Source organism: Paraburkholderia suaedae (assembly GCF_040812055.1).
GTDB lineage: Bacteria > Pseudomonadota > Gammaproteobacteria > Burkholderiales > Burkholderiaceae > Paraburkholderia.
Window position 1 is genome coordinate 340,081 of the sequence record NZ_JBFOAH010000002.1, and the last position, 110,107, is coordinate 450,187.

The following is a 110,107-nucleotide window of genomic DNA, read 5'->3' on the forward strand; positions in this document are numbered from 1 at the left end:
AAAACCCGCGAAGCTGCAGAGCTACGCGGGTTTCGTATTGCTTTCGTGGTCGGAGCGAAAGGATTCGAACCTTCGACCCTCTGATCCCAAATCAGATGCGCTACCAGGCTGCGCTACGCTCCGACGAAGCCGCGATTCTACGGGGTAGTGCACCTGAGCGTCAACCACGAATTGCGCCCGTGTGAAAAACAGCCTCGACTCAGGCCTACAACAGCGCGCTAGATGCGTCCCATCAGCAGCAACACGATCACGATGATCAGTACGACGCCGATCGCGCCGGTTGGCCGATAGCCCCAGCCGCTGCTGTACGGCCAGCTCGGCAACGCGCCGATCAGCAGCAGGATGAGCACGATAAGCAGTATGGTTCCGACGGTCATTGGAGTTCTCCCTGTCTGGCCCCGGGGATGGCTGGGCCGCATTGCTGGTTCGGCGCGTGGGCGCCGGGACAATGGGTGCGCACGATGCGCGCCTCGCAGGAGGATAGTGAGCAATCCCTGTGCCTGTGCGCCCGCCGGGGACCAGCGCAACGTGGCGCACCCGCGCGCATCTTGCGCAGGCCGCGAAACGCATGGAAAGCGTGACGAAGGTGAAGAAGGCTTGCGCCGGTCGTCGGTATCGCTGACGTCAGTGTGTAGAAGAACGGCCGCCGCCCGGAGCGCGGCGTGGCAGCCAGCGGTTGGGATGGGCAAGTGACAGTCGGCCACCGCGAGCGGGTGCCGCAGCGATTCTCGGCGCGCATCGGCTCACGCACCGCCGTGCGCCGTCGCGGCCAAACGAGCCCCGGCCCGCTACTGTGCGGGAGACGCTAACGGTCCATCCGGTCCGCCGCATAGCGAGAGCGCTTTGGCAACGCCTCGCGCCGCGGATCACTCAGCCCATCGCTTGCGAACATGCAAGCGCACAAGCTAGCCGTGCTCTTTGCCGACTAGTGCCGCGGGCGCCGCCAATGCGGCATATGCAGATGCTGTTGGCTCATCCAGTGATGCATCATCCCTTCGCCACCGTGTTCGCGCCGGTACGTTTTCGACTCGAAAATCGACAGGGCGATCAGCACGAGCAGACCTATTGCAAGTCCGACCAGACCCGCGATCGTTTCAGCGTCCATGGCAGTCTCCTATCACTTACGACCGTGATCTTATAGTAGGACACACATCGCGAAATGGCAGGGTTTGGCGGCGCGCGGCGACGTCGCGGATCACGCTTTGCAGGTAGACTCTCGGCGCTCAGGTTGCCGAGGATCGTTTCCCGGCTACCGTTACTTTTCTGTCCCGAGAGACGAATGTCCATGATTCGCGTTTCGATGATTGCATTGCTGCTGTTTGCCGGCCTGGCCGGATGCGCGGACAATCCGTCCGGCCATCACCGCAAGCCGCCGCAAGATCCCGCCGACTATCACGGCGTGCCGACCGACACGATGCCACCGTCGATGGTGCCTGCGCCCTGACGAGCGCCAGGCGACCAAGCGAAGCGGCGCAGAGGGCAAGAGCGAAGGAGAAAGGCCCAGCACCGGCGCTGGGACACGGGCGCTGCTGACTCACGCTGACTGTCCCCGCCGCGAGCGCGGGCGGACGTCGTTGCAAAGCGAGCGTCGCGGGCGAGGCGCGCATTTCGAGCCGCCACAGCGTGGCGCGCAACGAGGGCAGCGCAGCATCGTCGCGCCAACGGTGCGCCTCTTTACGTCAGGGGCAAAGCTCAGGCGTTCGCGCCGCGACTGCGCGTGCCACCCGCGGCAAATACGGCGCGAGCGTGACGCCGCGGGCGGCCATGAAAATCAGCATGGCGGCCCACAGGCCGTGATTACCGTGCAGCGCCAGCAATGCGGACGATACGCCCACGAACACTGTCAGCGACGCGATCATCGACACCATCAATTCACGCGTGCGCGTCGCGCCGATGAAAACACCGTCGAGCAGAAAGCCCCACACTGAAATCACCGGCGATAGCGCGGCCCACGGGAGATATGTCTGTGCCGCGACGCGCAGGGCGGGCTGGTCGGTCAAACGATCGACGATCCACGCGCCCGCGCCCCAGTACACGAGCGCGAAGCCGAGCGCGCCGAGCGCGGACCACAGCGCCGTGACTTTCACCGCCTGCGCGAACGCATGCCTGTCGCGCGCGCCGATCGCCGCGCCGACCAGCGCCTCGGCGGCGTGCGCGAAGCCGTCGAGCCCATAGGCCATGAACGTCTGGAAATTGAGCAGCAGTGCATTCGCGGCAAGCGTCGCATCGCCTTGCCGCGCGCCCAGGTGGGCGAACCAGCCGAACGACGACAGCAGGCACAGCGTGCGCACGAAGATGTCGCGATTGAGCCCGACCAGACGCTTGAGCGCAGCGGTGTCGCACAACGCGGCGCGCGTCAGCGCGGGCAGGCCGTGCGGCCTGCCGTGCCATAGCAGCGCGGCGCCGAGCATGAAGCCGAGCGCGTCGGCGGTGGCCGTGGCCGCGCCGATGCCAGCCACGCCCCAGTCGAACAGATAGACGTAAAGCAGCACGGCGACGATGTTCACGCTGTTGATGAATACCTGCGAGAGCAGCGCGAGCCGCACGCGCTGCGTGCCGAGCAGCCAGCCGAGCACTACGTAGTTGGCGAGCGCAAGCGGCGCGGCCCAGATGCGCGCGTGGCAGTAAATGCGCGCCTGCCGCTGCACTGCGTCGCTGCCACCGATCGCGTGCAGCGCGTAATCGATCAGCGGCAGTTGCAGCGCCAGCACTGCCGCGCCAATCGCACCCGCCATCAGCAGCGCGCGGATCATCGTATTGCGCACCTGCGCGTCGTCCCCCGCGCCGTGGGCCTGCGCGACGAGCCCCGTCGTGCCCATGCGCAGGAAGCCGAAACCCCAGAACACGAAGTTGAAGAACAGTCCGCCCAGCGCGACGCCGCCTAGGTAAGACGCGCTGTCCAGATGACCGGCGACGGCCGTGTCGACCGCGCCGAGTATCGGCTGCGTCAGATTGGCGAGGACGATCGGGAACGCCAGCCCAAGCACCCGCCGGTGCCAGCGCACCGGTACGGCGGACGCCGGCGCATCGGCGCCGCGCGCCGCGTCGCTCAAGTGCGTTCCTGCACGCACACCCACGGCGACACGACCACCGCCCAGAGGTCGGGGTCGCGCGCGGCGAAATCCGCCGCCGTTTCGGCCTGCACGCGCTCGACCAGCCCGGCGGACAGCCATTGCGTGACCTGGCTCGTATCGTCGCTGGCGATGGCTTCGGCGACGCTCACCAGGTCGAGGTCGCGCGCGACGCGCAGCAGCATGCCGCGCGCAAAAAAACGTTCGAGTTCGGTCCAGCCGATTTTGGCGGTCTCGCCGAGCAGCTTCGCGTATAGCGGACTTTGGGGGGCGTCGTGGGAAGTCATGGTGAGCGGGGGGCGAACGGGGCCGTTACTATAAACCATCGGCGCGAGCCGGCATGGCAGCGCGCATTCCGGTCCGCTTGGGGCCTTCTCAAACGGATTCTGAACCTCGATGTCACTGGATTCAACGGCGCCGTCCGCGGCCCCCGCGGCCCCCGCCGGCGGCGCGGTGCGCGGCGCCACATTGACGCGCTCGTCGGTGGAGCGCCTGATCGCGGCGCGGCATGCGGGCGAGGACCCCAACCACGCGCCGCTGCATTTCACCGACTGCGATTTCGAGGGCGCCGATCTGTCGCGCCTCGATCTGCGCGGGGTCGAGTTCGAGCGCTGCACCCTCGCCGAGACTTCGTTTTTCGGCGCGGCGCTCGCCCACACGCGTTGGGTCCGTTGCCGCGGCCGGGAGGCGGATTTCGCATCGGCCGATCTGGTCGACGCCGAGTTTCAGTCGAGCGACCTGAACAACACCAGCTGGCGGCGCGCGAAACTGGCCTCGGCGTCGTTCCGTGGCTGCAAGCTGACCGGCGCGAACTTCGAGGCCTGCGCGGCGCTGGGCCTGAGCTTCGTCGAAACGCTGCTGGTTGGCGCGCATCTGCGAGGGCTGTCGTTTCGCAAAGCCACGTTGCAGCAACTGGATTTCTCCGACGCCGACCTCGCCGGGGTCGATTTCCGCGAAGCGGTGTTCGAGGGTGGCAGTCTGAAGGATGCGCACCTGAAGGGCGCGCGTTTCGACGGTGCGGATCTGCGCGACGCCGATTTGAGCGGCGTGCGGCTAGTCGATGCAGCGCTGTTCAAGGGCGCGACGATTTCGCATCAGCAGGCCGCCGTGCTGATTACGGAACTGGGCTTACGGGTGAGGTAAATCGCAAACCGGACGCCCGTTGCCCGCGTTTTGCGATCCGGCTGGCGCGAATCTCGTGCTGCGTTTATGGGCTCACCTGCGGTCGAGTCTTCATGATTTCGGGAAAAGCGTAATTCGAATTCGTGCGCACAATTTGTCGGTTGTTTGATAACATCATTATTATTACGCCGTTCGCGAATCTTCGCGTCTTTGAAGGTGGCTGATTAATGGGCAGTTAAATAAAAATCGATAGTCGCTTTCGTGCGCTGGCGCACGAAGTTTCGCGGCCCTTCAAAGCGTCGGATTTATGCTGAATCGGATAGCCGAAAACCGCCAAAAGCTTTTCCTCAGGGCATTACAGTGGGGTCGGACCAACTCGTTATGGCGCGCGGCTGTCGGGTTTAATTGAAGAGCTCGGCTGGCCGCGGTTAATGCCGTTAATAAAAATGTAAGGCACTTTCGGCCGGTTCAACTCGGACAGTTTTTTATTCACTTATTGCGGAATCGGTGCGCTTTGTCACATTGATCGCGTAATTAAGAGATTGCACTTGTAAATGCGTATTGTTAGATTTCGTTCTGGCGCATGGTGAACCGGTCCTTTGCCGATATGCGCCGAACCCCCGTTAGCCCGGCCTCGTGCCGGGCTTTTTTTCGCGGTGCGCATGCGCATGGGCCGTCGCCGGTTCTTAGGCTCGGCGACCGGTGCCGATTATCTTTTTCATTGCGCCGCACATGATCTGCTCGGCGTCTTCTTCGCGCGTGGCCCATCGCACGCTGGCTGTTCAAGTGGGCGAGGCCGCCCGCCCGAAGCGCACTGCCGACGCTGGAGGCGCCACCAGGCCGTACCGCGCGGGGTCCGGCGAGTCGCTACTGTTTGCAGCGGACCACCATCGACCGGTTCTTCACGTTCGCGCCAAAAATTCCGCCGATCGTGCCGCCCGATGTGCCGCCGTTGTCCACGTCCTTCGACACCACGTCGTAGCCGTAATTGCCGCACACTTCGCCCGCGCGTTTGTAGCACTCGGCCCAGCTCGTGCTGGCGTCGCTGCCGCTGCAGTTGATCGCGAAGCCGGTGTCGCCGCTCGGCAGGTAGGTCATCGTGGTGGTGCTGGAGCAGCCGCCCAGGCCGCCGAGCGTCAGTATGCCAAGACCGATCGCCGCAGCTGTCGCGACGCATGCAAGTGCGCTCTTCATTGCAAATTTCCTTACAAAGAATGGAGGGGGACAGGGCGCGAAGCCGGGTCTTCGAAACTGAGCGCCTGATGCGCCTAGCGGGGCGGCAATGCCCGCGACGGGTCGATCGAGCGGCCCTGGTAACGCAGTTCGAAATGCAGCATCACGCGGTCGGTGTCCGTGTCGCCCATCTCGGCGATTTTCTCGCCGCTTTTGACCGACTCGCCTTCTTTCACCAGCAGCACGCGATTGTGCGCGTAGGCGGTCAGATACTCGCCATTGTGCTTGAGGATCAGCAGGTTGCCGTAACCCCGCAAGCCGTTGCCCGCATAGACGACCGTGCCGGGCGCCGCCGCGACGATCGGCGTCCCCGCCGCCGCGGAGATATCGATGCCCTTCGAGTTGCCACCGTCGAAGCGCCGGAACACTGTGCCGTCGGCCGGCCATACCAGCGAGATAGTCGCAGCCGGCGCGGCCGTTGCCGCACTGTCCGCGGGCGCCGCGTGCGGCGCTGCCGCAGCGCTGCCGTTGCCGCTACTGCGCAGCGCCCCGCTCGACGATGCCGCGCCGGCCGGCGGAACGACGCGCAGCACCTGGCCGACCTCGATGCTGTCCGGATTGCTCAGGTTGTTCCAGCGCACGATGTTTTGCACCGGTTGCCGGTTGCTGCGAGCGATCTTCGACAGCGTGTCGCCCCGTTCGACCCGATAGAACCCTGGCGCCACCGGTGCGGACCCGCATGCAGCGAGCACCGCCAGCAACGACGCGCAGGCGAGTCGTTTGATCATTCTTGTCGTTTTCAGCATTGGACCTCGCAAAGCGCTGCGGCGCGCCGATCCCGTCGCGCCGCAGGTAGAGACGAAAGCGTCCGATTCTAGCGGTTTTGCCGCGCGCCCTCCAAAAACGCGGAGGAGGGGGTCGGCGAGGATGTCGGTATCGGCGGCAGCTGCGGGGCCTCGCGCGCAGACAAATTTGCCGGGAGTCGCCGCTCACCGCCGCCAGTTGAACCGCGATGCCGCTATGAGCGCGTCGGTTCGACGGTGATGCGCAATGCGGCCGTCTCGGTTTGTCCCGCATCGAGCCAGCGCAAGCCCATGCCGTTGTGGATTGCGTCGGGCAGGCCGAGCCAGGGCTCGACGCAGTAGAAGTCCGACTCGGCAGCTTCGGTCCAGGTGGTCACGGCGTACCAGGGCACCGAGCCGGGCCTTTGCAGGTCGATCGTGACGACCCGGTCCAGCCCCGGCGCGACGAGCCGAACCGGTCGGTCCGGCGTGCCGCGCAGACAATGGAAGCGGTCTTGAATGCGCGCCTCGTCGAGCGCGTAGTGGGGTTCGCCCGGTTCCGCGGCGCTGATCGAACCGTCGTCCTGCTGGTGGCGCCGTTCGGTGCGCGGCAGTTCGATCGAAGTCTCTGCGCGCTGGGTATGCGGCAGCGTGAAATAAAAGTGATGTCCCGCGTAGTAAGGCAAGCGCTCATTGCCGGTATTGCTGGTGGTGAGCGTGACTTCCAGCGTGCGCGCATCGACCAGGCTGTAGGCAGCCTGGAAACGGAAGCCGAACGGATAACCGTCGCGCGTCGCTTTGCTGTCGGTCAGGATCATGCGCAAGCCGGCGCCATGCGCGTCGGCGTGGGCGTCGAAGGGAAGGTCGCGGGCAAAGCCGTGCATCGGCAGTTCCCGAACCGTGCCGTTCGCGTCACGCCAGAAGCCGATCTTGCCGTCGACGCGATGCCGTCCGAGAAACGGGAACAGCAGCGGATTGCCGCCGCGAATCCGCGCCGGGTGGCTCCAGTCGGCATGATCGGGCCAATGGATCACCGCTTCGCCGTCGATCGTCCATGACAGCAGACGGCCGCCGGCTTGCGGCGCAAAGCGGAGCCCGGAGTTATCCTGGGCTATCTCAATGATGTCCGACTGCGAGGAGTGGGCCATGGTCGATGTGCTGAGAAGTGAGGGTAGTGAAGACGGCCGCACGGCGCCTCAGTGCGAGCCGCCGCCGGCGCAGCGCAGCGCAAACGCCGCGAGGCGCTGCGCAGGAACACGGGATTTTGCTCTGCTTTGCGCTACGGGGAAACCCTTCCCGGGAAATTGCGGGTGTCGGAAAAACACTATCTTTACCCATAATCCGTCCCGTTGCCCGGTGATTCGACTGCCGGGTCGGATCGGCCAAGGAGGCGTTATGGATCTTGCAATGACAATGGCTGTGGCTCTGTTCGGCATGTTCGCGGCCAGCACGTTCTACTTTTTTCACCAGCTCGGACGCTGACTCCGGCACTCCCTCTTGCGTTGCCGGTGCGTGATCGCGAATCTCGCGCGACCCGCAGCGATGCTAATCTTTTCAGATCCCGCATCTGCGGTTGCCAAAAGCAACTGATCCGTTTGCCGCGGCGTAACAGCGATTTTCGCTTGTGACGCGGCGCATCAATATTTACCCGAATGTGGCTCAAACGCTTGGCGCTGACATTTCAGCCCGGCATAATCGGTGCGCCTTTGATGCGCCGCTCCACCTTTGACGGCGCGCAGTTCCCGACATTTTCCTTACAAGGACCGCCGCGTGAACCTGTCGTTTCTCATTTTCCTCAGCGTGCTGCAGGGCGTCACCGAACTCTTTCCGGTGAGCAGCCTGGGCCATACGCTGCTCGTGCCCGCGCTGTTCGGCATGCACATCGACAAACATGCGCCGCAGTTGCTGCCCTTCCTCGTCGCGCTTCATCTGGGCACCGCGCTCGCGCTCCTGTGGTATTTCCGCGAACGATGGTGCGCGCTGGTGCGCGGCTTCTTCGCGTCGTTCGGCGGCCGTCGCAACGACGACGCGCACATGCTGTGGGCGCTGATCATCGGCACGATTCCGGCGGGGCTGGTCGGGCTGCTGCTCGAAAAGCGGCTCGAGCGCCTTTTCCACGATCTGCGCATCGTTGCGATCGCGCTGATCGTCAACGGCGTGCTGCTGTGGCTGGGAGATCGCCTGCAGCGCACGCGTGCGCATCAGGCGCCGGAGAAGCTGACGTTTCGCCAGGCCTTTCTGGTCGGTCTGGCGCAGGTCGGTGCGCTGATTCCGGGCTTCTCGCGCAGCGGCCTGACCATGATCGCCGGCAATGCGGCCGGCCTGACCGCGGAAAAGGCTGCCGAGTTTTCCTTTCTGCTCGGCACGCCGATCATTTTCGCGGCCGGTTTGCTCGAATTGCCGAAGCTGTTCCATGCGCCGGGCCAACTCGCGGACGCGCTGCTGGGCGGCGTGCTGACCGCGATCGCCGCGTATCTCAGCGTGCGTTTCCTGATGCGCTATTTCGAAGGGCGGGGGCGTCTGGCATCGTTCGGTTTGTACTGCGCGATTGCCGGGGTTATTTTCCTCGGCTGGTTTGCGTTGCATCCGCAGCCGGTTTGAGCGGAGTCGGTGCGTCGGCTGCCGCCGCTCGCGTGCTGGGGCGTGGAGGACGATCGGTTATAATCCGGGCCCGGCTGGGGTTGCCTAGCCGTCGTGTTGAGTGATCGCGCGAGGCCTGTGCCCGATTTGCGGGCCTTGGCTGACGCCAGCGGCGCATCGGCATTTCCGGTCCACGGCCCGGTCAGTTAGAATTTCGATAGACACGGACCCGTTGCTTGCGCGAGCACAGGTGCCCATTTCGCGGTACGCGGATTCTCATCGCGGGCGATGCGAGTTGTACTGATATTGCATCGCCTCACTTCATTACGGCAGTAGCTCAGCTGGATAGAGCATCGGCCTTCTAAGCCGAGGGTGGGGGGTTCGAGTCCCTCCTGCCGTACTTCACTTCACATCCGGTTCATGTACGCACGCCGCGCGGCGACGAACCGTCTGCGCGCGCGTCCGGCACGTTGTCGATCATTTGCTGCCGGGAGCCCTAGGCCGAAGCCCGCGTTTGCGCCGATGTCCGCACGTCGATCGAATCGACGCGGTCGGCATAAAACGCCAGATGCTGTGCGATCTCCTTGACCGACGCGTACGGCGACTCGTAGGTCCACACCGCGTTCACCGTCCGCTCGCCGCCGATCGGCACGCTGTAATAAGCACAGTCGCCCTTGTACGGACAGTAGGTCGCGTGATCCGTGCGCGCGAGCAGTGCCATCTCGACATCGTCGCGCGGGACGTAGTACACCGGTGGATAGGACGCCTCGCGCAGCACCAGAGCTTTGTTCGAATCGGCGACCACGCGGCCGGCGACGGTCACCACCACGTGGGCTCTGGCGGGTTCGACCGTGATGGGATGATCGGGGCCGGGCATTTTGATGGGTCTGTCGGTCATCTGTCGAACTCCTGAATCAGTCGGCCGTCCTGCCACAGGCTGTGGCGGATCGCAGGGCGGCATCGACGGTCATCGTCGCGCCTTGGGTCGAAGCATACGCCGGTGGTGAAAATGCGTGCGCCGCTCTTGCGAGGTGGGAACAGGCGAGGGCAGCTGAGGAACTTCGAGCGCGAACCGGGCGACCGACAGGCGCTCGACGAAAGCGAAATCAAAACAACGCAGTGCCGTTTCGCAATACGCTCAGGCGCGGGTATCAGCTGCCAGGCCCGAAGCGTGGAGCGGTGATTGGCATGGTGAACACTCGCGTACGCGCCGATCGAACGCAAGCCTTCAACGCAAGCGCGAGGAGCGGGCCGCGCTGGCCGCGAGCGATCGCATCGGGTCGCGCGCGCTCAAGGGTGGATACTGCCCAGGATCGTGTAGCAGACGGCGAGCAGCAGCCCGAACGACGCCAGGAGGCCGACAATTCCGATGCGCATCAGCAGATCGGGCCAGCGCGCGACCGACAACCCGTCTATCTCCACGATACGCGTCGCCAGACCGTGATCGCGCCAGGCTGCACCCGGCATGAGTGCCACGCAGACCAGCGCGAGCGCAAGGATCATGATCTGCAGTGCGAGAAACAGGTTCATGGCGAGCTGACCGACGCTTGAGCGCTGCAAGACGAGAAAAACGATCTTAAAAAGACGCTCTGTGTGCCGATACAGGACAAGTCTTAAAACGGAAGATCGCCACGCGGCAACGTCGCTAGGAAAGCGGCACTTCATAGGCGGCATGCTATGCTTTTGAGGTCCAGATCAATCCTTGCACGCCTGCGCTGCATATCGCCCACAACGTTTTCGTGGAGAAGCCTTCATGTCGATGCGAATCCGAGCACTGCTTCACCTCACCGGCGCCGGCGTGCTGCTGGGCGGCGCGATCGGCGCGCAAGCGGCCAATCTCGGTTTTCTGAACGACACGCCCATCACGTACATGCACCAGCGCGACGTCGACTCGATCAGGAAGGCGGTGCTTAGCGCGCTCGGCGACCAGAAGGACGGCAGCAGCATCACCTGGGATAACGAAGGCACCGGCAACAGCGTGAAGATCGACGCGACGATCACGGTTGCCCGGACCGCCACCGACGGTGGGCGTACCTGCCGCGACCTCGGCGTGGTGCTGAACGCGAAAGGGCAGTCGATGAACCTGCATCCGCAGTTCTGCAAAGAAGGCAGTGGCGCATGGCAATTGCAGAAAAAGTAACGACCACGCAGGCCGTCGTGACAGCCCGGGCCGGCTGGTCGGCGGCACGGCTCGATGCGGTGTGTCGCTACAGGGTGGGGCGACGATGAGTCCGCGGGTCGTTTCGTGCGGCATCGTGCTGCTTGACCCGGACGGTCGCGTGTTGCTCGCGCACGCCACCGAGACGTCGCACTGGGACATTCCGAAAGGGCAGGGCGAGGAGGGAGAAGCGCCGCATGTGACGGCGCTGCGCGAGATGGTCGAGGAGACCGGCATCGCGATCGAGCCTGAACGCCTGAAGGACCTCGGCTTGTTCGTCTACCGGCGCGACAAGGATCTGCATCTGTTCGCCGCGCGTGCGGCGGCCGACGAACTCGACCTCAGTTCATGCACCTGCACATCGATGTTTCCGCGCCGCTCGGACGGCAAGCTGATTCCCGAGATGGACGCATACCGATGGACGACGATCGACGAGATCCCCACCTATGCGAGCCGCAGTCTGACGCGGCTGTTTCAGACCACGCTGTCGCTCGCGGAGCTGCATCGGACGCTGTAGCGACGGCGCGCCGTGCCGGGCTCGCTTGTAAGCGGGCAGGTGCGCATGAACGGCAGCCAGCGCAACGCGCTCATTCGCCGGCGCGCGTCCTCGACTTGACGGTCGCGCTCAGTCGAGCGCGTGGTCGTTCGGATGGGCGAACAGCGCGCGGTTCTGTTCCGATAGCGGAAAATTCAGATCGATGCCGCGCGGCGGAATGGGCTGTGTGAACCACTGCTTGTACAGGCGTTCCGCCTCGCCCGAAGTCTGCCCGCGTGCGATCACCCCATTCACCAGATTGCGGAACGGCTCATCGCCCTTGCGGAACATGCACGCGTACACCTCGGAGCCGAGCGGTGTACCGGTGACGACGAACTCGTCGGCATGCGGGTCGGTCGCACGGAAGCCGTAGACGATCGGCTCGTCCATCACAAAAGCCACGGCCCGATCTTCCTTGAGCGCGGTGAACGCTTCCTGATGGTCGCGCGCACTGGTGATGCGCATGTTCAGATGCTTGTCCGTATTCAGGCGGCGCAACAGGCGTTCGTCGGACGTGCCGGCGGTCGTGACGACAGGCTTGCCCGCCAGATCCGGAAAGTCCCGGATGCCGCTGTTTTTGCGCGTGATCATGCGCACCGCGTACCGGAAGAAACTGTTCGAAAAGGCGGCCACGCTCTCGCGCTCCACTGTATGCGTGGTCGAGCCGCACTCCAGATCGATCTGGCTGTTCTGCAACATCGGCGTGCGGTTCGACGACGTCACGGTGATTTCGTGGACCTTCAGCTGCGGCATGCCGAGCTTTTTGCGGATTTCATCGACGATCTGCAGCGCGATGGTCTGCGAGTAGCCGACCGTGCGTTTGCCGTCGGAGTACGAGAACGGGATCGACGCCTCACGCACGCCGAGCACGACGACATTGTCGTCGTGGATCTTCTTCAGTGTGCCGGTCAACTCCTCCGCGCGGACCGGGCACGCGAAGACGAGCGCCGCCGCGCCGAACGTGGCGAACGCGACCAGCGCGCAACGCGCGCGCCGCGTGTAGCATGCCGCATGCGCGGTGCACGCGGCGCGAAGAGCACGCGTGCGAGTTGCATGGCGGATGCGTTGAGCCGCGACTGTGGTCATCGCGCTGTCACCCGCCGTGCTACGGGCTTCAACTTTCATCGGGTCTCCCTGACTGGCGCTTCCAGGCGGGCGCGCCGTCACTATCGAAGGAACATCATGCAATGAAACGGCGTGCACCTCATCAGCGAGATACACGCCGTATTCAACTTTGCCAACTTCCACTGCGTCGCGCACGGCGGCGGCGCCCGCTTACGCCGGCTTGCCCCAACTGTCGCGCAGGCTGACGATGCGGTTGAACACGGGCTTGCCCGGCTGCGAATCGACGCGATCGGCGACGAAATAGCCGTGGCGCTCGAACTGGTAGCGCTGGTCCGGCAGCGCGTCGCGCGCGCCCGGTTCGAGGTAGGCGCTGACCACACGCTTGGAATCCGGATTCAGCGCTTCGAGAAAGTCGCGCCCGCCCGCGTCGGGCTGCGGCTCCTTGAACAGGCGGTCGTAGATGCGCACTTCCGCGGGGCAGGCGGCGGCCGCGCTGACCCAATGGATATTGCCCTTGACCTTGTACGCGTTCGCGCCTTCGGTGCCCGATTTGCTGTCCGGGAAGTAGTTGCAATGGACCGCCACGACGTTACCGTTCTCGTCCTTGTCCGCGCCCGTGCATTCGATCACGTAGCCGTAGCGCAGCCGCACCTTGTTGCCGGGAAACAGGCGGAAATAGCCCTTCGGCGGCGCCTCGTTGTAGTCGTCGCGCTCGATCCACAGTTCGCGCGAAATCGGAAACTCGCGCAGGCCGTGTTCCGGATGATGCGGATGGACCGGCGCGCTGCACGGCTCGGTGAGGTCTTCGGGAAAATTGTCGATGATCAGCTTGACCGGATCGAGCACGGCGGCCGTGCGCGGCGCCTTGTCATCCAGGTCGTCGCGCAGTGCGCCCTCGAACACGCTCATGTCGATCCACGAGTCGACCTTGGTCACGCCGATGCGTTCGCAAAACAGCTGGATCGACTCGGGCGTGAAGCCGCGCCGGCGCAAGCCGACGATGGTCGGCATGCGCGGGTCGTCCCAGCCTTGCACGTGTCCTTCGCTCACCAGTTGCAGCAGCTTGCGCTTGCTGGTGATCGCGTAGGTGAGGTTCAGGCGCGAGAACTCGATTTGTTGCGGCAGCGGACGCGTGAAAACGCCCGCTTCGGCCAGCTCGTTCAGAATCCAGTCGTACAGCGGACGATGGTCTTCGAACTCGAGCGTGCACAGCGAGTGCGTGATGTTTTCCAGCGCGTCCGAGATGCAGTGCGTGTAGTCGTACATCGGGTACACGCACCACGCGTCGCCGGTGCGGTAGTGATGCGCAAAGCGGATGCGGTAAATCACCGGGTCGCGCATGTTGAAATTCGGCGACGCCATGTCGATCTTCGCGCGCAGCACGTGCTCGCCTTCCTTGAACTCGCCGGCCTTCATGCGGCGGAACAGGTCGAGGTTCTCGTGCACCGGGCGCTCACGGAAGCGCGACGGCGTGCCCACCTGCGTGGCCGAACCGCGATTCGCGCGCATTTCTTCGGCCGACTGGCTGTCCACGTAGGCTTTGCCGCGCTCGATCAGCAGTTCCGCGAATTGGTACAGCTTGTCGTAGTAGTCGCTCGCGAAATACAGCTCTTCCTTGCCGCCTTTTGTCCATTCGAAGCCGAGCCAGCGTACCGAGTCGATGATGGAGTCGACGTATTCGACGCTTTCCTTTTCCGGATTGGTATCGTCAAAGCGTAGATGGCACACGCCGCCATAGCTGCGCGCGATGCCGAAGTTCAGGCAGATGCTCTTGGCGTGCCCGATGTGCAGATAGCCGTTCGGCTCGGGCGGAAAGCGCGTTTCGACCCGCTGGCCCCACTTGCCGGTGCGGTTGTCGTCGTCAATGATGTTGCGGATGAAATTGGATGCCGCTGGCGCGTCGTTGCGTTCGGTGTTCATGCGTGGAGGTCAAAGTCTGTCGGGGGCGCGCGGTGCGCCCACTTATCCGACAATTCTACCTGAGCAGTCCGCCAGTGGCAGGCAATGCCGCGCGCACTCAACTATTGAGCGCTTTTCCTTGCGGATGGGAACCGCGCGGGCGCTGTAACAGGAGGTAAAACGTTTTGTTCGCGCAGACGTCCGCGACATAGGATGCGCTGCCGCGCGGCTTCGTCCACGGGACATGGCGCAGGTGCCGCGAATGGTCGGGGCGTTGCGCTGTACCCCTGGAGGGCGGCGCGCGGCGTTAGTGCGGCGCATGACGTTTCATGCCGGCAAAGTCTGAGCGCTGCATCGACGCGCCGCGCCAGCACTCGTCGCGGCCGCCGGCTTAGGCCACTCTGGCCGCACCGCCCACATCGCCCAGCGCGCCTTGCACGAACCCGCGCGGTTCGTGCACCATAGCGCCCTTAGTTGCCGGAGTCTCTCGGATGCTCGTCCCGACGCACGGCGCGCCTCGCGCGCTTTTCGCTTCCACGTCCTCGTTCCGAATCGCGCGCGCCGCGGTAGTCTGCGCCGCTTTGGGCGCATTAGCCGGCGGGCTTGCCGCGCCGGTGCCCGCGTTGGCCAAAACCCCGCCGCCCAAGCCGGTGCTCGACGCATCGGCGGTGGCCGTGCCGGATCGCTATAGCGCCGACACCGCGCAGCAGATCTTCGCGGCTGGCGGCAACGCGGTGGACGCCGCCGTCGCAATCGCTTTCACGCTGGCCGTGACCCGGCCCGATGCGGGGAATATCGGCGGAGGCGGTTTCATGACGCTGTTCGTGGACGGCAAGCCGTACTTCCTCGACTACCGCGAGCGCGCGCCGCAACAGGCGACCCGCGACATGTACCTCGACGACAAGGGCAACGTGGTGCCGGGCATGAGCGTCGTCGGCCACCGCGCGGTAGGTGTGCCGGGGACCGTCGACGGGATGTGGGAGGCGCAGCGGCGTTTCGGCAAACTGAAGTGGAAGCAGGTGCTTGCGCCCGCCATTCACTATGCGACCGACGGCTTCGTGATCGATCCGTCGCTGCAGCAGCGGCGCGACGCGGCGGCCAAGGCTTTCACCGGCAAGACGAATTTCGACGCGTACTTCTCTAGCCTCAACGCGGGCACGACCTTCCGCCAGCCCGAACTCGCGCAGACCTTGTCGCGCATCGCCGGGGACGGCGGCCGCGAGTTCTACGAAGGCCGCACCGCCGACCTGATCGCCCAGCAGATGTACGGCCACGGTCTCGTCACGAAGCAGGACCTGATGCAATACAAGGCGGTCTGGCGCCAGCCGCTTTCGGCCGACTGGCACGGGTACCGTGTGATCACCGCGCCGCCGCCGAGCTCGGGCGGCATCGGACTGGTTCAGATGCTGAAAATGAAAGCTGCCCTGAAACCGGCCTTCGAGGGCATCGAGCTGAATTCCGCGCAATATATCCACCTGATCGCGCAGATCGAGGACCGGGTGTTCGCTGACCGGCAGCGCTACCTCGGCGACCCGGATGCGTACAAAGTGCCGACCGCCAAACTGATCGACGACGCGTATCTCGCGCAGCGCGCCGACGAAGTGAAACCCGACGAAGTGCCGGGCGCGGCCCCAGTGAAGCCGGGCCTCGGCGAGGCACTGCCGGAGAAGGCGCAAACCACGCATTTCTCCGTGGTCGACAAGTGGGGCAACGCGGTGTCGAATACCTACACGCTGAACGGCGATTTCGGCGCGGGCGTGGTGGTGGACGGCGGCGGCTTCCTGCTCAACGACGCGATGGACGACTTCGTCACGAAGCCTGGCGAAGGTGCTGGCGGGGCGGATGTCAATACGATAGCGCCGGGGCGTCGCCCGCTTTCGTCGATGACGCCGACGCTTCTGTTGAAGGACAACAAGGCGGCGCTGGTCATCGGCACGCCGGGCGGCTCGCGCATTCTGACGTCGATTTTCCAGGTGATGACCAACCTGTACGACTTCGACATGGCGCCCACCGCTGCGCTTGCCGCGATGCGTTTTCATCATCAGTTGCTGCCGCAGAAGACCATTTACTTCGAGCCGTTTTATCCGATCACGGGCGAACTCGCCGAGCAGTTGAAGGCGATGGGCTACACGCTGGAAGGGCAGTCGTTCAACGGCGATGTGCAGATGGTCCGCGTCGAGGGTACGACGCCCGAGCCCGCGGCGGACCCGCGCGGGGTGGGGGTGGCGCGGGTGATCCGATGAGCTTGGGGGCCAGGCTGGCGGGAAAGTCATCGGCCAGGGCACTCGCTACGGGGGTGGGTTGCAACTGACAGGCGGGGGCGATGCCGTGAAGGGCGGGTGCGAAGAGCGAGCTCCGGTAGGCGACCGTTGGCAAGCGAATAGCAGGCAACCAGCAAACAACAACCAGCACGAACAAACCGGAACGGAAAAAAACGGGATGAGCGGAGAACAACTAATCACATTGGTGCTGCCGGGCTATCAGAACTCTGGCGAAGGTCACTGGCAAACGCGCTGGGAACAAATCGATCCGACGTTTTCGCGAGTGCAGATGCCCGACTGGGACCATCCTGCTCGCGACGCATGGTGCCACGCGCTCGACGCGGCTGTGGCCGCTGCCGATACGCCGGTGCGCATCGCCGCCCATAGCCTGGGCTGCCTGACCACGGCTTTCTGGGCGTCGCAGTACGCGAGCGCGGCGCAGCTCGAGAAAGTTGCCGGGGCCTTGCTGGTCGCTGTGCCCGATCCTTCGGGCGCGCATTTCCCGGGCGACGCCAGCGGCTTCGGGCCGGTGCCACTCACGCGTTTGCCGTTCCCCACCATGGTCGTGTCGAGCAGCGACGATCCCTACGGCGCCGTGCCGTTTTCGCAGACCTGCGCGAATGCATGGGGTAGCCGCTGGGTGGACATTGGCGCGCGCGGTCACATCAACGCCGACAGCGGCCTTGGCGACTGGGACGAAGCCCGGCGCTGGCTCGTTTCGCTAACCTCGCCCGGTTGAAGACGGCACTCAAAGCAAGCCCTTTCAGCCACCCGAGCCACGCCCTCAAATCACCGACTTCCCCCGCAACGCCGCGATCGCGACTTCGTCGTAACCGAGCACATCGCGCAAGATGCTCTCGGTGTGCTCGCCAAGCATGGGCGGGTGAGCGAGCGCTTGCGGCGGCGTACCCGTCATATTGATCGGATTGCGCACCAGCTTGACGGTACCACCCGACGGATGCGGCAGATCGACCTGCATCCCGCGCGCCACCACCTGCTCGTTCTCGAACACTTCGGCGAGATCGTTGATGGGCCCGCATGGTACGCCTGCCGCTTCAAGTGCGCCGATCCATTGCTGCTTGTCGTGCAGACGGACCATGTCGGCGAGAATCGGCACGAGGGTGTCGCGGTTGCGCACGCGCGCCGGGTTGGTCGCGAAACGCTCGTCGTCGGCGAGCTCCGCCCGGCCGCCCGCTTCGACGAATTTGCGGAACTGCCCGTCATTGCCGACCGCGACGATGATCCAGCCGTCGCTCGTCTGGAAGGTTTGATACGGCACGATGTTCGGATGTGCATTGCCCCATCGCGCCGGCGGCTGGCCGCTCGCGAGATAGTTCGAATTCATGTTGGCGAGCATCGCCACCTGCACGTCGAGCAGCGCCATGTCGATGTATTGACCTTCGCCCGTGCGGTCGCGGTGCGTGAGCGCGGTGAGCACGGCGACGGTCGAATACATGCCGGTCATCAGGTCGGCGATCGCGACGCCGGCCTTTTGCGGACCGCCGCCCGGCTGGCCGTCGCGCTCGCCGGTAATGCTCATGAAGCCGCCGATTCCCTGCACGATGAAGTCGTAGCCGGCGCGCTGCGCATACGGCCCGGTCTGCCCGAAGCCCGTCACCGAGCAGTAGATCAGATCGGGCTTCACTTGTTTGAGCGACGCGTAGTCGAGGCCGTACTTCTGTAACTGGCCCACCTTGTAATTCTCCAACACGACGTCGCTCTGCGCGGCCAGTTCGCGGACGATCCGCTGGCCTTCGGGCGAGGCAATGTCGAGCGTGACCGAACGCTTGTTGCGGTTTGCCGCGAGGTAGTACGCGGCCTCGTGCGTGTCGATGCCCTGCGGCGTCTTGAGGTACGGAGGGCCCCAGTGACGGGTGTCGTCGCCGACCTCGGGGCGTTCGATCTTGATGACGTCGGCACCGAAATCGGCGAGCGTTTGCGCGCACCAGGGGCCGGCGAGCACGCGGGTGAGATCCAGCACGCGGATATGACTGAGAGCGCCCATGTTGACCAATGTCTCCTGTGTAGCCAGGCGGCGCGCAAGGCGCCGCGGATCGGGCAATCTTAAGCGATTCGCGCAGGCCTGCGCACTCGGCGAAACGGCATAGGACGGATCCGCGAGTCGCGCCATCACGTGTGATCCAGGCGCGAACCCGCTCAAACCTGGCCGAACGGCCAGCGTACCGGGCGGGCCGCCGCGCAGCCGCGCCGATCCCGTATAATCAGTCGTTTAAGAAGCAAACAAGTTGGCGCATCGCACGATGCCGCCGGTAACAGCCAGCGAACTGGCAAACCCGCCCCCCGCACGCCATGAAAGCCGCCGAAATCCGCGAAAAATTCCTCAAGTTCTTCGAATCGAAGGGCCATACGATCGTTCGCTCGTCGAGCCTTGTGCCCGGCAACGACCCGACCCTGCTCTTCACCAATTCTGGAATGGTGCAGTTCAAAGACGTGTTCCTCGGCGCGGAATCGCGTCCATATTCGCGTGCCACGACCGCCCAGCGCAGCGTGCGCGCAGGCGGCAAGCACAACGATCTGGAAAACGTCGGCTACACCGCGCGTCACCACACGTTCTTCGAAATGCTCGGCAACTTCTCGTTCGGCGACTATTTCAAGCGCGACGCGATCCACTACGCGTGGGAATTGCTGACCGGCGTGTACCAGTTGCCGAAAGACAAGCTGTGGGTCACCGTCTATCAGGAAGACGACGAAGCGCACGACATCTGGGCTAAGGAAGTGGGCGTGCCGGTCGAGCGCATCATCCGCATCGGCGACAACAAGGGCGCGCGCTACGCGTCGGACAACTTCTGGCAAATGGCCGACACCGGTCCGTGCGGCCCATGCTCGGAAATCTTCTACGACCATGGCCCGGACGTGTGGGGCGGCCCGCCGGGGTCTGCCCAGGAAGACGGCGACCGCTACATCGAGATCTGGAATCTCGTGTTCATGCAGTTCAACCGCGACGCTCAGGGCAACATGACGCCGCTGCCCAAGCAGTGCGTGGACACGGGCATGGGCCTCGAGCGCATCGCCGCGGTGCTGCAGCACGTGCACAGCAACTACGAGATCGACCTGTTCCAGGCGCTCATCAAGGCCGCCGCGCGCGAAACCGGGGTGAGCGACCTGACCAACAACTCGCTGAAGGTCATCGCCGATCACATCCGCGCGTGCTCGTTCCTGATCGTCGACGGTGTGATTCCCGGCAACGAGGGCCGCGGCTATGTGCTGCGCCGGATCGTGCGCCGGGCGATCCGCCACGGCTACAAGCTGGGCAAGAAGGGCGCGTTCTTCCATCGGATGGTGGCGGACCTGGTCGCGCAGATGGGTGGCGCGTACCCCGAGCTGAAGGAAGCGGAGCAACGCGTCACCGACGTGCTGCGTCAGGAAGAAGAGCGCTTTTTCGAAACCATCGAGCACGGAATGTCGATCCTCGAAGGCGCGCTGGCTGAACTCGAAGCGAAGGGCGGCAAGACGCTCGACGGCGAACTCGCATTCAAGCTGCACGACACGTACGGCTTCCCGCTGGACCTCACTGCGGACGTGTGCCGTGAGCGCGAAGTGACGGTCGACGAATCCGCCTTCGACGAAGCGATGGCACGTCAGCGCGAACAGGCGCGCGCGGCGGGCAAGTTCAAGATGGCGCAGGGCCTCGAATACTCGGGCGCGAAGACCACGTTCCACGGTTATGAAGAAATCGTCTTCGACGACGCGAAGATCGTGGCGCTCTACGTGGACGGCGCATCGGTGCAGCAGGTGTCGCACGGCCAGCAGGCGGTCGTCGTGCTCGATCACACGCCGTTTTACGCGGAGTCGGGCGGCCAGGTGGGCGACCAGGGCGTGCTGGCCAACGCGAGCGTGCGCTTTGCGGTCACCGACACGCTGAAAGTACAGGCTGACGTGGTCGGCCATCACGGCACGCTCGAACAAGGCACGCTCAAGGTGGGCGACGTCGTCAAGGCGGAAATCGACGCGGTGCGCCGCGCCCGCACGGCCCGCAACCACTCGGCCACGCACCTGATGCACAAGGCGCTGCGCGAGGTGCTCGGCTCGCACGTGCAGCAGAAGGGCTCGCTAGTCGACGCGGACAAGACCCGTTTCGACTTCGCGCACAACGCGCCGATGACCGACGAGCAAATCCGCCGTGTCGAAGAGATCGTCAATGCAGAAGTGTTGGCGAACGCGCCGGGCATCGTGCGCGTCATGCCGTTCGACGAAGCGGTGAAGGGCGGCGCGATGGCGCTGTTCGGCGAAAAGTACGGCGACGAAGTGCGCGTGCTCGACCTCGGTTTCTCGCGTGAATTGTGCGGCGGTACGCACGTGCATCGCACCGGCGACATCGGCTTCTTCAAGATCGTGATGGAAGGCGGCGTCGCGGCGGGCATTCGTCGCGTGGAAGCGATTACGGGCGACAACGCCGTGCGCTTCGTGCAGGATCTCGACGCGCGCATCCATGCGGCCGCCGCGGTGTTGAAGGCGCAGCCGTCAGAACTGACCCAGCGAATCAGCCAGATGCAGGACCAGGTGAAGTCGCTGGAGAAAGAACTGGGCGCGTTGAAGTCGAAGCTGGCTTCGAGCCAGGGCGACGAGCTGGCCAATCAGGCGATCGAGGTGGCCGGCGTGCATGTGCTGGCGGCCACGCTGGACGGCGCGGACGTCAAGACGCTGCGCGAGACGGTCGACAAGCTCAAGGACAAGCTCAAGAACGCGGCGATCGTGCTGGCTTCGGTCGAAGGCGGCAAGGTGAGCCTGATCGCTGGCGTGACGGCTGACGCCAGCAAGAAGGTCAAGGCTGGCGAGCTCGTCAACTTCGTCGCGCAGCAGGTCGGCGGCAAGGGGGGCGGCCGGCCGGACATGGCGCAGGCTGGCGGCACGGAGCCGGCGAACCTGCCCGCCGCACTGTCTGGCGTCAAGGCCTGGGTCGAAGGCCAGCTTTGATTCGGATTTCAGAGGGCTACTCGGGGCGCCGGTAGTTTCGGCGTGTCGCGTGGCCCAAGTTTTTTGCGAAGTGGTGCTTGCGGGTTGCGGCGCGGCGCCGTTCGCTGGTTCGCAGGCAGCTGGCGCGGCGTTGACTTGCGATGCTGTGGGGTTCAGCCTCCGTGATTTTCCAGTGTCGCGGGCGACGATCAGGCCATCGCCTGCCTTCACGCTGACTTCACGTCCTCGGTTCCCACGCTTTCATCCGCTGCCGCTGCGGCATTTTCTTCCTCGCTAGCCGTCACGAGCGTGCGCCGCAGCGCATTGAGCGCCGACGAAAAATGCCCGCGTCGCCACACGAGCAGCGTTTCGATCATGCCAATGTCGGGCAGTTCATGAACCGCGATATTGCTGGCGTCGGTTTGCAGATCCAGCACTGAGCGGGGGGCGACCGCCACACCCGCGCCCGCCGCCACGCATGCGACGATCGCGTGGTAGGAGCCAAGCTCCAGCACGCGCGCCGGCCTCACGCCGTGTTCCAGATACCACTTCTCGATATAAGCCCGGTACGTGCAGCCCCGCTCGAACGCGATGAGCGTCGATAGCGAGACGTCGCGCACCTCGCGAATCGGCCGATGTCCGCGCGGCGTGAGCATCACCAGTTCTTCCTTGAATACCGGCACTGTCTCGAACAGGTCGCTGAGCGTGGACGGGTCGAGCGGCGTCGCCACCAAAGCCGCATCCACTTCGAATTCGCGCACCCGCTCGATCAGCTTGCCGGTCGTACCGGTTTCGAGTTCGAGCGCAACCGCGGGCCACTGCTGGTGATATTGCGCGAGCAGCGCGGGCAGGCGCGTCGCGGCGACGCTCTCCATCGTGCCCAGGCGCAGCCGCCCGCTAGGGCGATCCTCGCGCACCGCGTGACGCGCTTCGTCGGCGAGTGCCAGCAGGCGCTCCGCGTAAGGCAGCAACGTTTCGCCCGCCGGCGTCAGCACCAGGCGCCGGCCCTCGCGGATGAACAGGTCGGTGCCAAGTTGCTCTTCCAGCTGCTTGATGCGCGTGGTGACGTTGGACTGCACGCGATTGAGCTTGGCAGCAGCGCGCGTCACGCCGTTTTCCCGCACGACCGCGCGGAAAATAGTCAGGGCGGCCAGATCCATGATTCTCTCCGGGCGATGATCGATATCCGAATTATTCATTTTTCGTGATCGAAAGGTCAAGCTAATATGGATTGAACGAACCCGGCCGGATCGTCACAGGCCATTACCCATCGCCCGATCATGAACGACCTCGCTTCCCGCGCGTATGACCGCTTCAAAGAAGCTCACGCCGCCCGCCGGGCGGCGCTTGCCTGCATGGTGACGCTGGCCGTCGCCTTGGGCATTGGGCGTTTCGCGTTCACGCCGCTGTTGCCGCTGATGCTGCAGGGCAGCGCTTCCGGGCAGCCGCAGCTCGATATCCAGCACGGCGGCTGGCTCGCATCGTTCAATTACGCGGGGTATTTCGTCGGTGCGCTTAGTTGCGCCGCGTTGCGGGTGCAGCCCGCGCACATGGTGCGCGTGGGCCTCGTCGCGACGGTTCTGTTGACGCTGGCGATGGGCGTCACCAGCCAGTTCTGGGTGTGGGCGGTGGTGCGGTTCGTCGCCGGTGCGGTGAGCGCGTGGACGTTCGTCTTCGCGTCGCAGTGGGGCTTGCGACGCCTTGCCGAACTCCGTGCCCGTCGCTGGAGCGGAGTGATTTACACCGGGCCCGGGGTGGGGATCGTGGGCACCGGGGTGCTGGTGAGCGTCGCCGGCGGATATGGCGCGACAGTGGGATGGATCGGTTTTGGACTGATCGGCGCGGCTTTGTCGGCGGCGGTTTGGCCGGAATTCCGAGGGGCCGGGGGCGCGCGCGGGCAAGGGGCGCAGCTTCGCGCACGAGGGCCGGTAGGCCAGATCGTCGCGGATGAGCGGGGGACGAGCGCGTCGACCACCGGACACGCTGCTGCCGACGAACGGGACGAACCGAGCGAACGCGCCGCCAACGGGTCCACCGCCGGCGAAGAGGCCGTCGGCCGACGCTCTGCGAGCCGGCGCGCCCGGAGCCAATCCGCTAATGGACACGCCGTCCGTCACACTCGGCACCGCGCTGACGCCATCTGGCTGGTGCTGCTCTACGGCATACCCGGTTTCGGCTACATCATTACCGCGACGTTTCTGCCTGTCATCGCGCGCCATGCGTTGCCGGACTCCTTCTGGCCCGATCTGTTCTGGCCGATGTTCGGCGCAGCGCTGATCGTCGGCGCGCTGCTGGGCGCGCGTTTGCCCGGGCATTGGGATAACCGCACATTGCTCGCCGGCTGCTATGTGGTTCAAGCACTAGGTATCGCGCTGGGCATCGTCTGGCCGACGGCAGGCGGTTTCTCGCTTGGCAGCGTGCTGATCGGACTGCCGTTCACAGCGATCACACTGTTCGCGATGCGCGAGGCGAGGCGCCTGCGCGGGGACGATGCGGCCGGCCTGATGGGCTACGCGACGGCGGCCTATGGTGTCGGTCAGATCGTCGGTCCGCTGGTCGCGGCGCCGATTGCTGGCCACACGGGGTCGTTTTCGCCAGCGCTGTGGTTGGCGGCGGGTGCGTTGGTAGTGGGCGCGGCGGGGTTGGTCGCGGTGGCTCGTGTGCCGCGCGCTTGCGATCGTGACCGGATGCCGGATTGCGGCTGCAACTGACAGCGACCAGGTGCTCCCTCGCTGGCGACGCGCAGTTTCTGGTCGCCACGCGTGCGTGATGACGGCCGCATTGTCCGATCATGGCTGCAACTAACGGCCGCGGTGAAAGCGTTTGCGCGGCGGCGCGGCGTATCTGGCTGTCGGTCGGGCAAGCATCGGGCAGTCCGCCACGCGCAACCCGCCAACCCTCATCCGCCACGCCACATCCGCCACGCCCCTTCCGCAACCCGCAACCCACCAGCACCAAAGAACGCCTGAGCGCACTAAAATGACGCTTCCGCCATCACGCGTCCGTCAGCATCGCATCGGTCGCATGAAACGTTTTGCGTCGGACAACTGTGCCGGCAATTGCACCGGAGCGCTCGACTCGTTGATCGCCGGGAAACTGGCGGCCAGCATCCAGCCTTTCGCGACGACGCGAGCAGTCTCGAGCAGCCTGGAGCAATCAGCTATGCGACCGCGTACGCGAACCGCTCGAGACGCTGCGCGCAAAATGTCGTCGTGCGACACAAAGAACAAACGCCACAAACACAAACGCCACCAACGCCACAAACGCAACGAGCGAGACGCCCTTACCCCATGACCGACTACCGATTTTGTCCGCGCTGCGCGACGCCGTTGACCGAGCGCCTGGATCCCCAGCATGAAGGCGGCCGTGTCCGCCAGAGCTGTCCCGATGCCGATTGCGGCTATGTCCACTGGAACAATCCGCTGCCGGTCGTAGCGGCGATCGTCGAATACGAAGGCAAGATTCTGCTGGCGCGCAATGCCGCGTGGGCGGAAGGCGTGTTCGCGCTGATCACCGGCTTCCTCGAAAACGGCGAGACGCCGGAACAGGGCATCGCCCGAGAGGTGCTCGAAGAGACTTCGCTGCACGCGGAGACGGTCGAGCTGATCGGCGTGTACGAGTTCATCCGCAAGAACGAGCTGATCATCGCGTATCACGTGAGGGCGTATGGGACGATCGCGCTCTCGCCGGAGTTGCTCGAGTACCGGCTGGTCGAGCCGGCTAACCTGCGGCCCTGGCGCGCCGGCACGGGCCAGGCGCTCGGCGAATGGATGCGGCGGCGCGGCTTGCCGTTCGAGTTCGTCGACCGGCCGGGGCAATAAGCGGCGCGACGCATGGGGCGCCAAGCGACGCGGCAACCACGCAGCAACCCGACCCAAAGCACGTAACCGAAAGAGTCAACACCCAGGCAAGCATCGAAACCCGCACCGAGCGCGTCGCAAAGCGGAGCCGCGACGAACTGCAAGCGACGAACCGCGCACCGGCCACCGCGCATTGCATCGCTCGATGCACCGCTCAACGAGTTCACCTTCGACGAGGAGCAACGCATGGCATACATCTACTACCTGACCCACATCCATCTGGGCTACGACGCGCTATTGCAGCTGCCCTCGGAATGCGCGCGCATCGGCATCAAACGGCCCTTGCTGATCAGCGACAAGGGTGTGGTGGCGGCGGGCATCGTCCAGCGCGCGCTCGATGCGTTGAAGCTCGGCGATGTGCCGCTGTTCGACGACACCCCGTCGAACCCGACCGAAGCGATGGTGCTGGCCGCCGCGCAGCGGTATCGCGATGAAGGCTGCGACGGTCTGATCGCAGTGGGCGGCGGCTCGTCGATCGACCTGGCCAAGGGCGTCGCCATCGCCGCGACCCACGCCCCGAAGGATGTGCGCCTCGGCAACGATGGCCTGCTTGCGCAATACGCGACCATCGAAGGCGGCAGCGCGAAGATCACCGACGCCGCCGCGCCGCTGATCGCGGTGCCCACCACGGCGGGCACCGGCAGCGAAGTCGCGCGCGGCGCGATCGTGATTCTCAACGACGGCCGCAAGCTCGGCTTTCACTCGTGGCATCTGCTGCCGAAATCGGCGATCTGCGACCCGGGCCTCACGCTCGGCTTGCCGCCCGGCCTCACTGCGGCGACCGGCATGGACGCGATCGCGCACTGCATCGAAACCTTCCTCGCGCCGGCCTTCAATCCGCCCGCCGACGGCATCGCGCTCGACGGCCTGGAGCGCGCGTGGGCCAGCATCGAACGCGCCTGCGCGGACGGCGGCGATCGCGACGCGCGCCTGAACATGATGAGCGCGTCGATGCAAGGCGCGATGGCGTTCCAGAAAGGACTGGGCTGCGTGCACTCGCTGTCGCATCCGCTGGGCGGTCTGAAGGTGAACGGCCGCACGTCGCTGCACCACGGCACGCTGAACGCGGTCGTGCTGCCGGCGGTGCTGCGCTTTAACGAAAGCGCCTCCAGCGTGGTCGCCGAACGCCGCTACCCACGGATGCGTCGTGCGATGAATTTGCCGGAGCACGCGGATCTCGCGCAGGCGCTCTTCGACATGACCGAGCGCCTCGGCTTGCCGACGGGGCTCAGGCAGATGGGCGTCGACGAAAGCATGTTCGACAAGGTCGTCGCGGGCGCGCTCGCGGACCATTGCCATCGCACCAATCCGCGGGAAGCCACGGCCGACGACTACCGCCGCATGCTGACGCAATCGCTGTGAAGAACTCACCCACGCGCCGAACGGCCTCGCTCCGATGAACCGACCCGCTCCCGCCACCCGCGCCGCGTATCCGCATTTCCTGCCGATCACCACGCGCTGGATGGACAACGACGTCTACGGTCACGTGAACAACGTCGTCTACTACAGCTATTTCGACACCGTGGTCAACGAGTACCTGATCCACGCGGGCGTGCTCGACTTCGAGCATGGCGCGACGATCGGGCTGGTGGTCGAGACGCATTGCAGCTACTTCACGCCGCTGGTATTTCCCGAGCGCGTCGAGGCGGGCTTGCGGGTCGCGCGGCTCGGCACGTCGAGCGTGCGCTACGAAGTGGGGCTGTTCAGGGAGGGCGACGAGCAGGCCGCCGCGCAGGGGCACTTCGTGCACGTCTACGTGGAGCGCGTCGCGCGCCGGCCGGTGAGCCTGCCCGCCGAGCTGCGCGCCGCGCTGGAACCGCTGTGCCCGGCCACGCAGGCGGAATAGCCGCGTGCACGCGTTCGCCATCAATCTGCTCAACGGAGTGAGTTACGGCCTCTTGCTGTTCATGCTGTCGGCCGGTCTGACGTTGATCTTCAGCATGCTCGGCGTGCTGAATTTCGCGCATGCGAGCTTCTACATGCTGGGTGCGTACGTGGGCTGCTCGGTGGCCGGGCGCGCCGGTTTCTGGAGCGCGCTGGTGATCGCGCCCTTCGTCGTGGGATTGCTGGGCGCGGTGCTGGAGCGGTGGTTGTTGCGGCGCGTGCGTGCGCATGGCCATTTGCCGGAATTGCTGCTGACGTTCGGCGCCGCGTATCTGCTCGGCGAACTGGTCAAGCTCGGCTGGGGCTTGAGCCCGCTTTCCGCGACGGTGCCGCCCGCGCTCGACGGTCCGCTGTTCACTCTCTACGGCGCGGCTTTCTCACGCTACCGCGCGTTCATGATGGCGGTGTCGCTGGCCATGCTGGCGATGTTGTACGCGGTGCTGCGCGTGTCGAAGGCGGGGCTGATCGTTCGCGCCGCGCTCACGCACGCGAGCGCGGTCGAAGCGCTCGGCCACAACGTGCCGCGCGTGTTCACCAGCGTGTTCGCGCTCGGTACGGCGCTCGCCGCGCTGGCCGGCGTGATCGGCGCGCCGCTTTTCGTCATCGAGCCCGCGATGGCCGAATCGCTCGGCTCGATCGTATTCGTGGTGGTGGTGATCGGCGGGCTTGGTTCGCTGAGCGGCGCGCTGGCGGCGTCGCTGCTGGTCGGCTGCGTGCAGACGCTGGCCGTGGCGAGCGACGTGTCGCTCGGCGACTTGCTGGCGACGGTGGGCGCATCGGTGCCGCCCGAATGGGATGCGCTGACACTCGCGCAGCTCGCCCCGCTGATTCCTTATCTGCTGCTCGTCGCGATCCTGGCGCTGCGCCCGCGCGGGCTTTTCGGGCGACACGACGATCATGCATAAGCGAGGCGCGGCGTCCGAACCGCCCAACGCGGCGACGCTGGCGACTGCGGCGCCGGCCAGCTCCGCGCGGCCCGCGTCGCCGCTCGCAGCGTTTGGGCGTGCGCTCGCGCCGTGGCTCGCGCTGCTGGTTTTCCTCGCCGCGCCGCCGTTCATCTGGCGGCAAAGCTGGTTGCTCGCCTATCTCGCGCAGAGCGCGACGATGATCGTGTTCGCGCTCTCATACAACCTGCTGCTCGGCGAAACCGGACTATTGTCGTTCGGCCATGCGGCTTACGCCGGGCTCGGCGCACTGGCCGCCGCGCAGGCGTTCAACCGCATCGGCGTGCCGCTTGCGCTGCTGCCGCTGGTGGGCGGGCTGGGCGGCGCGCTATGCGGCGTCGTGTTCGGGTTTGTGTCGACGCGGCGCGCCGGCACCGCATTCGCAATGATTACACTCGGCCTCGGCGAACTCGTGGTGGCAGCCGCCTGGGCGCTGCCCGACTGGTTCGGCGGCGAGGCGGGCGTGGCGATCGATCGCGCGAACGGGCCGCCGCTCGGCAGCTGGAGCTTCGGCCCGGCGCGCGAGGCCTATGCATTGATCGCGCTATGGTGCCTGCTGGCGAGCGCGGCGATGTTCGCGCTGTCGCGCACGCCGTTCATGCGGCTTGCGAACGCCGTGCGCGACAACCCGGCGCGGGCTGCGACGATCGGCTGCTATCCGCGCCGGGTGCGCTATGGCGTGCTCGTGTGGTCGGCGTTCTTCGCGGGCATTGCGGGAACGCTGGGGCTGATCAATATCGAGCTGGTGTCGACGGAAAGCGTCGGCATGGCGCGCTCGGGTGCGGTGCTGATCGCTACGGTGATCGGCGGGTCGGCGACGTTTTTCGGGCCGGTGGCGGGGGCCATCGTGCTGACCTTTTTCAGTGTCGTGGTCGCGAGCGTCACGCGGGCGTGGCTGTTCTACCTCGGGCTGTTCTTCGTGGTCGTCGTCGCAGCGTCGCCCGAGGGGCTGGCCGGTTTCATCGCGCGGCATACGGCGCGCGTCACCGCGTATGGCTGGCGACGATGCCGTGCGCTGTATCTGTGGGCTGTGGTGGCCGTGTCGTTATGGTGCGCGGCGCTCGTGCTCGCGGTGCAATGGGCTTATGCCGCGCAGTTCGGTGCGCACGAGACCGCGCTGTTCGGCGTCGTTGGGGTGTCGCTTGGACGGGTCACTGCTGCGCTTTGGCGCATCGGCGCCGTGGTATTTTTGCTGGCCGCGTTGGGGGCAGTCGCCGCGCGTTACGCACGTCGAGCGCAAGGCAAGGTTGCCGGTCGCTCGAGCGCGACACAAACCACTGGAGCTCGCCGATGATCCCGGCACTCGCCCTCTACGGCATCGAAAAGCGCTTCGGCTCCACGCGGATTCTGCGCGGTGTCGATCTGTCTGTCGAACCCGGCGAGCGCCATGCGCTGATCGGTCCGAACGGCGCAGGCAAGTCCACGCTGTTCGACCTGATCGCCGGCGGCACCCGGCCGAACGCCGGGCGCATCGACCTGTTCGGCGCGGAGATCACGCGTCTTGCGCCGGCCGCGATCACGCGTCGAGGCCTCGCGCGCAGCTTCCAGAACACCAGCGTGTTCGCGCGGCTCAGCGTGTTCGACAATCTGCGCTGCGCGGCGATGCTGGCCGAGCGCGACCGCGCGCGCTGGTGGCGGCGTTTTACCGGCTCTCGAACGGTCGACGCCCGCGCCGAACAGGTGCTCGACGCAGTGGGCTTGAGCGCGCGTCGCGATGTGCGGGCCGGCACGCTCAGCTATGCCGGGCAGCGCGCGCTGGATCTCGGCATTGCGCTCGCCAGCGGCGCGCACACGTTGCTGCTGGATGAGCCGACCGCTGGCATGAACCGCGCGGAAGCGGCGCGCGCGATCGAACTGATACGCGAGGCCAGTGCCGGCCGCACGCTGCTGATGATCGAGCACGACATGGACGCGGTGTTCGCGATCGCCGACCGGATTTCGGTGCTGGTGCAGGGGCGCGTCATTGCCAGCGGCACGCCGGCTGCGATCCGTGCGGATGCCGCCGTGCGCGAAGCGTATCTCGGCGCGGGATTCGGCGCGGGGTTCGGCACATGAGCGCATTGCTCGAGATTCGTGGGCTGAACGCGTGGTACGGGGCGAGCCAGGCGCTGCACGGCGTCACGCTTCGCATGGAGCCTGGCGAAGTGCTGGCGCTGGTCGGGCGCAACGGCTCGGGCCGTTCGACGCTCGCGCGCGCGATCATGGGCCTCGTGCACAGCGACGGCGAACTGCGTTTCGCGGGCCGCTCGCTAAGCGGCCTGCGCACCTTCGAGATCGCACGGCTTGGACTCGGCTACGTGCCTGAGCATCGCGATGTGTTTCCCACGCTGACTGTCCACGAGAATCTGCAGCTGGGCGTCGCGCCGCGCACTCGCGGCCGAACCCCGCGCTTCGCTTTCGACGATGCGTACACGCTTTTCCCGGTGCTGGCACAACGCAAGCGCACGCGCGCCGGTGCGCTGTCGGGCGGGGAGCAGCAGATGCTGTCGCTCGCGCGGGCGCTGCTCGGCGACCCCGATCTGCTTGTCATCGACGAGCCCGGCGAGGGTCTCGCGAGTCTCGTGATTCAGCAGGTCGCCGGGTGTCTACGGATGCTGCGCGAGCGTGGTGTGGCGATCCTGCTGATCGAGCAGCGCCTCGCGATCGCGCGGCAGATTGCGAGCCGGGTCGCCGTCATGGGGCATGGCGAGATCGTGTTCGACGGCGAGATGGCGGCGTTCGAGATGCGCGCGGACGTCGTGCGGGAGTGGTTGGGGGTCGGCTAAATCGCGCTGTTTGGCCTGGCAGTCCAATGCAGAGCGCCGCGCGACCCCGAACGATCAGGCGTCCTTATTGATGATCCATTCATGCGCCGGGTCGTTGCGGAAATGCCAGACCCGTTGCCCACCGGCCATCACGTTCAGATAGTACGAATCGTAGCCATACGGCACGACCACCGGATGATAGCCGCGCGGCACCATCACGACGTCGTGATCTTCGACCGCCATCGACTCGTCGATATCGCGCATGTCGGTGTACACGCGCTGAAACGCGAAGCCCTGCGGTGGATTGAGCCGGTGATAGTAAGTCTCTTCGAGCGAGCTCTCGTGCGGCACGTTGTCGGTGTCGTGCTTATGCGGCGGATAGCTCGACGCGTGTCCGCCAGGCGTTCTGACTTCGACGACCAGCAGCGACTCGGCGGGCTCCGTTTGCGGGAGAATGTCGCATACGTAGCGCGTATTCAGTCCTTTGCCGCGCGTGGAGCGCTTCATCGAAGCCGGCTCGATCAGCCGCGCCGGATACGCGCCTTTGGCCGGCGCGCTGGCCACGCCTAGTTCGGCATCGCGGCAGGCGCGCACGGTCGCGCGCACGTTGGGCGGTAGATACACGGCATACGGCGCGGCATCCTCGAACACGCTGTCGCGCGAGCCGAGCGAGGTCCACGTCGTGTCGGCGGTTTCGATATCCACCGCGCCGGTCAGCACGACGATGCACACTTCGCGCGACGCTTCGAACACATGCACGACTTCGTTCGCGCCCAGACGGTACGCAGCGAATCCCACGTAGCGCCAGCATGCGGACTGCGGCGTGACTCGCGCGATCGTCTGGCCTTCGCGCTGCGCCTTGACCAATAAACTCATGCTGCCTCCTGCACGTTTCTGTCGGTGTTCTCGAGCGGCGCATCGACCAGCGCGCGCAACGTCATATAGCCTTTTTGCGCATATTCGAACGACGGCGCCACCACCGGGTCCTGTTCCGCTTCGACCACCAGCCACCCGCAATAACCATGCCGCTTGAGCCGCGCAATGATCGCGGGGAAATCGACCGCGCCGTCTCCAGGTACGGTGAACGCACCGGCGATGACGGCATCGAGAAAACTCCAGTTGCGATTGCGCGCCAGTTTCACCACGGCGGGGCGCACGTCCTTGCAATGGACATGGCACACGCGCGCGATATGTTGATCGAGCAGCGCGAGCGGATCGCCGCCGGCAAACGTGATATGCCCGGCGTCGAACAGCAGGCCGACGGCGTCGCTGGTGCGCGCCATCAGTTGATCGATGTCCGCGGGTGTCTCCACATAAGCGCCCATATGATGATGATATGCGAGCCGCACGCCACGGCTTAGCGTATAGCGCGCGAATTCATCGACACGCGCCGCGTACGTGGCCCATTGCGCGTCGCTGAAAAAACGCGGCCGTTGATAGAGGGGCTGCGGCGCGCCCTGAATCGAATCGGCGACTTCGCCGTACACCATCGCCGTCGCGCCGTTTTGCGCGAGCAGTTCGAGATGCGGGCCGACCGACGCGATCTCCTCTTCGACGCTGCGATGCGCGAGCCGTCCCGAATACCAGCCGGACACGAGCGCAAGATCGTATTGCGCGAGGAGCGTCTTCAACGCTTGCGGTTCGCGCGGAAACTTATTGCCGAGTTCGAAGCCTTGATAGCCGATCTGTCGGCCTTCCGTTAGCGCGACATCGAGCGGCGTCTCGCCGCCGAGCGACGGCAGATCGTCGTTCATCCACGACAATGGGTTGATGCCGATGCGTACGTCGAAAGCAGTCATGCGAGCGTCCTCATTCGTGATCGACGGAATCGGGGTTGCCGGCGACGGCATCGCGCTCGGCCCGCGCGCCCGACGCGGCGCGCGCTGCGAGCCGCGCATCGTATTGGGCGCGCGCCTCGCGCACGGCGTCGCGTGCCGAGACTTCCGGCACCGCGACTTCCCACCACCAGCCGCCGTCGTCGGTGGTGCGGGCCGGATCGGTGTCGATGCTGATCAGGTAGGTGCGCTCCGCGGCGCGCGCGCGTTGCAGTGCGGCTTCGAGTTCGGCCACATTGGCGACATGTTCCGCCTGTGCGCCCAGTGCCCGCGCATGCGCGGCGAAGTCGATGCCCGGCGCGCCGTGCGGGCCTTGCACGCAGTTGTCCAGCAGATTGTTGAACGGCGCGCCGCCACACGCCTGCTGCAAGCGGTTGATACAACCGAAGCCGCGATTGTCCAGCACCACGACGATCAGCTTCGCGCCGAGCATCACCGAGCTTGCGATCTCGCTGTTCATCATCAGATAGCTGCCGTCGCCGACGATCACGATGACCTCGCGCTCAGGCCGCGCGAGTTTCACGCCGAGTCCGCCGGCAATCTCATAGCCCATGCACGAATAGCCATATTCGACGTGATACGCGCCCGGTCTGCCGGCGCGCCACAGCTTGTGCAGTTCTGCGGGCAATGTGCCCGCCGCGCATACGACGATGTCCTCCGTAGCGGAGCGCGCGCTCGAACGCTGCACCGCGCCGATCACGTCGCCCTCGTAGGGCAGCACTCCGTCGCGTTGCGGCGCATGCGTGAGCGTGCTTACCGTGTCGCGCCAACTGGCCGCGAGCTGATGTGCCCGCGCGGTCCACCCGCGTTCCGCAAGCCATCCGGAGAGCGGCTCGGCGAAGGCTTCGAGCGCAAGCCGCGCGTCCGCTTCGACGACCTGCGCGCGATGCTTGATGCCGTCGAACGCGTTGGCATTGATGGCGATCACGTCGGCCTGAGTGAATAGCGTGTTCGAGCCGGTAGTGAAGTCCTGCAGGCGAGTGCCGATCGCGAGCACACAGTCCGCGTCTTGCGCGAGCGCGTTCGCGGCCGGCGCCCCGGTCACGCCCAGCGCCCCGGCATTCAACGGATCGTCCCACGCGAGCGAGCTTTTGCCGGCCTGCGTTTCCGCGACCGGTATGCCGTGCTCAGTCGCGAAGCGGTGCAATGCATCGGTCGCGCGGCTATACAGCACACCGCCGCCCGCCACGATCAGCGGACGCCTGGCGCTCCGCAATCGCGCGCAGGCGGCGTCGATTTCATCGGCGCGCGGCGCGGGCGCATGAATGTGGACGACGCGCGGCGCGAAGAAATCGGCGGGGAAGTCCCACGCCTGGGCTTGCACGTCCTGCGGCAACGCGAGCGTGACCGGTCCGCACAGTGCGGCGTCGGTCAGCACGCGCAGCGCTCGCGGCAACGCGCTTAGCAACTGCGCCGGATGCACGATGCGGTCGAAGTAGCGCGACACGGGTTTGAATGCGTCGTTGGCGGACACGCCGCCGTCGTTGAAGTCCTCGAGCTGTTGCAGCACCGGATCGGGCGCGCGCGACACGAAGATATCGCCGGGCAGCAGCAGCACCGGCAGACGGTTCACATGCGCGAGCGCCGCTGCGGTCAGCAGGTTGGTCGCGCCAGGTCCGATCGATGTCGTCACGGCCATCATGCGCCGGCGGAAATGGGCCTTCGCAAACGCGATCGCGCTGTGCGCCATCGCCTGTTCGTTGTGCGCGCGCAGCGTGGGCAGGTCATTGCGATGTTGATACAGCGCTTCGCCCATCCCCGCGACGTTGCCATGACCAAAGATCGCGAACACGCCGCCGAACAGCGGCTCGGTGCCGCTGCCGTCTTCGCTCGTCACGCGTTGCACCGCGAGATAGCGCACCAGCGCCTGCGCGGTGGTCAGGCGGATGCTGCCCGTCGACGGCGCGCGCGTGTGGCTGGCGTCGTTCGCGGATGCCGCGTCGTGATGCATTACGCGCTGATTCATGCCGCCTGCTCCTGATGAAGGTGGTTCGGTGCGCCGGCTTGCGCGGCGCTCGCGCCACGCGTTGCCCGCCATGACGCGATCAGCGTTTCGAACGTGTGGCGCACGCGCGCGATCAGTTCGTCGTCGCCGATTTCGCCCGCGAGCCACGCATGGCTCGGTTCGTGGAAGATGGTGCGGCCGACGGTGAAGCCGCGGCACGTGGCCGATTGCGCGGCCGCGCGAAAGCCGTCGTTCAACTGCTCGACCCCCGCCGACAAACCCAGCAGCACCACGCCGCGGCAATACGGATCGCGTTCGGCGATCAGCGCGTCGACCGATCGCCATTGCGCGGCGTCCATCGGTTCGAGCTTCCACCACTCGGGATAGATGCCGATGTTGTACAGGCGCTTCAACGCGCGATAGACGAGGTCCGGTGCTTGCGGCAAGTGCGCGTGCTTCGGCGGAATCACTTCGAGCAGCAACTCATGGCCGCTCGCCTGCGTCGCGTCGTAGAGCGCGCGCAACTGCGCTTCCTGTTCGAGCCGCTGTTCGATGGGCTCGTCCGGATGAAATTGCACGAGGCATTTGGCGACATGCTCCTGCGGCCACGCGATCAGCGCCGTGCCGATCGAGCGGCCATGATCGAACACCAGCGGCACCGAGCCGGGCAGCTCGACCGGACGGCCAATCCACCAGCCACGGCCGGTGGCGGCATTCAACGCATCCTGACCGTAGCGGTCGTCGATCAGCACGCCGATGCAGCCTTGCAAGGCGAGCGCGCGCTCGGTCTGCGCGACCGCTTCGACGAACAGGCCCTTCAGGCGCGCAATGCGGGCCTCGTCCGCACCGGTCTGCTGCGCGAGTTCGAAGAACTGGTTGCGATGATCGAACGCGAAGCCGAGCACTTCGCGCCACGCCCGACGCGCAGGCGACACGCGGTGCAGGCGCGCGAGCGTCGCATCGCGATCGGGGCGGCGCATGCGTTGGGGATCGATTTTCGCTTCGCGCAGGAAGTAGTCGAGTTCGGCCGGTGTCGGCATGGCGGGCGCACACGCGTGCCGTGACACCACCAGCGCGCCGCTTGCATTCGCGGCGCGCGCGCAGGCTTCGAGGGGCTGGTCGCGCAGCCAGCCGGACAGGAAGCCCGATGCGAACGCGTCGCCCGCGCCGAGCACGTTCAGCACCTCGACTTCCACGCCGCCGTGAATCGGCACGTCGTGCAGAGAAGCGGGCACCTTGCCGTCGATGATCTGGCAGCCGAGCGGCCCGCGTTTCAGGACCAGCGTGGCGGGCGTGACCGCGCGCACCATCGCGAGCGCTTCGACGAGTTCGGTCTTGCCGCCGGCGATGCGAAACTCCTCTTCCGTGCCGATCACAAGATCGAACAACGGCAGGATGCGTTGCAAATGCGCGGTGACGCCTTCGCTCGCGACAAAGCGTGTCTCGCCGTCCGCCTTGCCCGTGAGTCCCCACAAGACCGGGCGGTAGTCGATGTCGAGCACCGTGCGCACCTGATTGCGGCGCGCGTAATCGAGCGCGCGGCGGCTCGTGCGGTTCACCTGTTCGGTGGAGAAGTGCGTGCCGGTAATCAGCAGCGCCTTCGACGACGCGATGAAGGTCTCGTCGAAGTCCGCTTCATCGACGGCCATGTCCGCGCAGTTTTCGCGGTAAAAAATCAGCGGGAAGGTATCGCGGTCTTTCAGGCCGAGCAGCACGAGCGCGGTCAACCGGTCCGGGTCGACGCGCACGTGGCTCACGTCGCATCCTTCCCTGGTCAAGGTTTCGGTGAGAAAGCGCCCCATGTGGTCGTTGCCGACGCGCGCAAGCATCGCCGACGCAAGCCCGAGCCGCGCGCAGCCGAACGCGATATTCGCCGACGAACCGCCGAGATACTTCGCGAAGCTGGATACGTCTTCGAGCCGTGCGCCGACCTGCTGCGCGTACAGATCGACGGCGAGGCGGCCGAGGCACACGATGTCGCGGCTGCGACCCGGCGCGAAACGTCCGCTGGCCGCCGAAGCCGAAGCCAGAGCCGGCGTGGTCCCGCTGGATGTGCTGGATTGATCCATGAATACCCCTGAATAGCTGAACGCGTTTGCCGGCACGCGCGGCGCCGGACGACCCGCGCGAGTCGCTCAGATCGTCGCGCCTTCGAGCTCGCCGATCATCTTCTGCATTTCGGCGCCGCCGGCCATCATGTCGAGCACCTGGTCCTTGCTGATGGTGTCCTTGGTAAAAGTGCCGAGCGATTTGCCGCGATTGAGCAGCGTGAACGAGTCGCCGATCGGATACGCGTGGTGCACGTTGTGCGTGATGAAGATCACCGAGATGCCTTTGGCGCGCGCCTTGTGAATCAGCTTGAGCACGTTGAAGCTCTGCTTCACGCCAAGCGCGGCGGTCGGCTCGTCGAGAATCAGCACGCGCGCGCCGAAGTGAATCGCGCGCGCGATCGCGAGGCATTGCCGTTCGCCGCCGGACATCGTGCCGATCGGCTGATGCGGATCGCGCACGTTGATGCCCATTTCAGCGAGCTTGTCGCGCGCGGTCGTCGCGCTGGTTTCGAGGTCCATGACATTTAGGAAACCGAACAGTTTCTTTTGCGGCTCGCGCCCCATGAAGAAGTTGCGCGCAACCGACAGCAGCGGCACCAGCGCGAGGTCCTGATAGACGGTGGCAATGCCGAGATCGAGCGCGTCTTTCGGCGACGTGAAACGCACCGGCTTGCCGTCTACCCGGTAGATGCCTTCGCTCGGCTGGTATACGCCTGCGAGCGTCTTGATCAGGGTCGACTTGCCCGCGCCGTTGTCGCCGAGCAGGCAATGCACTTCACCGCGTCGCAGCTTGAGCGTGATGTCCTTGAGTGCAATGACGTTGCCGAAATAGCGGCTCACGTTTTCGAGCGACAGGATGTAGTCGTCTGCGGTCTGTTCGAGGGCGGTCATGATGAACTCCTGACTCCTTGTCTTAGCGAGACGCCGCGACGCGGCTGCGCACGTAGTGGTTGAACAGCACCGCGAAGAGCAGCATAACGCCGAGGAACACCCGGAACCAGTCCGAGTCGACGTTGGTGTAGGTGATGCCGATCTGCACGACACCGAAGATCAGCGCGCCAAAGCATGCGCCGATCACCGAGCCGTAGCCGCCGGTAAGAAGCGTGCCGCCGATCACCGCGGCGATGATCGCTTCGAATTCAGCCTGCAAGCCGCGGTCGGCCGCTGCCGAACCGATGTCGCACACTTGCAGCACCGCATACAGGCAGGAGCAGAACGCGGTCAGCACGAACAGGGAGATCTTCACGCGCCGCACCGGCACGCCGACGTTCTTGGCCGCGTTGGCGTCGCCGCCGACCGCGAAGATCCAGTTGCCGAAACGCGTTCGCGCCAGCGTGAATGCGCAGACGACAGCCAGCGCGAGCCACCACAGCAGAACTTTGGGAATACCGGGCACGAGCGGCATGCCGTTGTCCAGCGTTTTCGCGAGACCGATATGGCCCAGCCATACGAACAGACCGCGGAACGCGACGCCCTGGAAGAGCGTATGCGCGAGCCAGTCCTGCCGCGCGACGTCGCCGACACCGGAGATGATGGTGCGATCGGCGAACATCACCGACAGCGCCAGCGTCAGTCCGCGCAGGATGAACAGGAAGGCGAGCGTGACGATGAACGACGGCAGGCGCGTGCGCATCACCAGATAGCCGTTGAGTGCGCCGAGCAGCATCGAGCCGGCGAACGCGAAGACGATGGCGAGCCAGATCGGCCAGTGGAAGTACATGGTCGGCAGCGCGACCATCATGCCGGCAAAGCCGATCATCGAGCCGATCGACAGATCGAACTCGCCGGCGATCATCAGCAGGCACGCGCCGACCGAGATCAGACCCAGGTAGGCCGCGACTTGCGACCAGTTCATGACGCCGTCGAGGTTGAACATCCCCGAGTTGCCGGCCGCGAGACCGAACACGATGAACACCATCGCAGTGCCGGCCAATGCCGCGAATTCCGGGCGATTGAGCAGATGGCGGAACCACGATTCGCGGCGCACGCGCTCGTCGGCGGCAACGGACGGCGTGGCGGAAGGCGGCGCCGCCGGATCCTGCGGATCGGAAGCGGGCGCTTTGCTGCGATGGGGATGGAAAGGGTTGGCGACACCCATTGAAGCTCTCCTTGATACGCCGGCGGGCGGCTGGTCGACGCCAACCCGCGGGGCGTTTGAACGACTTTGAACGACGTGAAGGCGGTACCGTAAATGGTGTATCTGAAGCAAATGAACGGGCGAGCGCCGGCCAGATCACAGCCATCTGGCCGGCCCGTTCCTGTTCATGCGTGCCGCCATCGCGGCGGCACATCCGGCGATGCGTTGCTTAGCGGTATTGACCGGCGTACTTGATCACCTTGTCGACATTGGCTTTGGTGATGAAGCCCGGGCCCGAGCCGATATTGCGCGGCCCATAGGACGGGCTCAGCCCGTAAGTGGCAAGCCGTTCCTTGAACTTTGGATTGGCCTGCAGGATCTCGCGGATCTTGACCGGATCGGTGGTGTGATCCTTCTTCGCGATGGCCAGCACGGCGACCGGAATATAGCCCTGCAGGTACGGTTGCTGGTCGATCGCGAACTGGATCGTGCCGTCCTGAATGCCCTTTGCGATGTCGCTGTCGAAGTCGAACGTGGCGAACCAGATCTTGCCCGCGAGGCCCATCTGTTGCAGCGCCTTGAGCGTCGGATCGGCCGACAGCGGCCCGAGCGCAAGCACCGCCTGGGTATTCGGATGATTGCGCAGAAAGGCGCTCACCTTGGACTGCACGCCGGTAGGATCCTGGCCGGCGTCGAGCGTCGATGTCCTGAAGTTCGCGCCGATCGCCTCGGCAAAGCCACGGCAGCGTTCGAACGAAGCCGGGTTGGTCGCGTAATGGTTCACGCACAGGAACGACTTGATGCCCGCCGCCTTCGCCTTCTCGCCCGCCGCCTTGCCGGCGGCGTATTCCGGCTGTCCGACGTGCATGATCGCGCCGAGCTTCGCGCTTTGCTCCTCCGTGCCGGAGTTGATCGTGACGAGCGGAATGTGTTTCTCCGTGACCTTGGAGATCGAACTCTTGAGCACGTCGAAGTCGGCGATGGAGACGATCACGCCGTCATAGTTGCGTGCGGCGGCCTGCTCGATCAGGCGCGCCATGTCGGCGATATCGCCGTTGGGCGGATTGCGGTAGTCGGTCTCGACGTTGAAGTCCTCGTCGGCCTGTTTGATGGCGTTCTTGATGGTGTTCCACCACGAGTCCGAATCCGGCGCGTGACTGACCAGCACGAAGTGGGCGTCGGCCGCGCGGGCGGCCGAGGCCGCGCCGAATCCCGTTGCCAACGTCAATGCCGTCACCAGAACCCTGAGCGTAGCCTTGCCCTTGCAAAGTCTCATGTCTCCACCTTTCTCGGTCTGTCGTTATTGAAGGGAGCGTCTGGCAGCGGCTTTCGATTCGCATGCGGGTCGGCGCATCTCCGCCGAAGCACCATCGCTCACGACCAAGATTAGGACATCTTCCGAGGCGTTGCAATGAAAATTTCACGACAAATAAAATTGGAAAATACGTTCCATTTGGCACGGACGCTGCCTATAATCTGCAGCGTCGGAAGGTCGAGCGGCGCTGCCTGGCAAGCGGTTGCCGCAATGCAATACAGCCCTTGAGAGATAGCCATGGCGGAGCCGAGCACCGAAGAATTCCCGAGCGTCGAGGAATTGATGCAGCGCATCGCGGAAAACTACGAGGCGCTGCCGCGGCAGTTGAAAAACGTCGCGACTTACCTGGAACAGCACCGCGCGAGCGTGATGGTGGATCGCACCAGCGACATCGCTGCGAGCTGTGGCGTGCATCCGTCCGCGGTCGTGCGTTTTGCGCAGCGCTTCGGCTTTTCCGGCTTCTCCGATCTTCAGGCCGTGTTTCGTCAGGCCTATACGGGGCAGGGCGCGTCCTCGCCCAGCTATCAGCAGAGGATTCGCAAGCTGATCGACGACAAGCCCGGTGCGTTGTCGGGCGGCGCGGTGGCGCGCGAATTCATCGCGGCATCGCGCGGCGGCCTGGAAGAACTGGAAGCAGGTCTCGACGACAAGCAGTTCGACGCCGCCGTCAAGATGCTGCAACAGGCCGACAACATCTATGTGGTGGGGGTGCGGCGTTCGTTTCCAGTGGCGAGCTACATCGTCTATGCGTTGCAGCACACGCCCAAGCGCGTGCATCTCGTATCCGGTTTCGGCGGCATGTATCGCGAGCAGATTCGCAGCGTGAAGAAGGGCGATGTGGTGATCGCGATCAGCTTCGCGCCGTATGGCAAGGAAACGCAGTACTGCCTGCGCGTCGCGCATCATCACCAGGCCAAAACACTGGTTATTACGGACAGCCAACTCTCTCCGCTGTCGCGCTATGCAAGCACCCAGCTGTATGTGAAAGAGGGCAGCGCGTTCGCGTTCCGCTCGCTGACCAGCACGATCTGCTTATGCCAGGCGTTGTTCATCGCGCTTGCGTACAAGCTCGAATTGAACGTTGAAGAATCCAAGGACACTGGAGGATACGATGACTGACGCGGTAAAGACGATCGACGTGGCGGTATTCGGCGCGGGGCGCATCGGCAAGATTCATGCGGCGAATCTCGCACGGCATCCGGGCGTGCGGCTCAAGTACGTGGTCGACGTGAACCGCGAGGCCGCCGCGGCGCTTGCCGCCGAGCACGGCGCGCAAGTTGCGGATATCGACGGCGCGATGGGCGATGCCGCGATCGGCGCGACCGTGATCTGTTCGAGCACGGACACGCATGCGGACCTGATCGTCAAGTCGGCGGCGCAAAAGAAGCACGTATTCTGCGAGAAACCGGTCGACCTGACGCTGGAGCGCGCGCGAGCGTGCGCCGACGGCGTGGCGCGTGCAGGCGTCGTGTGCATGATCGGGTTTCAGCGCCGCTTCGATCCGACGTTCTCCGCGTTGAAAGCGCGGATCGACGCGGGCGAGATCGGCACGCCGGAAATGCTGGTGGTGACGAGCCGCGATCCGGGCGCGCCGCCGCTCGAGTACATCCGCCACTCGGGCGGCATCTTCAAGGACATGCTGATTCACGACTTCGACATCTTCCGCTGGATTCTCGACGACGAAGCCGACACCCTGCACGCCAGCGGCAGTTGCCTGAGCGACCCGGCGATCGCGCAGGCGGGCGACATCGATTCGACCGCCGTGACGATCCGCACGAAGCGCGGCCGGCTCTGCCAGATCAATACCGCGCGCCGTGCCGCTTATGGCTACGACCAGCGGTTCGAAGTGCTCGGCAGCATGGGCATGCTGCAGGCGGGCAACGTGCGGCCGACCGAAGTGACCGCGTACTCGAAAACCAGGGTGTCGACCGACGTGCCCGAGGCGTTTTTCCTCGAACGCTATCGCGCGGCATATGCGCTCGAAATCGCGCATTTCTTCGATGCGCTCACGCAAGGCAAGCCGGTGCGCACGACCGTCGCCGATGGGCTGAAGGCGCTCGAACTCGCCGACGCCGCGAGCCGTTCGTGGCACGAAGGCCGCGCGGTCAAACTCGGCGAGGCATCGTGATGACGGCGGCGACAAAGCGGGTGCGTGTGGGTGTAGTCGGCCTGGGGCGCCTCGGCAAGCGGCATGCGGAGAATCTCGCGTATCGCGTGCCGGGCGCGGCGCTCGTGGCCGCATGCAGTCCGCTGGCAAACGAGCGCGCGTGGGCGCGCGACGCATTGCCCGAGCCGCGTCTGTACGGCGATTACGCTGAGCTGCTCGCCGATCGCGACGTGGATGCGGTGTGGCTCGTCACGCCGTCGTCCTTGCACGCGCAGCAGATCATCGACGCACTGCGCGCCGGCAAGCACGTGTTCTGCGAGAAGCCGTTGTCGCTCGATCTTGCCGAGTGCGAGCGCGTGCTGGCCGAAGCCGCGCGCTATCCGCATCTGCAGGCGACCATCGGCTTCATGCGCCGCTTCGATCCGAGCTACAAGGATGCTTTCGACAAGGTCGCGGCGGGCCGGATCGGCCGGCCGTTCCTCGTGCGCTCGCAGACCACCGACCAGAACGATACCGAGGGCTTTTTCGTGCGCTTCGCGGCGACCTCGGGCGGCATCTTTCTCGATTGCACCGTGCACGATATCGACGTGGCTCGCTGGCTGCTCGGCAAGCCGCGCGCGACGCGCGTGTTCGCGGCGGGCGCGGTCGCATTGCACGAGGGCCTGCGCGCATTCGGCGACGTCGACAACGGCGTGGCGATTTGCGAGTTCGAAGGCGGCAAGCTCGCGATGTTCTACGCGTCGCGCACTCAGGCGCACGGCAACGACACACATAGCGAAGTGATCGGCACGGCCGGCGCGCTCGCGATCGGCCACAATCCGCGCGCGAATCGTGTCGAGATTTACGACGCCGGCGGAATTCGCAATGAGTGCACGCACAGCTTTTTCGATCGCTTCGAAGAGGCGTTCCTGCACGAGGCGCGCGCGTTCGTCGCGGCGGTGCACAGCGGCGCGTCGGCCGACGCGCCAGCCGGCGCGACGCTCGCCGACGCGCTGGAAGCGACGCGCATCGGTGTCGCGTTGCGGCAGTCGCTGCAAAGCGGGCAGGCGGTCACGCTCTAGCGGTGCGAGCCGCCCACGGTGCGAGGGAGCCGGCGCTGCCGCGTCGTGTCCGGCGGCCGCGCGGCGCCTGCTGTAGAATTTGACCCTCTGTCCGGCGTCGCTCGCGACGCCTCGTCCCGAAGGTCATCGTCGATGCAAATTCAGATTCACAAGGAAGTCGATGCGCGCGGGCTGATGTGCCCGCTGCCCATTCTGCGCGCCAAGAAGGCGCTCGCCGACATGCAAAGCGGCCAGATTCTCAAGGTGCTGGCCACCGATCCGGGTTCGCAGCGAGATTTCGCCGCGTTTGCGAAGCAAACCGGCAATGAAATCGTCGAAAGCTCGGCGCAAGACAAGGTTTTCACTTTCCTGATGAAGCGCCGCTAACGAGCGGCGGCCAGCCCGAGCGCGCGCCCATACAAAAGGCGCCGTGCCCGCGAATGCGGGACACGGCGCCTTTTTACTTCGGCTCGACGCCGCCTGCGTGCCGGAAGGCTCGCGCGCGAACGCCGTTCAGCCTTCCAGAACCGGTGAACGGGTGCGCAGATATTCTTCGAAGTCGGCGGCCACTTCGGGGTGACGCAGCGCGAATTCGACGGTCGCCTTCAGATAGCCGAGCTTGCTGCCGCAATCGAAACGGGTGCCGTGGTACTTGTACGCGAGCACCTGTTCGTCGGCGAGAAGCGACTGGATTGCGTCCGTCAACTGCAATTCGCCGCCCGCGCCCGGCTTGAGCGACCGGATGTGGTTGAAGATGCGCGGCTTCAGCACGTAGCGGCCCACCACGCCGAGGTTGGACGGCGCCACGTCCGGCTCCGGTTTTTCGATGATGCCCGACATCTTGATGATCGAATCTTCCCATTCCTTGCCGTCGACGATGCCGTACGACTTCGTTTCCTGCCGCGGGATTTCTTCGACCCCGATCACCGAGCTGTGATAGTGGTCGAACACCTCGATCATCTGCGTCATCACGGGCGGCGTGCCATACAGCAGGTCGTCCGCGAGAATCACGGCGAACGGGTTGTCGCCCACCAGCTTTTCGGCGCACATCACCGCATGGCCGAGGCCCAGCGCTTCCGGCTGGCGCACGTAGAAGCAGTCGACATGGCTCGGCTTGATGCTGCGCACGAGTTCGAGCAGCTTGTCCTTGCCGCGCGCTTCGAGTTCCGCCTCGATCTCGTAGGACTTGTCGAAGTGGTCTTCGATGGCACGCTTGCTGCGGCCGGTGACGAAGATCATTTCGGTGATGCCAGCCGCCATTGCTTCTTCGACCGCGTACTGGATCAACGGCTTGTCGACGATCGGCAGCATTTCTTTCGGGCTGGCCTTAGTGGCCGGGAGGAACCGGGTGCCCAGACCTGCCACCGGAAATACCGCCTTTGTAACTTTTAGCATTTGAATACCCTGAGTCCTCTGGTTTAGCTTTCGGTCCCCGCCCGCCATCAACGGCGCGCAGGGAGCGTCGATCAGGCCGGCAGACGGGCCAATTGGGCTTTCAGCTTGCCCATGGTGGTTTCAAAGTCGGCAAGTCTCTTCTGCTCCTGCTCAACGACTGCCGGGGGCGCCTTGGCTACGAAACTTTCGTTCTGCAGTTTGGCGTTGGCTTTGGCGACTTCGTTACCGAGCCGCGCAATCTCCTTCGACAAGCGCTCGCGTTCGACCGCTACGTCGATCTCCACCTTCAACACCAGCTTGTCACTGCCTACGATAGCAATTGGCGCGCCATCCGCCTGTGCATCGAGCGCCGCTTCGTCGGCGATGATCTGCACTTCCGACAGGCGGGCCAATGCCTGGGCGTACGGAGCAAACGTGCGCAAGCGCTCAGCGTTGCCGGCCGCGAGCAGCGGCACCCTGACGGCCGGCGACAGATTCATTTCGCCGCGCAGATTGCGGCACGCGTCGATGACCGCTTTCAGGTCGGCCGCCCACTGTTCAGCCTCCTCGTCGAGCTTCGCCGGTTCCGCAATGGGGTACGGCTGCACCATGATCGACGCTTCGCCCTCGGCCGCGCCCGCGGGATAACGTCCGGCCAGCGGCGCCACTTTCTGCCACAGCGCTTCGGTGATGAACGGGATCACCGGATGCGCGAGGCGCAGCACCGTTTCGAGCACCCGCAGCAGCGTGCGGCGCGTGGCGCGCTGCTGGTTCGGCTCGCCTGTCTGGATCTGCACCTTGGCGAGTTCGAGATACCAGTCACAGTATTCGTCCCAGACGAACTTGTATAGCGCGTTGGCGACATTGTCGAAACGATAGTCGGAAAAGCCCTTGGAAATTTCCGCTTCGACGCGCTGCAGGCGCGAGACGATCCAGCGATCCGCCGACGAAAAGTGCAGATGCCCCTGGGGGCCGCATTCACCGCATTGTTCCGGTTTGCCGAAGCCGCAATCGTGGCCTTCGCAGTTCATCAGCACGAAACGCGTGGCGTTCCACAGCTTGTTGCAGAAGTTGCGATAGCCCTCGCAGCGCGCCAGATCGAAGTTCACGTTGCGCCCGAGCGTTGCCATCGACGCCATCGTGAAGCGCAGCGCGTCCGTGCCGAACGCCGGGATGCCGTCGGGGAATTCCTTGCGGGTCTTCTTTTCGATCGACGCGGCCTGCTTCGGATTCATCAGGCCGGTGGTGCGCTTGGCGACCAGCGCGTCCAGTGCGATGCCGTCGACGATATCGATCGGGTCGAGCGTATTGCCCTTGCTCTTGGACATCTTCTGGCCTTCGGCGTCGCGCACGAGACCGTGCACGTAGACCGTGTCGAACGGTACCTTGCCCGTGAAGTGCGTGGTCATCATGACCATGCGCGCGACCCAGAAGAAGATGATGTCGAAGCCGGTCACGAGCACCGACGAAGGCATGAAGTGCTTGAGCTCCGGCGTTTCGTCCGGCCAGCCGAGCGAAGAGAACGGCACCAGCGCCGACGAGAACCACGTGTCGAGCACGTCTTCGTCGCGCTTTAATGCACCGGTGTAGCCGGCCGCGGCGGCCTTCGCGCGCGCGCCTTCTTCCGTTTTCGCGACGAAGATTTCGCCGTTCTCACCGTACCACGCCGGAATTTGATGGCCCCACCAGAGCTGACGCGAGATGCACCAGTCCTGAATGTTTTCGAGCCACTGGTAGTATGTAGTAGTCCAGTTTTCGGGCACGAACCTGATCTCGCCGCTGCGGACCACGTCCAGCGCAGTTTCGGCGATCGATTTGCCCGGATTGAAGGTGCCTTGCGGCGCCGGCTTGCTCATTGCGACGAACCACTGGTCCGTCAGCATCGGCTCGATCACGACGCCCGTGCGGTCGCCGCGCGGCACCATGAGCTTGTGCGGCTTGACCGATTCGAGCGCGCCGAGCGCTTCGAGGTCGGCCACTACCTGCTTGCGGGCTTCGAAACGGTCGAGGCCGCGATATTTCGCCGGCGCGTTGTCGTTGATTTTCGCGTCGAGCGTGAGGATTTCGATTTGCGGCAGCTTGTGGCGCAGGCCGACCTGATAGTCGTTGAAGTCGTGCGCCGGGGTGACTTTCACGACGCCCGTGCCGAACTCACGGTCGACGTAGTCGTCGGCGATGATCGGCACTTCGCGGTTCGACAGCGGCAGCGTGACCGTTTTGCCGATCAGATGCGCGTAGCGCTCGTCTTCCGGGTGAACCATCACGGCGGTGTCGCCGAGCATGGTTTCCGGCCGCGTGGTGGCGACCGTCAGATGGCCGGAGCCGTCGGTGAGCGGATACCGGATGTGCCACAGGTGGCCGTTTTCTTCCTCGCTGACCACTTCCAGGTCGGAGACCGCGGTGAGCAGCACCGGGTCCCAGTTGACGAGGCGTTTGCCGCGATAGATCAGGCCCTGTTCATACAAACGCACGAACACGTCGCGCACGGCGGCCGACATCTTGTCGTCCATCGTGAAGTATTCGCGCGACCAGTCGATCGACGCGCCCAGACGGCGCACCTGATTCGTGATGGTCGAGCCCGACTGCTGCTTCCATTCCCACACGCGTTCGACGAACTTCTCGCGGCCCAGGTCGTGGCGCGACACGCCCTCGGCGTCGAGTTGCCGTTCGACGACGATCTGCGTGGCGATCCCGGCGTGGTCGGTGCCTGGCACCCACAGCGTGTTTTCGCCGAGCATGCGGTGATAGCGGGTGAGGCCGTCCATGATGGTCTGGTTGAACGCATGGCCCATATGCAGGGTGCCCGTGACGTTCGGCGGCGGCAACTGGATGGAGAAATCCTTGCGGTTCTCGTCGAAGGACGGCGCCGCGTAGGCGCGCTTTTCCCATTCAGGGCCCCAGTGGGCTTCGATGGTGTGGGGCTCGAAGCTCTTGGCAAGCGTTGAGGGGGTGTCGCTCGGGGTCTCGCTCATGTGTCGTTCGGCTGGTAGATGCAAAGAATGCTCGATTATAAGCGGGGCGGGGCGCCGGGGGATTTTTGGCGGTTTGCTTCCGGTTGGCGGTCTGGCGGCGTTCTTCGGAGTGTTGGCCTTTCCTCGATTTGTTAGTGGTCGGTTGGCGTTGCCGCAATGCGGGGCGCAGATTGCCTCTGCTGGCCGAGATCAGCCCGGAACGTATGACGAGCCTTGCTCCAGAGCAACCCGTCGCGCTTATCGCGATTCAGAACGGGCGCACCCGACCTTCTCGGTCGACAGTGGCGGCGCTGATGTTGCGCAAGAAGCGGCAGCGTGCCGCGTCAACCTTAAAGGCGCGAATTATCGCGCCTTTTTCCATTGTGTGGCCATCAAAGTAGGTGCCGTGAATTGACTGTTTCACGTTTCTGTCAATGTTCGTTAATTCCTGATTATCTCGATTTGATTTCGTTGACCTGCCGGAATTTAAATGGTCAGTTAGCGGGTTTGGCAGCTAACGCTGCGTCGCTGGTCTTTTTCAGGGAGCAGGGAGTGGCAGAGTTCGATCCATCACGGCAGAGTGTCACGGGACGTCAGGCGTGTTTTCTCGAAGTGCCCGGCACGTCAACTTCGGCGGCGCTGTCGGTCGTGTCGTTCAAGGCAACCGAAAAGATGGGGGCACCGACCGAAGTGCGGATCGAGCTGACCCACCCGCAGCAGCTTGCGCGCGCCGATTACCTCAACGTGGATGCCTGCTTTTCTATGGTGGCTGACGATGGCGCCGTGAAGAAGTTTTCCGGATACATCGAACGCTTCGCGACGGTGCAGACCACGAAGGACTATGGCAGGTACGAGATCACCCTGAAATCGCATTTCGGACGGCTCCAGGCCGTCACGCACACGGCGGTCTATCAGCATCTCACGATACCGCAGATCATCCGGAACATTCTGCGCCGGCACGGCATCCAGGATCACCAGATATCGTTCCGGTTGCGCGGCCAGTATCCCGCTCTTCTCTGGCGCTTCCAGCACCAGATGACGGACTTTGATTACGTCCACATGCTGCTGGAGAAGGCCGGAATCTACTCCTTTATCGTGGAGACGGAGTACGGCGACCAGATCGTTCTCGCCGATGACGTCGATCATTACCTCTACGACGATCCGCAACGGATCGTGCCGTACCGCGAAGCGGCCGGTCTCGAAGCGGGCGGCGTCGAGGCGGTGACGGCGATCAAAATCCATACCGAGACGGTGCCGCAGTCGTTCACGGTCGCGGACTACAACCCTGAGTCAGCATGGGAGAGATACCGGGATTCCGCCAACGTTGCGCCTGGCGATGCCACGACCTACGGTCAGCCCTACATTTACGGCACGCATCACCTCGACCAGGCGGGCGCGCGATGGGAGGCGCAGCTTCGGCATGAAGCGGCCATCGCACGACAGGTCATCTACGAGGGCGAGAGCAACGTGCTGGCGTTGCAGTGCGGGTATGTGCTGGAGACGGATAGCGTGCTGCCCGATGCGCCGAAAGGCATGGTCATCATCGAGGTCACGCACAGCGGCGCGCGCGATGCGTCCTATTCAAACAGCTTCAAGGCGATTCCCGCCGACCGCCGTTTCCGGCTCCAGTTCGAACCGAAAAAATGGACTCGCATTGCCGGCACGCTGTCTGGCCGCATTTGCAGCCCGGACAAATACACCTATGGCTACCTGAATGCGGCCGGCTATTACGTGGTGCGTCTGGATGCGGATTTCGGCAACTGGCCCAATGGTGGCGAAAGCGTGCCGCTGCGTCTGGCAAAACCGTTTGCGGGCAAGCTGCAGACCGGCATGCACTTCGTCGCGCTGGATAATGACGAAGCCGTGATTTCGTTCCGGGACGGCGACCCGGACAAGCCGGAGATTGTCGCGTTCCATCACCATAGCCAGGCGCGCGACCTGGTGACAAATGATCGCCGCTGGCTCTCGCGTAACGTGATCCGCACGCAGAAGAACAACAAGCTGCGCATGGAAGACTGGGCGGGCCAGGAAGGTATCAAGCTGAGTACGGAACACTCGGGCAAGTCGCAACTGAATCTCGGCTACCTGGTGAACAACAGGCTCGAATACAGAGGCGAAGGGTATGAGTTGAGATCTTCGGGTTGGGGGGTGCTCAGGGCGGGTAAGGGCGTGATGGTCACCACCTATGACCGCCCCGGCGCGCGCGGCCAGCAACTGGACATGCAGGAGACCCTCGCGCAGCTTGAGAGCGCGCTGGCGACGGCCAAGGCACTGGCGGCATCCGCCAGCAACCAGAAGTCCGAGCCAGCCGACACCGATGCGCAGCAGCAGATCAAGGACGATCTGGACGGCCTCAAGAACCCGGGGCTGGTGATGAGCACGCCCGCTTCGGCCGGCATCGTCGCGGGTAGCGGTGTGCAACTGTCGGCGCAGAACAGCATTTCAACCGTGGCCGGAAAGAACGCCGACTGGAGTGTGCTGAAACGCTTCACGGTCGCGGCGGGCGAGAAGATTTCGCTGTTCGCCCAGAAATTCGGCATCAAGATTTTTGCGGCCAAAGGCCCGGTCGAATTTCACGCCCAAGATGCTCCAATGTCGTTGATCGCGGACAAGGACATCAACGTTGCCAGCGTCAATGGCAAGGTCAAGATTTCCGCCGCGAAGGAAATCATTCTGGAATGCGGCGGCGCGTTCATTCACATGAAGGACGGCAGTACCACGCTCGGCGGTCCCGGCGATCTGTTTATCAAGACGATCACCGTGCAGAAAAAAGGCAAAGCATCCATGTATGGCGTGACGCCGTGGTCGGTCCTGCCTCAGCCGAGTGTCTGTCTCGAGTGCATGATCCACGCCGCCGAGCAAGGCGCGATGACCTTGGAGCGACAATGATTCCCGCCTCTGTTGCTGCACAGCTCCGCGAATACCGCAAGCGCCACTACAGCGGCCATGTCCTGGCGCTGGTCGATGGGCTCCAGTATCAGCAGCAGACCGGCCAGCAACTCGCTTCCGAAGACGATATGACGGTCTCGCTGTTCGCGGGCACGAAAGACATCGCACTGGCGCATGCGGGGCCTTGGCTGGTTGACCCGAAGCAGGCTCGCGGACGTGTTGCAGACCTTGGCGAACTCGAACAGAGCCGCCCCGGCGTGATCTGGCTGATTACCTCCGAGAGTCTGGAAGGGCAGGCGGAGAAGTTGCGTCCGTACCTGAATACCAGATTGCCAACCGGGCGGTCTGCGCTGCTGCGCTTCTGGGACCCCAGGGTACTGCATGCGCTGAATGCCGCATGCCGTGATAAGACGGGGCGCGCGCTTTTCACGACCGCAAAAGCATGGCAATACCTCCACGAAGGACAACGGTTCACCATCAACGACGATGCAACTCACTGACGAACAATGGGCAGTACTGAAAGTCTATGAAGACCGTAACTATGTGGACTTTATCCGTGGGCATGTCGTACGCGACTACCCCGCACTGGCCGACGATCCGAGCTTGCGAGACCGGCTTAACGCGGCCTTCGCGCGCACGAAAGAATTGGGCTTTACACATGATGGCCCAATAGTCGATTTCCTTTACGTAGAAGCGGTCGATCCAGGCTTCTACGAAATGCCGCCGATTGCTGCGTGGCTGAACAAGCCGGGGGCACCTGGCGAGCAGCGGTTCGAAATGCTGTTACAGGTCATGCGTAAAAAGCAACAGGAAATGAAGGAGAAACACTAATGGTTGGCATTTTTCCTCCGGGGCTCGGAATGGCGGGCGGTGCGCTCGCTCAGACAATACCTGAGGCTACGACCGTACCGCCTCCGCCCGTTGCCGGTGCTGTGGGCGGTGCTGGCGCGAGCGCGGGTGCCGATAGTGGATTGGGTTCGCTACCACGCGACCGGTCCCGCGAACGTGAAAGACCGTGCAAATGTCCACCGGAAAGCGGAGGTGAAAAGATCAGAAGGGGCTACAGCATGAATCCGGAGCCGCGACGTTATCAGGCGCGCATTACTGGCTTCGAGTACGGGATAACGACGGATGGAAAAGGCCGGGAAACCCGAGACGGCTGGAATATGGAGTGGAGTTGGCTTGACACAGACTTTGATGGATTCCACCCTCCACAATGTCTCTTGCAGGAAGCCAAGGCAGATTTTGACCAGTTTCTTGAAATAAACGATGACCCCGATGAGGACGATAAGCCTAGACCCTATTTCAAGGGTTTCAGCAAAATGGCGAATACGATCAAGGAGCAAAGTGCAAAGGTGCGCGCCAATCCTCCATCTCAATTGATGTGGTACTTTGGAACTCCAAGGGCACGAGAGTATATGTTGCCGACTCTTAACGCTGCGGGCGTGCCCTCTGTCTATCGACCGTGAGTCAACGATGAATTTATTTGCCCAACATAGAGACAGCGAGAAAGTCCGAGCCTCCGACTTTGAATATCATTTACGGCGTTTGCGATCACTGATTGACACACTATCGCAGAAGGATAGAACCTTGACTAGTTGGTATCTTCAAGGGGACTCCGTTTCTGAGGCGCTGCGATTCAACGTCTACATAGGTAGTGAACCGTCTGCAGCCGCCGTTGCCGAGTTGCATGATGAATATAAGGGTAAGGTCGCGGACGTACCGAGATCTGTTGGCATTTGGAACGGAATGGAATCAGCCGATGAAGGCGCGACCGCCTATGTTTCTTTTGATGGAGGTAACGTACTTTCGCAGACTGTTGATCTTATGTTCAACGAAAAGGGGGCGGGCTTTTCTCGGCTCGGAAACTATAAAGATGCAGCGGATGTTGTCGCTAAGGCGGTTGAAGTCTATGAACCGTTCTATACGTCGTTTGGTCCGCGCAAGTACTCGAAGAAAGCTGTTTTCGAAGATCGCCCCGGCGCGAGCTGGATGCTCTACTTGCCGCATGTCCTCACTTCCCGCCAAGTTCCTGAAGCGCGCGACCTGATACCGGTTTTGCGCGACGGCAATCAGCAAGGCACGATCATTGTCAGCGTGACAGATGCCGTATTCGATTTTAAAAATCGCGATCACGTCAAGGCGGCAAACGAAATCGAGGTTCGGCTGGCAGATCAGGACCTGCTGCCGCGCTTCGTTGACCTTTGACGGCCTGTTGTCTTGGCGGTTGATTGCGACGCCGGGACGCACCAGGCGGGCCGGTTTCCGCGAAGCTCGCGCGCATTCCCCACTTTTTCCGCACGAACCCGGTTTCACCGGACGCCGCGACTGCACCACTAACAAATCGACAAAAGGCCAACACCACGAGAACACCACAAGCACACCACAAGCACACCGCGACAACGCCAATAAGCCACCACCAAACAACCAAATCCACAGAAACCAAAAAATCCACCACCACAAAACCCCGCCCAACCAGGCACCGCAACGGCAAAAAATCCCCATCCCCGCCGGGGCATATAATGACGGACGAACCGCCGCCCCTCGCCAAAAAATGCCCGATCTGCTAGCCAATCTGAACCCCGAACAACACGCCGCCGTCACGCTCCCCAATGAGCCCGCGCTGATTCTCGCCGGCGCCGGCAGCGGCAAAACCCGCGTTCTGATCACGCGCATCGCGTGGCTGATCCAGCAAGGTCTGGCATCGCCCGCCACCATTCTGGCGGTGACCTTCACCAACAAGGCCGCCCGCGAAATGATGTCGCGTCTGTCGGCGCTCTTGCCGATCGACACGCGCGGCATGTGGATCGGCACGTTCCACGGCCTGTGCAACCGCATGCTGCGCGCGCATCATCGCGACGCGGGGCTGCCCGCCACGTTCCAGATCCTCGACACCGCCGACCAGCTGTCCGCCATCAAGCGTCTGATGAAGGGCCTTAACATCGACGACGAAAAGTACCCGGCGAAGAACCTGCAATACTTCATCAACAACGCGAAGGAACAGGGGCTGCGGCCGAAAGACGTCGATGCTACCGACAACTTCAACCGCAAATTCGTCGAGCTGTATGAAGCCTACGATCAGCAATGCCAGCGTGAAGGTGTGGTCGACTTTCCCGAGCTGCTGCTGCGCTGCTACGAGTTGCTCGCGCACAATCCGCCGTTGCGTGCGCACTATCAGGCGCGCTTCAGGCACATTCTCGTCGACGAGTTTCAGGACACCAACAAACTGCAATACGCGTGGCTCAAGCTGCTCGCGGGCCAGAGCAATGCGATCTTCGCAGTCGGCGACGACGACCAGTCCATCTATGCATTCCGCGGCGCGAACGTTGGCAACATGCGCGACTTCGAACACGAGTTCAACGTCCGCCATCTGATCAAGCTCGAACAGAACTACCGCTCGCATGGCCATATTCTGGACGCCGCCAATCAGCTGATCGCCAACAACTCGCGGCGCCTGGGCAAGAATCTGCGCACCGACGCGGGTCACGGTGAACCGGTGCGCGTGTACGAGTCCGCGACCGATTCGCAGGAAGCCGGCTGGATCGTCGAGGAAATCAAGGCGCTCATCAGCACGGGCACGTCGCGCAGCGAGATCGCGATTCTGTATCGCAGCAACGCCCAGTCGCGCACGATCGAACACACGCTGGTCAATGCGGGCATCGCGTATCGCGTGTACGGCGGCCTGCGCTTTTTCGAGCGCCAGGAAGTCAAGCACGCGCTCGCGTATCTGCGCCTGATCGACAACCCGAACGACGACACCGCATTCGCGCGGGTCGTCAATTTCCCCACGCGCGGCATCGGCGCGCGCTCGATCGAGCAGCTCGCGGACGCGGCGCGCCTCTACAACTGCTCGATGGCCGCGGCGGTGCCGTATGTCGCGGGCAAGGCGGGGTCGAGCCTCGCCGGCTTTGCGAACCTGATCGGCAAGATGCGCGCGCAAACGCAGCAGATGAGCCTGCCGGAAACGGTCGAGTACGTGGTCCGCACCAGCGGTCTCACGGAGTTCTATCAGACCGAGCGTGAAGGTCAGGACCGGCTGGAGAACTTGCAGGAACTGGTCAACGCGGCCGCGGCGTTCGTCAGCGAAGAGGGCTACGGGATGGACACGCCGGCGCGCTCGATTCCGCTGCGTCCGGGCGCGACCGCCGCGCCCGAGCTGGCAGTCGCCACCGACGATCCCAATACCGTCGTGCTGGACGCGCCCGGCATTGCCGACCCCGCGCAAAACCCCGACACGATGACGCCGCTCGCCGGCTTCCTGTCGCACGCATCGCTCGAAGCGGGCGACAACCAGGCGCAAGCCGGCCAGGAAGCGGTGCAACTGATGACCGTGCACGCGGCCAAGGGTCTCGAATTCACGGCGGTGTTCATCACCGGCCTGGAAGAGGGGCTCTTCCCGCACGAGAACAGTGCGATGGAATCGGACGGGCTGGAGGAAGAGCGGCGCCTGATGTACGTGGCGATCACGCGGGCGAAGGAGCGTTTGTATCTGTCGTTTGCGCAAAGCCGGATGCTGCACGGGCAGACGCGCTACAACATCCGTTCGCGCTTCTTCGACGAACTGCCGCAGGAAACGCTCAAGTGGCTCACGCCCAAGGTCGAGGCGGGCGCGCGCTGGGGCGGCCGTTCGGATAACGCCGGTTATGGGCGCGACTGGTTTGCACGGCCGGGCTACACGGGCGCCGCGTCGTCGACTCCGGCATCGCTGCCGGCCTTCGCCAACGAGCAGCGCGCGGCCGAGGCGGGCTTTCGGGTGGGGCAGCAGGTGTTCCATACGAAGTTCGGCGAAGGCACCATCACCGCGCTGGAAGGTGGCGGAACCGACGCGAAGGCGCAGGTCAAGTTCAAGCGGCACGGCGAGAAGTGGCTGGCGCTCGCGGTCGCCAAATTACAGGCGGTGGAATGAGCGGCGGCAATGTGGAGCGCGACGTGGTCCCTGGGGCTGGCATAGGCGGGGCGGGTGCGATGAGCGAAAACGCTGCAGAGTCGGGCGCGGCCGGCGCTTCACGAACGGCTCCCGCAATCACGCCCGGCGCCACGGCGAGCCACAGCCGCGCGCCAGCTTTGCATCGACCGCTGGGCATTCTGGCGGCGCTGCCGCAGGAGCTCGGCGACCTGATCGAGGCCATGCGCGCCGAGTCCGGCATGCGCACGATCACGCACGGTCGGCGCGACTATCACCTGGGCACGGTCCACGGCGCGCCGTGCGTGGTCACGCTGGCGCGCGTGGGCAAAGTCGCGGCCGCCGCGACGGTGAGCGCGCTGATCCATGCGTTCGATGTCGAGGGGGTCGTGTTCACGGGCGTGGCAGGGGGTGTGGGCAAGGACGTGCGAGTCGGCGATATGGTCGTCGCCGATGCGCTGCTGCAGCACGATCTGGATGCGTCGCCGCTGTTTCCGCGGTTCGAGGTGCCGTTGCTGGGCGTATCGCGTTTTGCCGCCGACGCGGCGCTGTCCGACCGGCTCGCCGCGGCGTGCCAGCGGTTTGTCGCGGAACAGGGGGTTGCCTCGGCGGCGCGCTTCGGCACACGCGAGCCGCGCGTGCATCGCGGCCTGATCGTGAGCGGCGACCAGTTCATTGCGAGCGCGGCGGGGGTGAATGCGTTGCGCGATGCGTTGCCGGATGCGCTCGCGGTCGAGATGGAAGGCGCGGCGATCGCGCAGGTCTGCCATGAATACGGCGTGCCGTGCGCGGTGGTGCGCACCATCTCCGATACCGCCGACGATCATGCTCCGGCGTCGTTCGTGTCGTTTCTGACCGATATCGCAGGCGCTTATTCGAACGCGATTTTGACGCGCTTTTTCGATGTCGGGAACGCGCAGGCTTGAGAGCCCCACAGCGCACTTCCGCAACCGGGCTTTGCCCGCATCGCGCGAATTCAGCCTTTCCGCACCTCGCCCAGCGCCTCGCGAACCTGCTGCAGCGCCGCCGGATCTTCGATCGTCGGCAGATCCCCCGGCTCGCGTCCTTCCGCAAGCGCCGCGATCGCGCGACGCAGCAGCTTGCCTGAGCGCGTCTTCGGCAGCATCGACACCACCACCACGCGCGACGGCCGCGCAATCGCGCCGAGCCGGCGATCGACCGTCGCCGCGAGTTCGGCTTCGAGCCGCGCGCGTTCGCTGGGGTCGGCATCGGATTGCGCACCGCGCAGCACCACGAAGGCCATCGCCACCTGACCCTTCAGCGGGTCCGTCACACCGACCACCGCGACTTCCGCGACCGCCGCGTGGGCCGACAACGCTTCCTCGATCTCGCGCGTGCCGAGCCGGTGGCCGGCTACGTTGATCACATCGTCGGTGCGCCCGAGAATCGTCACGTAGCCGTCCTCGTCCTGCACGCCCCAGTCGAAGGTCGAATACACCTGGTGGTCCGGAATGCTCGACCAGTAGATGCTGACAAAGCGGCTGTCGTCGCCCCATACCGTCGACATGCAGCCGGGCGGCAGCGGATAGTCCAGCGTCAGCACGCCCTTTTCGCCGGGCGGGCAGGGCTCGCCGGTCAGCTCGTTGCGCAGCGTCAGCTTGAAACCGGCCGACGGCACACCCGGCGAGCCCAGCCGGGTCGGCAACGCTTCGATGCCGCGCGGAATCGCCAGCATCGGCCAGCCGGTTTCGGTCTGCCAATAGTTGTCGATCACCGGTTTTTGAAGCGCCTCTGAGATCCACGCGGCGGTCGGCTGGTCGAGCGGCTCGCCGGCGAGAAACAGTGTGCGCAGGCTCGATAGATCGGCTTTCTTCAGCAGCGCCGGGTCCTGCTTCTTCAGCACGCGCAGCGCGGTGGGCGCGGTGAACATCAGATTGATCTTGTGCTGCTCGACGAGGCGCCACCAGATGCCGCCGTCCGGACGGATCGGCGTGCCTTCGTACATCACGGTGGTCAGTCCCGCGATCAGCGGCGCGTAGACGATGTAGCTATGGCCCACCACCCAGCCCACGTCCGATGCCGTGAACATGGTGTCGCCAGGCTTGCCCTCGAAGATGTGCTCCATCGATGCGGCGAGCGCCACCGCATAGCCGCCGACGTCGCGTTGCACGCCCTTGGGCTTGCCGGTGGTGCCCGAGGTGTACAGCACATACGAGGGCTCGTTCGATTCGAGCCATTCGCACGGCACGTGCGCGTCGAAAAACTGCTCGCGCAACGGCTCGTAGGCGACGAGGTAGCGCGCGTTCAGACGCTCGGGCGCGAGTTGACGGTCGACCAGTAGCACGCACGGCGTCTGGTGCATCGCGCGCGCGAGCGCTTCGTCGATCAGGGGCGCGTAGTCGATCACCTTGCCGCCGCGCGCGCCGGCGTCGGCGGTCACGATCAGCACGGGCTTCGCATCGTCGATGCGAGCCGCGAGGTTGGGCGCCGCGAAGCCGCCGAACACCACCGAGTGAATCGCGCCCAGACGCGCGCATGCAAGCATCGCGAACAAGGCCTCGGGGATCATCGGCAGATAGAGCAGCACGACGTCGCCGCGCTTCACGCCGAGCGAGCGCATCACCGCGGCCATCCGGTTGATTTCCGCGTACAGCTGCGCGTAGGTGTAGTGTCGCTCGATGCCGGTTTCGGTCGACACATAGACCAGCGCATCCTGTTGAGCGCGTGCGGCGAGATGACGGTCCACCGCGTTGTGACACAGATTCGTGCGGCCGCCGACGAACCAGCGCGCGAAGGGCGGCTTCGAGCGGTCGAGCACGGTGTCGAACGGCGTATGCCAGTGAATGCGCTGCGCTTGCTCGCGCCAGAAGTCCTCGGGGCGCTCGATCGAACGGCGGTGGAAGTCGCGGTAGCGGGTCATCTGCGGCGATCCTTCTGCGTGAGGGAACGGTGTCCATGCCGGGGCCTGCGACCGCGACGCGCGTCGCCAGTGCGGCATGTGTATTCGCACAAGCATAGAGCACGCGCTGCGCGCCGGACAACGCGGGTTCACCATGAGCGCCATTGCGGAGCATTGGCGGCGAGACAGCTGACGCGGTCAGGCCCGTCATTCAGTGCACGCGTCCCGCACGCGCTCGCGCCGCAAAAAGAAAAAGGCGCCGCAGCGCCTTTTCCCCTCAATCCACGCTGCGGAGCACCCGCTCACGCCTTCGCGCGCTTGCCTTCGACATCCGGCAGCAGCACCGTCAGCACGCCGATCAGCGGCAGAAACGAACAGACCTTGTAGACGAACGCGATGCTGGTGGCGTCGGCCAGTTGCCCGAGCACCGCCGCGCCGATCCCGCCGAGGCCGAACGCGAAGCCGAAGAACAGCCCCGCGACCATCCCCACCTTGCCGGGGATCAGTTCCTGCGCAAAGACGAGGATCGCCGAGAACGCCGAAGCCAGCACCACGCCGATGATCACCGTCAGCACGCCAGTCCAGAACAGGTTCGCGTACGGCAGCAGCAGCGTGAACGGCGCGACGCCGAGAATCGACACCCAGATCACGTACTTGCGGCCGATCCTGTCGCCGATCGGACCGCCGATCACGGTCCCCGCCGCGACCGCCGCGAGGAACACGAACAGATGTACCTGGGCGGCCTGCACGGGCAGATGGAACTTGTCGATCAGATAGAAGGTGAAATAGCTGTTGATGCTGGCAAGGTAGAAGTACTTGGAGAACACCAGCAGGATCAGCACGCCCATCGCGAGCATCACCTGGTTGCGCGACAGCGTGGCGTGGGCCGTGTGGGCGCGCGCCTTCTTCACCGACGGATGCTGCTTGTACCAGCGGCCGATTTGCGTGAGCACGACCATCGCGACGAGCGCCGCCACCGAGAACCACGCGATGCTGCGCTGGCCGTGCGGAATCACGATCAGCGCGGCGAGCAGCGGACCGAGCGACGTGCCCGCATTGCCGCCTACCTGGAACAGTGACTGCGCGAGTCCGTGGCGGCCGCCCGAGGCCATGCGCGCAACCCGCGACGATTCCGGATGGAACACCGACGACCCGCAGCCCACCAGCGCCGCGGCCACGAGCAGCACACCGAAGCTCGGCGCAATCGACATCAGCAGCAGGCCGGCGAGCGTGAAGCCCATGCCCACGGGCAGCGAATACGGCTTTGGATGCTTGTCGGTATAGGTGCCGACGAGCGGTTGCAGCAGCGACGCGGTGATCTGGTAGGTCAGCGTAATCAGGCCGATCTGCCCGAACGACAGGGAGAAGTTGTCCTTGAGCATCGGGTAGATCGCGAGGATCAACGACTGGATCATGTCGTTGAGCAGATGCGAAAAGCTGATGGCGCCGAGCACGGAGTAGACCGTGCGCTGGAGGCTGGCGGCCGGCTGGGCGAGCGCGGCAGCAGGGGTCGCGGCCCTTGCGCTTGAGGTGGCGGCCACGGCGTCTTTATCGAGACTGGTTTCCATACGCTGGGTAAGAAATGAGGTAGGAGAAAAAGGCGGCGAAAAGTGTGGGCGCTTGTCGGCGGATCGTTGTTTTGGCTCCGGCTGGCGCGACAATTTCGACGCGATTTCCGGCGGTGCAGCCATTTCCGACAGTTTAATGTGGCTTGAGCGAATTGTAAGGACAAGTTTTGTCGCGAATCGGACACTGTGGCGCAGCGTGTGCCGTTTGCGTAGCGAAACGGGAGTGGCCGTACCGTGAGCCTGCCGGCGCCGGATCGCGCCTGTGATTGCCAGCCATCCGCTCGGCATTTCTCGGGCATGTCGTTCCACAAATGCGCTTCGCCGATTTTTGGCCGTGTATAAACGGTCGCGGACGCGCGGCTTACAAAGCCGCGCGTCGAGGACCGGGCGACAGGCGGCGGCGTGTGGCCGCAGAAGATACTAAAGATCCCTGATGCGGCGCCGTAGACCCGGAGAGATAAGCAGCAATGCCGGACCAACCTTCCGGCAGATCTACACGTGGGGACGGGGAATATGAAAGCAGTTTCGCCAGGCAGTCGGCACAATGCGGGGTTCTTGACGGACGCACCGGCGGCACACGCGCCGCCGTCTCGCGCTCAGGGTGGCCATGCGCATGCCGTGAAGCGCAGTGGCTTGTCGGTCAAGGTCATGTTGCGCGGCGCGTTCGCGGTGTTGCTGATCGGCACTTTGCTGATCGGCGTGTTTTCGCTCACCCAGATCAGCCGCCTGAACGCGTCCGCGCAGTCCATCTACGATCAGGGCCACGTCGCGAGCCGCGCGGCGGAAGAAGCGCGCGGTCACATGTTGCGCGCGAGCCGCGCGCAAAAGATGCTGCTGACGGCCACCACCGCGAAGGAGCGCGACGAACTCGGCACGGACGTCGATCATGACCTCGCCGGTCTGCGCACGCAACTGGCCACACTGCAGCAGTACGTCGATACCTTCGACGCGAAGGCGCTTGCGCAGCAGAAGGCGTTTGCCGCGGCCGTCACCGTGTGGAGCGGGCATCTGCGCGACTTCGTGACGCTCGTCAAGGCGCAGCCGCTCGACCTCTCGCAGATGAACTGGCAGGTCGGCACGCAGGACGTGTCGCTGCTGGTCGAGACCGGCAAGCTGGAAAAGCTCGTCGATGAACTGGTCGCGCAGCGCGGCACCGCCGCGAAGGCGACCATCGACGCGTCGGGCTTCATCTATCACTCGTCGTTCGTCATGATCGCCGCGATGACGCTCGCGCTGATTGCGCTCGCGTTCGGCATCAGCGAGTGGGTGGTGCGGCGGCTTGCCGGCCAGCTCGGCGGCGAGCCGGCGTACGCGAAGGAAATCGCGAGCCGGATCGCGGCGGGTGATCTCTCGAACAAGATCGCGCTCGGCCGCAAAGATCGCTCCAGCATGCTGTACGCGCTGCAGGACATGCAAAGCGGGCTCGCCACGACGGTCTCGGACATCGCGTCGAGCGCGGATGCGATTGCGACCGCGTCGGGCGAAATCTCGATGGGCAATCTCGACCTGTCGCAACGCACCGAGCAACAGGCCATGGCGCTCGAGCGCACCGCCAGCAGCATGGAGCAATTGACTTCGACGGTGCGCCAGAACGCCGAAAACGCGAAGCAGGCGAGCACGCTCGCGCACAACGCGTCGGAGATCGCGGAGAAGGGCGGCGCGGTGGTGAACCGGGTGGTCGCGACCATGAACGACATTAACGATAGCGCGCGCAGCATCGGCGACATCATCGGCGTGATCGAGGGAATCGCGTTTCAGACCAACATTCTGGCGTTGAACGCAGCGGTCGAGGCGGCCCGCGCCGGCGAGGAAGGCCGCGGGTTCTCGGTGGTCGCCGCCGAAGTGCGCAACCTCGCGCAGCGCAGCGCCGCTGCCGCCAAGGAGATCAAGGCTTTGATCGACACCTCGGTGCAGCGCGTGAGCAATGGCTCGACGTTGGCTCAGGACGCCGGGGCGACGATGGATGAAGTCGTGAAGGCGGTCAAGCGTGTCACCGACATCATGGGCGAGATCTCGGCGGCTTCGTCGGAGCAGAGCGCCGGCATCGAGGAAATCAACCTCGCGGTCACGCAGATGGATTCTGGCACGCAGCAAAACGCGGCGCTGGTGGAGCAGGCCACCGCGGCGGCCCGCTCGCTCGACGATCAGGCGCGCGGTTTGAAGGCGATGGTGGGCAAGTTCAGGCTGGCGTAGCGCGGATTTTTGCGGCGCGCGTCGCCGATCGTGTCTGCCTGGTCCATGCTCGGGCTTAAGTGCATGGACCAGGCGGCGCCGGTCGAAGCGATCTGTCGCCGGGCCCGGCAGCGGAGTTATCCGTTCGTCCTGGCGGCGTCGGGCTTGACGACCACCGTACAGGTGATGCCGGCCGCCAGCACGACGCCGTCCGGCACCGCGTCGATCTTCACGCGCACCGGCACGCGTTGCGCGAGGCGCACCCAGTTGAAGGTCGGATTCACGTCCGCAAGCAGTTCGTGGCTTTGCGGATTGTCGCGGTCGTAGATGCCGCGCGAAATGCTCTCGATGTGTCCCTGCAGCGTGCCGCCGCTCATCAGCCGCATCTCGGCTCGATCGCCGATGCGCACATGCGGCAGCTTGGTTTCCTCGAAATATCCATACACCCAGAACGAGTGGCTATCGACGATCGCGAGCTTCGCCGCGCCCGCGCTCGCATAGTCGCCACGGAACACGCTCAGGTTCGTCACATAACCGTCGACCGGCGACACCACGCGCGTGCGCGCCAGGTTCAGCTTCGCCGCATCCAGCGCGGCCAGCGCCTGCTGGTAGGACGCGGCGGCCGCCGACGCCGTATGCGTCGCGTTCTCGCGGCTTTCCTTCGACACCACCAGCGCATCCATATCGGCGCGCCGCGCGGCGTCGTCGCGCTTCATCTGCAGTTCGGCCTTGCGCGCGGCCACTGCCGCCTGCGCCTGTTCGACGGCGATCTGGTAATGCGACGGATCGATCTGCATCAGCAGATCGCCCTTCTTCACCAACTGGTTGTCCTTTACCGGCAGATCGACGACCGCGCCCGATACGTCGGGCGCCACGTTGACGATCTCGGCGCGCACGCGGCCGTCGCGGGTCCACGGTTCGTCCATGTAATGGACCCACAACACGCGTCCAATCAGGATCGCGACGATAAAGACAATGGCTGTCGCGATGAAGCCAATGAGATTTCGGATGCTCATGTTTCGACTCTGGTCAACGATAAACGGCGAGACCGAGCACGCCGCACACACATACGAGCAGACTGGCCCGGAACAGGGACGGATGCCACACCACGCGGTACAGGCCCGTCCAGGCGAGCGCGCGGTCCAGCAGCCAGGTGAGCGCCGCGCCGGCGATCAACAGCAGCACGATGGTCGGCAGGTAGGCGTCGAGGACGGCAATTTCACGCGGCATGGGGGACTCCTTTTCGGGCGGCGGTATGACGTTCGCTTGCTTTGCCGCGTTGGCTCGATTCGCCGCTTGCGCCGCCTCCGCCGCGCTTATCGCGGTCAGCCATCAGCGGCTCGAGCGGGGACTGCGGATCGAGCAGCGCAGTGCGGATGAAATGCAACTGGCTAAGGAGGCGTTGCAACCGATGCCGCTCGTCGCGCGGCGGCGTGAAGCTGGCGACTAACTGTTGGAGCGAGTCGATCGCGGCGGTGGTGCTCGTGAGTGCGCCTTCGAAGCGCTCTTTCTGTGGCCGCTCGAAGAGCGCGCTCAACGCATCGATCATCGTGCGCAGCGCCGCGCGCCACGGCGTCGACCCGGCATAGCGTGCATCGTCGGGCAGCCCGGCGATTTCACCGCGCAGATCGATCACTGCGTTGCCCACCTCGAGCACGCAAAACAGCCAGCGCAAGGTATCGCGCCGCAGTTCGGGCTCGTCGGGTGCGAGCGCGTTGATCTGGAACATCAGGTCGCGCGCGCCGCTCTCGAAGCGCGAACGCACCCGGCGTAGACCCGCGCGGCCGGCCAGCACCACCTGACGGCGCAGATCGGCCAGCAGCCGGTTGCGCAGCCAGGGCGTGGACGGCGGCAACAGCACCGCGAACGCCACCGACGACACCAGCATCGACAGCACCAGCGCCAACGCATCGTTCATGAACGCGCTGGGGTCGTAGTGCATCACGTTGTCGGGGCCGGCGAGAAAGCAGAAGAAGATGCAGTAGCCCACGCCGTAGCCGGCGAGCGCCGGGCGGGTGGTCATGAACACGCCCAGCAGCAGGAACGGCGTGAGCGCCGCGCACAGCAGCGCGAAGCCGTCGATGTGCGGAAATACGCCGTACACCGCGAGCATCCCCATCAGCGTGGCGGCGAGTGTGCCGGCCGCCATCTGGAACACCGTGCGCTTCGGATCGGGCGAGGACGACGCCAGCGCGCACACGGCGGCGGCGTTCAGCGTGAGCGTCGAGCCGCTCGGCCACGCGGTGGCGATCCAGAACGCGCCGAGCGCCATCATCACGAGCGCCGCCCGCAGGCCCGCGACGCCTGCGGCGATGGCGTTGGTCTTCGGCTCGTAGCGGTCGATCCAGCGCTCACGCGCATGCGTGTCGACTGCGAGCGATGCGTACGTGGCCGCATACGCGTGCAGATCGTCGATGAAGCGATACAGCAGTTCGGCGCCCGTGTCGAAGTCGAGCAGCGGCGCGTCCGGATGTGTGAGCAGTGCGGCGCGGGTCGCACGCATGCGTGCGGGCAGCTCGCCTTTGTAGCGGTCGAGCTGGGCGGCGGCGTGTGCGGCATCGGCGGCGCTCAGTACCGGTTCGCCGGACTTCGCGAGCAGCGGGGCGATTTCGCGGAAGTACGGCTCGAGCGCGCGGACCGCGATGGCGGCGCCGTGGGGGGCGGTGCCAGTCGTGTCGGTTCGGTCGGTGGTGCCGGCGGTGCCCGTAGTGCCCGTAGTGCCCGTAGTGCCCGTAGTGCCCGTAGTGTCGGTGGAGCGGGTGCTGTCCCCGGTGCGGACAGCGCCGATGGTGCCGGCAGGGTCCGCGGTGTCGGTGGCGCCGGCAGTGTGCGTCACGTCGATGGCGCTCGCCGCGCGCAGCCGGTTCATCAACTGATGCAGCGCATGAAAGCGCGTCGACGCCGTCATGAACTCGCTGTTCAGCCGCGCCAGACGGCCGCCGCGCATGCGCGACTCGGGGCCTTCGAACACGGCCACGCTGCGCGCGGCCTCGAAGCCGACGATGTCGGCGACGAAGCGCGCGTTGGTCGCCTCGATGCGCGCGCGATCGTTGCGCCCGGCAAGCGACGCCGACACGTACTCGACGAACGCCGAGAAACGCGCGCGCACGGTGCTGCGCATCTGCAGGCCGGTGAACTGCGGGAACACGAGCCCGCTGACCGCGCCCGCGCAGACGATGCCGAGCACCACTTCCGCGACCCGCGTGAGCGCGCTGAGGAACGCACCATCCGGATGCTGCGCCGCGGGGATGCCGATGAGCGCGGCGGTATAGCCGGCGAGCACGAACCCGTATGAGCGGAAGTTGCGATTGCGCGCGGCGCCCGCCGTGCAAATACCGACCCAGATCGCGGTCGACACGATGAACAGCTCCGGTTGTTGCGCGAACAGGCCGATCAGCGCGAGCATCACGAGGAGCCCGACGAGCGTCCCGCAGATACGGTAGAAGCTCTTGGCGAAGACCATCCCGCTTTGTGGCTGCATGACGATGAACACTGTGGTCATCGCGGTGCGCGGCTGCGGCAGGTCGAGCTTCATCGCGATGCCCAGCGCGAGGAAGCAGGCGATGAGCGCCTTGAACAGATAGACCCAGGTGAGGCCGTCGGTGCGCGCCCAGTCGGTGGCGGCTGTGCATAGAGCGGCGAGAGACGCGGGGCGCGCAGTATGGTGGAAGAAGGTTGACATGTGAAGGCGTCCTTACTGGGCCGCGGCGGCGGTTGCACCGGCGCGCGGCGTGGTTGCCGCGGTGCCGGTGTCCGCGGATTGCGCAGCGGCGTCGCCAGCCAACGCTGCTTTCCCTTTGCCATGCGCGGGCAACGTCTCCACGGCGCGCGGTCCGTTACCCGGCTCATCCAGCCCGCCGCCCAGCGCCGTCATCAGCGACGCATGCGCGCCGAGCCTTTCGGCCTGCACTTTCGCGACGCCTTCCTGCGCGCGCAGCAGCTGGTTTTGCGCGACCAGCACGTTCAGATAGTCGGTCAGCCCGCGCCGGTAACCCTCGCGGGCCAGATCGTAATTGCGCTGCGCGGCGGCGACCGAACGGGCCGCGTCGTCGGCCTGGGTCGTGAGCGAGCGCAGGCGGATCACCTGGTCGGCGATCTCCTTGAGCGCGCCGACGATCGACTGGTTATAGCGCTCCACCGCCTCGTCGTAACCGGCGGACGCCGCGCCGAGCTGCGAGCGCAGCCGGCCGCCGTCGAAGATCGGCAGCGACAGCGCCGGCCCCACGCTCCAGCTATGCGACGGGCTCTTCAGGAACTGGAACAGCGGTCCCATCGCCGCATAGCCGCCGATCGACGCGAGCAGGTTGATGTCCGGATAGAAGTCGGCCTTCGCAACGTCGATGCCGCGCGCCTGGGCGGCCACCGTCCAGCGCGCCGCGACCACGTCCGGCCGGTGCCCGATCAGCTCCGCCGGCAGTGCGGCGGGCAGGCCCGCCGGCGCGGCGAGCGACAGCGCCGGCCGCCGGATCGCATCGCCCGCGCCCGGCCCCTTGCCGGCGAGCGCCGCCAGCTGGTTGCGGGCGAGCGCGATCTGCTCGTCGAGCGCGTCGATCTGCCGCTCGTACTCGGGCATCGGCGTTTGCGCCTGGCTCACTTCCAACTGTGTGCCGATGCCGCCTTTCAGGCGCCGGCTCGCCAGATCGACGATCTGCTGCTGTTGTTGCAGTGTGGCCTTCGCGATGTCGAGCCGCGCGTAGTCGAGCGACATCGCGATGTAGGTGCGCACCACGTTGGCCTGCAGTTCGAGCTGAGCGGCGCGCGCGTCGGCGGCGCTCGCGTGCGCGGCGTCGAGGGCGCGTTCCGCCGCGTTGCGGTCCTTGCCCCACAGGTCCAGGTGATACGACAGGCCGAGCGTGCCGGTGTTGTTCCACGACTGCTCGCCGGCGAGCGGGCCGGGGCCGTAGTAGACATTGTCGGCCCACTGCTGGCGCTGGATCGACAGGCTGCCGTTGACCTGCGGCGCGAGCGCGGCGCGCGCGACGCCCGCCATCGACAGCGCCTCGCGCACCCGCGCGTGCGCCGCAGCGAGGCTCGGATTGCCCGCCTGCGCGGCCGCGATCCACTCGTCGAGCTGAGGATCCTGATAGGCACGCCACCAGTCGGCGGCGGGCCACTGGGCGTCGCGGTCGGCCGCGCCGATCGCGTTGCCGGCGTCGAGCGAGGACGGCTCGATCGCGTGGTCCTGCGGAGCGATGCCTCCGGTACCGGCGCAACCGGCGATTGTTATCAGGATCGCAAGAACCGCGGCGGCGGAGATCCTTTTGTGTACCGGAAACTGCACGATTCCCCCAAAATTGGCTATAGAAGCTGGTGGGCCATTATATTTTTCGATTGATTGGGGAATAACCGGTAACGGTGCAAGGCATTTTTACGGAAGGTGAGATAATCGCCTTTGCCGATCATGTAACAATCACTGTTGAACAACTGGGAATGGTATGGATACGCTTCAAAACATGCGCGTGTTCGTTCGCGTCGTCGAAGCGGGCAGCTTCACGGGTGCCGCGCAACATCTCAATACGACCACGGCTTACGCGTCGCGCGCGGTTTCCGACCTGGAAGCGCATCTGCGCACGCGCTTGCTGAACCGGACCACGCGGCGCATCGCGCTGACCGAGGCCGGCGAGCGCTATCTGCAACGCTGTGAGCAGATCCTCGCGTACGTCGACCAGGCCGAAGCGGAAGCCGGCGACGCGCACGCGCGCCCGTCCGGCAAACTGAAGGTCCACGCAATGACGAGCTTCGGGCAGCACTACGTCGTGCCGGCCGTTGGCCGCTATCAGGAGCGCTACCCGGACGTCCATGTCGAGCTGACGCTCGCGCAGCGCATGCCCGATCTGCTCGATGAGGGTTTCGACGTCTCGCTCACGCTCGCCACCGGCCTGCCGGACTCCGGCCTGGTTTCGCGGCGGCTGGGCAGCGCGTTCAGCATCGCCTGCGCGTCGCCCGCATACCTCGAGCGGCACGGCGTGCCGCAGACGCCCGCCGATCTCACGCGCCATACCTGCCTGCAAATGGTCACGCCGGTGTTTCCGCCCGACAAGTGGAGCTTTGGCGGCCCGCAAGGCGAAGAAACGATCACGCTCGGCGCGGCCACGTTCCAGGTGAACGTCGCGGAGGCGATGGTCGTCGCGGTATCGCAGGGGATGGGCGTCGGTCTGATTCCGATCTATTCGGCGATCAGCGGTTTGCGTAGCGGCAAACTCGTGTGGCTGCTGCCCGACTACACGTCGCAGGAAATGAATCTGTACGCGTTGTACGCGTCGCGCCAGTATCTCGACGCGAAGATCCGCACCTGGGTCGAATTCCTGCGCGACGAGTTGCCGGCCACGCTGGCTGCGGACCAGCAGGAATTGCGGCAATTCGCCCGGTCCTGAAGCCACGCGGGCCGTTCTTATCATGGCGCTCGAGGCACCCGCCGCCGCGCCTGCGATGGGCCGGCATATTGCTGCCGCGCCGCAACATTTCCTTACTTCTCGCCCGCGGACGATTTGCTAACGTGTTGCTCATGCGCTGCCGCCTGGGTGGACGCGCCAGTTCACTGCCGTTCGGCACATCGCAACAACTGAAGGACGAGGGACTCATGGATACGCATCTGATGATCGGCGTGGCCGTCATGTTTGGACTGATCGGGATCGCCGCATCGCGCGATCTGCTGCGTCGCGTGCGCGAGCAACAGCCGCAACCGGTGCCGATCGAAGTCGAGCGCTCCGACCTCCAGGCGCGGCGGCGCGAGCGTTGAACCGCGTGTTCGTGATGGCGCGTTGGCGGCGGGTGCAGCGCGCTGGTGAAAAAAGCCTTTTTTGTCACTGAGCGGTCATACGCGCGACGCCGCTCCCGGCGAGCCACACACGGCAACTTCCAGCCGCGCAAGCCGCGAGCGCGCAGCCGACGACAGCGCCATGTCTGCGCGCCTGTCGCGCTAGCTATCCAGTCCGGCCCCACGGCGGCCTTAGCGGCGCACTAAATCTCGACGACCCGGTCCCACGCGAACTGGGGGTTTTCCCACCGTCTGGTACGCCGATCGAAATAGCCGCGCGGATTGCAGACCACGCGCGTGCCGTTCACGCTGTAGTCGAACGACGTGTGCGTATGTCCGTGAATCCACAGCGCCACGGGCGCGCGCACCAGCTCGGGTAAATGATTGATAAAGCCGGCCGACACGCGGTCCTGCGCGTAGCGCTCGGCAAGACTGAAGCCATGTGGCGCATGGTGGGTGACCACGATCGTCTTGCCGCCGAACGGTGCGGCAAGCTCGCCTTCGAGCCAGGCGCGCGCCCGGGCGTGCAGCGCGAGCGAGTCCTCCGGTGTGAAGTCGCGCGTGGCGTCGTGGGTGTCGTGCGGCCAGTTCATCTGGATCGGTCCGCGGAAGTCGAGCATCAGCTTGCGCGCCGCTTCGATCGATGCGGCGAGCGTGTCGGGCTGCGCGCCGTACAACGCGAAGTCGGTCCACAAGGTGGTGCCGAGCACGCGCCAGCGGCCTTGCGGATCGACGAGCGCCGCGTTGTTCAGCACATGCACGTTGTCGACCTGCGCAGCCGCGTCGTAAAGCGCGCGTTCGAGCGCGCTGAACTCGCCGTCGTAGTACTCGTGATTGCCGGGCACATAGACCACCGGCGTCGCGCCGTCGAAGGTCTGCGCGGCCCAGCGCGGCCCTGCCGCATGATTGTGGATGTCGCCGGCCAGCACGATCAGATCCGCGTTTGCATGCGGAACCAGCTCGGGCTCGTCGTTTTCCAGATGTAGATCGGACAGCACTCGAAGCTTCACGGCCATGGCTCCTGCAAAGGTCCCAGCGCCGGGCGGCGCGGCTGCCGATCCTAGCGTAGCACCTTGCCGGGATTCATCAGGTTCAGCGGATCGAACGCGCGTTTGAGCGCGCGCATCAGTTGCAGCTCGACCTCCTGTTTGTAGTGCGCCGCATCGTCGACTTTCAGCTGGCCGAGCCCATGTTCCGCGCTGATGCTGCCGCGATGCCGGTGCACGCTGTCGTAGACGATCTGGTTGATCGGGGCCTGATACTGCTGGAGAAACGCGTTGGCGTCGACGCCCTCGGGTGCCTGCACGTTGTAGTGCAGGTTGCCGTCGCCGAGGTGGCCGAAGGTGACCATACGCGCGCCCGGCGCCGCCTGGGCGATCGCCGCGTCGGTCGTCTCCATGAAATGGCCGATGCGCGAAATCGGCACCGCGATGTCGTGCTTGATGTTAAGGCCTTCTTCAACCTGGGCAAGCGGAATGTGTTCGCGCAAGTTCCAGAACGCGCGCGACTGCGCGAGATTTTCCGCGACCACCGCGTCTTCCACGAGACCTTCTTCGAGCGCCGTTTCCATCAGGCGCTCGAACAGCGCGCGTGCGTGTTCCTCGCTCTCGCTGTCCGACAGCTCCAGTAGCACGACTTGCGCGTGCGCTTCGGCGAACGGATAGCGCAACTGCTGAAAATGCCGGCCGACGAGGCGCAGGCAGAAATCCGACATCAGTTCGAAGCCGGTCAGGAGCGGCCCGGCGGCACGTTGCGTGAGCGACAGAAAGTCGAGCGCCGCGTGCGGCGAAGCCAGCCCGGCGAGCGCGGTGACGCGCGCGGCCGGCTGCGGATGCAGCTTGAGCACGGCCGCCGTGATGATGCCGAGCGTGCCTTCCGCGCCGATGAACAGGTCGCGCAGATCGTAGCCGGTGTTGTCCTTGCGCAGCCCTCGCAGGCCGTCCCACAGGTCGCCTTGCGGTGTGACTACTTCGAGGCCGAGGCACAGTTCGCGCGCGTTGCCGTAGCGCAGCACGCCCGTGCCGCCCGCGTTGGTGGCCAGATTGCCGCCGATCGTGCAACTGCCCTCGGCGGCGAGGCTCAGCGGGAAAAGCCGCGCGGCCGCCTCGGCGTGCCGCTGCACGTCGGCGAGGATGACGCCGGCCTCGACGGTGATCGTGTCGTTGTGCGGATCGATGTCGCGCACGCGATTCAGGCGCCGCAGGCTGATCACGGCCTGCGCGCCGCTCTCGTCGGGGGTGGCGCCGCCCGCAAGACCCGTGTTGCCGCCTTGGGGAACGAGCGCGATGCCGTGTTCAAGCGCGAGCCGCACGAGCGCCGCGACTTCAGCGGAGGTGGCCGGGCACAGCACGGCGCAGGCCGCACCGGTATAGCGGCGGCGCCAGTCGGTCAAATAGGGAGCGGTGTCGTGCGGGTCGGTCAGCACATGGGCGTTGCCGATGGCGTCACGGCAGGCTGCAACGAAAGCGGTTTCGGTCATGGCGGGCGGTCGGCGTGGACGGGCGGGGATGTCGGGTAGGCGGGGCGCTGTGGTCAGGCGTCCGGTCGGGCGGTTCGTTCTGCGGCGCGTTTTGCGGGTTCATGCGCGGGTTCATGCGCGGCTCGTTCCGCGGCTCGTGTTGTGGGCTGTTTCGCGGTTTGTTTGGCGGCGCGCTTCGCCGCGCGCTTGAACGGCGCGACGTAGGCTAGCGTGCAAGTAAAGAAGATCACCGCGAGCGCGGCCTGCAGCCAGCCGAGGTGGGCGCTCAGTCCAGGATCGCTCCAGCCGCGCACGACGCCTTCGGCAAAGTACAGCAGGATCAGCATCGACGCCCATTGCAGCGTGTAGAGGCGCCGCCGCCATACGCCCGGCAACGCGAGCAGCAGCGGCACCGCCTTGAGCACGAGGGCCGAGCCGCCGGGCCGCAGCGGCGCGAGCCACCATTCCCACGCGACCGAGAGCACGATCAGCGCGAGCAGCGCGGCGGTTGCGCCGAACGCGGCGGCGGTTCGAGGCTGCGCCGGCGGCGCTGACAGCGAGGCGGCCGGTGCGCCGGCGCCCGGCGACACGGCCATCGCGCTGTGCGCGTCCGGCGGGGCTGCCGGTTTCACCATGGGCGTAGTCACGGCCTTTCGCTCATGGACGCCGCGGTGCGCGCGACGCGCATGCCGAGTGCGATGGCGAGTGTCTTTTCGTCGCCGGAGATGCCTTGCGCAGCCGTGCCCGCGCGCGCGAAATGCGACGCGCCGTAAGGCGTGCCACCGGTTTGCGTGGTGCTCAACGCGCTCTCCGTATAAGGGATGCCGACGATCAGCATGCCATGATGAAGGAGCGGTAGCATCATGGAAAGGAGCGTGGATTCCTGGCCGCCGTGCAGACTGCCGGTGGACGTGAACACGCAGGCGGGTTTGCCCGACAGCGCGCCCGCCAGCCACTGCGGCGTGGTGCCGTCGAGAAAGTACTTGAGCGCAGCGGCCATGTTGCCGAAGCGGGTGGGCGAGCCGAGTGCGAGACCGGCGCATTCCTCCAGGTCGCGCAACTCGACGTAGGGCGGACCCTCGTCGGGAATCTGCGGCAGCGACGCCTCGCAGACGGTGGAAACCGCCGGCACCGTGCGCACACGCGCCTGCATGCCGGGAACGCTGTCGACACCGTGCGCGATCGCCAGCGCAAGCTCGCGCGTGGCGCCGTGACGGCTGTAATAAAGCACGAGGATGTCTTTCATAGGCCCAATCGGTGAACGGGTATTATAGGGGCTCGGTCCGCTGCACAGGCCACGGATGGCCGTCCGGCCAGGTCGCGCGCGCGGTCCCGCGGCACCGTTTTACGAAGCAAGGAGGCAGGTTTGTTGTCCAGGGTGCGTTTCGATCTCGACACGCTCAAACGACTGGCGCGGTTTGCCGCGCAGCGCATTAGCGAAGACCGTATTCCGCAGGTGGCGGGCAGCCTCACGTTCACGGCGATGCTTGCGCTCGTCCCGCTTGCCACGGTTGCGTTCGCGTTGTTCACAGCGTTTCCGATTTTCAGTTCTTTCCAGCAGTCGTTGCAGATTTTTCTTGCCGACAACCTGATGCCCGCGCAACTGAACAGTGAGATTTTCAAGTATCTGAACCAGTTTGCGTCGAAGGCGAAAGGGCTGACTACCATCGGCATGATCCTGCTGTTCATCACGGCCGTGATGACGATGATGACCGTCGAATCCGCGTTCAATGTGATCTGGCGGGTACGCAAGGCGCGGCCGCTCGCGCAGCGCATTCTGGTCTATTGGGCGATCATCACGCTCGGCCCGATTCTGTTCGGCGTGAGCCTGTCGATCTCCTCGTATCTGTTCACGCAGTCGATGACCTTCACGGCGGCCCAGCGCATCACGCCGGTAATCGAGTGGGCGCTCACGGGCGCCGCACTGCCGTTGACCGCCCTAGCGTTCACCATTCTCTACGTGTACCTGCCGAACTGCCGGGTCGAATGGCGTGACGCGGTAATCGGCGGCGTCACCGCCGCGATCGCGTTCGAGCTGGCCAAGCGCGGCTTCGGCTACTACGTGCGCCGCATTCCGACCTACACCGCGGTGTACGGCGCGTTCGCCGCCGTGCCGCTGTTCCTCCTGTGGATGTACCTGTGCTGGTTCATCACGCTCACGGGCGCAATGATCGCGTCCGCGTTGCCGGCGATCCGCATCGGCCAGTTCCACCGGCCCACGTTCGACGGCAGCAATCTGTTCGACTCGCTCGAACTGCTCGCACGGCTTTCGGAAGCACGCGACGCGGGCGGGCGCGGTTACACGGTGCGCGAGCTCGCGCGCATGCTTCGCCGCGACATGGATATCACGCTGTACCTGTTGCAAAGGCTCGAGGAGATCGACTGGATCGCGCGGCTCGACGACAACGCCGGACCGCATTTCCTGTTGCTGGCGAACCCGGCGCAGGTCACGGTCGAACGTCTGTTCGACCTGTTCGTGATCGATCGCGCGGAACTCGCGTATCAGCTCGAATTGAAGTCCACGCGGATTGACGGCGGCACGTTGCTGGCGTCGCTCCAGAACGACAAGCTGAAGGTGACGCTTGCCGCGCTGCTGGCGGCGCGCTCGGCGAACAAAGCGGCCGATGCCGGACAGGGTGAGCACGCCGCGGCTTCAATGCCGCATCAGGCCGCCTGACGGGCAGCGGGGCGGCGGGTTGCTTTGCACGGGCTTGGCGAGGCGGCCCGTTGGTTTCAGCCATCCCTGAGGCCGCCATGCCCCGCATATGCGATGGCGGCAAAAACGGACGCCGCACGGCGTGTGCAACGACCGCGCGAGCCGTGACCCGATCACTCCAACTACAACGAAATCTTGCCGACGCAGATGTCCCTGAACATCGCCCAGTCGCCCATCAAGCTGTAAAGCGGATGGCGGAAGGTTGCTGGCCGGTTCTTCTCGAAGAAGAAGTGGCCCACCCATGCGAAGCCGTAGCCGCAGATCACGGCCGCAGGCAGCCATAGCCAGCCGCCGGTGGCGAGCGCCATCGCGAGACAGCCGATCACGCCGAGCGATCCCACGAAATGCAGTCGCCGCGAGACCAGGTTGCGATGCTCGCTTAGATAGTACGGGTAGAACTCCGCGAAGCTCGCGAAGTGATCGGTATGCGCGGTATGAGCCATGATGGCCTCCGATGTGGCCGCTTCTGCGACGTCAGGCCCGTTGTGCCGGTTGCTTCGCCGTGTGCCGATGTGGCCGCACGCGCCCGCTACCGGGCAGGCTTGAACCATTGTCCGGCTATCGGACGGCGCGCGCAACCTGGCCGTTCGGACGATGGCGCGGCCCGCTCACTGCGTTTATCGTGGTCATGCACGCACACATCGGCCTCATCAATCGCAGCGCAACCGGGCGACGGCTACCGCGCTTCGCGAGGCACGCTGGACGCGAAACTGAACAGCGCGTCGAGCGTCGCATCGGGCTGCTCGGTCATCAACGCGTGGCCCGCTTCGAGCGTGACCGTGTCGACCTGCACGCCCGCCTCGCGTAGCGCGCCGCAGAGCGCTTTGGCCGCGCGTGGCGGCGTCATCGCGTCGCGCCGGCCGACAATCAGCCGCGTCGCGCAGCGCACTTGGGCGGCACGGGCAAGGCCGTCCGCGTAGGTGTTGCAGGCGGTGAAGTCGGTGTGGAACAAGCGCGGCTCGCCGCGCGCCGCGACGCGTTCCATCAGGCGCTGGTTCATGCCATGTAGCCAGAAGCCGGGGCCTGGGCAAGAAGGCTTCGCGGCCAGCGTCGAATGCGACCATTGGTTGACCATGCCGATCGCAGCCGGCTCGCGATGCAGCGCGGCGTCGAGCAACGCGTCGGACACCGCCATCGGCATGGCGGTGGCAAGCAGCGCGAGATGGGTCGCCCGTTGCGGGTAGCGGCCGGCGAAGTCGAGCGCGACCAGCGAGCCCATGCTGTGGCCGGCCACGAACGCGCGCTGCACGCCGGTCGCGTCGAGCAAGGCGGCCAGCCAGTCGGCCATCGCCGGAACGGTGGTGAGCGCGGGGCCGGCGCTGCGGCAGTGACCGGGCAGATCCACCGCCAGCACGCCGAAACCATGGTGCGCGAAGTAACGGCTTTGCAGTGCCCACACGCTGTGGTCATGCTCGGCGCCGTGGATGAACACTGCGGTCGGCAAACCGGTGTCGAACGGCTTGCCGCCGGTGTACGCATAGGCGGCCTTGTCTTGAACGGTGACGATCATGCTGACTCCGGGCGCGACTGCGCGGGCGAGCCGGATTGCCCAGGCGTGCTGGTTGTCCCGCCTGCGGGTGCGCCGGTGGACGCCTTGGCTGCGCCGCCACGCCTCGCCGTCGCGCCCGCCGATTTTTGTGCGGCCTTCAGCGCGCGTTTGAGGTCGTCGATCAGATCGTCGGGATCTTCGAGGCCGATCGACAGGCGGATCGTGCCTTCGGCGATTCCCGCGGCGGCGAGTGCGGCGGCATCCATGCGGAAATGCGTGGTCGACGCGGGATGGATCACCAGCGAGCGTGCGTCGCCCACGTTGGCCAGGTGCGAGAACAGCGACAGCGCTTCGATGAAACTGCGGCCGGCGGCACGGTCGCCGCGCAGATTGAAGCTGAACACCGCGCCCGCGCCTCGCGGCAGCAGACGCTGAGCGAGCGCGTAGTCGGGGTGGGTCGGCAGTTCCGGATACGCGACCGTCTCGACCGCGTCGTGAGCGGCCAGAAACTCGACCACGCGGCGCGTATTGGCGACGTGCCGCTCCATGCGCAAAGGCAAGGTCTCGATGCCTTGCAGCAGTTGCCACGCGGCTTGCGGATGCAGACATGCGCCGAAATCGCGCAGACCCTCGCGGCGCGCGCGAAGCAGGAACGGCGCGACGGTGCTCTCTTCGGCGAACACCATGCCGTGAAAGCCCTCATATGGTTCGGTGAATTCGGGAAAGCGACCGGACGCGTCGAAGTCGAAGGTGCCGCCGTCCACCAGTACGCCGCCGATCGTCGTGCCGTGGCCGCCGAGGAATTTGGTGGCCGAGTGATACACGAAGTCCGCGCCATGCTCGAAGGGTTTGAGCAGCCAGGGCGTCGTGAACGTCGAGTCGACCAGCAGCGGCACGCGCTGCTCGTGTGCGATCTGCGCGATGGCGGCGATATCGAGCACGTCGAGCCCGGGGTTGCCGAGCGTCTCGCCGAACAGCAGCCGCGTATTCGGGCGCAGCGCGGCGCGCCACGCGTCGAGGTCGCCGGGTTTGACGAAGCTGGTTTCGATGCCGAAGCGCCTGAGCGTGTAGTGCAGGAGATTGTGCGAGCCGCCATACAGCGCGCTCGAGGCGACGATGTGCGAGCCGGCGCCCATTAGCGTGGCAATCGCCAGATGCAAGGCGGCCTGGCCGCTGGCGGTGCCGATCGCGCCGGCGCCGTTTTCGAGCGCGGCCACGCGTTCCTCGAACACGGCCACCGTCGGGTTGGAGATGCGCGAGTACACGTGGCCGGCGCGCTCCATGTTGAAGAGCGCCGCGGCGTGGTCCGAGTCGCGAAACGAAAACGAGGTGGTCTGGTAGATCGGCGTGGCGCGCGCGCCCGTGGCGGGGTCGGGAGCGGCGCCGGCATGCAGCGCAAGCGTGTCGAAACGGTTGGCGGACATGGTGGGCGGCGGGGCCACGAGCGGCCTCGCGAAAGGGGAAAGTGGCGGCCATCCTATCATCGGCACCGTTCACTTCAAGCGCGGTTTTCCCGAGGCGCGCGTGCGGGCGCTGCGAATCGCGTCTCGCGAGCGCCCGCAGTGCCTTGATGGGCGGGCCGCTTTCCTTTTATGGACCTTTCCGCTAGGATCGAAAATCATTCATGTAGTGCCAGCTTTACTGGTATCCCGGAGACAGATCATGCGAGTCAGCGACATTCTTAAAGTCAAAGGCAACACCCTTTTCACGGTTACACCGGATACCACGCTGCATGACGCGGTCACTACGATGGCCGACCATGACATCGGTTCGCTCGTCGTGATGGAGTACGGCGATCTCGTCGGCATGCTGACGTTCCGCGAAATCATTCTCACGCTCAAAGAGAACGGCGGCAGCGTCGGCACCTCCACGATCCGCAAGGTCATGGACGACCACCCGCTCACCTGCACGCCTGAAACCGATGTCAACGAAGTCCGCCGCATGATGCTCGAACATCACGTGCGTTATTTGCCGGTGATGGAAAGCCGCACGCTGATGGGCGTGATTTCGTTTTACGACGTCGCGAAGGCGGTGGTCGAAGAGCAGGGTTTCGAAAACCGCATGCTCAAGGCCTATATTCGCGACTGGCCGGAAGAGCAGCAGGACCAGCAGCCCGCGCGTTGATGCGCGGTGGCTGACCGTCCGCGCTCGCGGTGTTGTGACGAGCGTGAGCAGGCAGACAAGGCGCGCGCGAAAGCGTGCGTTTTTTTATGCCTTTCGTTTTAGTGCCGGTTACATTGCCAGATGACACTGCGGGCGGGCCGCCGCAGCAGCCCACGCGCGCATGTGAACCATGAGCCGGCGCAATGTCCCGCGCGGTGAACTGCCTGCGTCCCGCGCTACGAACGGCGCTTTCTCCCTCCTTCGAACTTCATGAGCGATCGTCCGTTGCCTGCCGCCAGCCGCACCGCCCGTGCGCAAGACCTGCACGAGTCCCAGTTCCGCTTGCTCGGCCAGCGCCGCTTTGCGCCGTTTTTCTGGACGCAGTTCCTTGGCGCGATGAACGATAACGTGTTCAAGATCGGCTTCACGTCGCTCGTCACTTATCAGGCGGCGCGCTTTTCCGGTGTGGATCCGAAGAGCGCGGCGTTTCTGATCGCGGCAATTTTCATCCTGCCGTTCGTGCTGTTCTCGGCCACTTCCGGCCAGATCGCCGACAAGTACGACAAGGCGGTGCTCACACGGCTCGTCAAGAGCTTCGAGATCGTCGTGATGCTGGTCGGTGGCGCTGGGTTCTGGCTGCATAGCGCGCCGTTGCTCTATCAGTGCACCTTTCTGATGGGTGTCCATTCAACTGTTTTCGGCCCCGTCAAGTATTCCTACCTGCCGCAGCATCTGTCGCAGACGGAGTTGATCGGCGGCAACGGCATGATCGAGATGGGAACCTTCGTCGCGATACTGGTCGGCACGATTGTCGGCGGGGCGGGCGCGGGTCTCGCCGAGCATGGCGCGCTGGTGCTGGCCGGGGCCTGCCTCGCGATCGCGCTCGCCGGGCGCGTCGTGGCGGGTTTCGTGCCGGCCACGGCCGCGCCGCAACCCGATCTGCGCGTCAACTGGAATCCGTTCAGCGAGACGTGGCGCAACCTGAGGCTCGCGCGCGAAAACCGCACGGTCTTTCTGAGCCTGCTCGGCATTTCATGGCTGTGGTTCGTCGGCGCGACATTTCTGTCGTCGTTTTTCAGCTTCGCGAAGAACGTGCTGTCCGCGAATCCGGATGTCGTGACGGTGCTGCTCGCCACGTTTTCAATCGGTATCGGCATCGGTTCGCTGTTGTGCGAGAAACTCTCGAAGCGGCGTATCGAAATCGGGCTGGTGCCGCTTGGCTCGATCGGCATGAGCGCGTTTGCCATCGATCTGTTTTTCGCGAGCCACGCGCTGCCTCCCGCGGCGCACCTGTTGAGCGTCGGCGAGTTCCTCGGGCGGCTTGCGCACTGGCGCGTGCTGGCCGATCTGTTCCTGCTCGCCATGTTCGGCGGCTTCTACAGCGTGCCGCTCTATGCGCTGATCCAAAGCCGCAGCCAGCCGAGCCACCGGGCGCGCATCATCGCCGCCAACAACATCCTGAACTCGCTGTTCATGATCGTCTCCTCACTGATGGCAATGGCCCTGACCGCGGCCGGCTTCAGCATTCCGGCGATCTTCCTCGTCACCGCGCTGCTGAACGTCGTCGTCGCGGCCTATATCTATTCGCTCGTGCCGGAGTTTCTGCTGCGCTTCATCGCGTGGGTGCTGGTGCATACGTTTTACAGGATCCGTCTCGTGCATGCGGAGCGGATTCCCGAAGACGGTCCTGCGGTGCTCGTATGCAATCACGTGAGTTTCGTCGACGCGATCGTGATCATGGCCGAGAGCCCGCGGCCGATCCGTTTCGTGATGGACCATCAGATCTTCAGATCGCCGCTCGCGGGCTGGGTGTTCCGTCACGCGAAAGCGATTCCGATTGCGCCTGCGCATCAGGATGCCGCGTTGCTGGCGCAAGCCTATGAGCGTTGCGCGCGGGCGCTGGCCGACGGCGAACTGATTTGCGTGTTCCCCGAAGACAAGCTGACGCGAACCGGCGAGATGAATCCGTTCCGCCACGGCGTGACTGAGATCGTCAGGCGCACGCCGGCGCCGGTGATCCCGATGGCGCTGCGCGGTTTGTGGGGCAGCGTGTTTTCCCGTGCAGAGGACGCGCGCTGGCCGCGGCCGGTCCACAAGGGTGTGATGAGCCGGTTGAGCCTCGCGGTGGGCGAGCCGATCGACCCGGCGTTGGCGACGCCCGAGAAGTTGCAGCAGAGCGTCGCCGAGCTGCGCGGCGCGCGCAGGTAGGGCGTTTGCGAGGCCTGCAGCGCTGACGCTATCGACGGCGGCGCGAGCCGGCACGACAACCCCGGCCCGGCGCAGACGCGAAAACACGACCTACGCAAAAACAGAAACCACCTACCGGCCTGGCGTGTATGCAGACAGGCGCCGGAAGCATCGCAAGCCGCGGCGCACTTGCCCCTGGCCGTTCGGCCAGGCACGCCGCGCAACCCGTTCGACACGCGACGAGGCTGGCATAATGGCGTTCTCCCGCATTCCTTTGGACGACGCCCATGTCCGGCAACACGCTCGGTACGCTTTTCACTGTCACGACCTTCGGCGAATCGCATGGTCCCGCTATCGGCTGTGTGATCGACGGCTGCCCGCCGGGCATGGCGCTCAACGAGGCCGACATCCAGTTCGAACTCGACCGCCGCAAGCCCGGCACGTCGCGCCACGTCACGCAGCGCCAGGAAGAAGACAAGGTCGAGATCCTGTCGGGCGTGTTCGAAGGCCAGACCACCGGCGCGCCGATCGCGCTGCTGATCCGCAATACCGATCAGCGCAGCAAGGACTACGGCAATATTGCCGACACCTTCCGCCCGGGCCACGCCGACTACACGTACTGGCAGAAATACGGCATCCGCGACTACCGCGGCGGCGGCCGGTCGTCGGCACGCCTGACCGCGCCCACTGTGGCGGCGGGCGCGATCGCCAAGAAGTGGCTGCGCGAAAAATTCGGCACCGAGATTCGCGGCTACATGGCCGCGCTCGGCGAAATCGACGTGCCGTTCGTCGACTGGGCGCAGGTGCGCGAGAACCCTTTCTTCGTGCCGAACGCCGACATCGTGCCGCAGCTCGAAGCGTACATGGACGCGCTGCGCAAAGACGGCGACTCGATCGGCGCGCGCATCAACGTCGTCGCTTCCGGCGTGCCCGTCGGCCTTGGCGAGCCGCTGTTCGACCGTCTCGACGCCGACATCGCCCACGCGATGATGGGCATCAACGCGGTCAAGGGCGTCGAGATCGGCGCGGGCTTCGCGAGCGTCGCGCAACGCGGCTCGGTACACGGCGACGAAATGACGCCGGAGGGCTTCGTCGGCAACCACGCGGGCGGGGTGCTTGGCGGCATTTCGACCGGACAGGACATTACGGTGTCGATCGCGATCAAGCCGACTTCGAGCATCCGCACGCCGCGTCGTTCAATCGACAAGGCGGGGCAACCGGCTATCGTCGAAACGTTCGGGCGGCATGATCCGTGCGTCGGCATTCGCGCTACGCCCATCGCCGAGTCGATGCTCGCGCTGGTACTGATCGATCATGCGTTGCGCTATCGCGCGCAATGCGGCGATGTTTCGGTCACTACGCCGAAGCTCGCAGCGCGAGCGCCGTAACGGACGGTTGTCGAATGTCTGCTGGCCCGAGGCGCACGCAGTGCCGCGGGTTGCCGGGCAACCGCGCGTCGCTGACTGGTCCCCGGCAGTGAAGGAAGTGCGGGAATGCAAGGAGGCGATGGTGCGTCGCTGAAAGAATCGCCTTTAGAGCGCGGGCGTTGCACCGCGCACTGCGAAGGCCAACCGCGCATGGCTCACATGTTTGGATAGTTCGGCCCGCCGCCACCTTCCGGCGTGACCCACACGATGTTCTGCGTCGGGTCCTTGATGTCGCAGGTTTTGCAATGCACGCAGTTCTGCGCATTGATCACGAGCCGCTCGCTGCCGTCGTCGTTCTTCACGAACTCATACACCGCGGCCGGGCAGTAACGCGATTCCGGACCCGCATAGGTCCGCCAGTTCACGTTCACCGGCACGGTCGGGTCTTTCAGCGTCAGATGCGCCGGCTGGTTCTCTTCGTGATTCGTGTTCGAAATGAACACTGACGAGAGCCGGTCGAACGTCAGCTTGCCATCCGGCTTCGGATACGCGATCGGCTTGCACTGCGACGCGGGCTTGAGCATCTCATGATCCCAATGCTGATGATGCAGCGTCCACGGTACATTGCCGCCCAGCAGCTTCTGCTCGATGCCGACCATCAGCGTGCCCAGGTATAGGCCCTTGCTCATCCACTGCTTGAAATTGCGCGCGCGGTACAGCTCGGTATGCAGCCACGACGTCTTGAACGACTCCGGGTAGGCCGTCAGTTCATCGCTGGTTCGGCCGGCCTGTACAGCATCGAATGCGGCGTCGGCGGCGAGCATGCCGGTCTTGATCGCCGCATGCGAACCCTTGATCCGCGATGCGTTCAGAAAGCCCGCATCGTCGCCGACCAGCGCGCCGCCGGGGAACACCAGTTTCGGCAGCGACATCAGGCCACCCGCGGTGATCGCGCGCGCGCCGTATGACACGCGCTTGCCGCCTTCCAGAACCGCGCGGATCGCCGGATGCGTCTTGTAGCGCTGGAATTCCTCGAACGGCGACAGATACGGATTCGTGTAGCCGAGGCCCACCACGAAGCCGACCACCACCTGGTTGTTATCCATGTGATAGAGGAACGAGCCGCCATACGTATCGTTTTGCAGCGGCCAGCCGGCGGTGTGCATCACCAGACCCGGCTTGTGCTTCGCCGGATCGATCTCCCACAGTTCCTTGATGCCGATCCCGTAGACCTGCGGATCGACGCCTTCGCGCAGCCTGAACTTATCGTTCAGCTGACGGCCCAGATGCCCGCGCGCGCCTTCGCAGAACAGCGTGTACTTTGCGTGCAGTTCCATGCCGAGCTGGAAGTTCTCGGTCGGCTGGCCATCCTTGCCGATGCCCAGATTGCCGGTCGCGACCCCTTTGACGGAACCGTCGTCGTGGTAAAGCACTTCAGCCGCCGGAAAACCCGGAAAAATCTCGACGCCCAGCGCTTCGGCCTGCTGGCCAAGCCAGCGCGTGACGTTCGCGAGGCTGATCACATAATTGCCGTGGTTCTTGAAGTTCTCCGGCAGCGCCCAGGTCGGCACGCTTTTCGAGCCGGTTTCCGTCAGAAACAGGAAGCGGTCTTCGGTCACGTCCACGGTAAGCGGCGCGCCTTTGTCCTTCCAGTCCGGGATCAGTTCGGTGATGGCGCGCGGGTCCATCACCGCGCCCGACAGGATATGCGCCCCGATCTCCGAGCCTTTTTCCAGTACGCACACGCCAAGCTCGACGCCTTTGTCCGCGGCCCGCTGCTTCAGCCGGATCGCTGCGGACAAGCCAGCCGGGCCGCCGCCGACGATCACCACGTCGTATTCCATCGACTCGCGCGGGCCATACTGCTCAATGAGACTTGCAGGGGTCATCGAATCTCCTCTTGCCGTTAGAATGCTTTTTTCGGGTTCGTATTGTGGGCGATCGGTCCATGCACTGCAACCCGATGAGCCGAGATTGGCACGATCGTACTATTTGCATAGTTAACGTAGCGACGTGCAGCGCCCGGCGTACCTGAGCGTCAACCGCAACCGTCATTACAACCGAAAGGGAACGACAATGGGCCGTTCGATCAATCTGGAAGGCAAGGTCGCGATGATTACCGGCGCTTCGAGCGGGTTGGGAAAGCGCTTCGCTCAGGTGCTGTCGCAAGCGGGTGCCAAAGTCGTGCTGGCCAGCCGGCGCACCGAGCGTCTGAAGGAACTGCGCGCCGAGATCGAGGCGTCCGGCGGCGCGGCGCATGTGGTTTCGCTCGACGTGACCGATTATCAGAGCATCAAGTCCGCGGTTGCGCATGCCGAGACCGAGGCCGGCACGATCGACATTCTGGTGAACAACTCGGGCGTGTCGACCACGCAGAAGCTCGCCGAGGTCACGCCGGCCGACTTCGAATATGTGTTCGACACGAATACGCGAGGTGCCTTCTTCGTCGCGCAGGAAGTCGCCAAGCGCATGATCATGCGCGGCAACAACGCGCAGAAACCGTCGTACCGGATCATCAATATCGCGTCGATGGCGGGCTTGCGGGTGATCCCGCAAATCGGCCTGTATTCGATGAGCAAGGCGGCCGTCGTCCATATGACGAAGTCGATGGCGCTGGAGTGGGGCAAGCACGGCATCAACGTGAACGCGATCTGTCCGGGTTATATCGACACTGAGATCAACCATCACCACTGGTCGACGGAGCAGGGGCAGAAGCTGATGTCGATGCTGCCGCGTCATCGCGTGGGCCAGCCGGACGATCTGGACGGGCTGTTGCTGTTGCTGGCGGCCGACGAATCGCAATTCATCAACGGCTCGGTGATCGCCGCCGACGACGGCTTCGGGCTCGCGTGAGCAAGCCGTGCCAACACTCAAAAAAGCTGAAAGAACGGAAGTACGATGAGCGATTTTCACGCAGTTTTCGAAATGTCGATGCCGATTCGTTGGGGTGACATGGATGCATTCGGCCACGTGAACAACACGGTCTATTTCCGCTACATGGAGCAGGTGCGGATTTCGTGGTTCGAGCAATTGGGCTTCGTTGGCGGCAATGCGGATGGCGAGGGGCCAGTGATCGTGAATGCGTCGATGGAGTTTCTCAAGCAACTGCACTATCCCGGCGACGTGATCGGGCGGATGAGCGTGGCAACGCCCGGGCGCAGCAGCTTCGATACCGGCTTCGAGCTGCTGCGCGCCGACGATCCGCACACCGTATATGCGCGCGGCGCCGCGCGCTGCGTGTGGATCAATTACGCTCAGGGCAAGTCGGTGCCGGTGCCCGACCTCGTGCGCGCGACCATCGAGCGGGCCGCGTTGGTCAAAGCGGCTTGACGGCGGCTCGTGAAGCCGCGCGCCGACCGCCGCCGCCAATGCGCTCGCGTCGCTGCGCCTCGTGCGTCGTAGCCGACGTGCGTGATTGCGCTTCAATGCCCGAGCAAGCGCTGCAGCAGCTCCGTCGCATTGCCCGTATCGTATTTGCGCATCAGCCGCGCCCGGTAGACATCCACCGTGCGCGGGCTGATCTCGAGCACCCGGCCGATCTGCTTGCTGGTCTTGCCCGTCACCAGTTGCGCGGCAATCTCGCGTTCGCGCGGCGTTAATTCCACCGCGACGCGGCGCGTGGCGCTCAAATCTTCGAACGTCCAGACGCCGGCCGCATGCGGGTCGGCGCGTTGCTGCGCGCGGCCGGTCACGTGGCACCAGAACAGCTCGCCGTTGGCGCGCTTCATGATGCGGTCGTCCGCGTAGCTGCCGTGGGCGGTCATGATCGGCGGAATGCGCGCGCCGATCCGCTCGAATTCGTCCGCCGACGGATAAAGCACCTGGAACGACCGGCCGAGCAGCGACTCGCGCGAGCAGCCGAAAATCGACGCGAGCTCGTCGTTGCAGTCTTCAATGACGCGTTCGCGCGACAGCACGAGTCCGATCGGAGCAAGTTGGAATGCGGTTCGGTAATCCAGGGCGGACATGGCGGGGCGGGAAGTACTTATGTAGTTTTGCGTATTGTGCCGCATGGCGCGCGCAGCGTACTCTTTTGGGCACATCAAAAGGCGGCGAAGCGGTCCGCGGCGGGCCCCGCTCAGCTCATGTCGAGCGGGGCGCACGGCCTGCCGCGGCTGACTAGAATGACGAAGACGAAGCGGGCGCGGCCCGTACGACGTCATGCCGGCCGCAACGATCCGGTTTTGGATTTCCATAGAGGAAGGGACAACTGATGAACAAGGTCTATCCAGGCGCCGCCGAGGCGCTGAAGGACATCGTCAAGGACGGGCAGACGTTTGCCGTCGGCGGCTTTGGCCTGTGCGGCATTCCCGAGGCGCTGATCGGGGCGCTGCGCGATTCGAAGGCGCAGGGCCTCACCTGCATCAGCAACAATGCGGGCGTCGACGGTTTCGGCCTCGGCCTGCTGCTCGAATCGCGCCAGATCAAGAAGATGATTTCGTCGTACGTCGGCGAAAACAAGGAGTTCGAGCGCCAGTACCTGGCCGGTGAGCTCGAGCTGGAATTCACGCCGCAAGGCACGCTCGCCGAGAAGCTGCGCGCGGGCGGCTCGGGCATCCCGGCGTTCTTCACCAACACCGGCTACGGCACCCTGATCGCCGAGGGCAAGGAAACCCGCCAGTTCGGCGAAAACCACTACGTGCTCGAACATTCGCTGACGGCGGACATCGCGCTCGTCAAGGCATGGAAGGCCGACAAGTCGGGCAATCTCATCTACCGCCGCACTGCGCGCAACTTCAACCCGATGTGCGCGATGGCCGGCAAGATCACGGTCGCGGAAGTGGAAGAGATCGTCGAGGTGGGCGAACTCGACCCGGACGCGATCCACACCCCGGGCATCTTCGTGCAGCGCATCGTGCTGAATGCGCATCCGGAAAAACGCATCGAACAACGCGTCGTCCGCGCGAAAGGAGAGTGATCATGGCATGGACTCGTGACCAAATGGCCGCGCGCGCAGCGAAGGAATTGCAGGACGGCTTTTATGTGAACCTCGGCATCGGTTTGCCGACGCTCGTGGCGAACCACGTGCCGCCCGGCGTCGAAGTATGGCTGCAGTCGGAAAACGGCCTGCTCGGCATCGGCCCGTCGCCGACCGAAGACGAAGTGGACCCCGATCTGATCAACGCAGGCAAGCAGACCGTGACCACGCTGCCGGGCTCGTCGATCTTCTCGTCGGCGGATTCGTTCGCGATGATTCGCGGCGGGCACATCAATCTGGCGATTCTCGGCGCGATGCAGGTCAGCAGGAACGGCGACCTGGCCAACTGGATGATCCCCGGCAAGATGATCAAGGGCATGGGCGGCGCGATGGATCTGGTGGCGGGCGTCAAGCGCGTGGTCGTGCTGATGGAGCACGTCGCGAAGGGCGACCAGCACAAGATTCTCGAAGAATGCACGCTGCCGCTGACGGGCGTGGGCGTCGTCGATCAGATCATTACCGACCTGGGCGTGATCGAGGTGACGGACGCTGGTTTGAAGGTGACCGAACTGGCGCCGGGCGTGAGCATCGACGAAATCAAGGCGAAGACCGGCGCGCCGCTCGATGTGAGCGCGTTGAGCTGACGCTTTGCTGATGCTTGTGTCAGCGGCTAACAGGTCGTGTGACGCTTGACTGAGCGGCATGCGGCAAAGAGGCAGTGTCCCTGGCGGGCGAGGCGCGAGTCTCGCCCGTTGTGTTTTGTGTCACCTTGCGGCGCGCCCATGTGTGGCCGTAGCCATGTCCCAGGCCGTCCGGCCGATGCTTGCCGCGCGGCAAAGCGGTTTACAATCGTTTGAAGATTCAGACGACGGTCGGTTGCAGCCGTGCCCGTGCCCAATCCGCAGCGCTTTCGCAAGGAACCCAGATGACCGCAAGCCCATCCGCTTCCACCACCGCGCGGCCCGTGCCGCGGCAACGTCATGTGCAATGCGCGAGCGCGGCAGGCTTGCATCGCATGGCGTATACCGAATGGGGCGAGCGGGACAACCCGCGCGTGCTGCTGTGTGTGCATGGCCTGACGCGCTCGGGGCGCGATTTCGATCGCGTCGCGGCGGCGTTCGCCGGGACTTACCGCGTGGTCTGTCCGGACGTGGTGGGGCGGGGCTTGTCATCGTGGCTCGCCAACCCCAACCTGTATGGCGTGCCGCAATACGTCGCAGACATGGTCACGCTGATTGCGCGCCTGGATGTGGAGACGGTCGACTGGTTCGGCACCTCGATGGGCGGTCTGATCGGACTCGGGCTCGCCGGCTTGCCCGACACGCCGATTCGCAAGCTGCTATTAAACGACGTGGGCCCGCATCTGGAGCCCGTCGCCGTACAGCGCATCGGCGATTACCTAGGCAAGCCCGCGCGCTTCGAGACGCTGCAGCAAGGCGTCGACTACGCCGCTTTGCTTGCGCAGACCTTCGGTCCGCTCACGCCCGAGGAATGGCGTGAAATCAACACGCCGCTGCTGCACGAACAGGACGGCGCGTGGCTGTTCCGCTACGACCCGCGCATCGCGCAGCCCTTTGCCGCGACTAGCGAAGAAGCATCGAAGCTCGGCGAGGCCGCGCTGTGGCATTCGCTGGCGTCATTTGCGGGGCCAGTGCTGGTGGTGCGCGGCGAGCGGTCCGACCTGCTGTCGCGGGAGACCGTCGCGAAGATGGTCGAGCTCGGGCACGCTGTGTCCAGCGTGGAGATCGCCGGCGTCGGGCATGCGCCGGCATTTCTCGCGGCCGATCAGATCCAGCTCGCGCGGCAGTTCTTTATCGGAGCGCCCGCCGACGCGTCATAATATGCGGTTCCGCGCGGCGTTTTCGAAAACGTCATGCGCATCGCGTTCCGATCAACTTCAACCTCTCAGGACTTTTCATGGCAGTCATTCGTCACCACGTCGGCCCGCGCCTTTCGGAAACCGCCGTGCACAACGGCACCGTGTACCTCGCGGGCCAGATCGCCGAAGACGACGATCAGGACATCACGGGCCAGACGCGCGAAGTGCTGGGCCACATCGACCGTCTGCTGGCAGAAGTGAACAGCGACAAGTCGCATTTGCTTTCGGTGCAGATCTACATCTCCGACATGGTGCACTTCGCCGGCATGAACGCCGTGTGGGACGAATGGGTCGCACAAGGGGCCACGCCGCCACGCGCTACCGTCGAAGCGAGGCTGGCCAATCCGAAGTGCCTCGTCGAAATCGTCGTGGTTGCCGCGCAGCGCAGCTAAGCCACGCCGACCTACTGAATTAGCAATCAAGTTGATTCGTCTGGCCCGGCGGGCCGTCGCACCATGAATACCGAAACCGTTACGAGCGCGTCGCATCCCATTCCTTCTTTCGAGGAAGCGATGGCATTCGTGCGCGAGCATGCGGGCGAAGTGCGGCTGTCGTCGGGCGAGTTGCTGGCGGATCACGCAGCGGGCACGGCGTCGATCATGCGCAAGCTCAACGTCGACCCGCCGGCCGTGCTGGCTGCGGCGCTGTTTGCGTTGACCCCGCATCTGCAGGATCCGGAGCGCGTGATCGCCGACAACTTTGGCGAAGAAGTCGCGCAACTGGTGGGCGACGTGCGCAAGCTGTTGCGTCTTGGCACCGTGAGCTTGCGCGCTGCGAACAACGCGATACCCGAAGCCGGGCGCGACGCTCAGGCCGCGCGCCGCGCGCAGGTCGAGGCCTTGCGCAAGATGCTGCTCGCGTTCGCGCAAGACATTCGGGTGGTGCTGATTCGCCTCGCGTCGCGGGTGCAATCGCTGCGCTATTACGCAGCGGCGAAGATCACGCCGTCACCCGACGTGGCGCGTGAGACGCTCGACATTTATGCGCCGCTCGCCAACCGTCTGGGCATCTGGCAACTCAAGTGGGAACTCGAGGATCTCGCGTTCCGCTTCGAAGAGCCGGCCACTTACAAGCGCATCGCGAAGCTGCTCGACGAGAAACGCGTCGAGCGCGAGAGCTATGTCGCGCAGGCCATCGAGCGGCTGCAACAGGAGCTGGCCGCCGCGCACATTCGTGCGGAAGTGAGCGGCCGGCCAAAGCACATCTATAGCATCTGGCGCAAGATGCGCGGCAAGGAGCTCGACTTCGCGGAGCTCTACGACGTGCGCGCATTTCGCGTGATCGTGCCGGATGTCAAGGATTGCTACACGGTGCTCGGCATCGTGCATAACCTGTGGCAACCGGTGCCCAAAGAGTTCGACGACTACATCTCGCGGCCCAAGCCGAACGGCTACAAGTCGCTGCATACGGTCGTGATCGGCGACGACGGCCGCGCGTTCGAAGTGCAGATCCGCACGCAGGAAATGCATCAGTTCGCCGAGTACGGTGTGGCCGCGCATTGGCGCTACAAGGAAGCGGGTACGCGCGGCTACAGCGGCCAGTTCGCCGCCGCCGAGAAGTACGACGAGAAGATCGCGTGGCTGCGCCAACTGCTTGCGTGGAAGCACGAGGTCTCCGAGGGCGAGGACGGCGGACAGCGGGCGGCGCACCCGTGGGAGCAACTGCGCCAGGCCACCCTCGACGACGACCATATCTACGTACTGACGCCGCAGGCGCGCGTGATTCCGTTGCCGCACGGCGCGACGCCCGTCGATTTCGCGTATCACCTGCATAGCGAGCTCGGGCATCGCTGCCGCGGCGCGCGCGTCGACGGCGCGATGGTGCCGCTCAACACGCCGTTGCAGAATGGCCAGACTGTCGAGATCGTCGCGGTGAAGGAGGGCGGTCCTTCGCGCGACTGGCTCAACCCGCAGCTCGGCTATCTGCAAAGTTCGCGCGCGCGGCAGAAGGTGCGCGCATGGTTCAACGCGGTCGAGGTGCAGGAGCACATCGCGAGCGGCCGCGCGATGGTCGAAAAGACCTTGCAGCGCGAGGGCAAGACGTCGGTCAATCTGGATCAGCTGGCCGCGAAGCTCGGCTTCAAGGCCACCGACGATCTGTTTTCGGTGGTCGGCAAGGAAGAGTTCAGCCTGCGCCTCGTCGAGCAGGCGCTGCACGATGCGCCGCCGCCGGAGCCCGTGGTCGAGGCGCCAGAGCAGTTCGAGAAGCGCAGCAGCGGCGCAAGCGTCGCGCGCGGGGCGTCGACCGGGGTGCTCGTGGTCGGTGTCGACGCCTTGCTCACGCAGCTTGCGCGCTGCTGCCGTCCGGCGCCGCCCGACGATATCTGCGGCTTTGTCACGCGCGGCAAAGGCATGTCCATCCACCGCAGCGATTGCCCGACGTTCCAGCGCATGGCCGAGCGCGCGCCCGAACGTGTGCTGCAAACAGCGTGGTCGGCGGACGTGATGAGTGGCCATGGCCACTCGGTTTATCCCGTCGATCTGTCCATCGAAGCCACCGACCGGCAGGGTCTGCTGCGCGATATTTCCGAAGTGTTCGCGCGGGAAAAGATGAACGTGATAGGCGTGAAGACGCAGACGCGCCGCAACGCAGCGTTCATGCAGTTCACCGTCGAAGTGCAGAGCGCCGCGCAGATTCAGCGTGCCTGCACGCTGCTCGGCGAAGTGACGGGTGTGGTGCGCGCATCGCGCAAGAATTGACGCGCGAGTAGGGCGCACGACAGGTGAGAAGCTGCGCGCGGAACGCGAACAGTGCTTGCTGCCGACGGCCCGGATGCATGCATCGGATTTTTAAAGTCGGCGCATAAAAGTGCTTGCCAAGCGGTGTGCGGCTCCATATAATCTCGTTTCTTTAGGCTCGTAGCTCAGCTGGTTAGAGCACCACCTTGACATGGTGGGGGTCGTTGGTTCGAGTCCAATCGAGCCTACCAACGAAAAAGAAATCCCGGTTCTGCCGGGGTTTCGCAAGCTGCAGCAGGCGCCTTCGGCGCAAAAGGCGAATACGGTTATGACACCGCGAACGTTGACCGAAACCACTTCGGAGCGACGCTAGTCGAGGACCACTTTCGCCAATGTAGTTTGCAGAAAATGTGAATGCGGCCCCTCGAAAGCGGGGCCGCATTTTTTTTGTCTTTTTTGTCTTTTTGACCTTGACGCATGTGCCGCCGCCGGACGGCACCACGGAGAACATAATGGTTTCGATACGTCTGCCCGACGGTTCTGTTCGACAGTACGAGCATCCCGTGACCGTCGCCGAAGTGGCCGCCTCGATCGGCCCCGGTCTCGCGAAAGCGGCGCTCGGCGGCAAGATCGATGGAGAGTTGGTCGACACGTCCGCGTTGATCGATCACGACGTGGCGCTCGCCATCGTCACGGACAAAGATGCAGACGGTCTCGATATCATCCGCCACTCGGCGGCGCACTTGCTTGCGTACGCGGTGAAGGACCTGTACCCGGAAGCGCAGGTCACGATCGGCCCGGTGATCGACAACGGCTTTTACTACGACTTCGCGTACAACCGTCCCTTCACGCCGGAAGATCTCGAGAAGATCGAAAAGCGCATGCAGGAACTCGCGAAGAAAGACGAGCCGGTCTCGCGCCGCGTGGTGTCGCGCGGGGAGGCGGTGGACTACTTCAAGAGTATCGGCGAGAAGTACAAGGCCGAGATCATCGAATCCATTCCATCGGGCGACGAGATCAAGCTGTACTCGCATGGCAGCTTCACCGATCTGTGCCGCGGTCCGCACGTGCCGTCCACCGGCAAGCTGAAAGTCTTCAAGCTGATGAAGGTGGCGGGCGCGTATTGGCGCGGCGATTCGAAGAACGAACAGTTGCAGCGCATCTACGGCACGGCCTGGACCAGGAAGGAAGACCAGGACGCGTACCTGCACATGCTCGAAGAGGCGGAAAAGCGCGACCACCGCAAGCTCGGCAAGCAGCTCGATCTTTTCCACATGCAGGACGAGTCGCCGGGCATGGTGTTCTGGCATCCGCGCGGCTGGACGCTGTGGCAGCAGGTCGAGCAGTACATGCGCCGCCGCGTGAACGGCGCCGGCTACCTCGAAATCAAGACGCCGATGATCATGGACCGCTCGCTGTGGGAAGCGTCGGGCCACTGGCAGAACTATCGTGAAAACATGTTCACGACCGAATCGGAAAAGCGCGATTACGCAATCAAGCCGATGAACTGTCCGGGTCACGTGCAGGTGTTCAACCACGGCTTGCGCTCCTATCGCGATCTGCCGCTACGGTACGCGGAGTTTGGTTCGTGCCACCGCAATGAATCGTCGGGCTCGCTGCATGGCCTGATGCGCGTGCGCGGTTTCGTGCAGGACGATGCGCACATCTTCTGTACCGAAGACCAGTTCATCAGCGAATCGATCGCGTTCAATACGCTGGCGATGAGCGTCTACAAGGACTTCGGCTTCGACACTGTGGACATCAAGCTGTCGCTGCGCCCGGATGCGCGCGCCGGCACCGACGAGACGTGGGACCGCGCGGAGCAGGGGCTGCGCGAGGCACTGACGGCCTGCGGCGTGACGTGGGAAGAGTTACCCGGCGAGGGCGCGTTCTACGGCCCGAAAGTCGAATATCACATCAAGGACGCGCTCGGACGCTCCTGGCAATGCGGCACCTTGCAGCTCGACATGGTGCTGCCGGAGCGGCTGGGCGCCGAGTACGTCGCCGAGGACAACAGCCGCCGCCGACCGATCATGCTGCACCGGGCGATCGTCGGCTCGATGGAGCGTTTTCTTGGCATTCTGATCGAGCACCATGCTGGTGCAATGCCCGCCTGGCTCGCGCCGATGCAGGTCGTGGTGATGAATATCGCGGAAAGTCAGGCGGAATATGCGCAGTCGCTAGCCCAATCGTTGCAAAAACAAGGGGTTAGAGTAGAGGCCGATTTGCGCAACGAGAAGATTAGCTATAAAATACGCGAGCACACGCTGGAAAAGGTGCCGTACCTGCTGGTAGTCGGCGACAAAGAGCGTGAAGCCCAAACGGTAGCCGTGCGTGCCCGTGGTGGTGTCGACCTTGGCGTAATGCCGCTCGGCGCCTTCATTGAGCGTCTGCATCAGGACGTGCAGTCGTTCAACTGAGCCACCTGGCACTCCGGCTCGTTTTTTTTAATCTTTAGAGGAAACGTAACATCGCTACTGATAAGTCTGCGCACCGCATCAACGGTGAAATTACAGCACCCGAGGTGCGTCTGGTCGGCGTCGAGAACGAACCGCTCGGCATCGTGAAACTCGCTGATGCGTTCCGTATGTCGGAACAGCAGGACGTGGATCTGGTCGAAATCGCTCCGCAAGCGGTCCCGCCGGTTTGCCGTTTGATGGACTACGGCAAGTTCAAGTACCAGGAAGCGAAGAAGCAGCACGAGGCCAAGCTCAAGCAGAAGGTCATCCAGGTCAAGGAAGTCAAATTCCGTCCGGGTACCGACGACGGCGATTACAACGTCAAGCTGCGCAACCTCATCCGCTTCCTCGAAGACGGCGACAAGACGAAAATCACGTTGCGTTTCCGGGGCCGCGAAATGGCCCACCAGGAAATCGGTATGCGTATGCTCGAGCGCTTGCGCACGGACCTCGATGAAGTCGGTCAGGTCGAGCAGATGCCGAAAATGGAAGGGCGCCAAATGATCATGGTGCTCGCTCCGAAGAAAAAGAAGTAAGCGGCTGGAGCGGCTGCGCGCCACATGGCGCGCGCTCCGGTGGCAAGTTTGAGACGATGCTGCGCCGGGTGTCCGGTGCAGTATCAGCAGGTTTCGGAACGGTGCGCATGCAAGTGCACACCGCTTCCTGAAAAGCAGCCGCGAGCAGTACTGGCGGTTTGCATTCCAAGTGGAATGGGTTTCGAAGGGCGGGTGATGGCCATCTGGCCGACCGCACACCCATATCCATCAAATAATGGAGTTGTCATGCCGAAGATGAAAACCAAGAAGAGCGCTGCAAAGCGCTTCGTGGTGCGTCCGGGCGGTACCGTCAAGCGCGGTCAGGCCTTCAAGCGCCACATTCTTACCAAGAAGACCACCAAGAATAAACGCCATTTGCGCGGCTCGACGGCAGTTCATGATTCCAATCTGAACTCCGTGCGCGCAATGCTGCCGTTCGCTTAACCCTCAACCGAAACTCATAGGAGCGAAACATGCCTCGAGTAAAACGTGGGGTTACCGCACGGGCCCGTCACAAGAAGATCATCAAGCTGGCCAAGGGTTACCGCGGCCGTCGCAATAACGTCTATCGCATCGCCAAGCAGGCGGTCATGCGCGCAGGCCAGTACGCCTACCGCGATCGCCGCAACAAGAAGCGTGTGTTCCGCGCATTGTGGATCACGCGTATCAACGCGGCGGTGCGTCAGCACGACATGACGTACAGCGTGTTCATCAACGGCCTGAAGAAGGCTTCGATCGAACTCGACCGCAAGGTGCTGGCCGACATGGCTGTGTTCGACAAGGCTGCTTTTGCTGCGATCGTTCAGCAGGTGAAAGCCGCCGTTGCAGCCTGATTGCGCTTCTGGCAATTAAAACTGCGTGGTTCGTTGCAGCGAACAGCCGGTAGTCTCGGTGACGCTGCAACAAAAACGGGGCTCCTCACCGAGCCCCGTTTTTGTTGGTAGAACCGGTTTTGTTTCGATAGAACACTGACGTTCAAAAGATGGGATCAATGGACCTGGAACAGATTGTCGCCGACGCGCAAAAAGCCTTCGCAGAAGCCTCCGACGTCACCACCCTGGAGAACGAGAAAGCGCGCTTTCTCGGTAAAGCGGGCGCGTTGACCGAACTGTTGAAGGGCCTTGGCAAGCTCGATCCTGAAACGCGCAAGACCGAAGGCGCCCGGATCAACCTCGTCAAGCAACAAGTGGAAGCGGCGTTGACGGCCCGCCGTCAGGCACTGGCCGACGCGCTGCTGAATCAGCGCCTCGCCTCTGAAGCCGTCGACGTCACACTGCCCGGCCGCGGCACCGGTGCAGGCAGCGTGCACCCGGTGATGCGCACGTGGGAGCGTGTCGAACAGATTTTCAGTACGATCGGATTCGACGTGGCCGACGGCCCCGAAATCGAAACCGACTGGTACAACTTCACCTCGCTGAACAGTCCGGAAAATCATCCGGCGCGTTCGATGCAGGACACCTTCTACGTCGACGGCAAGGATGCCGACGGGCGCCAGCTCCTGTTGCGCACGCATACGAGCCCGATGCAGGTGCGCTACGCGCGCACCAACACGCCGCCGATCAAGGTCATTGTGCCGGGCCGCACCTACCGTGTGGACAGCGACGCCACGCATTCGCCGATGTTCAACCAGGTCGAAGGGCTGTGGATCGACGAGAACATCAGCTTTGCTGACCTGAAGGGGGTCTACACCGATTTCCTGAAGAAATTCTTCGAGCGCGACGACATTCTGGTGCGCTTCCGTCCGTCGTATTTTCCGTTCACCGAACCGTCGGCCGAGATCGACATGCTGTTCGAAACGGGCAAGAACGCCGGCAAGTGGCTTGAAATTTCGGGCGCGGGCCAGGTTCACCCGACGGTGATCCGCAACATGGGCCTCGACCCGGAGCGCTACATCGGCTTTGCTTTCGGCAGCGGCCTGGAACGGCTGACGATGCTGCGTTACGGCGTGCAAGACCTGCGTCTGTTCTTCGAAAACGACTTGCGTTTCCTGCGTCAATTCGCCTGAACCGGCGCGCACGAGCGCGATAAGCACAGAGCGCGGCAACGCATGGCGCGTGCCGCCAGCAGCGTCCCCCGCAGTGCGCGGTGATTCGGCCCAACACCGAGTCACCGGCGCGACTGCCGGACGTGGACCCAACCTGATCAGAACGTACACAGAACCATGCAATTCCCGGAATCCTGGCTGAGAACCTTTGTCGATCCGCAACTGACGACCGACGAACTGTCGCACGCATTGACGATGGCCGGTCTTGAAGTCGAAGACCTGCGGCCGGCCGCACCGCCGACCTCGAAGATCGTCGTCGGCCAGGTGCTGGAAGTCGTCAAGCACCCGGACGCGGACAAGCTCAATGTGTGTCAGGTCGACGCCGGCACTGGCGCGACGCTGAACATCGTATGCGGTGCGCCGAATGTGGCGCCGGGTATCAAGGTGCCGGTCGCGCTGGTCGGCGCGCAACTGCCGCCGGCTGAAGAAGGCGGCGCGCCGTTCGCGATCCGGTTGTCGAAGCTGCGCGGCGTGGAAAGCCAGGGCATGCTGTGCTCGGCACGCGAGCTCAAGCTCTCGGACGACCATAGCGGCCTGATGATCCTGCCGGACGCCACGCCGATCGGCCAGGATATCCGCGAAACGCTCAACCTCGACGACACCGTTTTCGAAATCAAGCTGACGCCGAACAAGGCGGACTGCCTGTCGGTGTTCGGGGTGGCGCGCGAGACGTCGGCGATCACCGGCGCACCGTTGCGTCCGCTCGAAATCAAGCCGGTTCGAGTCGAGCTCGACGAAATTTTGCCGGTCAAAATCTCGGCGCCGGATCTGTGCGGCCGCTTCTCGGGCCGCGTGATTCGTGGCGTGAACGCGCGCGCGAAGTCGCCGCAATGGATGGTCGAGCGCCTCGAGCGTTCGGGCCAGCGAAGCATTTCCGCGCTCGTCGACATTTCGAACTACGTGATGCTCGAACTGGGCCGTCCGTCGCACGTGTTCGACCTCGACAAGATCCACGGCGGCATGGACGTGCGCTGGGGCCGCAAAGGGGAAACGCTCAAGCTGCTGAACGGCAATACCGTCGAGGTCGATGAAAGCGTCGGGGTGATCGCCGACGAGCAGCACATCGAGAGTCTCGCGGGCATCATGGGCGGCGACAGCACCGCTGTCACGCTCGACACCACCAACATCTATCTGGAAGCCGCGTTCTGGTGGCCGGACAGCATTCGTGGCCGCTCGCGCAGATACAACTTCTCGACCGATGCCGGCCATCGCTTCGAGCGTGGCGTCGACTATGCGACCACCGTCGAGCACATCGAACGCATCACGCAGCTGATCCTCGACATCTGCGGCGGCGCGGCCGGCCCGGTCGACGACCAGATCGTCAACGTACCGCAGCGCGAACCGGTGAAAATGCGTGTGTCGCGCGCGAACCGCATCATCGGCGTTGCCATCGGCGCGGACGAAATCGCGCAAATCTTCACGCGCCTCGGCCTCACGTTCGAGCGCGATGGCGACACCTTCTCGGTGGTGCCGCCGTCGTACCGCTTCGACATCGAAATCGAAGAAGACCTGATCGAAGAAGTCGCGCGCATTTACGGCTTCGAGAACATTCCCGCGCGCCCGCCCGTGGCGACCAGCGAGATGCGCGCGACCAACGAAAAGCAGCGCTCCATCCACGTGATTCGCCATGCGCTCGCCGCGCGCGATTACGCGGAGACGGTGAACTTTAGCTTCGTCGACGCCGAGTGGGAGCAGGACTTCGCCGGCAACGAACAGCCGGTTCGTCTGCTCAATCCGATTGCCAGCCAGTTGTCCGTCATGCGCACTACGCTGTTCGGCAGCCTCATCCACGTGCTGCGCACGAACCTGAATCGCCGCGCGGCGGATCGCGTGCGGGTGTTCGAAGCCGGGCGCGTGTTTCTGCACGATCCGTCGATCAAGGCCGGCGAGCTCACGGTCGAAGGCTTCGCCCAGCCGAAGATGATCGGCGCGCTCGCCTACGGTCCCGCGCTCGACGAGCAGTGGGGCGCGCCGACGCGCACGGTCGACTACTTCGACGTAAAGGGCGATCTGGAAGCGCTGTTCGCGCCGGCGGTGCCGCGCTTCGTGAAAGCGGACCATCCGGCATTGCATCCGGGACGCAGTGCGAGCGTCGAAGTGAATGGCCGCGCAGTGGGCTGGATTGGCGAATTGCATCCGCGCTGGATGCAAAAATATGATTTACCGCACGCGCCGATCCTGTTTGAAGTCGAAGCCGAAGCATTAATGCAGCGGGTATTGCCGAGCCCGGCGGAAGTTTCTAAATTCCCGCCGGTGCGGCGCGATATTGCGGTGGTCGTCGATCAAAAAATCGAGGCCCAGGCGCTGCTCGACGAGCTTCAGAAAGCCCAGTCCGAGCCCGCTTGCAAGAGCGTCCAGAAGGTGGCACTTTTCGACGAATTCCGTCCAAAATCAAACACTTCCGGTGGACTGTCCCCGCACGAGAAAAGCCTTGCGTTCCGTGTGACCTTGCAAGATACTGGCGGAACCCTTCAGGATGAAACGGTCGATCTGGCCATTCAAACTCTGGTGGAACGTCTGGCTCGAGCATATGGCGCACGGTTGCGCGGATAACCCGCATTTAAGAATTGCACGGCTGTTTCCGCATCCTTTGTTTTTCGCTTGACGCGCCATTTGATAGATATGAATGAAATGAACTCGAGTGATTTCGAAGCCCTTCTTACGGCGCAACGTAGCGCCATGATTCGCGATATTCCGACATCACCCGCCGTCGTTTCCGCTGAAACGCCGACGCTCACCAAGGCGGAACTTGCCGAGTTGCTGTTCGACAATGTCGGACTCAACAAGCGGGAAGCGAAAGACATGGTCGAAGCGTTCTTCGAGGTGATCCGTGATGCGCTGGAAAGTGGCGACAGCGTGAAGCTGTCGGGATTCGGTAACTTTCAGTTGCGTGACAAGCCCCAGCGTCCCGGCAGGAACCCGAAGACCGGCGAGGCGATTCCAATCGCTGCGCGTCGCGTCGTCACGTTCCATGCAAGTCAAAAGCTCAAAGCGCTGGTAGAGAACGGCGCGGAAACGAGCCTGGCGCGCTGATCGACTGGCGCGTTGCTGCGCAACCCACTACGACGGCTAACTGACGATGACAGCGGCGATCGAAAAAGTCGTCTTGCCTCCGATTCCGGCGAAGCGTTACTTCACCATCGGTGAGGTGAGCGACCTATGCGGCGTGAAACCGCACGTGTTGCGTTACTGGGAGCAGGAGTTCACGCAGTTGAGGCCGGTCAAGCGGCGCGGCAACCGGCGGTATTACCAGCACCATGAGGTGCTGTTAATCCGGCGGATTCGTGAGTTGCTGTACGAGCAGGGCTTTACGATCAACGGCGCGCGCAATCGGCTCGATTCGCATGGCGGCGCGCCGGGGGCGCAGGCGGAAGCGGCCGAGGAGCGCGAGGGTGAGCTGACCGCGCAGGCGCCTGCTGCGGCGAACGCTGCGGTGGACGTCGAGCAGTTGCGCAAGGAATTGCTACACGTGATCAGTTTGTTGAGTCATTAGTTCGGTTTGCTCGCGTGAGACGGTTCTAATCGAATGAAGTGTCTGTTATAATTTTGTGCTGTTCGGGGCGTAGCGCAGCCTGGTAGCGTACCTGCATGGGGTGCAGGTGGTCGGAGGTTCAAATCCTCTCGCCCCGACCACAGAAACTTCTTATCTGGCGGGCCTTCGGGCCCGTCAGTCATTTGTGGCGGGGCTCCGTGTCCGCGTGGATGCTACACAGCGAGCTATCATTACGCCATGTGCAACCACCTCATCAAGCGCGGTTCGCGATACTACATCCGCCGTCGTGTCCCCCTCGATCTAGTCTCGATCCTCGGTAAACCCGAAATCACGAAAGCACTTCGCACCAGCGACCGCGCGGAAGCCATCGCACGTTGCCGACTCGAAGGCGTCCCCCTCGATTCCGAATGGTCAGCGCTTCGCGCAGCGTCACAAGCCAACCACGCAATCACGCACGCCTCGGATACAGCACGAACGACGATCAGCAAGTCAGTATGATTCCCGTTCGGCAAGGCTGGCCGCCGTGCGGATAAAAACGCGGGTTAGCATTGCTGCCAGAGCCGCCATTCAACGGCCTTTCCGACACGGAGGCCAGCGTGGAAAACGATAGCATCTTGTAGGTGGGACTGGACGTCCACGAGGATTCGATCATGGTCGCATACGCGATCGGTATGAGCGACGTGGAACTGCTCGTCAAGGTCGGTACGACACACATCGAAGTTGATCGGTTATGCAAACGGCTGCAGTCGAAAGCGCGGCGCATCTGCGTGGTCTACGAAGCCGGCCCCTGCGGATATGGCCTGTACCGACGGCTGATCGACAAGGGTATCGAATGCATGGTTTGCGCACGGTCACTGATTCCACGCAAACCCGGCGAGCGCGTTAAGACAGACCGACGCGACGCCATCAAGCTGGTCCGTTCGTTGCGGGCCGGAGATCTGTCCGCCGGTTTAGACCGCGACAGGCAATGAGCAGGGGCGGATTCAACCGGTCCCGCATTTGAGGACCAATCTTTTTGCGTACTACCGTACTACCACGCCTTCACGCGCTAGAGCTTCTGTATTGCGGGTCATTGCAAGGGCGAATGGCGTCCGCGTACCGCTGAATCTGGAAGTTACCGCGCCCCGCGTTAGTCGAACTATTGATCACCGCTACGAAAGCCCTTGAACAGCAATCTTCAAAGTGGCCCTCAGGAAATGCTGGTGGCTCGCCTCGAGTAACCTTGGGCAGTCTGCGATAGCGAACCCGATAGCCTGTCGACCGCGGAGTCATCCACCCGAAGGCGGCGTACTGGACGGACTATACGGTGTATAGCACGTAGGAACCCCGTGCAATTGGTTGTGTAGCACCTGCTCCCGGACCGTCGGCCTACAATTGGAAAGTACCCTAACTCAAACAAAGAGACGTACAGGAAGCGAGAAACCGGTTGGCGGCAAAGATGGAAAAAGGCTTTGAACTGTCGCAGGCGGAACATACAAGATGGTCGGCCGTTATTCGCAAATTTTTCTGAAACCACCTCAAGCAGCTAGCAACGCCTCCCAACTTGGGAGCATGTTATTGACACCTGTTTGCCTTGAGCGTCCGGTTCTGCTATCAACCCAGCGTATTCAAAAAGTATCCGAAGGCCCGCTTGAGACAAAAAGCCCAGTTCTCTCGTGACTGGGGCTTTTTGCGCTGCTTCCGCATTTTGCTTCGTGCAATTGCCGTGCGCTGAGTCTCCGCGCGAGACGCCGCGTCGATCAGGACGCTGGCGCTGCTGGCGCCACCGTTTGCTCCGCTTCCACTCGCCTGCCGTGCCACGCCTGCACTTTCGCGACGATCGCGCGACGCGCCGGCACTTCGATCAGGTAGTAGCCAAGCGCGCCACCTACCACAACCACACCCAACTCGACCAGCAGAACCACCAGCGCGACCGTCATGCTATGCGACACATGCAGCTTTCTGACTACCTGATTGAAGGCGATCTGCAGAATCGGGTGCATCAGATAAATCGAAAACGAGATCTCGCCAAGAAACACCGCGACCCGATTGCCCAACAACGCCTTGCCGACTACACCGCCGTTCGCAAGACCTGCAATCACGAGCAGGATCAACGGCAACAGCAAAAGCGGCCAGGTCGTCGGCACGGATATCAAAGCCACTAGGGCGGCGAGACTGAAGCACATCACGACTTCGCCAACTTCGCACGTCTTGACCACGCGAAACAGCCAGTATCCGCCGACGAACTCGGGCACGCTCCGCAGAGCGCCGAACGCGGTCAACCCTAGATCGCCGTCGTTGAAGAAGAAGCAGTATACGTAAAACATGAGTAAAACATGAGCCAGCACACGAGCACGATGACACCACAAGTCACGCGCGAGAGCCGGCTCAGCACATGCGCGCACAGCGGAAACAGAAAGAGATAGGCGAACCACTCGGCGCTGATCGACCACGAAACGAAGTTCCAGCTGAGTTTCTTGTCGTGTCGGCGATGTTGCACCAGTGGTGTACGAACGTCATGCGCTCGAAGGTCGAACCGATGAAGGACGTCGCCCGACTGATTCGCCGACACTTCGAGGGCATTGTCGGCTGGACTCAGACGCGCCAGACCAACGGCTTCATCGAAGCCATCTACGGCCTGTTTCAGGCCGCCAAACGCAAAGCACGCGGGTACGCTCGCTTCGAAACCATGCGCACTGTCCTGTTTATCATCGCCGGAAAACTCGACTTCTCACGCTTTAATGAGCATGTCCGATGAGCCCCGTTACCCACTCCGTTTTCAAAAGAGCCAGTATTTATCCATGCTCTACAGAGCGAAACCGAGGCTTGTGTTACGTGGCCTGATGTCCCGATACACCAAGCCCGCGTTTCCTCAAGATCACCCTGGCGCGAACATTCAGCTTCGGCACGAGCCACGAGGGCCGACTTGCCGAAGATAGAGGAAAATATTAGCTTAAGTCGCTTCATTGTAAGCGGAGCAAAAGTGGCGACGTGTCCCGCTCCGGCGCATCTTCTTCGGACAGTTCGATTGATAATATGCGGGCGCCGCTTCTCTCAAAATAATTTGTGGTGAAAAAATAGAAGCGCCGACCCATTACTTCCGATTCATTCATGGTTAAAAGTGGAGCCGGAAACTGAGTGCTGGGATAAACAAAAGTCGAATTAACCAGGTACTGGTCATCGAATGATATATGGCTCTGTCCCCTATCGGTATTAATCTTTACGGATAATATCTTGTTGCGAGGCATCTTGCTTTTATCGACTTCAAAAACAAATGTTTTTTGTCTGGGGCTAAGATCTTGATATGATCTTACACAAATAATATAGTCTTTTGCACTACCCTGCAGTCGGTCGCCGTACTCGCAACCCTTGTTTATGATGGAGTAGTCGAAGTTCACGAAAAATGGATAAATGCTGTCCAGCCCGTAGTACTTCGCGACGCTCAGGTCCATGTAGTTTTCCGTCACGTCGTTTTTCTTTGCAAGTCCCCTGTCGAAAAAGTGAGGTATCCCCACTGTTAAATTGTGGTTCTTCTTTTCGCCATCTATAATGTTTTTAATAACGACACTTTGCCCCAAAATACTTTCGTAGTTTTGGTGTAAAAGATAATAATTAAATAAAAAAAATGGAAGCATTGGCCCTATAGTTATAATTGAAACCGAGATGATACTTTTTCTGCCAAGCGAGGCCAGACCTATGCTTAAAAAGCAAAGTAAAAAAAATAGCTGCGTCACCAAAGCCCTGTCTGGCAGAGGTGGAGTAATCGTTGCCAGAGCGGTGGAAAATATGAACAAAAAGAGAAACAAAAGATACGAGGTCGCCTTTGAGGTTACAAATGCCTTGTCCCTGCTAAATATAAAAAATACCGATGTTATAAATAACGAGAAAAACACATAAGAGTTCAGAGACATAGTCTCATTGAAGGTTACTAAAAAATAACGCACACCCCTGAATAGTATTCCGGATATATTGGTGTTATATCCTTCTTGCTGCGCGCGAGAGAAGTTTCCTGGAGCAAGAAAAAGTATTGCCGAACCTATCGCACCTCCTAAGCCTCCTACTAAAATATTTACGGGTATAGCTCCGGTTTTACGCGCTTCGAAGATAAATAGTAAAGCCACACCAACAACCAGGCTCAAACTTACGATTTCACTGGAGGCGCCGGCAAGGAGGGCGAGAGAAAATAGAAACAACAATGATATCGCGCCCGGTTTCTTTTTTCTCTCTTGATAAATAAGCAAAATTCTAATATAAAAAATTCCGATCAATGCGGGCCAAATATAGTTGGCGGCGCCTACGTCCCAGAAAACGGCGCTCCCTAGTGAGGGATTTGAAACCCAAAATAAAATAAAAATCAGAGCAAATATCAGAGAAATTTCTAGATAAGTAATATCCTTACGGATGGCTTTGGCCAGCATTGCTATGTTGTAGATTAACAATGTCGGTGCGAGAGAGTTGATGATGGAAACTATTATTTTGTTGGGAGCGTTCGTCGTGAGCGAAGCTATAAAATCAGGGACCACGCGACCGCTCCATCTCATATAGTGGTTGTAGTGAGATTTAATGGATAGACCGAGTAACGAATACAAGTAGTCGTCACTCATCATGGGGACAATTATATTGATGGCGTAGAAAGACAGAAAAGCCAATAGAAAGGATGTCACTATAAAAGCTTTATCAAGTGGCGCCTTCATCTGGTTTTCTCCTTTTCATCGGTCGATGTGGAAACGTATATGCAGGTGCGCAGCGCCAGTGCGTGCGGACAGTGCTTTAGGGGGGCGCGGCGCGGAACGACCAGAGCGAATTGACGATGAAGCCGGTCACTAGCACACAAGCGGTGCTGACGCACTGCGCGACGAGATACTGCACGTGCAAGCGGTCGGCTAGCGCGCTCATCACCACTGCATTGATCATCACGCCAACGGCTGCGACGCAGAAAAACCGTGGTGCAGCCCGCCCGTGGCGCGCGGTGCTCTTGAAGGTCAGGCGATAGTTGAGCAAGTAGTTAACACATGCGCCGACCATGGCGCCGATGGTCGACGCCACCACGGCGCTCGCCGCATGCATCGCCACCAGCCCAATCAGCACTGCGTATTGCACGGCCGTCCCGACCAACCCGATCAGGGCATACTTGGCGAACGTGAAGACACGGCTCATCACCATGAGCCATGTCAATCCGGGTCGTCGCATCGTCATGAATTCGTTTTCGCCGCATGTGCGCCGAGGTCGCAGACGTACGCAGCGATGCACAGGACCCGCTCATAGCACATCGATTCGTAATGGCGCTCAGGCGGTGCAACGTTCGATAACAGCTGCTCCCGGCACCGCGAGCCGGTCCAGCAACACATCCGCCTGGACGCCCGACTGCATCGGATCACGCTGTTTCCGCGGATTAGTGGGGCCGGGCGCATAGTACTCGCAGCGAAAGGGCGAAATCGCTGGTAGGAGAACGACCTCACTGGCCAGCAAGAAGTCCTGACGCGAATGCGCAAGGAATTCGCGATCAGAGCAACGGCAAAGATCGCCATGACAATCGGCCACAACAGCGTCTGCACGGACGCGACGTCGCGTGTCGGAACGGGGACCGATCCGCCATCGGAGCGTGAATGTCGCAGCGGTGCGCCTGCTTCAGAACTCAAAATGTGTCCTCCCGTAGCCCTCAACTATTAACAGAACGCGGCCGAGGGAAAAGTGCAATTGTCGTCGCGATTATTACTCAACAGCACCTATCGACGTATGCGTGTTACCGCACGGACAGGGGGCTTTCGACAACCCAAAGTAGGATTTGTGACTCCAAAGTGCCAGCGTCACCGAACGACGTGAGGAGTCCGCGGCTCGCTGCCGTTGTCCTGCCCTTCGCGCTGAGGCCCATATGCTGCTATCGCTAGTCGTGCCGTTCTACAACGAGGAAGAGGCCGTCGAATTTTTTTTTGCTCGTGTCGTACCGGTCGTATCCACCCTTGATGGATTCGACTATGAGATCGTCTGCATCGACGACGGCAGCCGCGACTCGACAGTCACGAAGTTACGGACAATCGGACGTAATGTCGGCCATGTGAAGATCGTCGAACTTACCCGCAATTTCGGTAAGGAAGCCGCTCTGACTGCCGGCCTCGATGAGGCGAACGGCGACCTTATCGTGCCGTTCGACGCTGATCTGCAAGACCCGCCCGAGGTGATCCCGCGTTTGATCGAAAAGTGGCGCGAGGGCTACGACGTTGTGCTCGCGAAGCGTAGCAACCGCGACACCGATACTTTCGCGAAGCGCAAATGTGCGGCGATGTTCTATCGCGCGCACGACGCGCTGACTAACCTGCACATGCCTGATAACGTCGGTGACTTCCGTCTGTTCACGCGGGAGGTTCTCGAATCGATATGCCGGTTGCCGGAGAGGCAACGCTTCATGAAAGGGCTGTTTGCGTGGGTTGGATACAAGACGGCGGTGGTGGAGTATGTGCGCGAGCCGCGCATCGCGGGCAAAACCAAGTTCTCGGGCTGGAAGCTATGGAACTTCGCTCTTGAAGGCTTTACAAGTTTCAGCACGTTGCCGCTGCGCATCTGGACGTATGTCGGCATGCTGGTGGCTTCTTCAGCTCTATGCTATGCAGCTTTCATGGTGATTCGTACGCTACTGCAAGGTAATCCGGTGCCCGGTTATGCTTCGCTCGCCAGCATCATGCTATTCCTCGGCGGAATACAGTTAATGGGGATCGGCGTAATCGGCGAATATATCGGGCGGATCTATTTCGAGGCGAAGCGGCGGCCCGTCTATTTGATTCGCAAACGCTATGAAACCGCTACGACGCGCGCCGGACAGAACCGCGCGACGTTATCCAGTGTTGCCACGGATGGCGTCTCGGGTATGGTCACTTTCGAGTCAACGCAGGTGTAGCACATCCGGGTTCGACAGTTAATCTCCAACGTCCGACGTATAAGGGATCTGCAACTCCTCAGCCGAAAAGACCTTCGGGAGGAAGCGCGGATACGCTGTACGTTCAACGGTGGCCATGGGCCGGATCTCGAAGGGGCCTGAGTGTAGCGGAAATGCCCTCACCTCTTTATTGCCAACGTGACAACGGTGTTTGCACCACACACTTCGAGAGAAACCGCGCTGGTCTGACTCTTAAGAACCGTATTAAATCGAACCCAAGGGCCACGCGGCGGCTACTCTCTCGGCGGACGAAATAGTCCTTCATGTCAATCCAAAGGTGCGAAGAGGAATCTATGGAAATGCAGCGGACAGACATTGGCCAGTTGATCGCAGCGCGGCTGCGAGACAATCTGAATGCGGCCCGCCGTCAGTGGCAGGGAAGTGCGCCCGTGCAGCACTTCTTCGTCGACGACATCCTTCCGGAGGAGCTGGCCACGACGATACGGCGTGGCTTTCCCGACGCGTCGACAATGATGCTTCGCAAAAACCTGCGCGAACTGAAATACGTATCGGCCCAAATGAACCGCCATGCGCCGATTCTCGAGGAAGTGATCTATGCTTTCCAGGAACCGGAGGTAGTGAATCTCGTGATGCAGATCACCAGCCTGGCTTCGCTATATCCGGACGAACATCTGTACGCCGGCGGCATTTCGATGATGGGCCGCGGGCACTTCCTAAACCCACATCTGGACAATTCGCACGACAAGGATCGCCAGCGTTATCGCGTCTTGAATCTGCTGTACTACGTGTCGCCGGGCTGGCGCGCGGAGAACGGTGGCAATCTCGAAGTATGGCCGCACGGCCCGAAGGCGGAGCCTATCACGATTGTCAGCCAGTTCAACCGCCTCGCCGTGATGATAACGAACCCGCATTCGTGGCATTCGGTCTCGCCGAATCTGACTGACGAACCGCGCTGCTGTGTGTCGAACTACTACTTCTCCGATCATCCGGCGGGCGAGGCCGCATACTTCCACCCGACCTCGTTTCGTGGCCGCCCCGAGCAGCCGGTCCGCGATGTCTTGCTGCGAGCCGACGCGACCGCGCGGGGTCTCGTGCGCAAGGTTTTCCCGAAGGGCGTAGTTGCGAACAAGCACGTCTATAACAAGGAAAGCAAGGAGTGAGTCTGCAGACATGCCTCCGCCTGCCAAGGCGCTCGCCGACCGGACAGAATCATTAGCAATGTGTATTGACGGATTGTCCAGCCACATTGGTATAGCAATCAACGGGAGGCTGAACCTGTGGAGTGGTACGTAAGCTCGGTCTTGAACCGGTGGAGCGTATATCAAAAGGGTGGCTCGGGGCTGCTCCTGGCTGCATTATTTGCAGTGCCTGCATCGCGTCAGCCAGCAGCAGATTCCTGCAAACAGCATCTACATTTGTTTCGCCAACTCTTCTGGTCAGCTCTTCTCTGATAGCTGGGCTTCGGTAATTCACATCAGAGGTGCCCGCTGCAGAGTTTGCAAAGCCTGAACGTAGCAATTCGTCATGCAGCGAGACGCAGGCTGCTCAGACCCTGCGACACTTACGGAAGCGTGCGTCAACGGGTCCAATCGGCGTCCAATGACCAGATTCGAATTGGAGGATGAGTTGCAATCACCGGTTCGCGAGTTCACGTTGGCCACGCTACATCTATAAGCCGCACGAACGATGAAGCCTGGCGTCTCTGACGCTGTGCGACTGGATGTAGGCGCGGTATGAAAAACGTGAAGCGGACGTGGACGCTGCTTCGACTGGATCGCGATGATGTCTTTGGGCGGGGACCGTTGAGTGTCCGCCATGGAGTGAAGGGGTTATTCGGATGAAAATGCTATTTGTCTCACCTTTTCTGCCTCAGAAAAACGCGCGGCAAGCTGGGCACCGGTTGGCTTTCGATTATCTGACCAAGCTGAGTGCTGAAAACGATGTCGATGTGGTGCTCATCTCGCGTTTGCCGATCGAGGACAAACACATCGAGTTCCGGCAGAACGTGGGGAATGTCTACGTGAAGTATGTGAACACGTTCGACCTGATACCGTCGTTCCTCGCCGATCCGCTGCATTTCGCACCGCGCTTTTTCACGCGATATACCAAAGCCATCAGCAGATTTCTTTGCGACCTGATCGAAAAAAACGGCTATGACACGGTACGGCTGGAGTTCTCGCAGTGCTTTTCGTATGCGTTCGATCTCAAACGCCGCTTTGGCGACAAGACCAGGATCGAGCTGGGCATGCACGACGTGTTTATCCAGATGGTGCTGCGCACCAAGAGCATCGAAGGACGGCTCTTCGCGAAGCAGACATTCGACTGCGAACAGCGCCTGATGAAGGTCGCGGACAAGGTACTCGTACTATCGAACAAGGATGCGCACCTGGTTCAGGGGCTTTATGCTGGCATCGCTTCGTTGCAGGTCGTGCCGATCCCGCTGCCGGATTTCCTGAAAGCCGTGCGCCGTACGAAAGACACCGTGAAGAAAGGCAACATCCTGTTCTGGGGCGCTATGCAGCGCAGGGAAAACGAAGAGGCGCTGCTCAACTTCGTCGAGTCGACGTTCCTGCCGCTGCGCCGACGCGGCCTCGGGCTGAAACTGTTCGTGGTCGGCTCGGACCCGAGCGAGCGCGTCAAGCGCCTGAATAGCGACGATATCTGCGTGACCGGTTTCGTGGCCGACCCGGGCAAGTATTTCGAATCCGCCGATATCGGCGTGGTGCCGCTGCTCTCGGGTGCGGGCGTCAAGCTGAAGACACTGGAAATGCTGGCGGCCAGGCTGCCGGTCGTGTCGACGCCATTGGGCGCGGAAGGAGTGGATCACGACGGCGGTTTGCTCAACATCTGCGAGATCGAGCAGTTCGCGGCTGTCATCGAGCGTATCTACCTGGGAGGCACACGCAGCGTCGATGCCTCGGAGGCATGTCAGGCGTAAAAGAAAATGATCGCGACGATCGCTTTTTTACTCGCCGCAGTGCTCTGCTCGACTCGCGGAGTGCTGGAGTCCGAAATGGGAAGGAGTGCGGCGTACCTGGTGCAGGTCGGCGGCATCGTCGGTCTGCTCATGTGGTACGTCTCGCCCGCCGCGTTGGGCTCCTATTCCCGGCGCGACGGAACCATCTGATGCGCGAAGCGTGGCGCGGTGGCACGCCGTTCGAGGCCGAATGGGTGCTGCGCATGGCAAGCGGGCTACCGCGTGCTCTGCGTGCCGGGCGCACGGCTCACCCTCGCGCATCAGCGGGCGTCCGCCTCGGGTTTTCTGAGCAAGGCGGCACGGCGTCACATGAACACCACTGGCGGTTTAGCCGCAAATACCGCTTGCCGCTCTTCACGCCACGCGGCGGACGGGGACTGATGCGCGGGTCCAGGCCGCAGCCGGTTCTCATCGACGCGCGCCCTTGGCGTGAAGCAGCCGCAAACCGCGGAATGAAGTCATGTGTTGTACGAACAGGACAACCAACGTTATGGTGACTAAGACCCGGCGGCAGACCATCAAGACTCTTGTGCTCGGCGGGCTGGCCGGGGCCGGCGCGACAACAGCCGAAATTGGCCTCGCGGGCGCTGCGAGCAGCGCGCCGCACGGGACGGACTCGCTCACGAGCGCCGGCACCGCCGACCGTGTACTCGGCAACGACGGGCTGATGATCGCCCGCGACGGTGTCGCGCACGACGTGAAGATCAGGCAGGTCGCCGCGTATGTGCAGAACCATCCGTTTCCGGACCCGGTTGCGCCCAGCTATTTGAAGACGCTCAGCGACATCGTGGCGGGGCAGGAAGTGAGCGTGGCGCGCTTCATCGATCCACGCAAGCTGGCCGCGATCCAGCGGGGCACGTCCAGTGACGATTGCGGCGCTGACCTGAACGCCGCGTTCCAGAGCGGCGCGCGCGGCTTCTATATGCCGCGCGGCATCTGGCGCTTTACCGGCGACCTGAGGACGCCACCCGGGTCGAAATTGCGCGGCGACGGCGGCGGCGAATACACGGTGATCACCGAAGGTCAACTGGCCGCGACGGTGCTCGAGAGACAGGACACCGGCGGCCCGAAGTCGGCCGTGCTGACGCTGGGGGAG

General features: G+C 63.7%; 95 protein-coding genes, 4 tRNA genes and 3 pseudogenes. 60 read left to right on the forward strand and 42 right to left on the reverse strand.

The features are described from left to right. Positions 1-46 precede the first annotated feature (46 nt). From ABQJ48_RS04970 to ABQJ48_RS04980, 3 genes are all read right to left on the reverse strand, one after another. A tRNA-Pro gene (locus ABQJ48_RS04970) sits at positions 47-123 on the reverse strand. A gap of 95 nt (positions 124-218) precedes the next feature. Further along, entirely contained in the window at positions 219-377 is a 159-nt protein-coding gene (locus ABQJ48_RS04975; protein ID WP_367836385.1) for a DUF3309 family protein, read from the reverse strand. A 548-nt stretch (positions 378-925) separates the two neighbouring features. Continuing rightward, a complete protein-coding gene (locus tag ABQJ48_RS04980) occupies positions 926-1,105 on the reverse strand; it encodes a hypothetical protein (RefSeq protein WP_367836387.1) in 180 nt (59 codons plus the stop codon). 174 nt (positions 1,106-1,279) lie between these two features. On the opposite strand from ABQJ48_RS04980, the gene ABQJ48_RS04985 reads away from it, so the two are divergent. Then, positions 1,280-1,444, forward strand: a complete 165-nt coding sequence (locus tag ABQJ48_RS04985; RefSeq protein ID WP_367836542.1) for a hypothetical protein — start codon at positions 1,280-1,282, stop codon at positions 1,442-1,444. Positions 1,445-1,679: 235 nt separating this feature from the next. On the opposite strand, the gene ABQJ48_RS04990 is transcribed toward ABQJ48_RS04985, so the two are convergent. Then, entirely contained in the window at positions 1,680-3,053 is a 1,374-nt protein-coding gene (locus ABQJ48_RS04990; RefSeq protein WP_367836388.1) for an MATE family efflux transporter, read from the reverse strand. Further along, positions 3,050-3,358, reverse strand: a complete 309-nt coding sequence (locus ABQJ48_RS04995) for a DUF2288 domain-containing protein (protein ID WP_367836389.1) — start codon at positions 3,356-3,358, stop codon at positions 3,050-3,052. Before ABQJ48_RS04995 ends, ABQJ48_RS04990 begins: the two co-directional genes overlap by 4 nt. Positions 3,359-3,467: 109 nt before the next feature. Here ABQJ48_RS04995 and ABQJ48_RS05000 point away from each other — a divergent pair, with 109 nt between their 5' ends. Beyond that, entirely contained in the window at positions 3,468-4,214 is a 747-nt protein-coding gene (locus tag ABQJ48_RS05000; RefSeq protein WP_367836390.1) for a pentapeptide repeat-containing protein, read from the forward strand. 846 nt (positions 4,215-5,060) lie between these two features. On the opposite strand, the gene ABQJ48_RS05005 is transcribed toward ABQJ48_RS05000, so the two are convergent. From ABQJ48_RS05005 to ABQJ48_RS05015, 3 genes are all read right to left on the reverse strand, one after another. After that, a complete protein-coding gene (locus ABQJ48_RS05005) occupies positions 5,061-5,387 on the reverse strand; it encodes a hypothetical protein (protein ID WP_367836391.1) in 327 nt (108 codons plus the stop codon). A 74-nt stretch (positions 5,388-5,461) separates the two neighbouring features. Then, complete coding sequence (locus tag ABQJ48_RS05010) at positions 5,462-6,172, reverse strand: peptidoglycan DD-metalloendopeptidase family protein (protein ID WP_367836392.1); 711 nt, start codon at positions 6,170-6,172, stop codon at positions 5,462-5,464. 212 nt (positions 6,173-6,384) lie between these two features. Then, positions 6,385-7,296, reverse strand: a complete 912-nt coding sequence (locus ABQJ48_RS05015) for an aldose epimerase family protein (protein ID WP_367836393.1) — start codon at positions 7,294-7,296, stop codon at positions 6,385-6,387. Positions 7,297-7,918: 622 nt separating this feature from the next. Here ABQJ48_RS05015 and ABQJ48_RS05020 point away from each other — a divergent pair. Next, positions 7,919-8,749, forward strand: coding sequence for an undecaprenyl-diphosphate phosphatase (locus tag ABQJ48_RS05020; RefSeq protein WP_367836394.1), 831 nt, complete (start codon positions 7,919-7,921; stop codon positions 8,747-8,749). Between the two features lie 305 nt (positions 8,750-9,054). After that, positions 9,055-9,128, forward strand: a tRNA-Arg gene (locus ABQJ48_RS05025). A 96-nt stretch (positions 9,129-9,224) separates the two neighbouring features. On the opposite strand, the gene ABQJ48_RS05030 is transcribed toward ABQJ48_RS05025, so the two are convergent. Then, positions 9,225-9,626 carry a DUF427 domain-containing protein gene (locus ABQJ48_RS05030; protein ID WP_367836395.1) on the reverse strand — a complete coding sequence of 134 codons (402 nt, stop codon included), beginning with the start codon at positions 9,624-9,626 and terminating at the stop codon, positions 9,225-9,227. Between the two features lie 392 nt (positions 9,627-10,018). Further along, positions 10,019-10,258 carry a hypothetical protein gene (locus ABQJ48_RS05035; protein WP_367836397.1) on the reverse strand — a complete coding sequence of 80 codons (240 nt, stop codon included), beginning with the start codon at positions 10,256-10,258 and terminating at the stop codon, positions 10,019-10,021. 223 nt (positions 10,259-10,481) lie between these two features. Between ABQJ48_RS05035 and ABQJ48_RS05040 the strand changes: the two genes are divergently transcribed. Together ABQJ48_RS05040 and ABQJ48_RS05045 are read left to right on the forward strand one after the other, a co-directional pair. Further along, a complete protein-coding gene (locus ABQJ48_RS05040) occupies positions 10,482-10,868 on the forward strand; it encodes an RT0821/Lpp0805 family surface protein (protein ID WP_367836398.1) in 387 nt (128 codons plus the stop codon). Between the two features lie 85 nt (positions 10,869-10,953). Further along, positions 10,954-11,403: an NUDIX domain-containing protein gene (locus ABQJ48_RS05045; RefSeq protein WP_367836399.1), complete on the forward strand. Its 450-nt coding sequence runs from the start codon at positions 10,954-10,956 to the stop codon at positions 11,401-11,403. Between the two features lie 108 nt (positions 11,404-11,511). On the opposite strand, the gene ABQJ48_RS05050 is transcribed toward ABQJ48_RS05045, so the two are convergent. Further along, complete coding sequence (locus tag ABQJ48_RS05050) at positions 11,512-12,546, reverse strand: transporter substrate-binding domain-containing protein (RefSeq protein ID WP_367836401.1); 1,035 nt, start codon at positions 12,544-12,546, stop codon at positions 11,512-11,514. 150 nt (positions 12,547-12,696) lie between these two features. Beyond that, a complete protein-coding gene (locus ABQJ48_RS05055; protein ID WP_367836402.1) occupies positions 12,697-14,406 on the reverse strand; it encodes a glutamine--tRNA ligase/YqeY domain fusion protein in 1,710 nt (569 codons plus the stop codon). Between the two features lie 470 nt (positions 14,407-14,876). Here ABQJ48_RS05055 and ggt point away from each other — a divergent pair, with 470 nt between their 5' ends. Together ggt and ABQJ48_RS05065 are read left to right on the forward strand one after the other, a co-directional pair. Then, positions 14,877-16,628 (forward strand): gamma-glutamyltransferase, encoded by a 1,752-nt coding sequence (gene ggt, locus ABQJ48_RS05060; protein WP_367836404.1) that lies wholly within the window; start codon positions 14,877-14,879, stop codon positions 16,626-16,628. A gap of 196 nt (positions 16,629-16,824) precedes the next feature. Further along, positions 16,825-17,385, forward strand: coding sequence for an RBBP9/YdeN family alpha/beta hydrolase (locus tag ABQJ48_RS05065; RefSeq protein ID WP_367836405.1), 561 nt, complete (start codon positions 16,825-16,827; stop codon positions 17,383-17,385). Positions 17,386-17,430: 45 nt separating this feature from the next. On the opposite strand, the gene ABQJ48_RS05070 is transcribed toward ABQJ48_RS05065, so the two are convergent. After that, positions 17,431-18,651 carry a CaiB/BaiF CoA transferase family protein gene (locus ABQJ48_RS05070; protein WP_367836406.1) on the reverse strand — a complete coding sequence of 407 codons (1,221 nt, stop codon included), beginning with the start codon at positions 18,649-18,651 and terminating at the stop codon, positions 17,431-17,433. A 305-nt stretch (positions 18,652-18,956) separates the two neighbouring features. Here ABQJ48_RS05070 and alaS point away from each other — a divergent pair, with 305 nt between their 5' ends. Then, entirely contained in the window at positions 18,957-21,581 is a 2,625-nt protein-coding gene (alaS, locus tag ABQJ48_RS05075) for an alanine--tRNA ligase (protein WP_367836408.1), read from the forward strand. Between the two features lie 206 nt (positions 21,582-21,787). On the opposite strand, the gene ABQJ48_RS05080 is transcribed toward alaS, so the two are convergent. Next, positions 21,788-22,720, reverse strand: a complete 933-nt coding sequence (locus tag ABQJ48_RS05080; protein ID WP_367836409.1) for a LysR family transcriptional regulator — start codon at positions 22,718-22,720, stop codon at positions 21,788-21,790. Between the two features lie 120 nt (positions 22,721-22,840). On the opposite strand from ABQJ48_RS05080, the gene ABQJ48_RS05085 reads away from it, so the two are divergent. The 8 genes from ABQJ48_RS05085 to ABQJ48_RS05120 all read left to right on the forward strand — a co-directional run bounded on the left by ABQJ48_RS05085 (position 22,841) and on the right by ABQJ48_RS05120 (position 31,013). Then, positions 22,841-24,271: a YbfB/YjiJ family MFS transporter gene (locus ABQJ48_RS05085; RefSeq protein ID WP_367836410.1), complete on the forward strand. Its 1,431-nt coding sequence runs from the start codon at positions 22,841-22,843 to the stop codon at positions 24,269-24,271. Between the two features lie 579 nt (positions 24,272-24,850). Beyond that, the gene (locus tag ABQJ48_RS05090) at positions 24,851-25,381 is read left to right on the forward strand and encodes an NUDIX domain-containing protein (RefSeq protein WP_367836411.1); all 531 of its coding nucleotides are present in this window, start codon (positions 24,851-24,853) and stop codon (positions 25,379-25,381) included. Positions 25,382-25,606: 225 nt separating this feature from the next. Continuing rightward, positions 25,607-26,782, forward strand: a complete 1,176-nt coding sequence (locus ABQJ48_RS05095) for an iron-containing alcohol dehydrogenase (protein ID WP_367836412.1) — start codon at positions 25,607-25,609, stop codon at positions 26,780-26,782. Positions 26,783-26,816: 34 nt separating this feature from the next. Then, positions 26,817-27,266 carry an acyl-CoA thioesterase gene (locus ABQJ48_RS05100; RefSeq protein WP_367836413.1) on the forward strand — a complete coding sequence of 150 codons (450 nt, stop codon included), beginning with the start codon at positions 26,817-26,819 and terminating at the stop codon, positions 27,264-27,266. 4 nt (positions 27,267-27,270) lie between these two features. After that, entirely contained in the window at positions 27,271-28,209 is a 939-nt protein-coding gene (locus ABQJ48_RS05105) for a branched-chain amino acid ABC transporter permease (RefSeq protein ID WP_367836415.1), read from the forward strand. Further along, on the forward strand, positions 28,202-29,542 hold the full coding sequence (locus ABQJ48_RS05110) for a branched-chain amino acid ABC transporter permease (protein ID WP_367836416.1): 1,341 nt from the start codon (positions 28,202-28,204) through the stop codon (positions 29,540-29,542). Before ABQJ48_RS05105 ends, ABQJ48_RS05110 begins: the two co-directional genes overlap by 8 nt. After that, positions 29,539-30,303 (forward strand): ABC transporter ATP-binding protein, encoded by a 765-nt coding sequence (locus ABQJ48_RS05115; protein ID WP_367836418.1) that lies wholly within the window; start codon positions 29,539-29,541, stop codon positions 30,301-30,303. The genes ABQJ48_RS05110 and ABQJ48_RS05115 overlap by 4 nt, the downstream gene beginning before the upstream one ends. Next, positions 30,300-31,013, forward strand: a complete 714-nt coding sequence (locus ABQJ48_RS05120) for an ABC transporter ATP-binding protein (RefSeq protein WP_367836419.1) — start codon at positions 30,300-30,302, stop codon at positions 31,011-31,013. The genes ABQJ48_RS05115 and ABQJ48_RS05120 overlap by 4 nt, the downstream gene beginning before the upstream one ends. 54 nt (positions 31,014-31,067) lie before the next feature. On the opposite strand, the gene iolB is transcribed toward ABQJ48_RS05120, so the two are convergent. The 7 genes from iolB to ABQJ48_RS05155 all read right to left on the reverse strand — a co-directional run bounded on the left by iolB (position 31,068) and on the right by ABQJ48_RS05155 (position 40,176). Further along, positions 31,068-31,868, reverse strand: a complete 801-nt coding sequence (gene iolB / locus ABQJ48_RS05125) for a 5-deoxy-glucuronate isomerase (protein WP_367836420.1) — start codon at positions 31,866-31,868, stop codon at positions 31,068-31,070. Then, positions 31,865-32,791, reverse strand: coding sequence for a myo-inosose-2 dehydratase (gene iolE, locus ABQJ48_RS05130; protein ID WP_367836422.1), 927 nt, complete (start codon positions 32,789-32,791; stop codon positions 31,865-31,867). Before iolE ends, iolB begins: the two co-directional genes overlap by 4 nt. Positions 32,792-32,801: 10 nt before the next feature. Continuing rightward, positions 32,802-34,793: a 3D-(3,5/4)-trihydroxycyclohexane-1,2-dione acylhydrolase (decyclizing) gene (iolD, locus tag ABQJ48_RS05135; protein ID WP_367836423.1), complete on the reverse strand. Its 1,992-nt coding sequence runs from the start codon at positions 34,791-34,793 to the stop codon at positions 32,802-32,804. Beyond that, a complete protein-coding gene (locus ABQJ48_RS05140; RefSeq protein ID WP_367836425.1) occupies positions 34,790-36,841 on the reverse strand; it encodes a bifunctional 5-dehydro-2-deoxygluconokinase/5-dehydro-2-deoxyphosphogluconate aldolase in 2,052 nt (683 codons plus the stop codon). Before ABQJ48_RS05140 ends, iolD begins: the two co-directional genes overlap by 4 nt. A 66-nt stretch (positions 36,842-36,907) precedes the next feature. Beyond that, positions 36,908-37,714 (reverse strand): ATP-binding cassette domain-containing protein, encoded by an 807-nt coding sequence (locus tag ABQJ48_RS05145; RefSeq protein WP_367836426.1) that lies wholly within the window; start codon positions 37,712-37,714, stop codon positions 36,908-36,910. A gap of 22 nt (positions 37,715-37,736) precedes the next feature. Continuing rightward, on the reverse strand, positions 37,737-38,921 hold the full coding sequence (locus tag ABQJ48_RS05150) for an ABC transporter permease (protein WP_367836427.1): 1,185 nt from the start codon (positions 38,919-38,921) through the stop codon (positions 37,737-37,739). A 208-nt stretch (positions 38,922-39,129) separates the two neighbouring features. Beyond that, a complete protein-coding gene (locus ABQJ48_RS05155; protein ID WP_367836429.1) occupies positions 39,130-40,176 on the reverse strand; it encodes a sugar ABC transporter substrate-binding protein in 1,047 nt (348 codons plus the stop codon). A 276-nt stretch (positions 40,177-40,452) separates the two neighbouring features. On the opposite strand from ABQJ48_RS05155, the gene ABQJ48_RS05160 reads away from it, so the two are divergent. From ABQJ48_RS05160 to ABQJ48_RS05175, 4 genes are all read left to right on the forward strand, one after another. Beyond that, entirely contained in the window at positions 40,453-41,334 is an 882-nt protein-coding gene (locus tag ABQJ48_RS05160) for a MurR/RpiR family transcriptional regulator (RefSeq protein WP_367836431.1), read from the forward strand. After that, on the forward strand, positions 41,327-42,343 hold the full coding sequence (gene iolG, locus ABQJ48_RS05165) for an inositol 2-dehydrogenase (protein WP_367836432.1): 1,017 nt from the start codon (positions 41,327-41,329) through the stop codon (positions 42,341-42,343). The genes ABQJ48_RS05160 and iolG overlap by 8 nt, the downstream gene beginning before the upstream one ends. After that, the gene (locus ABQJ48_RS05170) at positions 42,343-43,383 is read left to right on the forward strand and encodes a Gfo/Idh/MocA family oxidoreductase (RefSeq protein ID WP_367836433.1); all 1,041 of its coding nucleotides are present in this window, start codon (positions 42,343-42,345) and stop codon (positions 43,381-43,383) included. The genes iolG and ABQJ48_RS05170 overlap by 1 nt, the downstream gene beginning before the upstream one ends. 138 nt (positions 43,384-43,521) lie before the next feature. Then, a complete protein-coding gene (locus tag ABQJ48_RS05175; RefSeq protein ID WP_367836537.1) occupies positions 43,522-43,749 on the forward strand; it encodes a sulfurtransferase TusA family protein in 228 nt (75 codons plus the stop codon). Positions 43,750-43,875: 126 nt separating this feature from the next. Here the strand turns inward: ABQJ48_RS05175 and galU are convergent, their stop codons facing one another. From galU to ABQJ48_RS05190, 3 genes are all read right to left on the reverse strand, one after another. Further along, the gene (gene galU, locus ABQJ48_RS05180; protein WP_367836434.1) at positions 43,876-44,757 is read right to left on the reverse strand and encodes a UTP--glucose-1-phosphate uridylyltransferase GalU; all 882 of its coding nucleotides are present in this window, start codon (positions 44,755-44,757) and stop codon (positions 43,876-43,878) included. Positions 44,758-44,828: 71 nt separating this feature from the next. Next, the gene (locus ABQJ48_RS05185; protein WP_367836436.1) at positions 44,829-47,708 is read right to left on the reverse strand and encodes a valine--tRNA ligase; all 2,880 of its coding nucleotides are present in this window, start codon (positions 47,706-47,708) and stop codon (positions 44,829-44,831) included. Positions 47,709-47,955: 247 nt separating this feature from the next. Next, on the reverse strand, positions 47,956-48,111 hold the full coding sequence (locus ABQJ48_RS05190; RefSeq protein ID WP_367836437.1) for a hypothetical protein: 156 nt from the start codon (positions 48,109-48,111) through the stop codon (positions 47,956-47,958). 128 nt (positions 48,112-48,239) lie between these two features. Here ABQJ48_RS05190 and ABQJ48_RS05195 point away from each other — a divergent pair, with 128 nt between their 5' ends. The 7 genes from ABQJ48_RS05195 (at position 48,240) to ABQJ48_RS05225 (ending at position 56,405) form a co-directional block, all read left to right on the forward strand. Beyond that, a complete protein-coding gene (locus tag ABQJ48_RS05195) occupies positions 48,240-50,576 on the forward strand; it encodes a type VI secretion system Vgr family protein (RefSeq protein WP_367836439.1) in 2,337 nt (778 codons plus the stop codon). Beyond that, on the forward strand, positions 50,573-51,076 hold the full coding sequence (locus ABQJ48_RS05200; RefSeq protein ID WP_367836441.1) for a DUF4123 domain-containing protein: 504 nt from the start codon (positions 50,573-50,575) through the stop codon (positions 51,074-51,076). Before ABQJ48_RS05195 ends, ABQJ48_RS05200 begins: the two co-directional genes overlap by 4 nt. After that, the gene (locus ABQJ48_RS05205; RefSeq protein WP_367836442.1) at positions 51,063-51,407 is read left to right on the forward strand and encodes a hypothetical protein; all 345 of its coding nucleotides are present in this window, start codon (positions 51,063-51,065) and stop codon (positions 51,405-51,407) included. The genes ABQJ48_RS05200 and ABQJ48_RS05205 overlap by 14 nt, the downstream gene beginning before the upstream one ends. A gap of 236 nt (positions 51,408-51,643) precedes the next feature. Further along, a complete protein-coding gene (locus ABQJ48_RS05210; RefSeq protein WP_367836444.1) occupies positions 51,644-52,045 on the forward strand; it encodes a restriction endonuclease fold toxin 5 domain-containing protein in 402 nt (133 codons plus the stop codon). A gap of 7 nt (positions 52,046-52,052) precedes the next feature. After that, positions 52,053-52,784 (forward strand): immunity 52 family protein, encoded by a 732-nt coding sequence (locus tag ABQJ48_RS05215; RefSeq protein ID WP_367836445.1) that lies wholly within the window; start codon positions 52,053-52,055, stop codon positions 52,782-52,784. A gap of 346 nt (positions 52,785-53,130) precedes the next feature. After that, entirely contained in the window at positions 53,131-55,482 is a 2,352-nt protein-coding gene (locus ABQJ48_RS05220; protein WP_367836446.1) for a UvrD-helicase domain-containing protein, read from the forward strand. Then, positions 55,479-56,405: a 5'-methylthioadenosine/adenosylhomocysteine nucleosidase gene (locus ABQJ48_RS05225; RefSeq protein WP_367836447.1), complete on the forward strand. Its 927-nt coding sequence runs from the start codon at positions 55,479-55,481 to the stop codon at positions 56,403-56,405. The genes ABQJ48_RS05220 and ABQJ48_RS05225 overlap by 4 nt, the downstream gene beginning before the upstream one ends. Positions 56,406-56,455: 50 nt before the next feature. On the opposite strand, the gene ABQJ48_RS05230 is transcribed toward ABQJ48_RS05225, so the two are convergent. Both ABQJ48_RS05230 and ABQJ48_RS05235 read right to left on the reverse strand, forming a co-directional pair. Next, on the reverse strand, positions 56,456-58,360 hold the full coding sequence (locus ABQJ48_RS05230) for a propionate--CoA ligase (RefSeq protein ID WP_367836448.1): 1,905 nt from the start codon (positions 58,358-58,360) through the stop codon (positions 56,456-56,458). A gap of 281 nt (positions 58,361-58,641) precedes the next feature. Further along, on the reverse strand, positions 58,642-59,907 hold the full coding sequence (locus ABQJ48_RS05235; protein ID WP_367836450.1) for an MFS transporter: 1,266 nt from the start codon (positions 59,905-59,907) through the stop codon (positions 58,642-58,644). Positions 59,908-60,420: 513 nt separating this feature from the next. On the opposite strand from ABQJ48_RS05235, the gene ABQJ48_RS05240 reads away from it, so the two are divergent. Beyond that, the gene (locus tag ABQJ48_RS05240; protein ID WP_367836451.1) at positions 60,421-62,100 is read left to right on the forward strand and encodes a methyl-accepting chemotaxis protein; all 1,680 of its coding nucleotides are present in this window, start codon (positions 60,421-60,423) and stop codon (positions 62,098-62,100) included. Positions 62,101-62,216: 116 nt separating this feature from the next. Here the strand turns inward: ABQJ48_RS05240 and ABQJ48_RS05245 are convergent, their stop codons facing one another. From ABQJ48_RS05245 to ABQJ48_RS05260, 4 genes are read right to left on the reverse strand one after another with little or no spacing between them, the layout of a single operon-like run. Next, positions 62,217-63,095, reverse strand: coding sequence for an efflux RND transporter periplasmic adaptor subunit (locus tag ABQJ48_RS05245; protein WP_367836453.1), 879 nt, complete (start codon positions 63,093-63,095; stop codon positions 62,217-62,219). A 13-nt stretch (positions 63,096-63,108) separates the two neighbouring features. Next, positions 63,109-63,309, reverse strand: a complete 201-nt coding sequence (locus ABQJ48_RS05250; RefSeq protein WP_367836454.1) for a DUF1656 domain-containing protein — start codon at positions 63,307-63,309, stop codon at positions 63,109-63,111. Further along, on the reverse strand, positions 63,299-65,761 hold the full coding sequence (locus tag ABQJ48_RS05255) for an FUSC family protein (protein WP_367836456.1): 2,463 nt from the start codon (positions 65,759-65,761) through the stop codon (positions 63,299-63,301). Before ABQJ48_RS05255 ends, ABQJ48_RS05250 begins: the two co-directional genes overlap by 11 nt. Before the next feature lie 12 nt (positions 65,762-65,773). Next, positions 65,774-67,360: an efflux transporter outer membrane subunit gene (locus ABQJ48_RS05260; RefSeq protein ID WP_367836457.1), complete on the reverse strand. Its 1,587-nt coding sequence runs from the start codon at positions 67,358-67,360 to the stop codon at positions 65,774-65,776. Positions 67,361-67,514: 154 nt separating this feature from the next. Between ABQJ48_RS05260 and ABQJ48_RS05265 the strand changes: the two genes are divergently transcribed. Both ABQJ48_RS05265 and ABQJ48_RS05270 read left to right on the forward strand, forming a co-directional pair. Continuing rightward, positions 67,515-68,453: a LysR family transcriptional regulator gene (locus tag ABQJ48_RS05265; protein WP_367836459.1), complete on the forward strand. Its 939-nt coding sequence runs from the start codon at positions 67,515-67,517 to the stop codon at positions 68,451-68,453. A gap of 206 nt (positions 68,454-68,659) precedes the next feature. Beyond that, positions 68,660-68,818, forward strand: coding sequence for a hypothetical protein (locus ABQJ48_RS05270; protein WP_367836460.1), 159 nt, complete (start codon positions 68,660-68,662; stop codon positions 68,816-68,818). Positions 68,819-69,039: 221 nt separating this feature from the next. Here ABQJ48_RS05270 and ABQJ48_RS05275 read toward each other — a convergent pair whose 3' ends face one another. From ABQJ48_RS05275 to wrbA, 4 genes are all read right to left on the reverse strand, one after another. After that, complete coding sequence (locus ABQJ48_RS05275) at positions 69,040-69,846, reverse strand: metallophosphoesterase (protein WP_367836462.1); 807 nt, start codon at positions 69,844-69,846, stop codon at positions 69,040-69,042. Between the two features lie 50 nt (positions 69,847-69,896). Continuing rightward, positions 69,897-71,315, reverse strand: a complete 1,419-nt coding sequence (locus ABQJ48_RS05280) for an FAD-binding oxidoreductase (protein WP_367836463.1) — start codon at positions 71,313-71,315, stop codon at positions 69,897-69,899. Positions 71,316-71,368: 53 nt separating this feature from the next. Beyond that, positions 71,369-71,851 carry a DUF2069 domain-containing protein gene (locus tag ABQJ48_RS05285; RefSeq protein ID WP_473094101.1) on the reverse strand — a complete coding sequence of 161 codons (483 nt, stop codon included), beginning with the start codon at positions 71,849-71,851 and terminating at the stop codon, positions 71,369-71,371. Positions 71,852-71,937: 86 nt separating this feature from the next. Then, a complete protein-coding gene (gene wrbA / locus ABQJ48_RS05290) occupies positions 71,938-72,540 on the reverse strand; it encodes an NAD(P)H:quinone oxidoreductase (protein WP_367836465.1) in 603 nt (200 codons plus the stop codon). Positions 72,541-72,660: 120 nt separating this feature from the next. On the opposite strand from wrbA, the gene ABQJ48_RS05295 reads away from it, so the two are divergent. Further along, a complete protein-coding gene (locus ABQJ48_RS05295) occupies positions 72,661-73,971 on the forward strand; it encodes a YihY family inner membrane protein (RefSeq protein WP_367836467.1) in 1,311 nt (436 codons plus the stop codon). A 161-nt stretch (positions 73,972-74,132) separates the two neighbouring features. On the opposite strand, the gene ABQJ48_RS05300 is transcribed toward ABQJ48_RS05295, so the two are convergent. The 3 genes from ABQJ48_RS05300 to ABQJ48_RS05310 form a co-directional block, all read right to left on the reverse strand. Further along, positions 74,133-74,453 carry an Mpo1-like protein gene (locus ABQJ48_RS05300; protein WP_367836469.1) on the reverse strand — a complete coding sequence of 107 codons (321 nt, stop codon included), beginning with the start codon at positions 74,451-74,453 and terminating at the stop codon, positions 74,133-74,135. A gap of 233 nt (positions 74,454-74,686) precedes the next feature. Next, entirely contained in the window at positions 74,687-75,520 is an 834-nt protein-coding gene (locus ABQJ48_RS05305) for an alpha/beta fold hydrolase (RefSeq protein WP_367836471.1), read from the reverse strand. Beyond that, positions 75,517-76,923 (reverse strand): O-acetylhomoserine aminocarboxypropyltransferase, encoded by a 1,407-nt coding sequence (locus ABQJ48_RS05310; RefSeq protein ID WP_367836472.1) that lies wholly within the window; start codon positions 76,921-76,923, stop codon positions 75,517-75,519. Before ABQJ48_RS05310 ends, ABQJ48_RS05305 begins: the two co-directional genes overlap by 4 nt. Before the next feature lie 238 nt (positions 76,924-77,161). On the opposite strand from ABQJ48_RS05310, the gene ABQJ48_RS05315 reads away from it, so the two are divergent. The 3 genes from ABQJ48_RS05315 to aroC all read left to right on the forward strand — a co-directional run bounded on the left by ABQJ48_RS05315 (position 77,162) and on the right by aroC (position 81,177). After that, a complete protein-coding gene (locus ABQJ48_RS05315) occupies positions 77,162-77,623 on the forward strand; it encodes a CBS domain-containing protein (protein ID WP_367836473.1) in 462 nt (153 codons plus the stop codon). Positions 77,624-77,872: 249 nt separating this feature from the next. Beyond that, positions 77,873-79,810: an MFS transporter gene (locus tag ABQJ48_RS05320; protein ID WP_367836474.1), complete on the forward strand. Its 1,938-nt coding sequence runs from the start codon at positions 77,873-77,875 to the stop codon at positions 79,808-79,810. A 266-nt stretch (positions 79,811-80,076) separates the two neighbouring features. Beyond that, positions 80,077-81,177, forward strand: coding sequence for a chorismate synthase (aroC, locus tag ABQJ48_RS05325; protein ID WP_367836475.1), 1,101 nt, complete (start codon positions 80,077-80,079; stop codon positions 81,175-81,177). A 194-nt stretch (positions 81,178-81,371) separates the two neighbouring features. Here the strand turns inward: aroC and ABQJ48_RS05330 are convergent, their stop codons facing one another. Beyond that, the gene (locus ABQJ48_RS05330; RefSeq protein ID WP_367836476.1) at positions 81,372-83,045 is read right to left on the reverse strand and encodes an electron transfer flavoprotein-ubiquinone oxidoreductase; all 1,674 of its coding nucleotides are present in this window, start codon (positions 83,043-83,045) and stop codon (positions 81,372-81,374) included. A gap of 187 nt (positions 83,046-83,232) precedes the next feature. On the opposite strand from ABQJ48_RS05330, the gene ABQJ48_RS05335 reads away from it, so the two are divergent. Both ABQJ48_RS05335 and ABQJ48_RS05340 read left to right on the forward strand, forming a co-directional pair. Continuing rightward, positions 83,233-84,009, forward strand: a complete 777-nt coding sequence (locus ABQJ48_RS05335) for an SDR family oxidoreductase (RefSeq protein WP_367836477.1) — start codon at positions 83,233-83,235, stop codon at positions 84,007-84,009. 45 nt (positions 84,010-84,054) lie between these two features. Next, positions 84,055-84,486, forward strand: coding sequence for an acyl-CoA thioesterase (locus ABQJ48_RS05340; protein WP_367836478.1), 432 nt, complete (start codon positions 84,055-84,057; stop codon positions 84,484-84,486). 92 nt (positions 84,487-84,578) lie between these two features. Here the strand turns inward: ABQJ48_RS05340 and ABQJ48_RS05345 are convergent, their stop codons facing one another. Beyond that, positions 84,579-85,124, reverse strand: a complete 546-nt coding sequence (locus ABQJ48_RS05345) for a LuxR C-terminal-related transcriptional regulator (RefSeq protein ID WP_367836540.1) — start codon at positions 85,122-85,124, stop codon at positions 84,579-84,581. Between the two features lie 245 nt (positions 85,125-85,369). Here ABQJ48_RS05345 and ABQJ48_RS05350 point away from each other — a divergent pair, with 245 nt between their 5' ends. From ABQJ48_RS05350 to ABQJ48_RS05430, 17 genes and pseudogenes are all read left to right on the forward strand, one after another. Then, complete coding sequence (locus tag ABQJ48_RS05350; RefSeq protein ID WP_367836479.1) at positions 85,370-86,074, forward strand: CoA transferase subunit A; 705 nt, start codon at positions 85,370-85,372, stop codon at positions 86,072-86,074. 2 nt (positions 86,075-86,076) lie between these two features. Next, positions 86,077-86,718 (forward strand): CoA transferase subunit B, encoded by a 642-nt coding sequence (locus ABQJ48_RS05355; RefSeq protein WP_367836480.1) that lies wholly within the window; start codon positions 86,077-86,079, stop codon positions 86,716-86,718. 281 nt (positions 86,719-86,999) lie between these two features. Further along, positions 87,000-87,914 carry an alpha/beta fold hydrolase gene (locus ABQJ48_RS05360; protein ID WP_367836481.1) on the forward strand — a complete coding sequence of 305 codons (915 nt, stop codon included), beginning with the start codon at positions 87,000-87,002 and terminating at the stop codon, positions 87,912-87,914. A 77-nt stretch (positions 87,915-87,991) separates the two neighbouring features. Next, positions 87,992-88,345: a RidA family protein gene (locus tag ABQJ48_RS05365; RefSeq protein ID WP_367836483.1), complete on the forward strand. Its 354-nt coding sequence runs from the start codon at positions 87,992-87,994 to the stop codon at positions 88,343-88,345. A gap of 63 nt (positions 88,346-88,408) precedes the next feature. Then, the gene (locus ABQJ48_RS05370) at positions 88,409-90,652 is read left to right on the forward strand and encodes a RelA/SpoT family protein (protein WP_367836484.1); all 2,244 of its coding nucleotides are present in this window, start codon (positions 88,409-88,411) and stop codon (positions 90,650-90,652) included. Positions 90,653-90,805: 153 nt separating this feature from the next. Next, a tRNA-Val gene (locus ABQJ48_RS05375) sits at positions 90,806-90,882 on the forward strand. A gap of 261 nt (positions 90,883-91,143) precedes the next feature. Then, positions 91,144-93,051, forward strand: coding sequence for a threonine--tRNA ligase (thrS, locus tag ABQJ48_RS05380; RefSeq protein ID WP_367836485.1), 1,908 nt, complete (start codon positions 91,144-91,146; stop codon positions 93,049-93,051). Positions 93,052-93,101: 50 nt separating this feature from the next. Continuing rightward, on the forward strand, positions 93,102-93,626 hold the full coding sequence (gene infC / locus ABQJ48_RS05385; protein WP_073430551.1) for a translation initiation factor IF-3: 525 nt from the start codon (positions 93,102-93,104) through the stop codon (positions 93,624-93,626). 246 nt (positions 93,627-93,872) lie between these two features. Beyond that, on the forward strand, positions 93,873-94,070 hold the full coding sequence (gene rpmI, locus ABQJ48_RS05390; protein WP_167043545.1) for a 50S ribosomal protein L35: 198 nt from the start codon (positions 93,873-93,875) through the stop codon (positions 94,068-94,070). Positions 94,071-94,099: 29 nt separating this feature from the next. Next, positions 94,100-94,459: a 50S ribosomal protein L20 gene (gene rplT, locus ABQJ48_RS05395; protein ID WP_006052502.1), complete on the forward strand. Its 360-nt coding sequence runs from the start codon at positions 94,100-94,102 to the stop codon at positions 94,457-94,459. Between the two features lie 158 nt (positions 94,460-94,617). Continuing rightward, positions 94,618-95,631 (forward strand): phenylalanine--tRNA ligase subunit alpha, encoded by a 1,014-nt coding sequence (pheS, locus tag ABQJ48_RS05400; RefSeq protein ID WP_367836486.1) that lies wholly within the window; start codon positions 94,618-94,620, stop codon positions 95,629-95,631. A gap of 156 nt (positions 95,632-95,787) precedes the next feature. Continuing rightward, complete coding sequence (gene pheT, locus ABQJ48_RS05405; protein WP_367836487.1) at positions 95,788-98,223, forward strand: phenylalanine--tRNA ligase subunit beta; 2,436 nt, start codon at positions 95,788-95,790, stop codon at positions 98,221-98,223. Between the two features lie 69 nt (positions 98,224-98,292). After that, on the forward strand, positions 98,293-98,703 hold the full coding sequence (locus ABQJ48_RS05410; RefSeq protein ID WP_367836489.1) for an integration host factor subunit alpha: 411 nt from the start codon (positions 98,293-98,295) through the stop codon (positions 98,701-98,703). Positions 98,704-98,749: 46 nt separating this feature from the next. Then, complete coding sequence (locus tag ABQJ48_RS05415) at positions 98,750-99,163, forward strand: MerR family transcriptional regulator (protein ID WP_367836491.1); 414 nt, start codon at positions 98,750-98,752, stop codon at positions 99,161-99,163. A 63-nt stretch (positions 99,164-99,226) separates the two neighbouring features. Further along, positions 99,227-99,303, forward strand: a tRNA-Pro gene (locus ABQJ48_RS05420). Positions 99,304-99,400: 97 nt separating this feature from the next. Beyond that, positions 99,401-99,661: a DUF6538 domain-containing protein gene (locus ABQJ48_RS05425; protein WP_367836493.1), complete on the forward strand. Its 261-nt coding sequence runs from the start codon at positions 99,401-99,403 to the stop codon at positions 99,659-99,661. 152 nt (positions 99,662-99,813) lie between these two features. Next, positions 99,814-100,110 (forward strand): annotated as a pseudogene (locus ABQJ48_RS05430) (IS110 family transposase); the annotation flags it as partial. Between the two features lie 792 nt (positions 100,111-100,902). Here ABQJ48_RS05430 and ABQJ48_RS05435 read toward each other — a convergent pair. After that, complete coding sequence (locus tag ABQJ48_RS05435) at positions 100,903-101,595, reverse strand: acyltransferase family protein (RefSeq protein ID WP_367836495.1); 693 nt, start codon at positions 101,593-101,595, stop codon at positions 100,903-100,905. A gap of 26 nt (positions 101,596-101,621) precedes the next feature. On the opposite strand from ABQJ48_RS05435, the pseudogene ABQJ48_RS05440 reads away from it, so the two are divergent. Then, positions 101,622-101,900: pseudogene (locus tag ABQJ48_RS05440) on the forward strand (transposase); the annotation flags it as partial. 205 nt (positions 101,901-102,105) lie between these two features. Here ABQJ48_RS05440 and ABQJ48_RS05445 read toward each other — a convergent pair. Together ABQJ48_RS05445 and ABQJ48_RS05450 are read right to left on the reverse strand one after the other, a co-directional pair. Beyond that, positions 102,106-103,836 (reverse strand): DUF6056 family protein, encoded by a 1,731-nt coding sequence (locus tag ABQJ48_RS05445; RefSeq protein ID WP_367836497.1) that lies wholly within the window; start codon positions 103,834-103,836, stop codon positions 102,106-102,108. A 76-nt stretch (positions 103,837-103,912) separates the two neighbouring features. Further along, a complete protein-coding gene (locus tag ABQJ48_RS05450; protein ID WP_367836499.1) occupies positions 103,913-104,299 on the reverse strand; it encodes a GtrA family protein in 387 nt (128 codons plus the stop codon). A gap of 715 nt (positions 104,300-105,014) precedes the next feature. Between ABQJ48_RS05450 and ABQJ48_RS05455 the strand changes: the two genes are divergently transcribed. From ABQJ48_RS05455 to ABQJ48_RS05475, 5 genes and pseudogenes are all read left to right on the forward strand, one after another. Further along, positions 105,015-106,034, forward strand: coding sequence for a glycosyltransferase family 2 protein (locus tag ABQJ48_RS05455; RefSeq protein WP_367836501.1), 1,020 nt, complete (start codon positions 105,015-105,017; stop codon positions 106,032-106,034). Between the two features lie 338 nt (positions 106,035-106,372). Beyond that, positions 106,373-107,194, forward strand: coding sequence for a 2OG-Fe(II) oxygenase (locus tag ABQJ48_RS05460; RefSeq protein WP_367836503.1), 822 nt, complete (start codon positions 106,373-106,375; stop codon positions 107,192-107,194). A 677-nt stretch (positions 107,195-107,871) separates the two neighbouring features. Continuing rightward, complete coding sequence (locus ABQJ48_RS05465; protein WP_367836505.1) at positions 107,872-108,972, forward strand: glycosyltransferase; 1,101 nt, start codon at positions 107,872-107,874, stop codon at positions 108,970-108,972. A gap of 6 nt (positions 108,973-108,978) precedes the next feature. Then, on the forward strand, positions 108,979-109,161 hold the full coding sequence (locus ABQJ48_RS05470; RefSeq protein WP_367836507.1) for a hypothetical protein: 183 nt from the start codon (positions 108,979-108,981) through the stop codon (positions 109,159-109,161). Positions 109,162-109,501: 340 nt separating this feature from the next. Next, positions 109,502-110,107 (forward strand): annotated as a pseudogene (locus ABQJ48_RS05475) (hypothetical protein); the annotation flags it as partial.

What these genes read in the sequence shown, in the direction of transcription:
- ABQJ48_RS05270 (WP_367836460.1), top strand. Translation starts at nt 68,660, where the DNA reads ATGGATACGCATCTGATGATCGGCGTGGCCGTCATGTTTGGACTGATC.
- ABQJ48_RS05185 (WP_367836436.1), bottom strand. Translation starts at nt 47,708, where the DNA reads ATGAGCGAGACCCCGAGCGACACCCCCTCAACGCTTGCCAAGAGCTTC.
- ABQJ48_RS05415 (WP_367836491.1), top strand. Translation starts at nt 98,750, where the DNA reads ATGACAGCGGCGATCGAAAAAGTCGTCTTGCCTCCGATTCCGGCGAAG.
- ABQJ48_RS05225 (WP_367836447.1), top strand. Translation starts at nt 55,479, where the DNA reads ATGAGCGGCGGCAATGTGGAGCGCGACGTGGTCCCTGGGGCTGGCATA.
- ABQJ48_RS05310 (WP_367836472.1), bottom strand. Translation starts at nt 76,923, where the DNA reads ATGTCCGCCAACCGTTTCGACACGCTTGCGCTGCATGCCGGCGCCGCT.
- ABQJ48_RS05250 (WP_367836454.1), bottom strand. Translation starts at nt 63,309, where the DNA reads ATGCCGCGTGAAATTGCCGTCCTCGACGCCTACCTGCCGACCATCGTG.
- ABQJ48_RS05115 (WP_367836418.1), top strand. Translation starts at nt 29,539, where the DNA reads ATGATCCCGGCACTCGCCCTCTACGGCATCGAAAAGCGCTTCGGCTCC.
- ABQJ48_RS04995 (WP_367836389.1), bottom strand. Translation starts at nt 3,358, where the DNA reads ATGACTTCCCACGACGCCCCCCAAAGTCCGCTATACGCGAAGCTGCTC.
- ABQJ48_RS05465 (WP_367836505.1), top strand. Translation starts at nt 107,872, where the DNA reads ATGAAAATGCTATTTGTCTCACCTTTTCTGCCTCAGAAAAACGCGCGG.
- ABQJ48_RS05315 (WP_367836473.1), top strand. Translation starts at nt 77,162, where the DNA reads ATGCGAGTCAGCGACATTCTTAAAGTCAAAGGCAACACCCTTTTCACG.
- ABQJ48_RS05145 (WP_367836426.1), bottom strand. Translation starts at nt 37,714, where the DNA reads ATGACCGCCCTCGAACAGACCGCAGACGACTACATCCTGTCGCTCGAA.
- ABQJ48_RS05425 (WP_367836493.1), top strand. Translation starts at nt 99,401, where the DNA reads ATGTGCAACCACCTCATCAAGCGCGGTTCGCGATACTACATCCGCCGT.
- ABQJ48_RS05030 (WP_367836395.1), bottom strand. Translation starts at nt 9,626, where the DNA reads ATGACCGACAGACCCATCAAAATGCCCGGCCCCGATCATCCCATCACG.
- ABQJ48_RS05360 (WP_367836481.1), top strand. Translation starts at nt 87,000, where the DNA reads ATGACCGCAAGCCCATCCGCTTCCACCACCGCGCGGCCCGTGCCGCGG.
- ABQJ48_RS05450 (WP_367836499.1), bottom strand. Translation starts at nt 104,299, where the DNA reads ATGAGCCGTGTCTTCACGTTCGCCAAGTATGCCCTGATCGGGTTGGTC.
- ABQJ48_RS05150 (WP_367836427.1), bottom strand. Translation starts at nt 38,921, where the DNA reads ATGGGTGTCGCCAACCCTTTCCATCCCCATCGCAGCAAAGCGCCCGCT.
- rpmI (WP_167043545.1), top strand. Translation starts at nt 93,873, where the DNA reads ATGCCGAAGATGAAAACCAAGAAGAGCGCTGCAAAGCGCTTCGTGGTG.
- iolB (WP_367836420.1), bottom strand. Translation starts at nt 31,868, where the DNA reads ATGAGTTTATTGGTCAAGGCGCAGCGCGAAGGCCAGACGATCGCGCGA.
- ABQJ48_RS05170 (WP_367836433.1), top strand. Translation starts at nt 42,343, where the DNA reads ATGACGGCGGCGACAAAGCGGGTGCGTGTGGGTGTAGTCGGCCTGGGG.
- ggt (WP_367836404.1), top strand. Translation starts at nt 14,877, where the DNA reads ATGCTCGTCCCGACGCACGGCGCGCCTCGCGCGCTTTTCGCTTCCACG.
- ABQJ48_RS05160 (WP_367836431.1), top strand. Translation starts at nt 40,453, where the DNA reads ATGGCGGAGCCGAGCACCGAAGAATTCCCGAGCGTCGAGGAATTGATG.
- ABQJ48_RS05350 (WP_367836479.1), top strand. Translation starts at nt 85,370, where the DNA reads ATGAACAAGGTCTATCCAGGCGCCGCCGAGGCGCTGAAGGACATCGTC.
- ABQJ48_RS05110 (WP_367836416.1), top strand. Translation starts at nt 28,202, where the DNA reads ATGCATAAGCGAGGCGCGGCGTCCGAACCGCCCAACGCGGCGACGCTG.
- ABQJ48_RS05365 (WP_367836483.1), top strand. Translation starts at nt 87,992, where the DNA reads ATGGCAGTCATTCGTCACCACGTCGGCCCGCGCCTTTCGGAAACCGCC.
- ABQJ48_RS05155 (WP_367836429.1), bottom strand. Translation starts at nt 40,176, where the DNA reads ATGAGACTTTGCAAGGGCAAGGCTACGCTCAGGGTTCTGGTGACGGCA.
- ABQJ48_RS05040 (WP_367836398.1), top strand. Translation starts at nt 10,482, where the DNA reads ATGTCGATGCGAATCCGAGCACTGCTTCACCTCACCGGCGCCGGCGTG.
- ABQJ48_RS05330 (WP_367836476.1), bottom strand. Translation starts at nt 83,045, where the DNA reads ATGACCCCTGCAAGTCTCATTGAGCAGTATGGCCCGCGCGAGTCGATG.
- ABQJ48_RS05255 (WP_367836456.1), bottom strand. Translation starts at nt 65,761, where the DNA reads ATGTCAACCTTCTTCCACCATACTGCGCGCCCCGCGTCTCTCGCCGCT.
- ABQJ48_RS05235 (WP_367836450.1), bottom strand. Translation starts at nt 59,907, where the DNA reads ATGGAAACCAGTCTCGATAAAGACGCCGTGGCCGCCACCTCAAGCGCA.
- ABQJ48_RS05205 (WP_367836442.1), top strand. Translation starts at nt 51,063, where the DNA reads ATGCAACTCACTGACGAACAATGGGCAGTACTGAAAGTCTATGAAGAC.
- ABQJ48_RS05120 (WP_367836419.1), top strand. Translation starts at nt 30,300, where the DNA reads ATGAGCGCATTGCTCGAGATTCGTGGGCTGAACGCGTGGTACGGGGCG.
- pheS (WP_367836486.1), top strand. Translation starts at nt 94,618, where the DNA reads ATGGACCTGGAACAGATTGTCGCCGACGCGCAAAAAGCCTTCGCAGAA.
- ABQJ48_RS05460 (WP_367836503.1), top strand. Translation starts at nt 106,373, where the DNA reads ATGCAGCGGACAGACATTGGCCAGTTGATCGCAGCGCGGCTGCGAGAC.
- galU (WP_367836434.1), bottom strand. Translation starts at nt 44,757, where the DNA reads ATGCTAAAAGTTACAAAGGCGGTATTTCCGGTGGCAGGTCTGGGCACC.
- iolG (WP_367836432.1), top strand. Translation starts at nt 41,327, where the DNA reads ATGACTGACGCGGTAAAGACGATCGACGTGGCGGTATTCGGCGCGGGG.
- ABQJ48_RS05095 (WP_367836412.1), top strand. Translation starts at nt 25,607, where the DNA reads ATGGCATACATCTACTACCTGACCCACATCCATCTGGGCTACGACGCG.
- ABQJ48_RS04980 (WP_367836387.1), bottom strand. Translation starts at nt 1,105, where the DNA reads ATGGACGCTGAAACGATCGCGGGTCTGGTCGGACTTGCAATAGGTCTG.
- ABQJ48_RS05220 (WP_367836446.1), top strand. Translation starts at nt 53,131, where the DNA reads ATGCCCGATCTGCTAGCCAATCTGAACCCCGAACAACACGCCGCCGTC.
- ABQJ48_RS05080 (WP_367836409.1), bottom strand. Translation starts at nt 22,720, where the DNA reads ATGGATCTGGCCGCCCTGACTATTTTCCGCGCGGTCGTGCGGGAAAAC.
- ABQJ48_RS05265 (WP_367836459.1), top strand. Translation starts at nt 67,515, where the DNA reads ATGGATACGCTTCAAAACATGCGCGTGTTCGTTCGCGTCGTCGAAGCG.
- ABQJ48_RS05045 (WP_367836399.1), top strand. Translation starts at nt 10,954, where the DNA reads ATGAGTCCGCGGGTCGTTTCGTGCGGCATCGTGCTGCTTGACCCGGAC.
- ABQJ48_RS05065 (WP_367836405.1), top strand. Translation starts at nt 16,825, where the DNA reads ATGAGCGGAGAACAACTAATCACATTGGTGCTGCCGGGCTATCAGAAC.
- ABQJ48_RS04975 (WP_367836385.1), bottom strand. Translation starts at nt 377, where the DNA reads ATGACCGTCGGAACCATACTGCTTATCGTGCTCATCCTGCTGCTGATC.
- ABQJ48_RS05015 (WP_367836393.1), bottom strand. Translation starts at nt 7,296, where the DNA reads ATGGCCCACTCCTCGCAGTCGGACATCATTGAGATAGCCCAGGATAAC.
- ABQJ48_RS05340 (WP_367836478.1), top strand. Translation starts at nt 84,055, where the DNA reads ATGAGCGATTTTCACGCAGTTTTCGAAATGTCGATGCCGATTCGTTGG.
- ABQJ48_RS05410 (WP_367836489.1), top strand. Translation starts at nt 98,293, where the DNA reads ATGAATGAAATGAACTCGAGTGATTTCGAAGCCCTTCTTACGGCGCAA.
- iolD (WP_367836423.1), bottom strand. Translation starts at nt 34,793, where the DNA reads ATGAATCAGCGCGTAATGCATCACGACGCGGCATCCGCGAACGACGCC.
- ABQJ48_RS05140 (WP_367836425.1), bottom strand. Translation starts at nt 36,841, where the DNA reads ATGGATCAATCCAGCACATCCAGCGGGACCACGCCGGCTCTGGCTTCG.
- ABQJ48_RS05230 (WP_367836448.1), bottom strand. Translation starts at nt 58,360, where the DNA reads ATGACCCGCTACCGCGACTTCCACCGCCGTTCGATCGAGCGCCCCGAG.
- ABQJ48_RS05055 (WP_367836402.1), bottom strand. Translation starts at nt 14,406, where the DNA reads ATGAACACCGAACGCAACGACGCGCCAGCGGCATCCAATTTCATCCGC.
- ABQJ48_RS05345 (WP_367836540.1), bottom strand. Translation starts at nt 85,124, where the DNA reads ATGTCCGCCCTGGATTACCGAACCGCATTCCAACTTGCTCCGATCGGA.
- ABQJ48_RS05035 (WP_367836397.1), bottom strand. Translation starts at nt 10,258, where the DNA reads ATGAACCTGTTTCTCGCACTGCAGATCATGATCCTTGCGCTCGCGCTG.
- ABQJ48_RS05455 (WP_367836501.1), top strand. Translation starts at nt 105,015, where the DNA reads ATGCTGCTATCGCTAGTCGTGCCGTTCTACAACGAGGAAGAGGCCGTC.
- ABQJ48_RS05200 (WP_367836441.1), top strand. Translation starts at nt 50,573, where the DNA reads ATGATTCCCGCCTCTGTTGCTGCACAGCTCCGCGAATACCGCAAGCGC.
- ABQJ48_RS05005 (WP_367836391.1), bottom strand. Translation starts at nt 5,387, where the DNA reads ATGAAGAGCGCACTTGCATGCGTCGCGACAGCTGCGGCGATCGGTCTT.
- ABQJ48_RS05000 (WP_367836390.1), top strand. Translation starts at nt 3,468, where the DNA reads ATGTCACTGGATTCAACGGCGCCGTCCGCGGCCCCCGCGGCCCCCGCC.
- ABQJ48_RS05010 (WP_367836392.1), bottom strand. Translation starts at nt 6,172, where the DNA reads ATGCTGAAAACGACAAGAATGATCAAACGACTCGCCTGCGCGTCGTTG.
- ABQJ48_RS05305 (WP_367836471.1), bottom strand. Translation starts at nt 75,520, where the DNA reads ATGATCGTCACCGTTCAAGACAAGGCCGCCTATGCGTACACCGGCGGC.
- ABQJ48_RS05280 (WP_367836463.1), bottom strand. Translation starts at nt 71,315, where the DNA reads ATGACCGAAACCGCTTTCGTTGCAGCCTGCCGTGACGCCATCGGCAAC.
- ABQJ48_RS05100 (WP_367836413.1), top strand. Translation starts at nt 26,817, where the DNA reads ATGAACCGACCCGCTCCCGCCACCCGCGCCGCGTATCCGCATTTCCTG.
- alaS (WP_367836408.1), top strand. Translation starts at nt 18,957, where the DNA reads ATGAAAGCCGCCGAAATCCGCGAAAAATTCCTCAAGTTCTTCGAATCG.
- ABQJ48_RS05240 (WP_367836451.1), top strand. Translation starts at nt 60,421, where the DNA reads ATGAAAGCAGTTTCGCCAGGCAGTCGGCACAATGCGGGGTTCTTGACG.
- ABQJ48_RS05300 (WP_367836469.1), bottom strand. Translation starts at nt 74,453, where the DNA reads ATGGCTCATACCGCGCATACCGATCACTTCGCGAGCTTCGCGGAGTTC.
- wrbA (WP_367836465.1), bottom strand. Translation starts at nt 72,540, where the DNA reads ATGAAAGACATCCTCGTGCTTTATTACAGCCGTCACGGCGCCACGCGC.
- ABQJ48_RS05070 (WP_367836406.1), bottom strand. Translation starts at nt 18,651, where the DNA reads ATGGGCGCTCTCAGTCATATCCGCGTGCTGGATCTCACCCGCGTGCTC.
- ABQJ48_RS04985 (WP_367836542.1), top strand. Translation starts at nt 1,280, where the DNA reads ATGTCCATGATTCGCGTTTCGATGATTGCATTGCTGCTGTTTGCCGGC.
- ABQJ48_RS05215 (WP_367836445.1), top strand. Translation starts at nt 52,053, where the DNA reads ATGAATTTATTTGCCCAACATAGAGACAGCGAGAAAGTCCGAGCCTCC.
- ABQJ48_RS05320 (WP_367836474.1), top strand. Translation starts at nt 77,873, where the DNA reads ATGAGCGATCGTCCGTTGCCTGCCGCCAGCCGCACCGCCCGTGCGCAA.
- ABQJ48_RS05335 (WP_367836477.1), top strand. Translation starts at nt 83,233, where the DNA reads ATGGGCCGTTCGATCAATCTGGAAGGCAAGGTCGCGATGATTACCGGC.
- ABQJ48_RS05245 (WP_367836453.1), bottom strand. Translation starts at nt 63,095, where the DNA reads ATGAGCATCCGAAATCTCATTGGCTTCATCGCGACAGCCATTGTCTTT.
- aroC (WP_367836475.1), top strand. Translation starts at nt 80,077, where the DNA reads ATGTCCGGCAACACGCTCGGTACGCTTTTCACTGTCACGACCTTCGGC.
- ABQJ48_RS05370 (WP_367836484.1), top strand. Translation starts at nt 88,409, where the DNA reads ATGAATACCGAAACCGTTACGAGCGCGTCGCATCCCATTCCTTCTTTC.
- ABQJ48_RS05210 (WP_367836444.1), top strand. Translation starts at nt 51,644, where the DNA reads ATGAATCCGGAGCCGCGACGTTATCAGGCGCGCATTACTGGCTTCGAG.
- rplT (WP_006052502.1), top strand. Translation starts at nt 94,100, where the DNA reads ATGCCTCGAGTAAAACGTGGGGTTACCGCACGGGCCCGTCACAAGAAG.
- thrS (WP_367836485.1), top strand. Translation starts at nt 91,144, where the DNA reads ATGGTTTCGATACGTCTGCCCGACGGTTCTGTTCGACAGTACGAGCAT.
- ABQJ48_RS05470 (WP_367836507.1), top strand. Translation starts at nt 108,979, where the DNA reads ATGATCGCGACGATCGCTTTTTTACTCGCCGCAGTGCTCTGCTCGACT.
- ABQJ48_RS05090 (WP_367836411.1), top strand. Translation starts at nt 24,851, where the DNA reads ATGACCGACTACCGATTTTGTCCGCGCTGCGCGACGCCGTTGACCGAG.
- ABQJ48_RS05085 (WP_367836410.1), top strand. Translation starts at nt 22,841, where the DNA reads ATGAACGACCTCGCTTCCCGCGCGTATGACCGCTTCAAAGAAGCTCAC.
- iolE (WP_367836422.1), bottom strand. Translation starts at nt 32,791, where the DNA reads ATGACTGCTTTCGACGTACGCATCGGCATCAACCCATTGTCGTGGATG.
- ABQJ48_RS05355 (WP_367836480.1), top strand. Translation starts at nt 86,077, where the DNA reads ATGGCATGGACTCGTGACCAAATGGCCGCGCGCGCAGCGAAGGAATTG.
- ABQJ48_RS05050 (WP_367836401.1), bottom strand. Translation starts at nt 12,546, where the DNA reads ATGAAAGTTGAAGCCCGTAGCACGGCGGGTGACAGCGCGATGACCACA.
- pheT (WP_367836487.1), top strand. Translation starts at nt 95,788, where the DNA reads ATGCAATTCCCGGAATCCTGGCTGAGAACCTTTGTCGATCCGCAACTG.
- ABQJ48_RS05445 (WP_367836497.1), bottom strand. Translation starts at nt 103,836, where the DNA reads ATGAAGGCGCCACTTGATAAAGCTTTTATAGTGACATCCTTTCTATTG.